Here is a 114,078-nt window from a genome sequence, read left to right as displayed (position 1 = left end):
TGGCGGTGTTCCGGGCGACGCTCACCTCGGGCTCGGCGCTGTTCGAGATCTTCGTCGTCATCGCGGCGGTCACCTCGATGCTGGCCGCGATGCGGAGCATCGGCGCCGACGAGATGATGGTGCGGCCGATGAGCCGGTGGATGATCAACGGCCGCGTCGCCTACGTGGTGCTGTTCGTGTTCACCTATCTCCTGTCGCTGTTCTTCTGGCCGACGCCCGCCCTCGCGTTGATCGGGGCCGTGCTGCTGCCCGCCGCGATCAAGGCCGGGCTGCCACCCCTGGGTGCGGCGCTCGCCCTGGCGATCTCGGGTCAGGGGATGTCCATTGCCTCGGACTACGTGATCGGGCTGGCCCCGTCGATCTCCGCGAGCGGCGCCGGGGTGCCCGCCGACGACATCGCCGGTCGCGCGCTGGTGATCTCGCTGATCGTCGGCGTCGTCGCCGCGGTGCTGGCCTGGTTCCTCACCGTGCGCCGCCGGATGACGGGCGGCGCCGGCACGCCGGGGACGGGCGGCGGGAGCGGGCACCCCGGATCCGCGGCCGGCGGCGGCGCACGCAACCCCGTGTCGGCGAGCGCCGCGCCGGCGGAGCCCACGCCCGAGCGTGCGGTCGACGTTCTCGAGGACGAACTTCCCGGATACGACGAGGGCACCCGCATCACCGGCCGCCCGCGCCTGGCCCGCCGGTGGGCAGTCGGTGTGCCGGCGGCGTTCGCCGCGGTGCTCGTCTACATGCTGCTCGGCCGGTTCACCGACCTCGTGCCGTGGTCGGACGGCGCCGGCGCGTCCCTGGTGGGCGGGACGGCGATGATACTGATGGCACTGGTGACGGTCACCGCCCGCAGGCAGGAGGCGCTCGAGTTCTGCGCGACGCACTTCGTCGACGGCCTGTCCTACGCCTTCAAGGCGATGGGCATCATCCTTCCCGTCGCGGGATTCGTGTACATGGGCATCCCCGACTACTCCGGTGCGATCCTGGGTCTCGAGGACGGTACCGGCCCGGCCTTCCTGTTCGACGCCGTCGAGGGCGTGCAGGGCTTCATCCCGGACAACGGACTCTTCGTCGCCCTGAGCATGCTCGTGATCGGAATGGCGATGGGCCTGGACGGGTCCGGCTGGGCGGGCCTGCCGCTCACCGGCGGCCTGGCCGCCGCCCTCGCCCCGCAGTCGGGCATCGACACCGCGACGCTCGCCGCCATCGCCCAGAACGGCGCCACCTGGACCGGCGGGGGCACCCTGGTCATCTGGTCGTCCCTCGTCGTGGTGGCCGGCTTCTGCAAGGTCTCCGTCACCGACATGGTCCGCCACCTCGCCGTTCCCGTCGTGACCGGCCTCGTCGTCGCGACCCTGGCCGCCGTGGTCATCTGGTGACCTCGGCCGACGTGAGCACACCCGTCCCCGACTTTCCTTCTATCCCCTACCCCGAGGACCCGACGATGGATTCGATTCCCTTCCGTTACGACCCACAGCGCTGCGCGCTTGTCGTGATCGACATGCAGAACGACTTCTGCTCCCCGGACGGCGCCTTGGCGCGCTGCGGTTTCGACGTGACGGCCGCGGTCGCCATGGCACCGCGCCTCGCCGGCCTCATCGCATCGGCGCGGGCCGCCGGCGTGCAGATCGTGTTCGTCCGCACCCTTCACGACGAGACCACGGACACGCCACAGTGGCTCGGACGGGTCGGCGACGGACCCGACGCGGCCCGCACCGGGCTCACCTGCCGGCCGGACACCGCGGGCGCCGAATTCTACGGCGTCGCACCGCAAGACGCGGATGCGGTGGTCGTCAAGCACCGGTTCAGCGCGTTCGTCGGCACCGACCTCGACGACGTCCTGCGCTCACGGAACATCGAATCGCTGCTGTTCACCGGGGTGGCCACCGAGGTGTGCGTCGAGTCGAGCCTGCGCAGCGCCCTGTTCCACGAGTACTGGGTGTCCCTGGTGGAGGACTGCGCCGCGACCTACAGCCCGGCCGCTCACGATGCGTCGGTGGCCGTAGTGGCCCAGAACTTCGGCACCGTGGTGACCGCCGAGAAACTCCGGGCACTGTGGAGCGCGGCCCCCGCCTAGCGGCGGCGGGCGCCGGGATCGCTCAGGTGGCGCTGCGCTCGTCGGCGCCCATCGCGCCGAGCACGGCCCGGCGGGTGGCCGGACCGCCGGTGATCCGGCTCTCGCTGACGCCGTTGATCAGCAGCCGGCCCCAGCGCTGCTCGTCGAACTCGGCGGGTGCGGTCGAGTCGAGGAACTCCTCGACCACCCGCACGAACCGGATGGGATCGTCCCGGAACGGGAAATGGCCGGCGCCGCGGAAGACGTCGAGCCGGGAATGAGGCATCGCCGAATGCGCCAGGTGCGCGTGATCCACCGGGATCACGCTGTCGTGCTCACCCCAGATCAGCTGCACGGGCAGGTCCTCGGTCAGGTAGCAGCGGTCGAGCATCGTCACCACCTGACCACGCCAGTCCACGACGGCCCGCAGCGTGCGCAGGAACGCCTCGCACGCGGTGGGATCGGGCAGTCCGCTCAGGACCCGGATCAGATCCGAGGTGTCGTGCAGCAGGACCCCGGGACGCAAGGGGGTGTCGTGCCACCGGCCCAGCAGGCCACCGGCAATGCGCATCGCGGGCATGGCGCCCGGTAGGCGCAGCAGCTTGAGCGCCTCGCTCAGCCCCGGCAGGGACAGCAGGCGCAACGCCGGGTGAACGTCCTTGGTGACGCCACCCGCGGCCACCAGGACGAGCCGGTCGACCAGCTGCGGGAACTGGTACGCGAACTGCATCGCGACGCCGCCGCCGAGGGAGTGCCCGACCACGGTGACGCGCTCGATGCCCAGGAGCGACAGCAGGTCACGCACACCGTTGGCGTACCCGGCGACCGAGTAGTCGCTGCGGGGCTTGTCGGAGCGGCCGTGGCCGAGCAGGTCCGGTGCGATGACCGTGTACCTGCGGGCCAGGTGCGGGATGACCTCCCGCCAGGTCGAGGAGTTGTCGCCGATCCCGTGGAGCAGCAGCAGCGCAGGTCCCTCGCCGGCAATCCGGAACGCGCGACGGTACCCGTGGATGGTGCGGAAGACCATCCGCGTCTCCGTGTCCGGTACGCGCCGGAGGTTGCGTGTGCGCGATGAACCCATGTGTATCTCCTGACAGCCGGTCCCTACGACACCCCGGGGAGGCTCCCGCGATATCCCCGGGGGCATACCCAACCGATCGTCGCGCCTCCCGCGAATGTGGCGAGCGCCACATTTCTGCGCATCCCGCCCTCGACGAGACGAACTGGAACGCGTTATTGTTCGTTCGAACGAACACCACGAAGGGGGACGCAGCCGTATGACCGCACCACGGGCAGACACCCGAGCGCCCGGCCTCGCCGCCGAGGCCGCCGCCCTCGCCGCCGGCGCCACCACGTCCGTCGCCGCGACGCGCGCGGCCCTGGAACGCATCGAGGCCGGCAATCGCGCGCTCAATGCCTTCCGTGGCATCCGCCGGGAGCGGGCGCTCGCCGAGGCCGAGGAGGCCGACCGGCGTCTCGCCGCCGGCGTCCGTCTCCCCCTGCTCGGTGTGCCGGTCGCGGTGAAGGACGACACCGACATCGCGCACGAGATCACCGCGTTCGGATGCGCCGGCGAGTTCGCCGTCCGCGAGGAGGACGCGGAGGTGGTGCGGCGGCTGCGGGCCGCCGGCGCCGTGATCGTCGGCAAGACGAACACCCCCGAACTGGGGCAGTGGCCGTTCACCGGCGGCAGCGCCTTCGGCCACACCCGCAACCCCTGGCACCGGGACCACACCCCCGGCGGTTCGTCGGGGGGCAGCGCCGCCGCGGTCTCGGCGGGCCTGGTGTCCGCGGCGCTCGGCTCCGACGGCGCCGGATCGGTCCGCATCCCGGCCGCCTGGACCAACCTCGTGGGAATCAAGCCGCAACGCGGCCGCATCTCGATGTGGCCCGACCCCGAGGCCTTCCACGGCCTCACCACCCACGGCACCCTGGCACGCACGGTCGCCGACGCCGCACTGCTGCTCGACGCCGTCGCGGGCAACCACGTCGGCGACCTGCACGAAGCCGAAGCCGTCACGGTGTCCGACGCCGTGGGTCGCGATCCGGGCCGGCTGCGGATCGCGCTCTCGCTCGCGCGCCCCTACACCGCCACCCGCACCCGACTGCACGCCGAGATCCGCGCGCGCGTCGAAGCCCTCGCCGGCACGCTGCGTGCCCTCGGCCACGACGTGACCGTCGCCGACCCGGCCTACGGAAAGCTGCTGGGCCTGAACTTCCTGCCCCGGTCGATGGCCGGCATCGACGACTGGGTGCGGCGGCTGCCCGACCCGGCCCTCGCCGACCCGCGCACCCGCGCGAACGCCCGCACCGGCCGGTTGCTGCGCGGCCGTCCGCTGCGCGCCGCTCGCGCCGCCGAACCACGCATCTGCCGGCGCATCGGCACGATCTTCGACCGCTTCGACGTCATCCTCGCCCCCACCACCGCCACCCCACCCCCGGTGGTGGAGGCGATGGACGGCCTCGGGGGCTGGGCCACCGACAAGGTGATCACGGCCGCCTGCCCCTACACCTGGCCGTGGAACGTCCTGGGCTGGCCGAGCGTGAACATCCCGGCGGGCTTCACCGGATCGGGCCTGCCGGTCGGCGCCCAGCTCATGGGACACGAGAACGCGGAGCCCCTGCTGATCTCCCTCGCCGCCCAGCTCGAGTCGGAACTGCGCTGGGATCGTCACACGCCGCAGCGGTGGTGGTGACCTCGATGGGCACGGACGTCCGCGGCGCGATCGTGGCCGCGACCCTGCATCTGATCGGCACGGACGGCATCGCCGCGATCACCAACCGCCGCATCGCCGCCCGGGCGGGAGTCTCCCTCGGCTCGATCACCTACCACTTCCCCACCCAGTCCGACCTGCTGCGGTCGGCGCTGACGACGTTCGTCGCAGACGAGACCACGCGGTTGCGCGATCTGGCGGAGGACTACCGTGGTCGCGGACTGAGCCTGGCCGACGCCGCGGCACTCACCGGACAGGTCGCCGAGGACCTGTCGTTCTCGGCGGAGCGGATCGCGCCGTTCGAGCTCTACGTCCAGGCCGGCCGGGATCCACAGTTGCGGGAGGCGGCGGCCCGATGCTGGGCCGCCTACGACGCGCTGACCGTGACCATCCTCACCGAACTCGGTGTCCCCCGACCGGAGTCGGTCGCCCCGACCCTGGTCGCGACCATCACCGGACTCCAGCTGCGCCGCCTGGCCACCGGCGCCGCGCCCGACCTCTCGGCGGCGGTGCTGCAGCTGGTGCGCAGCACGGTGCCCGCCGCGGCGGACTGACCGCGGGCCGCACACGGGTCAGGCCAGGGTCGCCACCACGAAGACCGCATACGCGACGAGCGCACTCCACGCGACGGCGTCGACGGCCCGGCGCGGGGCGCGCGTCGCGAACAGGGCCGACGCCGCGGCCAGCAGCATCCAGCACGCCGGATGGGCGTAGCGGATCGCGGCCGACTGCACGCCGGTCGTCTCGTCGGCTCGCGCGGGCACGACGAAGAGCCACAGCACGGCGAACGCCGACGAGGCGAGCGCAAGGAGGAGACCGAACGCGACGCGGTGACGCACGATCATGCCTCGCAGACCGCCTCCGGGGTCACCGGCCACGACCGCCTCCCGGGCGGACCCGACCGGTCGGCGCGAGCGATGCGGGAGAGGGCACTGCGCATCCCTTCCTGTCGGGGCCCTCCGACGACACCGCACGCGACGGTCAGAAGCCGAGGCGGCCGAGTTGCTTCGGATCGCGCTGCCAGTCCTTGGCGACCTTCACGTGCAGATCGAGGTAGATCTTCACCCCGAGCAGCTTCTCGATCTGGGAGCGGGCAGCGGTGCCCACCTCACGCAGGCGGGCGCCGCCCTTGCCGATCACGATGCCCTTCTGGCTCGGCCGCTCCACGTACAGCAGCGCATGCACGTCGAGCAGCTCGCCCTGCTTCTCGGTGCGACCCTCCCGCTCGGTGATCTCCTCGATCACCACCGCGAGCGAGTGGGGCAGCTCGTCGCCGAGTCCCTCGAGTGCGGCCTCCCGGATCAGCTCGGCCATGAGCGTCTCCTCGGGCTCGTCGGTCAGTTCGCCGTCGGGATAGAACGCCGGCCCGGGTTCCATGTGCGAGGCGAGGACGTCGATGAGGACCTCGAGCTGCTCGCCCGAGGTGGCGGACACGGGCACGACGTCCACGTCCGGTCCGAGCAGCTCGGAGACGGCGAGCAGCTGCGGCGCGATCCGCTCCTTGCTCACCTTGTCGATCTTCGTGACGATGCCGATCAGCTTCGTGCGCGGGGCGACCTGCCGCACCTGTTCGACGATCCAGCGGTCGCCGGGGCCGATCTTCTCGTCGGCCGGGATGCACACGCAGACCGCGTCGACCTCCGAATAGGTGTCGCGCACCAAGTCGTTGAGCCGCTGCCCGAGCAGCGTCCGCGGCCGATGCAGGCCGGGGGTGTCCACGAGGATGATCTGTGCGTGTTCACGGTGCACGATGCCCCGGATGGTGTGCCGGGTGGTCTGCGGACGCGACGAGGTGATCGCAATCTTGCTGCCCACGAGCGCATTCGTCAGCGTCGACTTCCCGGTGTTGGGCCGTCCGACGAAACACACGAAGCCGGAACGGAAGTCGGGGTCGGTCATACGAGCTCCTCGTCTGCGGTGCCGGCGGTGCGGATCGGCACGGTGGGTGTCGTGGCGTCGACGGCCGCGGTCACCCGTCGACCGATTCCTCGGCGGCGGTCTCGGCCGTCTCCGTCGCGGGGACCCGTTGCACGTACACGGTGTTGATGCGGACCCGGCCCCGGGCGTCGCGGCCGCCCTCGCCGCGCAGCCGCAGACCGTGGGTCTCCACTTCGGAACCCGGCAACGGTACCCGGCCGAGCACGAACCCGAGCAAACCGCCAACTGTGTCGACCTCGATGTCGTCGAGCGCAACGTCGAACAGGTCACCGAGGTCCTCGACGGGCAACCGCGCGGAGACCCGGAAGGTGTCATCGCCGAGATCCTCGACGGGCGCGATCTCTCCGGTGTCGTACTCGTCGGCGATCTCGCCGACGATCTCCTCGATGATGTCCTCGATGGTGACCAGCCCGGCGATGCCGCCGTACTCGTCGACGAGCAGCGCCATGTGGTTGCGGTCGCGCTGCATGTCGGCCAGCAGATCGTCGAGGCGCTTGGAATCCGGCACGAACACCGCCGGGCGCATCACCTCGGCGACGGTCACGCTCCGGCCGCCGTCGCGCGAATAGTAGGTCTGCTGCACCAGGTCCTTGAGATACACGACGCCGCGGATGTCGTCGACGTTCTCGCCGATCACCGGGATGCGGGAGTGCCCGCTGCGCACCGCGAGCGACGTCGCCTGGCCGGCGGTCTTGTCCACCTCGATCCACACCATCTCGGGGCGCGGCACCATCACCTCGCGTGCGGTGGTGTCACCGAAGTCGAACACCGACTGGATCATTCGCCGTTCCTCGGCGGCGACGACGCCGCGCTCCTGCGCCATGTCCACCAGCTCGCGCAGTTCGATCTCGTTGGCAAACGGCCCGTTCCGGAATCCCCGGCCGGGGGTGATCGCGTTGCCGATCAGGATCAGCAGCCGGCTCAGCGGGCCGAGCAGGACACCGATCACGCGCAACGGCACGGTCCCGGCCAGGGCGATGGGGTACGCGTGCTGGCGACCGAGGGTTCGGGGGCCCACGCCGATCACCATGTAGTCCACGAGCACCATGATCACGGCGCTGGCCACCAGCGCCCCGGTGTGGCCCATCCAGTCGAGCAGCGCCGCCACCAGCACCACCGTCGCGGTGATCTCGCACAGGATGCGCAGCAGCACCATGAGATTGACGTACCGCGGCCGGTCCTCGAGGATCACCAGCAGCTTCTGCGCGCTGGGCCGCTCGCCCTTGGCGAGTTCCTCCACGCGGGCCGGGGAGACGGTGTTCAGCGCCGAGTCGACCGCCGCGAACAGCCCGCCGAGCGCCACCAGCACGACGGCGACGACGACGAGCGCGGGGGCGCTCACGCCAGTGCTCCGATCACGAGGCCGCTACCGCTCGGTCGGGTCGAAGAAGCCGGCCTTGCCGAGGAGCTGCTGATCGCGGGCCGCGAGCCTGGCCTCGTGCTCGGCGCGCCGCAGTTCCTCGTACCACTCCTCGAGGAGCTGGTTCTGCAGACCGAACATCTCCTTCTCCTCGTCGGGCTCGGCGTGGTCGTACCCGAGCAGGTGCAGCATCCCGTGGACCGTGAGCACGGCGAGTTCGTGCGCGAGCGAATGGCCGGCCTTCTCGGCCTGTTCCGCGGCGAAGGACGGGCACAGCACGATGTCGCCGAGCATCGAGGGGCCGGGCTCGGGGGCGTCGGGGCGGCCGCCGGGCTCGAGTTCGTCCATGGGGAAGGACATCACGTCGGTGGGGCCGGGCAGGTCCATCCAGCGCATGTGCAGATCGGCCATGGTGTCGGAGTCGACGAGCACCATCGACAGTTCCGCGGCCGGATGCACGTCCATCCGGGCGATGACGAACCGCGCGATGTCGATCAGGTCCTCCTCGGCGACGTCCATCCCCGATTCGTTCGAGATCTCGATGCTCATCTGTGGCGTTCCTTCTGGGCGGATGCGGACACGGCGGGTACGAGACGGGCGGGGCCCTCGGTCACGGTCACCGGCGCGGCACCCGGCTCTGGGCTGCTGCCCGCCGCTGGGCCCGGTTGCCCATGGCGACGCCGGCCGGCCGATCGGCCTCGAAACGCTCGTAGGCGTCGACGATGTCGGAGACGAGCCGGTGCCGCACCACGTCGCTGCTGTCGAGGACGGCGAAATGGATGCCGTCGATGCCCTCGAGGATCTCGGCGGCGGCCGCCAGCCCGGAGCGGGCACCGCCGGGCAGGTCCACCTGCGTGGTGTCGCCGGTGACGACGATCTTGGAACCGAAGCCGAGACGCGTCAGGAACATCTTCATCTGCTCGGCGGTGGTGTTCTGCGCCTCGTCGAGGATGATGAACGCGTCGTTGAGGGTGCGTCCGCGCATGTACGCCAGCGGCGCGACCTCGATGACCCCGGCCTGCATCAGCTTCGGGATGGCTTCCGGGTCCATCATGTCGTGCAGCGCGTCGTGCAGCGGGCGCAGGTACGGGTCGATCTTCTCGTGCAGCGTGCCCGGCAGGAAGCCGAGCCGCTCCCCGGCCTCGACGGCGGGCCGGGTGAGGATGATGCGGGTGACCTGCTTCGACTGCAGCGCCTGCACGGCCTTGGCCATGGCGAGGTACGTCTTGCCGGTGCCCGCGGGCCCGATGCCGAACACGATCGTGTTGGTGTCGATGGCGTCGACGTAGCGCTTCTGGTTGAGGGTCTTGGGCCGGATGGTCTTGCCGCGCCGGGACAGGATGTCGAGGCTGAGGACGTCGGCCGGCGAGTCGGACAGACCCTGCGTGAGCATGCCCACGGTGCGGCGCACCGCGTCCGGGGTCACCGCCTGCCCGCGTCCGACGAGGGTGACGAGCTGCCCGAGCACCCGTTCCGCGAGCGCGACGTCCGCCGGCGCGCCGGTGAGGGTGACGGAGTTGCCGCGTACGTGGATGTCCGCACCGAGGGCCCGTTCGAGGGCGATGAGATTCTCGTCGGCCGAGCCGAGCAGCGGCGCCGCAGCTTCGGGCGGCAGGTCCAGGTGGGAACGGACGGTGGTCCGTTCGGCGTTCCCGGTGTCTCGGGTGTCGTCTGGTTCACTCACGTGGACGGTACGGCCTGCTTTCGGTTCGTCTCGCGCACGACGGGCGTCGTGACGATGCCAGTCTAGCGCCGGGCGTCCCCGCGCCCCACCGCATTGCCGCCCGGGCCGTGCGCCGCGCGCCGATCCCGCTGCGCTCGCTGGGCCCGCTGGACGACGTCGACGGCCCGCTCCGGCGGGACCCCCATGAGGACGAGGGCGGCCAGGGCGACGGTCTCCCCGGCGTCGTGCACCACCCCGAGATTGGCCTGCTCGAGGGTCGCCATGGTGAGCCCCTCGAGCATCCCGACGAGGACGACGGCCGGAAGGTAGGCGGAGAACACCCCCGACCGGCAGCCCCGCTCCACGATCGCGAGGGTGCGGGCGCGCAGCGGGGCGATGAGTTCGCCGATGCGCTCGTCGCCGACCTCCTTGCGCGCGAAGGACAGCAGCACGCGGAAGCGGTCACCGACGGGCCAGGTCATCAGGGCCGCGGCGGCGAGCGCCAGGTCGGGCTCCTCGGGGTCCGGCCGGTCGACCGCGGCGGCGAGCGCGGCAGCCGCCTCCTCGGCGATGCCGTCGACGAGCGCCTCGCGGTTCGGGAAGTGGGCATAGACGGTGCGGCGCACCACGCCGGCGGCCTGCGCGACGTCGTCCATGCTGGCGTCCGGGTCGGCGGCGAAACACCCCATCGCCGCCTCGAGGATCCGGGCTCGGTTCCCGCTCGTCCGCCGCCGCGGCCCCCGGACCGGTTCCGCCACGCTGACACCTTCTTCCGCCGCCGGGTGTGACGTCCGTCAACTTTACTTGCACAACACTGTGCAAATTTCTAACTTGCACAGTGTTGTGCAAATCGCTGCCGATGCCCGCATCCCGTGAGGAGCGCCGATGACCTCGATCCTGACCCGCTCGACCGCAGATCCCACCCGCCCGTATCCGCGACGGTGGGCCGGCCTCGCCGTGCTCTGCCTGAGCCTGCTGATCGTCGTGATGGCGAACACCGCGCTGATCGTCGCGGCGCCGAGCATGCTGCGCGAACTGCGGCTCACCAGCACCGACATGCAGTGGGTGATCGACGGCTACACCGTCCCCTACGCCGCGCTGATGCTGCTCGCCGGCGTCCTCGGCGACCGCTACGGCCGGCGGCGCGCCCTCCTCGCCGGCCTGGCCGTCTTCGCCGCGGGGGCCGTGTGCGGCAGCCTCGCCGGCACCGCGACCGAGGTGATCGTCGCCCGCATCACCATGGGGGTCGGCGCCGCGGTGATCATGCCCGCAACCCTGTCCCTGCTCGTCGCCATGTTCCCGGCCTCGGAACGGCCCCGCGCCATCGCCGCCTGGGCCGCGACCTCCGGACTGGCGATCGCGCTCGGCCCGTTGCTCGCGGGCTGGCTGCTCGAACAGCACGCGTGGGGTTCGACCTTCCTCATCAACGTGCCGATCGCGGCGTTCGCCGCGGTCGCGGCGCTCGCGCTGGTGCCGCCGTCCCGGGCCGAGCACCTCACCCGTATCGACTGGGCCGGCGGCGCCCTGTCCGTGGCGGCCGTCGGCGCCCTGGTCTTCGGCATCATCGAGGGCTTCCACTTCGGTTGGAACGCAACGTCGCTCGGATCCGTGGCGGTCGCGGCCCTCGCCGGTGCCGCGTTCGTCGCCTGGGAACTGCGCCACCCGCAGCCGCTGCTGGACCTCGGGCGGGTCACCGACCGTTCCGTCGGCGGCGCGTGCCTGTCCGTGCTGCTGCTCTTCCTCGCGTCGTTCGGGGCGATCTACTTCGTGGCGCAGCACTTCCAGTTCGTGTTCGGCTACAGCCCCCTCGACACCGGTCTGCGCCTGCTCCCCCTGGCCGGGGCCGTGTCGATCGGATCGGCCGTGAGCGGGCGGCTGGCCCCACGCCTCGGTGCCCGCGTCGCGATCGGTGCCGGAACGGCCGTCGCCGCGGCCGGCGTCCTCGCTCTCGCCCTCGTCGACGACGGTTCCGGATACGGGCTGTTCCTCGTCTCGCTCGTGCTCCTCGGCCTCGGCATCGGGCTGGCCGCACCCCCGGCCACGGACCTCGTGATGAGCGGATTCCCCGAGTCCGACCTCGGCGCCGCAGGGGGCCTGAACGACACCGCGGTCGAGCTCGGCGGATCCCTCGGCATCGCCGTGCTGGGCTCGGTGCTGGCCACCACCTACCAGCGCGAGATCTCCGGATTCCTCACGGGACTGCCGCTCGCGACTCTCGACGGGCCGATGGCCGCCCAAGCCGACGCGGCCGTCGCTGCGGCGGGCGATTCGGTCGGCGGTGCGGCGATCGTCGCCGAGGAGCTGGCGAAGAACCCGTTCGTCTCCTCCTACGCCCAGCCGCTTCTCGACGCATCGGCCTCCGCCTTCTCGCAGGCGATCACGTCGGCGAGTCTCGTCGGCGGCCTTGCCCTGGCCGTCGGCGCCGTCGTCGTCGTCGCGGTCCTGCCCCGCCGCGGCTGAGCGCTCAGCCCGCCGAGCGCGCCCCCGAGCCCAGCGGTTCGGGGGCGAGCAGCAGGTCGCGCGACAGCGCCCAGCTGCGGGTCCGCTTGTCGAGGAACGCGAAGTGGTCCTCCCCGTCGACGACGTGCAGTTCCACCGGATCGCCCGCGGCGACCGCCGCCGCGGCATAGCGCTCGGCGACCTTCACCGGCACCTGGGCGTCCTCGGTGCCGTGCACGAGAGCGACCGGCACACCGATCGGCACCCGGTGCCGGGGCGACGCCGACCGGTACAACTCCGGATCCGCGTCGTAGGGCTGACCGAACAGGTCCTCGATGTACCCGATCCGCCGGCCGCGTTCACCCGCGGACGCGAGGTCGAGCGCACCCGCCTGGGAGACGACGAGTTCGGGGCGCACCTGCGTGCGCTGACCCGCGAGCCACACGGCGAGCTGACCGCCGGCCGAGTGCCCGACGACCCGCACCCGGGCCGGATCGAGTTCGACACCCGCGGCCAGGGCCCGCTCGGCCACCGCGGTGGCGACGGCGTCGAGGGCCGCGACGACGTCGGCGGACATCTCCGGCCACCGCCCGCCCGCGCCGAGCCGCCGGTACTCGACGTTCCACGCCGCCACACCGTGCGCAGCGAGTTCGAGCGACAGCGGCGTGCCGAGGTTGAGGTGGTACTTCCCGCTCCAGAAGCCGCCGTGGACCACCATCACGACGGGCACGGGCCCGGCCGGATCCGCGGCGTCCGGCAGGTACAGGTGGCCGAACTGCTGCGGCTGCGGACCGTAGGCGATACGGGTTCGGGACATGCGTGACACGCTAGTGCAGCGGCAGCCGCGCACCGTGCGGGAGCCGCAGGGGCTCATGTGGACGACCAGCTTCCCGCGCTGGAGGCGATCGTCGGCTCCGGCAGCTACCCGACGTTCGCCCGGTCACTCGTCGCACTCTCCGCGGAGGGCTACGACTTCGACCTCGACCACCTGTTCGAGCTAGGCCTGGGTGCGCCGCTCGACGGCCTGGCCGTACGGCTCGACCGCCGGGCCCCGTGAAGCGCGGTCCGCGCGGCGAGATCCCCAGGAAAGCCCGGAACCGGAAGCCTCCGAACGCGTTCCGGAGCCGGTTCCCGGGTCATTCGACGGGCCGGGCGCTCCACCGTGCGGTGAGCACTCCCACCGCTCCGAGCGCGACGGCCGCGGCGGTGGACGTTCGCAGCACCGTCGGCCCGAGCAGCACCGGCCGGGCCCCCGCGGCCGTCAGCGCCGCGATCTCGGCGTCGTCGACGCCGCCCTCCGGCCCGACCACGAGCATCAGCTCGGGGACGTCGGCCAGCGGCAGCGCGGCGAACGGTTCGGTTGCCGACTCGTGCAGGACCGCCGCGACACCCCCGCGGGCGACGGTCGCGCGCACGGCCTCGGCGACGCCCGCGGTCCGCTGGACCGGCGCCACCTCGGGAACGTGGGCGCGCCGGGACTGTTTCGCGGCCGCCACCGCGACGGCCTGCCATCGCGCGACGCCCTTGGCCGCCTTCGGCCCGTCCCAGCGGGCGACGCACCGCGCGGCCTGCCACGGCACGAACGCGTCGGCACCCGCCTCCGTCGCCAGCTCCACGGCCAGTTCGGAACGATCGGACTTCGGCAACGCCTGCACCACGGTGACCCACGGGCGCGGTGCGGGGACCTCGCGCCGAGCCAGGACGCGGGCCTCGAGCCGGTCCTTTGCGGTGGCCGTCACCTCCACGTCGGCGACGTGGCCGTGGCCGTCCGACAGGACGAGGCGCTCACCCACCGCGATGCGCCGCACCGTCGCCGCATGGCGGCCCTCCTTGCCGTCGAGGACCGCGACAGCCCCGGCCTCGGGCAGCGGATCGAGATAGAACAGGGTTGCGGCCACCGCCCGGGCCTCAGCGCGCGCTGAACGCGTCGCGCAGCCGGGAGAAGAAGCCCCCGGCGTGCTGCGAGCCGGTGGTGACGACCTCGGGCACCTCGTGCTCGCGCTTGCGACGGAACTCCTCGAGGAGCTTGGACTGCTTGCCGTCGAGCTTCGACGGGACCACCACCTCGAGGTGGGCGTGCACGTCCCCGCGCACCCCGGAGCGCAGTTTGGGCATGCCGTGGCCCCGCAGCACCGCCACCGACCCGGGCTGCGTGCCGGGTTCGACGGTGATCTCGGCGGGTCCGTCGATGAGGGTGTCGAGCACGACGGTGGTGCCCAGCGCCGCGTCGACCATCGGGATCCGGATCGTGCAGTGCAGGTCGTCGCCGTCGCGCACGAACACGTCGTGCGCCTGCTCGATGATCTCGACGTACAGGTCGCCGGCGGGGCCGCCGCCGGGGCCGACCTCGCCCTGCGCGGCCAGCCGGATGCGCATGCCGTTGCTGACACCGGCCGGCACCTTGACCGTGATCTCGCGGCGGGCCCGCACCCGGCCGTCGCCGCCGCACTTGCGGCACGGGTCCGGGATCGTCTCGCCGGCGCCGCGGCAGGTCGGGCACGGCCGCGAGGTCATCACCTGGCCGAGGAACGAGCGCTGCACCGACTGCACCTCACCGGCGCCGCCGCACGTCTCGCAGCGCACGGGCTTGGAGTCGCCGTTGGTACCGGACCCGGCGCAGCCGTCGCACAGGATCGCGGTCTCCACGGCGATCTGCTTGCTGACACCGGTGGCGCACTCCTCGAGCGTCAGCCGGGTGCGCAGCAGCGAGTCCGCGCCGGGCTGAACGCGGCCCCTGGGCCCGCGGGACGTGGTGGCCCCGCCACCGAAGAACGCCTCGAACACGTCGCCGAGGCCGCCGAAGCCGGCACCGGAGAAGCCACCGCCCGCCCCCGGCCCGGACCCGAGCGGATCCCCGCCGAGGTCGACGATGCGCCGCTTCTCCGGGTCGGAGAGCACCTCGTACGCTGTGGAGATCTCCTGGAACCTCTTCTGCGCCGCCTCGTCCGGGTTCACATCCGGGTGGTGCTCGCGCGCGAGCTTGCGATACGCCCGCTTGATCTCCTGATCGGTCGCGTTCTTCGACACGCCGAGCGTCCCGTAGTAGTCCCGTGCCACGTGAGTTCTTCGTCCTTCTCTATTCGCACAGATGTTGTGTCGTCGGATGGTCCGTCCGCGCCGCCCGGCGCTCAGCGTTCGCCGAGCACCTCACCGATATAGCGGGCGACCGCAGCCACCGACGCAATGGTCCCCGGGTAGTCCATCCGGGTGGGGCCGAGCACACCGAGGCCGCCGAAGACGGTGCCCGCGGCACCGTACCCGGTGGACACCACGGACGTGCCGCGCATCTGCTCGACCTGGGTTTCCTCGCCGATCCGCACCGTCACGCGGCCGGCGTCCTGCGTCGCCGCCAGCAGCTTGAGGACCACCACCTGCTCCTCGAGCGCCTCGAGCACGGTACGCAGCGAGCCGGGGAAGCCGGCGTGCGGGTCGAAGTCGGCGGCGTTACGCGTCAGGTTCGCCGTGCCGCCGAGCACGAGCCGCTCCTCGGGATGCTCGACGAGGGTTTCCACCAGCACGGTGGCGCAGCGGATGACCGCATCGCACAGCTCGTCGGGCGCGTCCTCGGCCAGCTCGCTCACCGCGATCGACGCCGCGGCGAGCCGCTTACCGGTCAGCGCGGCACCGAGCAGGTCCCGCAGCCGCGACAGGTCCTCCTCGCCGAGGACGTCACCGAGCTCGACGATGCGCTGGTCCACCCGGCCGGAGTCGGTGATGAGCACCAGCAGCAACCGGGCGGGGGTCAACGCGACCACCTCGAGGTGGCGGACCGACGAAGCCGACAGCGTGGGGTACTGCACCACCGCCACCTGCCGGGTCAGCTGCGCCAGCAGCCGGACGCCGCGCCGCAGCACGTCGTCGAGGTCCACACCCGACTCGAGGAACTGCAGGATCGCCCGGCGCTCGGCCCCCGAGAGGGGCTTGACGTCGGCGATCCGGTCGACGAACTGGCGGTAGCCCTTGTCCGTGGGAACCCGGCCGGAGCTGGTGTGCGGCTGGGTGATGTACCCCTCGGCCTCGAGCACGGCCATGTCGTTGCGGACCGTCGCGCTGGATACGCCCAGGTTGTGGCGCTCGACGAGCGTCTTCGAACCGATGGGTTCCTTGGTGGACACGTAATCGGCCACGATCGCTCGCAACACCTGGAAGCGCCGTTCCTCGGTGCTCGACATCCCGCCCACCTCCGTCTCTGCTGTCGCACCCGGAACGGCACGCACCACCGCAGGACGGTGCACTGCGTGCCGTTTCGCTCCAGTTTAGTCGCCGGTCCCGGACGGCGAGCGGGACGGCGCCCGCCGGCGAGGCGTCGTAAGTTGGTGCCATGATTTTCAAGGGCGTCCGGGACGGCAAGCCGTATCCCGACCACGGGCTCTCGCTGCGCGACTGGGCGCAGATCCCGCCCCGGCAGGTGCGGCTCGACCAGATCGTCACCACCACGAAGGTGCTCGAGCTCGACCGGCTGCTGTCGGAGGACTCCACCTTCTACGGCGACCTCTTCCCGCACGCGGTCCAGTGGAAGGGTGTGCTGTACCTCGAGGACGGCCTGCACCGGGCCGTGCGCTCGGCGCTGCGCAACCGCACCGTCCTGCATGCGCGAGTGTTCGACTACGACGCCCTGTTCCCTCACGCCCCGGACGCCGACACCACCGAGGCGTAGATATCGCACCGCTGCGCGGCCGGGACATCGCACCGCTGCGCGGCCGGGACATCGCACCGCTGCGCGGTCGGGACATCGCACCGCTGCGCGGTCAGGACATCGCACCGCTGCGCGGTGAGGGCGCCGGGCGGCTGCGCGGTCAGGTCAGGATCGCGCGCACCACCGCGTCGGCGAGGAGCCGGCCGCGATCGGTGAGCACCAGCCGGCCGGCGCGCAGGTCGGCGAGGCCGTCCGCGACGACGGTCTCGGCGGCGCGTCGTTCCTCGGGGGCGAGCACGTCCAGCGGCAGGCCGGTGCGCAGCCGCACCTCGAGCATCACCCGTTCGGTGTGGACGTCACCGGCGGTGAGCAGTTCGCTGCCCCCGACCGGGAGCCCGCCGGCGGCGAGCGCGTCCGCGTAGCGCGCCGGGTGCTTGACGTTCCACCAGCGGACGCCGCCGACGTGGCTGTGCGCGCCCGGCCCGGCCCCCCACCAGTCGCCGCCGTCCCAGTAGCCGAGGTTGTGGGCGCACCGCGCCGACGGATCGTCGGCGCGCGCCCAGTTCGACACCTCGTACCAGGTCAGGCCGGCGGCCTCGAGCCGCGCGTCGATGCGCTCGTAGCGGGCCGCGAGCACGTCGTCGTCGGGGGCCGGCAGTTCGCCCCTGCGCACCCGGCGGGCGAGCGCGGTGCCGTCCTCGACGATCAGCGCGTACGCCGAGACATGATCGACGTCCGCAGCGAGCACGGCGTCGAGGGACGCGTCGAGGTCCTCGTCCCGCTCGCCGGGGGTGCCGTAGATCAGGTCCAGGTTGACGTGGTCGAATCCGGCGGCCCGCGCCTCGCCCGCGGCCGCGACGGCCCGGCCCGGGGTGTGCGTGCGGTCGAGCACCGCGAGCACGTGCGGGGCGGCGGACTGCATGCCCAGCGACACGCGGGTGTAACCGGCCCCGCGGATGCCGTCGAAGAACTCCGGCGACGTCGATTCCGGGTTGGACTCCGTCGTCACCTCCGCGCCCGGGGCGAGGCCGAAGCTCGACCGGACCGCCGCGAGCACCTGCGACAGGCCGTCGGCACCGAGCAGCGACGGGGTGCCACCGCCGACGAAGACGGTCTGCGCCGCCGGGGCGCCGAGCAGTCGCGCCGCGATGTCGAGCTCGCTGCGCAACCCCTCGAGCCACGACTGCGGAGACGCGGACGTGCCGAGCTCTCCGGCGGTGTAGGTGTTGAAGTCGCAATAGCCGCAGCGGCTCGCGCAGAACGGGACGTGCACGTACACGCCGAACGGGCGGGAACCGACACCGGCGAGGGCCGAGGCCGGCAATTCGAACCCTGCTCCGACTCCGACATTGGTTCCACTCACTCCCCCAGTGTTCCAGAAGGCCGACCGGAGCCCGCCGCCCGGACACGGCCCGGACACGCCACCCCGGCCCGGCGCTGTCACCTCGGCATTTCCCCGAAATTCGGCGTAAATGCCGCCACGTTTCGAGAACAGGCCCGTGACATGGCACAATGGTCCGCATGACCGGACCCGGAGTGCGACTCGTGGCGCGACGCCACGTCGACCTCAAGCGTGTCTGTGCATCGCGGTGTCTGTCCTGCACCGCCGGTTTCTGCGCCGACTGTCGATAGTCGGCCCCACCCCCGGCAGCCCCCGCTTCCCGCCGGGTCGAGGCATGTCCGCGCCGGGCTCAGCCCACCCTGCCGATCCCGATCCGGTCCCTCGCGAACTCCAGGAGTACCCGTATGTCGTCGACCACCGACGTCTCCCCCGCCGGCGATACGACCGAAACCGCCGCGGCCCGCCGCCGCCCGGCCCGGCCCGCCAAGCAGCGCGCGGAGGGCCAGTGGGCCCTCGGCTACCGTGAGCCGCTCAACCCCAACGAGCAGGTCAAGAAGGACGACAACCCGCTCAACGTGCGCCGGCGCATCGAAGACATCTACGCGCACACGGGATTCGACGGAATCGACCGGAGCGACCTGCGCAACCGCTTCCGCTGGTGGGGCCTGTACACGCAGCGCGAACAGGGCTACGACGGCACCTACACCGGCGACGAGAACATCGATCTGCTCGAGGCGAAGTACTTCATGATGCGGGTGCGCTGCGACGGCGGCGCCCTGAACCTCGCGCAGTTGCGCACGATCGCGGGGATCTCGACCGAGTTCGCTCGCGACACCGCCGACCTGTCGGACCGCGAGAACGTCCAGTACCACTGGATCGAGGTCGAGAACGTCCCGGAGATCTGGCGCCGTCTCGAATCCGTCGGCCTGAAGACCACCGAGGCGTGCGGCGACTGCCCCCGCGTGGTGCTCGGTTCCCCCCTCGCCGGCGAGTCCCTCGACGAGATCATCGACGGCACACCGGCGGTCGAGGAGATCGTCCGCCGCTACATCGGCGACCCGAAGTACTCGAACCTGCCGCGCAAGTTCAAGACCGCGATCTCCGGTCAGCAGGACGTGGTGCACGAGATCAACGACGTCGCGTTCGTCGGCGTGAACCACCCCGAGCACGGCCCCGGCTTCGACCTGTGGGTCGGCGGCGGCCTGTCGACGAATCCGATGCTGGCGCAACGGGTCGGCGCGTGGATCCCGCTCGCCGAGGTGCCCGACGTGTGGGAGGCCGTCGTGTCGGTCTTCCGCGACTACGGCTACCGCCGCCTGCGCTCGAAGGCGCGGCTGAAGTTCCTGATCAAGGACTGGGGCGTCGAGAAGTTCCGGGACGTTCTCGAAACGGAATACCTGAAGCGGCCGCTGCTGGACGGACCCGCGCCGGAGAAGCCGGCGCGCCCGATCGACCACGTGGGCGTGCAGAAGCTGCGCAACGGGCTCAACGCGGTCGGCGTCGCCCCCATCGCGGGTCGGGTCTCCGGCACGATCCTCGCCGCCGTCGCCGACGCGGCCGAGAAGGCCGGATCCGATCGCATCCGCTTCACGCCGTACCAGAAGCTCATCGTGCTCGACGTCGCCGACGAGAAGGTAGATCAGCTGATCGCCGACCTCGGCGAACTGGGCCTGCCCGCGAACCCGACGCCGTGGCGCAAGAACCTGATGGCCTGCACGGGCATCGAGTTCTGCAAGCTCTCGTTCGTCGAGACCCGCAAGCGCTCGCAGGCGCTGGTGCCCGAGCTCGAGCAGCGCCTCGCCGACATCAACGCCCAGCTGGACGTTCCGGTGACGATCAACATCAACGGCTGCCCCAACTCGTGCGCGCGTTCGCAGGTCGCCGACATCGGCTTCAAGGGCCAGCTCGTCGACGACGGGGACGGCAACCAGGTGGAGGGTTTCCAGGTGCACCTCGGCGGGACGCTCGGCATGGATGCCGCGTTCGGCCGCAAGCTGCGCCAGCACAAGGTGACCAGCGCCGAGATGGGCGACTACATCGAGCGCGTGGTGCGCAACTTCGTCAAGCACCGCACTGCGGGAGAACGCTTCTCGCAGTGGGTGCTGCGCGCGGACGAGGCCGATTTGCGATGACCGGGGAGCAGACGATCGAAGGACGGAACGTGACCACGACACGGACAACGGAGGAACTGAGGGAGCTGGCCGCGCAGGGGGCGGCCACTCTTGACGGCGCCTCGGCGCGGGAACTGCTGCAGTGGACCGAGGAGAACTTCGGCGACTCGTACATCGTGGCGTCGAACATGCAGGACGGGGTGCTCGTGCACCTCGCGGCGCAGGTGCATCCCGGCGTGGACGTGCTGTTCCTCGACACCGGTTACCACTTCGCGGAGACCCTCGGCACCCGTGACGCCGTGGCGCAGGTGTACGGCGTCAACCTGGTCGAGGCCAAGGCGCAGCAGACGGTGGCCGAGCAGGACGCACTGCTCGGCAAGGATCTGTTCGCGCGGGACCCCAACGAGTGCTGCCGCCTGCGGAAGGTGGTGCCGCTGAAGGAGACCCTGAAGGGCTATCAGGCGTGGGTCACCGGCATCCGCCGGGTGGAGGCCCCCACCCGGGCCAACGCCCCGCTGATCTCCTTCGACGATGCCTTCGGGCTGGTGAAGATCAACCCGATCGCCGCGTGGTCCGACGAGGACATGCAGAACTACATCGACGAGCACGGGATCCTCGTCAATCCCCTGGTCGACGAGGGCTATCCGTCCATCGGGTGCGCCCCCTGCACCGCCAAACCACTACCCGGAGCCGATCCGCGCAGCGGACGGTGGGCCGGCCGAGCCAAGATCGAATGCGGGTTGCACGCCTCATGACACTCATCGACACGAATTTCTCCGAATCCCGGCGCAAGTCGGACGGCGACAGGTTCGACACCCTCGACGCGCTCGAGTCCGAAGCGATCCACGTCTTCCGCGAGGTCGCCGGCGAATTCGAGCGCCCGGTGATCCTGTTCTCGGGCGGCAAGGACTCGACGGTCCTGCTGCATCTGGCGCTCAAGGCCTTCTGGCCCGCGCCGCTGCCGTTCGCGCTGCTGCACGTCGACACCGGGCACAACCTTCCCGAGGTCCTCGAGTTCCGCGACCACGTCGTCGAGAAGTACGGGCTGCGGCTGCACGTGGCGAAGGTCGAGGACTACCTCGCCGACGGCCGCCTCACCGAGCGGCCCGACGGGATCCGCAATCCGCTGCAGACGGTGCCGCTGCTCGACGCCATCGCCGAGAACCGCTTCGACGCGGTGTTCGGCGGCGGCCGCCGCGACGAGGAGCGCTCCCGCGCCAAGGAGCGGATCTTCTCGCTGCGCAACGCCTTCGGCCAGTGGGATCCCAAGCGGCAGCGGCCCGAGCTGTGGAACCTGTACAACGGCCGGCACGCCCCCGGCGAGCACGTGCGGGTCTTCCCGCTGAGCAACTTCACCGAGCTCGACATCTGGCGGTACATCGCCCGGGACAACGTCGAACTCGCCGGCATCTACTACGCCCACCAGCGCCCGGTGTACCGGCGCGACGGCATGTGGATGACGCCCGGCGTCTGGGGCGGCCCGGCCGAGGGTGAGGAACTCGAGGTCCGGTCGGTGCGCTACCGCACGGTCGGCGACGGCTCCACCACCGGCGCGATCCTGTCCGAGGCCGCCGACAACGAGGCGATCCTCGCCGAGGTCGCCGCGTCGCGGCTCACCGAGCGCGGGGCGACCCGCGGCGACGACCGCGTTTCCGAAGCGGCCATGGAGGACCGCAAGCGAGAGGGATATTTCTGATCATGAGCGACCTCCTTCGACTCGCCACCGCCGGCAGCGTCGACGACGGCAAGTCCACCCTCGTGGGCCGGCTGCTGTACGACACCAAGTCCGTGCTGGCCGACCAGATCGACGCGGTCACCCGCGTCTCGGTCGACAAGGGTCTCGACACCCCCGACCTGTCCCTGCTCGTCGACGGCCTGCGCGCCGAGCGCGAACAGGGCATCACCATCGACGTCGCGTACCGCTACTTCGCCACACCCCGGCGCAGCTTCGTGCTCGCGGACACCCCGGGACACGTGCAGTACACCCGCAACACCGTCTCGGGTGCGTCCACCGCCCAGCTCGTGGTGCTGCTCGTCGACGCCCGCAAGGGCGTGATCGCGCAGACCCGCAAGCACGCCGCCGTCCTCGCGCTGCTCGGCGTGCCCAAGCTCGTCCTGGCGGTCAACAAGATCGACCTGGTCGACGACCCGGCGCGCGTGTTCGCCGACATCTGCGACCAGTTCAACGCCCTGACCCGGTCGCTCGGCTGGTCCCCGGAGGACGTGCAGGAGATCCCGGTCTCCGCCCTGCACGGGGACAACGTCGCGGTCCGTTCGGAGAACACGCCGTACTACGACGGTCCGACGCTCATCGAGCACCTCGAGTCCGTCCCGGTCGACGCCGACGTCCACGGCCGTCACGAGATCGGGCTGCGGTTCCCGGTCCAGTACGTGATCCGGCCCCGCACCGCCGAGTTCCCGGACTACCGCGGCTACGCCGGACAGGTCGCGGCGGGCAGTGTCCGTCCCGGCGACGAGGTCGTGATCCTGCCCGCGGGCACCCGGACCACGATCGAGCGGATCGACACCGCCGACGGCGAGCTCGACGTCGCGCACGCCGGCCGCAGCGTCACGCTGATCCTCGCGGATGACGTGGACGTCTCCCGCGGCGACGTCATCGCCGCCCCGGCCGCCGCCCCGGAACCGATCGGCCAGTTCGAGGCGACGGTGTGCTGGCTGGCGGAGAAGCCGCTGCGGCCCGGTGCCCGGCTGCTCCTCAAGCACGGCACCCGCACGACGCAGGCGATCGTCGGGACGCTCGAGGAGCGCTTCGACGAGCAGACCCTGACCTCGGTTCCCACCCCCGAGTCGCTCGAGCTCAACGAGATCGCCCGCATCACCGTCCGGGTCGCCGAGCCCATCGCGGCCGACGACTACAAGGTCAACCGGCGCACGGGCAGCTTCCTGCTCATCGATCCCGCGGGCGGCAACACCCTCGCGGCGGGCCTGGTGGGCAACAGCCTCGCCGAGATCGAACTCGGGGACCGCGTCCCCGCATGATCCCGCTCGTCGCCGTCGCGCACGGCAGCCGTGACCCGCGCTCGGCGCGCGCCATGGCTGCCGTGCTCGCGGCGCTGCGGGAACGCCACCCGGGCCGGGACGTGCGGCTTGCGTTCCTGGACCTGAACACCCCGTCGGTGGGGCAGGTCGTCGACGCCGTCGCCGCCGAGGGACACCGCCGCGTGGTGGTGGTCCCGTTGCTGCTGGGCAGCGCCTTCCACGCCCGCGTGGATCTGCCCGCGCTGCTCGCCGAGGCCCGCGCCCGGCACCCGCTTCTCGACGTGATCCAGGCGGACGTCCTCGGCGCCGACGACCGTCTCGTCGCGGCGGCCCGCGAGGCGATCGCCGCCACCGGTGTCTCCCGGACCGACCCGACGGTGGGCGTCGCGCTGTGCGCGGTCGGATCCCGCCGCCACGACGCCAACGCCGCCACCGACGCGATCACCCCGCGCCTGCTGCGGGGCACATCGTGGGCGTGGGGCCGGACGTGCTTCGCCACCGCCGCGGCACCGACCGTCGTCGACGCCCTGGCGGCCCTGCGCGCCGCCGGCGCCACCACCCTCGTGCTCGCGCCGTGGATGCTCGCCCCCGGCCTGCTGTGGGACCGCGCCGTCGCCGCCGCCCGGGCGGCGTTCCCCGAGGTCAGCTGCGCCACCACCCTCGCGGCCTCCGATTCCGTCGGGCTCGTGATCGACGAGCGCTACCGGCAGTCGCTCGTGCACGCCGGGACCGCCGCGCGCCACATCGCCTGACAACCACCGATTGCCTCTGGCGCACGCCGGTCCTATCGGGACAGACTGGAGTCGAGGCAAGGAGGCATCGTCATGGCCACAGCACCGATTCGGCACGGGATCGTAGTCGGCATCGACGGTTCGGACGGCTCGTTCTCCGCGGCCCACTGGGCCGCATCTGCCGCCCGGATCTTCCGCGAGCCGCTGCACCTCGTCAACGTGCTGCCCGATGCGCCGAGCGCGACCGGCGGCAGATCCAAGGAGGAGTTCGCCAAGCTCCTGCAGGCCGACAGCGAACGGCTGCTCGAACGCGCCCGCCGGGCGGCGCTCGACGGCCGCACGGACGTGACGGTCGAATGCAGCAGCCGGCCGGGACCGCCGGCGAAGACCCTCGTCGAACTGTCGAAGACCGCCCGCCTGCTGGTGGTGGGCCGCACCACGACCGGTGAACTGCGCTCGATGTTCGCCGGCTCCGACGTCGTCCGCGTCGCCAACCACGCCCGTTGCCCGGTCGTGGCGTGGCGGGGCGAGGGCGACCACGAGGAGGTGGACACCCGGCCGGTCGTCGTCGGCGTCGACGGCAGCGCGTTGAGCAACGCCGCGATCGAGCATGCGTTCGAGTTCGCGTCGTTCCTCGGCGCACCGCTGATCGCCGTGCACGCATGGACCGAGCAGTCGACCCTGCGGGGCTACGACGAGTCCGCCCGCTTCGTCGACTGGACGACGTACGCGGAGCAGAAGGTCGCCGACCTCGCGGAGAGCCTGGCCGGCTGGCGCGAGCGGTATCCCGACGTCGAGCTGCGGACGGAGCTCGAGCGCCGCGGCGCGATGGTGGCCCTCATCGAGCGTTCCATCGACGCGCAACTCGTCGCGGTGGGCAGCCACGGTCGCAGCACGATCGCGTCGGCTCTGCTCGGCTCCACCGGCCAGGGCCTGCTCCATCACTCCCGCTGCCCGGTACTCATCTGCCGCGAGTGACGCATGCGGCCGTGACCTCCGGTCGCGCAAGGAATTTCGAGCGCAGCAGTCCGCAGGGCGCGCGGATCCCCGGCTCCGTCGCCCTAGTTCGCCGCGCCGGCGTAGATCACGGCGATGCTGCCGGTACCGGGCCGGAACAGCTCGGCGTCGACCGTGCTCCAGCCACCGAGATCCTCGACGGTCCACAGTCTTTCGGGAGCCGGGAAGTCGTCGGCGAACTCGCGTGCGGCACCCGGGTCGGCGGGCCGGAATCCGGCCGCCGCCCACAGCCGTTGCGCCTCCCCGGTGTAGAGGAAGTCGTTGAACTCCTGGGCCGCCCGCACGTCGGGTGCGTTGTCGATCACCGCGGCGGGGCTGTCGATCCGGAGAGTGGTGGTCAGGGGGACACGCCGGACGGCGGCGCCGTCGCGCTCGAGCCGCAACGCCTCCTGTTCCGAGAGGAGCAGCACGTCGCCGGCACCCTGCACGAACGCCTCCACGGCCTCTTCGCCGCTCGCGGGCGAGGTTTCGACGTGGTCACCGACGAGCGCGGCGAGGTAGTCCAGCCCCGCCTGCGGATCGGCACCGCCGTCGCTCGTCGCGGCGTACGCGGCGAGCAGGTTCAGCTTCGCCGCACCGGAGGCCGACGGGTCGGGGGTGATCACCTCGAGACCGGGCGCGAGCAGATCGTCCCAGCCCGCCACACCCCGCGGATTGCCCTCCCGCACGACCATCGTGACGACGGACCCGTACGGGACTCCCCGGTACGCTCCCGCGTTCCAGTCCGGGTCGACGAGTCCCGCGTCGACGAGGCCGGTCAGGTCCGGCACCGATGCGAAGGTGACGAAATCGGCCGAGGCGCCGTCCACGACGGCGACGGCCTGCTGCGCGGACGGACCGGACGCGACGTCGAACCGGACGTCCTCGCCGGCCTCGGTGGCGCCGAACGCGGCGATCACCGTGTCCAGCGCCGCCCGGGCACCCTCGTGGGCGTACAGGTCGACGGTGGGCCCGGAGGCGGCCTCGGCCGCGTCGCCGCGATCGCCGGAGCCGGCCGAACACGCGGTGAGCACGACGGCCGCGATCGAGGCGAGCGCCGCGACGCGCCGGCCCGGACGAGATTTCACGACGTACCTCCGGCGCAGGGTCAGCGGGTCAGCAGCCAGGCCACGACGACGAGAACGAGCAGGGCCAGCAGGGCCAGGGTCACGCGCGAGCGTGGCATGTCAGCGATCCTCCGTCTTCCGTTCGGACGCGGCCGGCTCTCTGCGTCCGACGGCCGCGAGCACGCCCGCGAGGGCGCGGTCGAGCAGCCAGGCCACGCCGGCGCACAACGGCACCATGACGACCAGCACCAGCGCGACCTGCGGGACGAAGGGAAGGCCGGCCAGCCACAACTCGAAGCCGTCCCACCACGATGCCACCCGATCCACGCCCCCACCCTAGTCGTCGCCGTTTCGGTGGACGCCGACGGCCGGGTGCCGGGATCATGAGGTGATGGCACAGACGTTTCCGGGGTCCGGGATCTCCTCCGCGCATTCCCACCCGCCACACCGCAGCCCGTACCCGCCGATCGACGACTACGCGTTCCTGTCGGACTGCGAAACGACATGCCTCATCGCGCGCAACGGGGCGGTGGAATGGATGTGCCTGCCCCGGCCCGACTCGCCCAGCGTGTTCGGGGCGATTCTCGACCGCAGCGCCGGGTACTTCCGTGTCGGACCGCACGACCGCACCGTGCCCGCTGCACGCCGGTATCTGCCCGGCGGACTGATCCTCGAGACCACGTGGCAGACCGAGACGGGATGGATGGTGGTGCGGGACGCGCTGGTGATGGGGCCCTGGCACGCCGTCCAGGAACGATCGCGCACTCACACCCGGACGCCGACGGACTGGGACGCCGAGCACATTCTGCTGCGCACCGTCCGCTGCGTGAGCGGGACGGTGGAACTCGACGTCAGTTGCGCGCCGGCGTTCGACTACCACCGCGCCCCGGTGCGCTGGGAGTACACGGGCAAGGTGTACGAGGAGGCCACCGCGTTCTGCACCGGCGGCGAACCCGGCGAGCATCCCGAACTACGGCTCACCACCGACCTCCGGCTCGGGCTCGAGGGCGGCGAGGCCCGGGCACGCACCCGGATGGTCAAGGGCGACAAGGCGTTCGTCGCGCTGTCGTGGTCGGATGTGCAGTGTCCCGCCACGTTCGAGGAAGCCGCCGCGAAAATGGCGGAGACGGCCGACTTCTGGCGCGAGTGGATCACCACGGGCCGTTTCCCCGATCACCCCTGGCGGAGTTACCTGCAGGCCAGCGCCCTGACCCTCAAGGGCCTGACCTACGCACCGACCGGCGCCCTGCTCGCGGCGGCCACCACGTCTCTTCCGGAAACGCCTGGTGGAGAACGGAACTGGGACTACCGCTACGCATGGGTGCGGGATTCCACGTTCGCACTGTGGGGCCTGTACACCCTCGGCCTCGACCGGGAGGCCGACGCGTTCTTCGCGTTCATCTCCGACGCCTCCCGCAGCGAGGACGGCCGGTTGCAGCCGCTGCAGGTGATGTACGGCGTGGGTGGGGAGCGCGTGCTCACCGAATCGCAGCTCGACCACCTGTGCGGCTACGACGGGGCCCGTCCGGTGCGGATCGGCAACGATGCGTATCACCAAACGCAGCACGACATCTGGGGCGCCATGCTCGACTCGGTGTACCTGCACGCGAGGACCCGCCGGCACATGCCCCAGACCTTCTGGCCGGCCGTGCAGCGGCTCGTCGGCCAGGCCGAGGACCACTGGCGCCTGCCCGATCGCGGCATCTGGGAGGTCCGGGGAGAGCCGCAGCATTTCACCTCGTCCAAGGTGATGTGCTGGGTCGCCCTCGACCGCGGCGCGCGACTGGCGCGCATGCAGGGCCGCCCGGACCACGCCGCGCGGTGGGACGCCGTCGCCGACGAGATCAAGGCGGACATTCTCGCCCACGGCATCGACGAGCGCGGGGTGTTCACCCAGCGCTACGGTCATCCCTCCCTGGACGCGTCCGCGCTGCTGGTCGTGCTGCTGCGGTTCCTGCCGGCCGACGACCCGCGGGTGCGGGCGACGGTCCTGGCGATCGAGGACGAACTGACCGAGGACGGCCTGGTCCTGCGGTACCGGGTGGACTCCACCGACGACGGATTGACCGGCGAGGAGGGCAGCTTCACGATCTGCTCGTTCTGGCTGGTCTCCGCCCTGGTGGAGATCGGCGAGGTGGAACGGGCCCGCACCCTGTGCGAACGACTCCTCGGCTACGCCAGCCCGCTCAAGCTCTACGCCGAGGAGATCGACCCGCGCTCGGGCCGGCACCTGGGCAACTTCCCCCAGGCCTTCACCCACCTGGCGCAGATCAACGCGGTCGTGCACGTGATCCGGGCGGAGGAACAGATCGCGGCCGGGGAGTTCCTGCCCGCGCGTCCGGCGCCCTGACCCGTTACCCGAAGCGGCGCAGCAGTTCCTCCGCGCGGGTCGCGATGTCGCGGACGATCTCGCCGGCGGGCCGCTGTTCCCGCACGAGTCCGGCCGCCTCGCCCGCGTAGACCACGCCGAGCCGGGGGTCGTTGCCGTCGTACGCGGCGGCGAGGGTCTCCTCGTCGGCGCCGCGCCCGTGCCACTCGGCGGTGTAGTCGTTCGTCAGGGCCCGGCCGCCCCACCGCGCCGGCCACGGCTGGTGCCGGGCCCGGTCGAAGACGTCGGTGTAGACGGTGTCGGTGCTGCTCGCCGCGACGAGCCTGTCCCGGGCATACTCCGGGCCGACCGTCTCGGGGCTCGCCAGCAACGCGGTGCCGACGAGCGCGCCCTCGGCGCCGGCCGCGAGCACCGCGGCCAGTCCCCGTCCGGACGCGATGCCGCCGGCGGCGAGCACCGGCAGCGACGTCGATTCGAGCACCTCCTGCAGGAGCGGCAGCGTCCCGATGCGGCCGGTGTGCCCGCCGGCCTCGTGTCCCTGCGCGACGACCGCGTCGACCCCGGCGGCCTCGACGATCCGCAGGTCCTCGATCGTGTTGATCTGGGAGATCGCCAGGGCGCCCGCCGCGTGCACGCGCGGCACATAGGGCGCCGGATCGCCGAAGGACAGCGACACCACCCGGGGCCGTTCGGCCAGCACCGCGTCGAGAAGACTGTCGTCGGCGGCCAGCGACCACGTCATTAGGCCGAAACCGAGCAGCCCGCCGCCGAGTTCGCGGGCCACCGCCGACTCGGCCGCCAGCCATTGCGGGGTGTTGTAACGCGCGGCTCCGATCAGACCGAGGCCCCCCGCGCGGGTCACCTCGCCGGCCAGCCGGCCGCCGGCGCGGCCTCCCATCGGGGCGCCGAGCAGCGGGACGGTGACGCCCAGGGTGCGCGTGAGCCAGGTCTCGAGCACGGTGGGCTACTTCCCCTTCGGCTTGTCGGCAGACGCCTCGGACGAGAGCGCGGCCACGAACGCCTCCTGCGGAACGTCCACCCGGCCGATCGTCTTCATCCGCTTCTTGCCCTCCTTCTGCTTCTCGAGCAGCTTGCGCTTGCGGCTGATGTCGCCGCCGTAGCACTTGGCGAGCACGTCCTTGCGGATCGCGCGGATGTTCTCCCGGGCGATGATCTTCGACCCGATCGCCGCCTGCACCGGGACCTCGAACTGTTGCCGCGGGATGAGCTCCTTGAGTTTGGTGGTCATCTTGTTGCCGTACGCGGCCGCCGCGTCCTTGTGGACGATCGCACTGAACGCGTCGACGGCCTCGCCCTGCAACAGGATGTCCACCTTCACCAGCGCGGCTTCCTGCTCGCCGGCCTCCTCGTAGTCGAGGCTGGCGTAGCCGCGGGTGCGGGACTTCAGCGAGTCGAAGAAGTCGAAGATGATCTCGGCCATCGGCAGGGTGTAGCGCAGCTCGACGCGGGTCTCGGACAGGTAGTCCATGCCGCCGAGCTCGCCGCGCCGCGACTGGCACAGTTCCATGATCGAACCGATGAACTCGCTGGGGGAGATGATCGTGCACTTGACGATCGGCTCGTAGATTTCGCGGGCCTTGCCCTCGGGCCAGTCCGACGGGTTGGTGACGATGTGCTCCTGCCCGCCCTCGAGCACCACGCGGTAGACCACGTTGGGGGCGGTGGAGATCAGGTCGAGGCCGAACTCGCGCTCGAGCCGCTCCCGGGTGATCTCCATGTGCAGCAGGCCGAGGAAGCCGCACCGGAATCCGAAGCCCAGAGCCACCGACGTCTCGGGTTCGTAGGTGAGCGCGGCGTCGTTGAGCTGCAACTTGTCGAGGGCGTCGCGCAGGACGGGGTAGTCCGACCCGTCCACCGGGTACAGGCCGGAGTAGACCATCGGGCGGGGCTCGCGGTAGCCGGTGAGCGGCTCGGCGGCGCCGCCGCGGGCAGAGGTGACGGTGTCGCCGACCTTCGACTGGCGCACGTCCTTCACGCCGGTGATGAGATAGCCGACCTCGCCGACGCCGAGACCGGCGGTGGCCTTCGGCTCGGGCGAGACGATGCCCACCTCGAGCAGCTCGTGGGTGGCGCCGGTGGACATCATCTTGATCTTCTCGCGGGGCACGATCTTGCCGTCGACCACACGCACGTACGTGACGACGCCGCGGTAGGTGTCGTACACCGAGTCGAAGATCATCGCGCGGGCCGGCGCGTCGGGGTCGCCGACCGGCGGCGGCACCTGCCGGATCACCTCGTCGAGCAGTTCCGGCACGCCCACGCCGGTCTTGCCCGACACGCGCAGCACGTCCTCGGGCTCGCAGCCGACGATGTGGGCGAGCTCGGCGGCATAGCGGTCCGGGTCGGCCGCGGGCAGATCGATCTTGTTCAGGACCGGGATGACCGTCAGATCCTTGTCGAGAGCGAGGTAGAGGTTCGCGAGGGTCTGCGCCTCGATGCCCTGGGCGGCGTCGACGAGGAGCACCGCGCCCTCGCATGCCTCGAGCGCACGGGAGACCTCGTACGTGAAGTCCACGTGCCCGGGCGTGTCGATGAGGTGCATCACGTAGTCCTCGCCGTCGACCTGCCACGGCAGCCGCACGTTCTGGGCCTTGATGGTGATCCCGCGCTCGCGCTCGATGTCCATCCGGTCGAGGTACTGGGCCCGCATCTGGCGCTCCTCGACCACACCGGTGAGCTGCAGCATGCGGTCCGCGAGCGTCGACTTGCCGTGGTCGATGTGCGCGATGATGCAGAAGTTCCGGATCTTCGCGGGGTCCGTGAACGTGGTGTCGGCGAAGGTGCTGATGTCGGGCTCCTGACTCGGACGGGCAGCGGCCCTGGCGGGACGCGGTCACCCTTGCAGAATATCCAAGTCGCGGCGGGTCCGGTCCCGCGGCCGCACCTGCGCGGCCCCGCACGCCGCTAAGCTCGCCGACGTGGCTGGCACATGGAAGAAACTGGGCAGGCAACTGGGACGGCTCGCGGTCGAGCAGGGACCGCGATTGCTCGAGCAGGTGCAGCGCTCCGGCGCCCTCGACCGGGCCCGGACCGCGCTCGGCTCCGGTGCCGCCGACACCGCCCGGCCGGTCCCGAAGCCCGGCCGCCCGGTGACCTCCCACACCGCTCCCACCGCGCAGCGCGCCCGGCGGATCGCCTACGCCCCCGACCTCGACGGCCGCGCGGACCCCGGCGAGATCGTGTGGACGTGGGTGGCCTACGAGGAGGACGCGACCCAGGGCAAGGACCGGCCCGTGCTCGTCGTCGGACGCAACGGTGGCACCCTGCTCGGCCTGATGCTGTCGTCGAACAACGACCGGGACGGTCACCGCGACTGGCTGGCCCTGGGCAACGGCAGCTGGGACGCGGGCAGCCGGCCCAGCTGGGTCCGTCTGGACCGCGTGCTGGACGTGCCCGAGGAAGGCATCCGGCGCGAAGGCGCGGTGCTCGACCGGGCCCGGTTCGAGCAGGTCGCCGCGCGCCTTCGCGCCGAGTACGGCTGGCAGTAGCCGGCCCTCGCCTTACCGCCGGCGGGCGCCCGCCACCCGCGCCGTGGACGGCCGCAATCCGGCGAACCGCCCGAACAGCGACCGGTAGACCAGCGCCCCGAGGGCGCCGCCGATCAGCGGGAACAGGATGAACAGCCAGAGCTGTCCGAGCGCGCCGTCCTGGTACGGCGCGACCGCGATGCTCCGCGCCGGATTGACCGAGGTGTTGTCGATCGGGATCGAGACCAGGTGGATCACCGCCAGGGTGAATCCGATCGACACCCCGGCCAGCAGGACGTCCGAGGCCTGGTCCGTCGCGGCGAGCACCACGAACACCAGCAGCGCGGTCAGCAGCACCTCGACGACCATGGTCGCCCCGATCCCGTAACCCTCGACGAGCACACCGCCGAGCGGGCCCTCCACCGCCGACGGGCTGTGCGGGCCCCAGCCGTTGGCGCCGAGCCCCTGCGCGGCCCGGTCGTAGGTGGGCAGCGACTGCGCCACCGAGTAGATCGTCACGCCCGCGACGAGGCCGCCGAGGACCTGGGCCACGACGTAGAACACCGCCCGCTTGAGGGTGACCTGGCCGATCGCGAGCTGGCCGACCGTCACCGCCGGGTTCACATGGCATCCGGAGATCGGCCCGATGGCGTAGACGAGGAACAGCAGGGTCAGCCCGAACGCCAGCGCGACGCCGAGATTGCCGACCTTGTCCCCGGCGAACACCGCCGTGCCGACCGCGGAGAAGACCAGCACGAACGTGCCGATCGCCTCCGCGGCGTACTTCTTGGCGTCCGAGAATTCGTCCTTCTCCACGGCCTCGAGCGCGGTCTCGTGCTCGGTCTCGTGCTCGGCGGCCCCGGGTGCCCGGTCCGCCGCCCGGCCCTCGTGGCCCGTCTCGCGTTCGTTCGTCATGCGCCCACCTCGCGTCGTGCGGTCCCGCGGGACCGGATCCGATGTGTCGAACTTCGGCACTGGCGAGCACCGCGGGTCGAAGACGGGCTCACAGGCCGCACAGCACTACCGCAACAAGACACAGCGGACACTACGCAAGCCGGGTGACCTCCACAACAACGTCGAGTGCCGTCGAACCGCCGCCGGAGTAGATGCCCTTCAGCGGCGGCACGTCCGCGTAGTCCCGGCCGGTACCGACGGACACGTGCTGTTCACCGACGACCGTGGCGTTGGTCGGGTCGTAACCCCACCACGAACCGGTCCAGGCCTCGACCCACGCGTGCGACTCCCCCGCGACGGTCGCCCCGACGGGGGCAGCGGCCGTCGGATGCAGGTATCCCGACACGTACCGGCTGGGAATTCCCATGCCGCGCAGCAGGAGCAGCGTCAGGTGCGCATAGTCCTGGCAGACCCCCTCGCGTTCCTCGAAGGCCTGCACGGCCGAGGTGTGCACCCCCGTCGTGCCGGGGACGTAGGACATCTCGTCGTGCACCCACTGCGCCGCGGCCAGCACCGCGGCCACCGGATCGGCACCCTTGGCGATCTGCCGGGCGACCCTGGCGAGACCGCGATCGGCCGGCACGTACCGCGACGGCAGCAGCACCTCGTCGTAGCGGTCCCGGTTCTCCTCGCTGCGCAGTTCGTCCCATCCGATCGCCTCGTCGGGCACCGCGGTCTCCTCGGTCTCCACCACCGACAGTCCGGTCACCTCCAGCGAGGTGTGCGGCGCGTGCAGGTCGAACGCGGTCACCGCCGTGCCCCAGTAGTCGACGTACCGGTACGACCGTGTCGCCGGGGTGGTCTCGACCCGGTTCAGCACGACGGTCTGCCGGCTGTCCGCGCGGGGCGTGAGCCGTACCTCGTTGTACGACGAGGTGACCGGCGCGTCGTACGCGTACCCCGTCTTGTGGACCACTCGCATCCGCCAGGTCACAACTCACCCTCCACGATCGTCTCCCCCTGTGCCGCGCCGGCATCGGTCCAGGCCACCCACGGCGCTGCGTGGAAGTACTGCAGCGCGATCGCCTCGCCGACCTGCCGGCACATCTCCTGCAGCGACTGCAGGCGCGTCTGCAGATCCTCGAGCAGCCGTCCGGGGGCGAGGAACTCGAGTTCGCTGCGGGCACGGCCGAGCAGACGTTGCGCCTCGTCCCGGGCACCGATCCGGCTGTGCGGATGCCGGTCGAGCGCACCGAGGCACCGCTCGGCCTCGCTGATGGCGAAGAACACCGACCGCGGGAACAGCCGGTCCAGCAGCATGAATTCGAGCACCAGGCTCGCGTCGAGGGCACCGCGGTAGGTGCGCAGGTAGGTGTCGTGACCACCGACCGACCGCAGGACCGTCGCCCACGTCGGCGAGCCCGGGCGGTCGCCCGCCCGGGAGAGCAGCAGCCGTACCACCATGTCGACGCGTTCGATGGACCGGCCCAGCAGCAGGAAGCGATAGCCGTCGTCGCGGCTGAGCGTCGAGTCCGCCAGGCCCGCGAACATCGCCGCACGCTCCTCGACGTACCGGAAGAACTCGTGCGGTCCGAGCCGCTGGGCGGCCCGCTTGCGCTCGGCGAGACCGTTGTAGGTGGCGTTCAGGCACTCCCACATCTCGCTGGAGGTGACCTCGCGGGCGCCGCGGGCGTTCTCGCGCGCGTGCGCGACGGAATCGACGATCGACCCCTGCCCCTGCCGGTCGAACGCGATCAGGTCGACCACGGTGGACACGTCCAGCACGCCCGGCGGCTCGGCGAATCCGAGTACCCGCAGCAGCTGCCGGCAGGTGCGGTCGGGGTCGACCGTGGAGTCCTCGAGCAGCTGGTGCACCGCGACGTCCATGATGCGGGCGGTGTCGTCGGCGCGTTCGACGTAGCGGCCGATCCAGAACAGGGACTCGGCATTGCGGGCCAGCATCAGCGCCCACCCCCGAGCCCGCTCTGCTGCTGCTGTTGTTGCTGTTGCTGTTGTGGGCCGCCGATGTCGGGTCCGTGCTCGACCTGCGCGCCGTGCGCCGGCCGGTCGACCACCTGGGCGCCGCCGAGTTCTCGTTCCTCCCCGGAACTGCGCGCGGCGAGCACCCACGTGTCCTTGCTGCCGCCGCCCTGGCTCGAGTTCACCACGAGCGACCCTTCGGGCAGCGCGACGCGCGTGAGACCGCCGGGCAGCACCCACACCTCCTCCCCGTCGTTGACGGCGAAGGGCCGCAGGTCCACGTGACGCGGCGCGAGCCGGTCCCCCACCCGGGTGGGAACGGTGGACAACTGCACGACGGGCTGGGCGATCCAGCTGCGCGGGTCGTTGCGGATCTTGCGGGTCATGGTCTTCAGCTCGGCGGGCGAGGCGTCGGGACCGAACACGATGCCGTACCCGCCGGAGCCTTCCACCGGCTTGATCACGAGTTCGTCGAGACGGTCGAGCACCTCCTCGCATTCCTCGTCCAGCCAGCAGCGCAGCGTGTCGACGTTGGGCAACAGCGGCTTCTCGCCGAGGTAGTAGTCGATGATCTCGGGGACGTAGGTGTAGACGAGCTTGTCGTCGCCGACACCGTTGCCGACGGCGCTCGAGATCACGACGTTGCCGGCGCGGGCGGCGTTGAGGATGCCGGCGACGCCGAGCACGGAGTCGGGACGGAACTGCATCGGATCGAGGAAGGCGTCGTCGATCCGGCGGTAGATCACGTCGACCTGCCGTTCGCCTTCGGTGGTGCGCATGTAGACCGCGTTGTCACGACAGAACAGGTCCCGGCCCTCGACGAGTTCGACACCCATCTGCCGGGCCAGCAGGGAGTGCTCGAAATACGCGGAGTTGGCCACGCCGGGGGTCAGCACCACCACGGTCGGGTCGGCGGCGTTGAGCGCGGCGGCCGCCCGCAGCGCCCGCAGCAGGTGCGAGGCGTAGTCGCCGACGGGACGCACCCGGTGCTCGCGGAACAGGTCCGGGGCGATCCGGGCCATCACCCGCCGGTTCTCCATGACGTACGACACCCCGGACGGCGAGCGCAGATTGTCCTCGAGGACCCGGAACGTGCCGTTCTCGTCGCGGATCAGGTCGATGCCCGCGACGTGGATCCGGACGCCGTTGGGCGGGACGATGCCGACGGCCTCGCGGTGGAAGTGCTCGCACGAGGTCACCAGCCGCTTGGGGATGACGCGGTCGCGGAGGATGTGCTGCTCGCGGTAGACGTCGTCGAGGAACATCTCGAGCGCCTTCACCCGCTGGGTGATGCCCCGTTCGAGGCGGGCCCACTCCGCCGCCGCGATGACCCGGGGCATCAGGTCGAGCGGGAAGGGCCGCTCCTGTCCGGACAGGGAGAAGGTGACGCCCTGGTCGGTGAAGGCGCGGCCGAGGGCCTCGGTGCGCGCCGCGAGCTCGTCGGCGCCGGTGGAGACGAACCGTTGGTGCAGCCGCCGGTAGGGGGCTCGCACCCCACCGGCCTCGTCGAACATCTCGTCGAACGCGAGCGTGTAGCCGGGCACGTCGCGATAGCCGTCGAACACCCCGTCGGAACGCCTGCGCGAGCGGGAGCGGTCGGGGGGTCGGGCGACGGTCGTTCGGCTGCTCATGCCCGAAATCCTGCTACAGGATGCCGGGCTGTGCAGTGCCGGAAACCCGCTTGTCACCTGCCCGTCACCACCGGCGGTTCCGGCGCCCGGTTTGGGGTTTGCGACAGGCCGCTGGTATCGTGGTCCGTCGGTGCCGTAGTGCGCCCAGAGCTTTCCGACCAACTACCAGCAAGACGACAGGATTTTACGCGTGGCCAACATCAAGTCCCAGGTGAAGCGGATCCGCACCAACGAGCGCAACCGACTCCGCAACCAGTCGGTCAAGTCCTCGCTGCGCACGGCGATCCGTTCCTTCCGCGAGGCCGCGGCCGCCGGTGACAAGGACAAGGCCACCGAGCTCCTCGTCTCCACCAGCCGCAAGCTCGACAAGGCTGCCAGCAAGGGCGTGATCCACGCCAACCAGGCCGCCAACAAGAAGTCCGCCCTGGCCAAGGTCGCCAACGGACTCTGAGGTAGAACGCAAGCTCTGCTCCGGAAGCCGCCCCGTCCCTCGGACCGGGCGGCTTCCGTCGTCTAGTGGGTCCGGCCGGCCAGCCCCGCGACGCGGCGCACGGCGCGCTCCACCGCGTAGTCGGCGTCCGCGGCCGCGCCCTTGACGTCGGCATTGAGGTCGGCCACGACCTGCAGCGCCGCCCCGATCGATCCCGGGTCCCACGCGCGTGCCTGGGCCTGAGCCTTCTTCACCTTCCACGGGGGCATCCCGAGCTCGGATGCCATCTTGAACGGGTCCCCGCGCCCGGCCGAGCCGACCCGCGCGATCGTGTGGACAGCATCCGCGAGGGCGTCGGCGAGCAGGACGTGCGCGACGCCCCGATGCGTCGCCCACCGCAACGATTCCAGCGCCCCCGGCTCGTCGCCCGCCACGGCCTTCTCGGCCACCTCGAACCCGGTGACCTCGGCCTTGCCGGAGTAGTAGCGCTGCACGGCTGCGGCGTCGATCTTGCCGCCCGTGTCGGCGACCAGCTGGCTGCACGCCGCTGCCAGCTCCCGCAGGTCGGAGCCCACGGCGTCGATGACCGCCTGTACGACCTCCGGCGCGACCCGCACACCCGCCGCGCGAAACTCCGCACGCACGAAGTCCACCCGCTCGGCCGCCTTGGTGATCCTGGCGCACTCGTGGGTCTCGGCGCCGCACTTCTGCAGGGCGCCCACCATGGCCTTCGCGCGGCCGCCGCCACTGTGCAGGACGACCAGGGAGACCCCCTCGGGCGGTTCGGTCGCCGCATCGAGGATCAGCGCGACGGCGTCCTTGCCGGCCTCCGCGGCGGATTCGAGGACGACCACCCGGTCCTCGGCGAACAGCGACGGGCTCAGCAGCTCGGCGAGTTCGGCCGCGCCGGCGTCCCCGGCGCGCAGCCGCGAGACGGGCAGCTCGGACCCCGCACCCGTCCGCGCCCGGACGTCACCGACGATCCGCGCGACGGCGCGTTCGACGAGGAGGTCTTCGTCACCGAGCACGAGATGCAGCTGCGGGTTGCTCACGGATCGATCGTGCCACGACGGCCGGACATCACCGCCGGTGCCCCGGGCCGGCGTCCACGCCACAGTCGCGGCAGGCACCGGGCGGCGACGAGCCCGCCCCCGACGGCGACTGCTCCGCCCACGCCTCCGGGCACGGGCACCTCGGCCAGGGGCAGGTCGGCCGCGCGGTCCGCCACCTCGAGGATCCACCACAGCATGGGTGCGGTGCCGCGGGCGAGCAGCTCCGCCGCCGTCGGCGACGCCGTGGAGACCACCGCGACGGTGGTACCGAGCACGGTCAACGGCGGAAGTACCGGCGCGACGAGGATGTTGGCCGCGACCGCCACGACGCTGACGGTGCCGGACAGTGCGGCGACGATCGGGGCGGTCACGACGAACGCGGCCGCCGAGACGGCGCACACCTCCGCCGCCGAGCGGGGCCAGCCGCGGGCCCGCAGCCGGGTCACCCAGGCGGGCGCCACCAGCACCAGCCCGGCGGTGGCCGCGACCGACAGGGCGAACCCGACGTCCGTCGCGAGTTCCGGTGCGGCGACGAGCAGGGCGCCGACCGCGCCCGCGAGGGCCGGCAGGCCGTGCCGGCGCCGGCCCGTCACCAGAGCGAGCAACCCGATCGCTCCCATCGCGGCGGCGCGCAGCACACTCGGCGACGGGCGCACGACGACGACGAACGCCACCAGCGCGACCGCCGCGAGCGCCGTGCCGGTGCGGGGGCCGAGGCCGAGGCCCCGCACGGCGAGGAGCACCGCGCCGAGGACGATGCTGACGTTGGCCCCGGACACCGCGGTCAGGTGGGTCAGTCCCGCCACCCGGAAGCTCTCCCGGACGTCGTCGGACAGCCGTGAGGTGTCGCCGACGACGAGGCCCGGCAGGAGCCCGGCCGCAGCAGGCGGGAGCACCGCTCCGGACGCCGAGGCGAGCCGCTCGCGGATCCGTCCCGCCCACTGCTGCACCCGCGAGGGGGCCTGCACCGATCGGGGCGGGCCGTCGACACGGACCACGGCCACCGTCAGATCCGCGCCGTCCGGTTCGGCGAGCCGTCCGCGCAGGGTGATCCGCTGGCCCGGCAGCAGCTCCGCCCACTCGTCGACAGGGGCGAACACCACGACGGCGCCGCCGCCCGAGTACCGGTCGGGTCCCAGCTCGGCGCGGTGCAACGTTGCCGGCACCAGCACCTGGTCCCCGCCGAACGCACTGTCTCCCAGTCTTTTCGGGTCCTCCGTCGGTTCGACCACCAGGGTGGCCCAGCCGGCGCGTGCGGCCGCGGCGGCGAGTGGATGCGTCTCGGCCGCCCACACCCGCAGTGCGACCGCCGCCGAGAATCCGGCAGCGACGACGAGAGCGGCGAGCAGCGGCCGGGCCGCGGCACGAAGCCGTCGTCGCCGTGCCACGACGACCGTGGCCACCGCGCACACGGCGGCCGTCGCCGCGATCCCGAACGAGACCCGCCAGCCGGCGTGCAACCCGAGCGCGGTTGCGGCCCACGCCGCGACCGCGCCCGGCACCAGTCGCGCGTCGTCGCGGTCGGGCGCGGTCACACCACGACCAGCGTCCGCAGGCGTGCCAGCCGAGCGGGACCGATCCCGTCGACCTCGGCGAGCTGTTCGATGTCGGTGAACGGCCCGTTGTCCCGGCGCCACGCGACGATCGCGGCCGCGGTGACGGGACCGACGCCGGGCAGCGCATCGAGCGTCGCCTCGTCGGCGGTGTTGAGGTTCACCGGCCCCGCCCCGGGGGCGGCGCCGGGCTCCCCGACCCCACCCTCGCCGCCGGAGCCGGACACCCCGCTCGCCGGCGGAACCGGCGGCGACGCACCCACCACGACCTGGTCTCCGTCCGCGAGCCGCTGCGCCAGATTCAGGGTGGCCAGGTCCGCACCGTCGAGGGTGCCGCCCGCGGCGGCGAGGGCGTCGGCGACCCGCGCGCCGGGCGCGACCCGCACCAGGCCGGGCTTGCCCACCAGGCCCACCACGCTGACCACCACCTCGTCCGGCGCCGTGTCCTGCCGGGACGCAACGGGGTCGGCCGCCGGTGCCGCAACCTCCACCGCCGGCAGCGGCGGTACCGGCTCCGCGACGGGACGATCGCCCCAGACCACGACGAGTGTGGCCAGCACCGCCACGACACCGACCGCGGCGAGGGCCCCGGCCCCACCCCGGCCGGTCTGCCAGCGCGCCGCGCGCAACCGCTCGAGCGGACCCGGCGGCTCGACGGTGCCGGCCGGGTCGTACCACGGGTGCGGGTCGTCGTCCGCCTGGTGCGGGATCGTCGGCGCCGCCGATGCCCGATCGCCGGCGGACCGGGCGATCGCGTCGAGCCGGCTGCGCACGAGATCGTGCTCGTCGCTGCTGCCCATGGCGCGACGCTAACCGGATCCGGCCGCCGTCCACGTGGCCGCCGAAGCGATCCGGCGAATCTGTGGATGAATCGTGTGCCTGTGGACAACCCCTACGCGCGGGAGACGACCACCCCGACGGCGCCGGGACCGACGTGTGCGCCGAGAACCGCGTCGAGTTCGGACACCGACAGCGCGGTGCCGGCGGGCAGCCGCTCGGCGAGCTGTGCGACGAGCTGTTCGGCGCGTTCGGGGGCCTCGCGGTGGTGGACGGCCACCGCGGTCACCGGGTCCGCGGTGTCGACGACGCCGTCGACCAGCTTCGCCATCGCCTTGGTCATGGTGCGGGTCTTCTCCCGCAGCACCAGCCGGCCGTCGACGAGGTGGAGCACCGGCTTCATCGCCAGAGCGGTGCCCAGCAGGGCCGTGGCGGTGCCGATGCGGCCGCCACGGCGCAGATGGTCGAGCCGGTCGACCACCAGCAGGGTCCGGCTGCGGGCGGCGACCTCCACAGCCCGTTCGTAGACGGCCCGCACGCTCGCACCGGACCGGGCCAGCTCCGCCCCCGCCAGGGCAGCGAATCCCAAACCCATTGCGGTGGTTCGACTGTCGACCAGCTGTACCCGGTCACCGAGGGCGTCGGCAGCGTAGCGGGCGGCCGACCAGGTACCCGACAGCTCACGGGACAGGTGCACGGCGACCACGCCGTCGCCACCGCTGTCCGACAGCGCCTCGGCGTACGCCTCCGTCAGTTCGGCCGGGGAGGGACCGGAGGTGGTGACGCCGGACAGGTCGGCGGGCAGATCGTCCACGCCCTCGCGCAATTCGACACCGTCGACGATCACGTGCAGCGGCACGACACGGATGTCGTACCGCTCCACCATTTCCGGGTCGAGACAGCACGACGAGTCGGTCACCACTACTACAGACACGCCGCCTACCGTATGTCCTCCGCGGCGGCGCGCGCATCCCGGCGCACCATCCGTACCGCCTCGAGAACCGCGGCGGCCACCTCGCTGTGCCCGCCCCAGCCCCAGTGGATGCCGTCCGGGTTCGCCGCGCCGGAGTGGATGTCCGCGTGCACGGCCTCACCGAGATCGACCAGGGGAACCGACTTTTCGGACGCCCAGCGGTTGATCGCCCGGGCCGCGGCGGGACGGCCGCGGTGCACGGCGCGGTACTGCTCGCTGCGATGCACCGACGGCAGCGTGCCGATCACGGGCAGGTCCGGCCGCATGTACCCCAGCGACGCGCGGATGGTTTCGAGGTAGTCCACGCTGACCCGGGGCGGCAGGGCCACCGGCCAGCCGAGGGGCGAGAGCCGGGGCTGCAGCCATCCGTAGGTCTCCCGCACGACGCGGCGCAGGCGCGGCGGCCGCACGTAGCGCAGGGTCTCCCGCAGCGCCGTCGGCAGAGGGGACGGCAGGGTGTCCATGCCGCCCACGGCCAGCACGACGGCACCGGCCCGCGGGATCGTCGCCCACACGCGTGGATCCTGCGTCATCGCCCACCACGCGTCGCGTGTCGTCCACCCGATCCGCGCGACGAGTTCGACGTCCCAGTCGAGTTCCCGCGCCACGATGTTCGGCCAGATCCGCGGATGGTCCGCCGGCAGTCCGCCCTTCGGGCCGTAGTAGCTGAGCGAGTCACCGATCACGAGCAGCGTCGGCCGCTGCGGCCCGGCCACCGGCCGTGGGTCAGAGGACGTCATCGGCCGCCACCGTAGCCGTCGCGTTCCACACGTCGAGCCGCCACGCGGGCTGGTCCCCGTATCCGCTGAGCTGGACCCAGCCGGTGTTGCCGAGTCCGCCGAGGACCGGCCACCGGTCGACCGGGAGATCGAGCAGTGCGGCGGTCAGTGCCGCGATCAGTCCGCCGTGCGCGACGACGATGATCGGCCGCTGCACCCACTGCTCGTGTTTGTCGAGCAGTTCCTGGATCACCGGGGCGCTGCGCCGGGCCACGTCGACCCGGCTCTCCCCCTCGGGAGGCGCCCAGGTGGCGTCGGCCCGCCACGCTGCCCGCGCCCCCGGGGACACCGAGTCCACGTCGTGGTGGGTCAGGCCCTGCCACCGGCCGAGGTGGGTCTCGCGCAGCCGCGGATCGATCGCCACCGGCAGGCCGGCCTGGTCACCGAGTTCGACGGCGGTGTCGTAGGCGCGCCGCAGATCGGAGGAGACGATCGCCACGGGCCGGTGCTCGACGAGGATCCGGGCGGCGGCCACGGCCTGACGCCGCCCCAGCTCGGACAGCTCGGTATCGAGCTGCCCCTGCATCCGGCTGGTGGCGTTGTACTCGGTCTGCCCGTGACGCACCAGGATCAGGCGCCGGACCGGTACCCGATGGGTCACCGGTCGCCCGGCGTGTCGTCCGCGGTGGGCGTGGCGTCGTCGGCCGCGGGCGACCCCGCGCCGGTGTCGTCGGCCGCGGGCAACCCCGCGCCGGTGTCGTCGGCCGGCGCGGGAGCGCCGATGCCGTCGACGGTGATCACCGGGCAGTCCTTCCACAGCCGGTCGAGGGCGTAGAAGTTGCGTTCGTCGTCGTGCTGGATGTGTACCACCACGTCGACGTAGTCCAGCAGCGTCCAGCGACCCTCGCGGGTGCCCTCGCGCCGCACGGGCTTGTGGCCTGCCAGCCGCAGCTTCTCCTCGACGTTGTCGACGATGGCGTTGACCTGACGCTCGTTGGCCGCGGAGGCGATCACGAAGCAGTCGGTGATGACCAGTTGCTCGGACACGTCCAGCACCACGACATCGGTGGCCAGTTTCTCGTCGGCCGCGCGGGCCGCGATGCGTGCCATCTCGATGGCTTCTGCAGTTGCCGTCACTGCGTGGTCTTCCTCTCGGGGTGGGGGTGGGACTCGGGGTGGGGGTGGGACTCGGCGTGGGGATATGACACGGTCGCCGCCCCGTCGAGGCGCCGCGAGTTCGCGGGCCGGTACAGGTTGCGCTTGGTGATGTACTGCACCACCCCGTCCGGCACCAGGTACCAGATGGGCCTGTGGTCACGCACCCGCGTCCGGCAGTCGGTCGAGGAGATCGCCAGTGCGGGGATCTCGACGAGACCGACGGTGTCGGCGGGCAGCTTCTCGAGGTGTTCGGCGAGATGCTCGACGTGCAGGTCGTAGCCCGGACGCGACACTCCCACGAACCGGGCCAGCTCGAACAATTCGGTCCAGTTCTGCCACGACAGGATCGAGGCGATCGCGTCGGCGCCGGTGATGAAGTACAGCTGGGCGTCGGGCATCAGCGAACGCAGGTCGCGCAGCGTGTCGACAGTGTAGGTGGCCTTGTCCCGCTCGATGTCGACCCGGCTGACGGAGAACCGCGGATTCGAGGCGGTCGCGATGACCGTCATCAGATAGCGGTCCTCGGCCGTGCTGACCTCGCTCCCCGACTTCTGCCACGGCTGTCCGGTGGGCACGAACACGACCTCGTCGAGGTCGTACCGGTCGGCCACCTCGCTGGCTGCGACGAGGTGCCCGTGGTGGATGGGGTCGAAGGTGCCGCCCATGACACCGACGCGACGTCGTGTGTCACCGACGCCGTGTCGTGTGTCACCGTCGCGACGTCGCGGCGCCGGATTCGGGGCGGATGGCTCATGCACGATTGTCCAGCTTACGGGTTCACACCGGCAGCAGGCCCGCCACCACCTGCGCGAGCTGCTGCGCGGACCGGCACTCGTGCATCGTGATCACCTCGCCGTACGCCTTCGCCGCCGAATCTCCGGTTCCCCATTGGCCGCGGGGTTCCGGGTTGAGCCAGTGGGCGTGCCGGGCGACGGCCACCAGGTGCTCGAGGGCGCCGAGGTTGGGATCGCGGTAGTTGGTCCGCGCGTCGCCGAGCACGAGCAGGGAGCTGCGGCTGGTGAGGCTGTGCGCGTACCGCTCGGTGAACACGCCCAGCGCGTGACCGTAGTCGGAGTGGCCGTCGTAGGCGATCAGCTCGGCCTCGCGCAGCATCCGCGACATGGCGGCCCCGAGGTCGGCGCCGGCGGAGAAGTGGTGGGTGACCTCGTCGGTGCTGTCGATGAACGCGAACACCCGGACGCGGGAGAACTGCTCGCGCAGGGCATGCACGAGCAGCAGGGTGAAGTGGGAGAAGCCGGCGACCGACCCGGAGACGTCGCAGAGCACCACCAGCTCCGGACGGGCCGGGCGCGGCTTGCGGTTGACCAGGTCGATGGGCACCCCGCCGGTGGACATCGACTTGCGCAGCGTCCGGCGCAGGTCGATCGCTCCCGCACGGGCCCGCCGCCGGCGCGCGGCGAGCCGGCTCGCCAGCAGCCGCGCCAGCGGGGTGACGCTGCGGCGCAGCGCGGTGAGCTCGGCGTCGGTGGCACGCAGGAAGTCGACCTCCTCGGCGAGCTTGGGCACCCCGTAGGTGGCGACGCGGTCGCGTCCGACCTGTTCGGCGGTGCGGCGACGCGTCTCGCGCTCGACCATGGCCCGGAAATCCGCCACTCGGCGCGCCGCCGTGCGGCGCGCCACCTCGGTGGCGTACTCGGTGTCCTGAGCCCGCTCCTCCGGGCCGGCGTTGCCGAGCAGGCCCTCGAGGATCTTCGAGACCAGCGTTTCGGGCGACACCTGGCGCAGCGCCTGGTACGCCGAGAACGACGGTCCGTTGCCCGAGGTGTACTGCCCCAGCTCCTCGACGATCTGCGCGGTCAGCAGCTCGACGAGCTCGACCGCGTCGGCGGAGTCGTCGGCGAGTATCTCGGCGATCAGATCCCGCAGCGCCTCGAAGTCGATCTCGCCGTCCGGGGTGCGCGGCAGCGCCGGATCGATCCCGCCGGCCTCGCGGCGGCCGACCGCTGCCGGGAACCACAGGTCGAACAGGGCATCGAAGGTCGGGCGGTGGGTGGGCCGGCGCAGCAGCGCGCACGCCAGCCCCTCGCGGAGGGCGTCCCGGTCGAGCAGGTCGAGCACCGACATGACCCGGCCGGCATCGACGGTCTCGGACGGTCCTACGGGAATGCCGCGGCGGCGCAGTGCCTCGACGAACCCGACCAGGTGGCCGGGCAGGCCGTGCGGCGCCGCCGGCCCCTGGTCCCGCACCGGCGGGCGTGCCCCGGCCATGTCAGTTCAACCGCAGCTCGGCCGCGGCCCGCAGCTGATCGGACTGGTGTTTGAGGATCACCCCGAGCGTGGCCCGCACGGCGGCGTCGTCGAGGGTGTCGAGGCCCAGGGCGAGCAGCGTGCGGCCCCAGTCGATCGTCTCCGCCACCGACGGCAGCTTCTTGAGCTGCATGCCGCGCAGCACCCGGACCGTGCGCACGAGCTGCTCGGCGACCGTCTCGGGCAGCTCCGGTACCCGGCTCGCCAGGATGCGGCGCTCGAGGTCGGCGTCGGGGAAGTCGAGGTGCAGGAACAGGCAGCGTCGCTTGAGTGCCTCGGACAGCTCCCGCGTCGCGTTCGAGGTGAGCACCGTGAAGGGCTTGCGGGTGGCGCTGATGGTGCCGAGCTCGGGCACGGTCACCGCGAAATCGCTGAGCACCTCGAGCAGCAGACCCTCGATCTCCACGTCCGCCTTGTCGACCTCGTCGACCAGGAGCACCGTCGGATCCTCCCGGCGGATGGCGGTCAGCAGCGGGCGCGGCAGGAGGAACTCCTCGGAGAACACGTCCTGCTTCGTCGCGTCCCAGGAATGGTCGGTGCCGGCCTGGATCCGCAGGATCTGCTTGGCGTGGTTCCACTCGTACAGCGCCCGCGACTCGTCGACACCCTCGTAGCACTGCAGCCGCACCAGCTCGGCGCCGGAGGTCTGCGCCACCGCCCGGGCGAGCTCGGTCTTGCCCACCCCGGCGGGGCCCTCGATGAGCAGCGGCTTGCCGAGGCGGTCGGCGAGGAACACCGCGGTGGCCGTGGCCTTGTCGGCGAGGTATCCGGTCTCGGCGAGGCGGTCGATCACCTCGTCGACGTCGGCGAAGATCGGCGGGGTGGTCGGCAGCGCACGGTCCACGCTGTGTCCTTTCGTCGGGGCCGGCCCTGTCGGGTCCGGGTCTCGTCCGGTCCGGTCTCGTCGAGCGCTGTCGCGAACCCTCAGGCCGGCCGGGTGTGGCCGTCGCCCCACACCACCCACTTGGTGGAGGTGAGTTCCGGCAGTCCCATCGGGCCGCGGGCATGCAGCTTCTGGGTGGAGATGCCGATCTCGGCACCGAACCCGAACTGCTCGCCGTCGGTGAACGCCGTCGAGGCGTTGACCATAACGGCTGCGGCGTCGACCCGCGCGGAGAACTCCCGGGCCGCCGCGAGGTCGGAGGTGACGATGGCCTCGGTGTGGCCGGTGCCGTACCGGTCGATGTGCGCGACGGCCGCGTCGAGGTCGTCGACGACGGCGAGCGCGATGTCGAGGCTCAGGTACTCCTCCGCCCAGTCGGCCTCGGTGGCCGGCTCGAGGCCGGGCAGGTCACCGTGCACGGTGACGCTGTGGTTCTGCAGCACCTGCAGCAGCCGGGGTACGGCGGTGTCGGCGACGGCCTTGTCCACCAGAATCGTCTCGGCGGTGTTGCACACGCTGGGCCGGCGGGTCTTGGCGTTGACGACGATCTTCTCGGCCATGTCCAGATCGGCCGACGCGTGCACGTACACGTGGCAGTTGCCCACGCCCGTCTCGATGGTGGGCACGGTGGCGTCGCGGACGACGGCGGAGATCAGGCCGGCACCGCCGCGCGGGATGACGACGTCGACGAGTCCGCGTGCCTGGATGAGGTGCGTGACCGAGGACCGGTCCGCGCTGGGCAGCAGTTGTACGGCGTCCTCCGGCAGCTCCTGCATCGCGAGGGCGCCGCGCAGGGCCTCGACGAGGGCGGCGTTGGAGTGGGCTGCCGACGACGACCCGCGCAGCAGGGCCGCGTTGCCGGACTTGAGGGCCAGGCCGAAGGCGTCGACGGTGACGTTGGGCCGGGCCTCGTACACCATCCCGACGACGCCGAGCGGCACCCGCATCTGCCGGATCTCGAGGCCGTTGGGCAGGGTCGAGCCACGGACCACCTCGCCGATCGGGTCGGGCAGCCCCGCGACCTGCCGCAGCCCCGCCGCGATGCCCTCGACGCGGGCCTGCGTCAGCCGGAGCCGGTCGAGCAGGGACTCCTCGGTGCCCGCCGCGCGGGCGGTCTCGATGTCCTCGGCGTTCGCGGCGAGCACCGCGTCGGACGCGGCGAGCACCGCGTCCGCGGCGGCGTGCAGGGCGGCGTCCTTCTGCGCGGTGGTGAGCAGGGCGAGCCGGCGGGAGGCGACGCGGGCGCGACGGGCCGCGGCGTGCACGGCCTCGCGGGTGTCCCCGGCGCCGGTCGCCCGGACGTCCCCGGAAACGGTTGCAGATGAGTCAGGGGTCACGGCAGTCATGGCCCCCAGACTAGTCCGCGCCCGGGCGGATCAGCGCAGCCCGGTCCTCCGCGCCAGGGCGGATCAGCGCAGCCCGGTCCCCCGCGCCAGGGCGGTGTCCACCAGCGTGGACAGCAGCGTGCGGTATTCGAGACCGCTGGCCTCCCACATGCGCGGGTACATCGAGATCGACGTGAACCCGGGCATGGTGTTGATCTCGTTGATCACGGGCCCGTCCTCCGTGACGAAGAAGTCGACGCGGGACAGGCCCTGGCAGTCGAGGGCGCGGAAGGCGCGGACCGCGAGCTCCCGGATCCGGTCGGAGACGTCGTCGTCGAGCTTGGCGGGCACGTCGAACTCGCACACGTCGTCGAGGTACTTGGTGTCGAAGTCGTAGAACGCCTCGTGATCGCCGGACGGGTCGGGCATCCGGATCTCGGCGACGACACTGGCGCGCACGTCGCCGTCGGGGAACTCGAGCACGCCGCACTCGACCTCGCGACCGACGATCGCGGATTCGACGATCACCTTCGGGTCGTGCCGGCGGGCCTTCTCGATCGCCGCGTCGAGCGCCGCCCAGTCGGCGACACGGCTGATCCCGATGGAGGAGCCGCCGCGGGCGGGCTTGACGAAGACCGGGAGGCCGAGACGCTGTTTCTGCTCCTCGGTGAGGGTCGCGGCGCCGGGGCGCAGCACGATCTGGAATCCGACGGGCAGGCCCTCGGCCGCGAGCAGCTTCTTGGTGAACTCCTTGTCCATCCCGGCGGCGCTGGCGAGCACGCCGGGTCCCACGTACGGAACGCCGGCGAGCTCGAGCAGCCCCTGGATCGTGCCGTCCTCGCCGTAGGCGCCGTGCAGCACCGGGAACACGACGTCGACGGAGGCGAGCACCTTGCCGAACTCGCCCTCGTCGAGGGCGACGATGTCACCGGCCCGAGTGGGGTCGGCGGTGAGCACCAGCGCCGTTCCCTCCGCGTCGACGGTCGGCAGCTCGCGGCCCGCCTTGGCGAGCCGTTCGGGATCCGTGTCGGCGAGCACCCAGGCGCCGTCGGTGGTGATGCCGATCGGGACGGCCTCGTAACGCTGCGGGTCGAGGTGGCGCAGGATGCTGCCCGCCGAAACGCAGGAGACGGAATGTTCGTTGCTGCGGCCGCCGAAGACGACGGCCACCCGGATACGGGGTGTGCTCACGGCACAAACCGTACCGGTGCCGCCGCCCCGGTAGATACCCGAGTCCTGCTCAGCACCGGGAGAGCGCGCGGTCGAGATCGTCGAGCAGGTCGGCGGTGTCCTCGATCCCGCAGGACAATCGCACGAAGCCGGCCGGTACGGGATCGCCCCAGCGGGCGCGCCGGTCGGCGGTGGTGTGGATGCCCCCGAAACTGGTCGCGGCGGTGACGAGCTCGCTCGCCGCGACGAACCGGTGGAACTGCTGTTCGCCGTCGAGCCGGAACGTCACCAGCGGCCCGAACCGGCGCATCTGTGCCGCGGCGACGGGGTGGGCGGGATCGTCGCCCAGACCGGGGTAGCGGACGCCGCGCACGGCGGGATGCTCGCGCAGCATCGACGCCGCGGCGAGCGCGTTGGCGCACTGCCGGTCGAAGCGCAGCCCGGCGGTGCCCAGGCTGCGGTGCGCCAGCCACGTCTCGAACGGGCCGAGGACGGTCCCGGAGAGCAGGCGCTCCCGGTCGAGGGCCGGCACGAGTGCATCGTCGGCGACAGCGAGGTACCCCATCAGCAGATCGCTGTGCCCGCTGAGCGATTTCGTGCCGCTGGCGACGACGATGTCCGCGCCCAGCGCGAGCGGCTGCTGCCCCAGCGGGGTGGCGGTGGTGTTGTCCACCAGCAGCAGGGCGCCGGCCGACCGGCACAGCGCCGCGGTGGCGCGCAGATCGACGACGTCCAGTCCCGGGTTCGACGGGGTCTCGGCCAGCACGAGCGCGCCCTCGTCGGCGCCGGCGAGGACAGCGCGGAGACTGCCGTCGCCGAACTGGGCGGCGGTGAGTTCGTGGACCGTGATCCCGAGGGGCTCGAGGCGTTCCCGCGCGTATTCGCGCACCTGGTAGTACCCGTCGGCGGGGACGACGACGGTGCCGCCGCCACGGGTCAGCGCCCGCAGCGCGACGGTGACCGCGGACATCCCGGACCCGACGACCCGGGCCGCGGCCGCGCCCTCGAGCGCGGCCAGCGCGGATTCGAGGGCACGCCAACCGGGATTCGAGGCGCGGGCGTAGGTGTCGGTCTCCGTGCCCTCCGCGCCGAGCTGGTAGGGGGCGGCGAGGACCGGCCCGGGCTGCAGCGGAGCCCCTGGAATATGTTCGGCAGCAACCGCTTTCACGCAGCGTGTGGAGTCACCCGGCACGGTCTCACTCCGGCTTGATCCGGCGGCCGAGCAGCAGCCCGATCGCCTCGGGCACCGACATGCCCTCGTAGCAGACGCGGTGCACGGCGTCGGTGAGCGGCATCTCCACGTCGTAACTGGCCGCCAGCGCCCGGACGGAGGTGCACGACTTGACCCCCTCGGCCACCTGGCCGTGCGTGGCCTCCTGGGCGCTTTCGAGCGTCCCTCCCCTGCCCAGTCGCTCCCCGAACGAACGGTTACGCGACAGCGGCGAGGTGCACGTGGCCACGAGGTCGCCGACACCCGCCAGCCCGGCCAGGGTGGTCGGCTTGGCACCGAGGGCAGTTCCCAGCCGGGTGATCTCGGCCAGCCCACGGGTGATGATGGAGGCGATCGTGTTGTCGCCGAGGCCGACACCGGCAGCCATGCCGCACGCGAGCGCGATGACGTTCTTGCACGCGCCGCCGATCTCGCAGCCGATCACGTCGGTGTTCGTGTAGGGCCTGAAATACCCTGTTGCACATGCTCTTTGAATCTCGAGCGCCCGAGTGGAGTCGGAACACGCGATCACCGTGGCGGCGGGCTGCCGATCGGCGATCTCGCGGGCGAGATTCGGCCCGGACAACACCGCGATGCGGTCGTGTTCGGCGCCGGTCACCTGGGCGATCACCTGACTCATCCGCATGAGGGTGCCGCCCTCGATGCCTTTCGCCAGGCTCAGCAGGGTCGCGTCGGAACCGATGTCGTCGCGCCACGCCCCGAGATTCGCGCGCAGCGTCTGCGACGGCACCGCGAGGACGAGGAAGTCCACTCCGTCGAGTGCGACGCGGTGATCCGCGGTGGCGCGCAACGTCGAGGGCAACTCGACGCCCGGCAGATAGTCCGGGTTCTCGTGCCGGGCGGCGATCGCCTCGGCCACCTCCGCGCGCCGCGCCCAGATCGTCACGTCCGTTCCGGCCTCCGCCAGTACCTTCGCGAAGGCCGTCCCCCACGACCCCGCACCCAACACCGCAGCCTTGCTCACGCAGTCCCCTTACTCGTGTCCGATCCCGTCCGCAGACCACCGCCGCGACCGCTCCAGTATCGCCCACCGCCGCGCCCGCGACCGTCCTCGTCGCCGACTGGCAGAATCGACGACCATGACCGCCGCGCACGCGCTGATTCCCGTCAAGGCCCTCGGCCTGGCGAAGTCGCGGCTGGCGCACGTCCTCGACCCCGGCACCCGAGCGGCCCTGGTGCTCGCGATGCTCGACGACACCCTCCACGCGGCGCTGGCGGTCGAGGGGCTCGCCGTCACCGTGATCACCACCGACGCCGATGTCGCCGCGCTGGCTCTCCGCGCGGGGGCGCACACGCTCGCCGATCCCCCCGCCGTCGACACGGCCGGCACCGCCGTCGATCCGCTGAATGCGGCGCTCGCCGCCGCGGCCCGGCGGGTGCGGTCCCGCGAGCCCGGCGTGGATCTGGTCGCGCTGCACGCGGACCTGCCGGCCCTGCGGCCCGCCGAACTGTCCGCGGCCCTGACCGCGGCGCGCGAGGTCGGCCGGGCGGTCGTCGTGGACCACACCGGCACCGGCACCTCGGCGCTGCTGCACTGCACGACCGAACCGCTGCACCCGCTGTTCGGCCCGGACTCGGCGCACCGTCACGTGCGGGCGGGAGCCCACCCCCTGGCCGGGGACTGGCCGGGACTGCGGCTCGACGTGGACACCGTCGCCGATCTCGAGGCCGCCACGGCGCAGGGCGTGGGGCCCGCGACGGCCTCGGCTCTGGGGCGGATCGGATGGCCGATGCCCGTTCGTCATCCCGACTTCGGGTGACGTACGTCGACGGATTGTCCGCCGTTCCGAAACTGAGGGATGATCGACGTGTGAAACACGGCGATTCCACGGACCAGCGCATCGACACCGAACCTCCCGGGTTCGCCGGGGCATCCGGCGACGGCGGAGCCGGACTCGACGGCACCACCGCCACCCGTTCGGCCTCGGCGCCGAGTGCCCCGCCCGCAGCCACGATGCTGCAGGCGGTCGCCGACGGCTTGCCGCTGGACCGCTACCTCAACCGGGAACTGAGCTGGCTCGACTTCAACGCGCGGGTGCTCGCGCTGGCCGAGGACACGTCTCTGCCGCTCCTCGAACGCGCCAAGTTCCTTGCGATCTTCGCCTCGAACCTCGACGAGTTCTACATGGTGCGCGTCGCCGGCCTCAAGCGCCGTGCCGAAACCGGCCTGTCGGTCCGCTCCGCCGACGGGCTGTCGCCACGAGCGCAACTCGCGCTCATCGCGCGCAGCACCCAGGAGATCGCGCGCCGGCACGCTCTCGTCTTCCTCGATTCGGTCCTGCCCGCCCTGACCGCCGAAGGCATTTCCATCATCGACTGGGAGGATCTGACCGACGACGAAAAACAGCGCCTGACCGCGTACTTCGTCGAGCAGGTGTTCCCGGTGCTGACGCCCCTCGCGGTCGATCCGGCACACCCGTTCCCGTACATCAGCGGGCTGAGCCTCAACCTCGCTGTCACCGTGAAGGATCTGGAGTCCGCCGGGGAGCACTTCGCGCGGGTGAAGGTGCCGGACAACGTCGATCGCTTCGTCCGGGTCCGCCGGGAAGGCTCCCCGGACGAGATCGACGCGTTCCTGCCTCTCGAGGAACTCATCGCGGCACATCTCGACGTGCTGTTCCCCGGCATGGAAATCGTCGAGCACCACGCCTTCCGGGTCACGCGCAACGCCGACTTCGAGGTCGAGGAGGACCGCGACGAGGATCTCCTCCAGGCGCTCGAGCGGGAACTCGCCCGTCGCCGCTTCGGTTCTCCCGTGCGTCTCGAGGTCGCCGACGACATGACCGAGCACATGCTCGAACTGCTGCTGCGCGAGCTCGACGTCGATCCCGCCGACGTGGTGCAGCTGCCGGGACTGCTGGACCTGTCGAGCCTGTGGCAGGTGCACGGCGTGGACCGCCCCGACCTGAAGGACCGGCCGTTCGTGCCGGCCACGCACCCCGCGTTCGGCGAACGCGAGACCCCCAAGAGCGTGTTCTCGACGCTGCGCGAGGGCGACGTGCTGGTGCACCACCCCTACGACTCCTTCTCCACCAGCGTGCAACGGTTCATCGAGCAGGCCGCAGCCGACAGCCAGGTGCTCGCGATCAAGCAGACCCTCTACCGCACCTCCGGCGACTCCCCCATCGTCAACGCACTGATCGCCGCGGCGGAGGCCGGCAAGCAGGTGGTGGCGCTGGTGGAGATCAAGGCCCGCTTCGACGAGCAGGCGAACATCAAGTGGGCCCGCAAGCTCGAACAGGCCGGCGTGCACGTGGTGTACGGCCTGGTGGGACTGAAGACCCACTGCAAGACGTGCCTCGTGGTCCGCCGGGAGGGCTCGCTCATCCGCCGCTACTGCCACATCGGTACCGGCAACTACAACCCGAAGACCGCCCGGCTCTACGAGGACGTCGGCCTGCTCACCGCCGCCCCGGAGATCGGCGCGGACCTGACCGATCTGTTCAACACGCTCACCGGTTACTCGCGGATGGCGAAGTACCGCAACCTGCTCGTGGCCCCGCACGGCGTGCGGGCGGGCATCATCGAACGGATCGACGCCGAGATCGAGCACCACGCGGCCGGTCGCGACGCCCGGATCCGCCTGAAGGCCAATGCGCTGGTCGACGAGCAGGTCATCGACGCGCTGTACCGCGCCTCCTGCGCGGGGGTGCCGGTGGAGATCGTCGTGCGCGGCATCTGCGCGCTCAAGCCCGGAGTACCCGGACTGAGCGAGAACATCACGGTGCGGTCCATCCTCGGGCGGTTCCTGGAGCACTCGCGCGTCCTGCATTTCCGGGCAGCCGACGAGATCTGGATCGGCAGCGCCGACATGATGCATCGCAACCTCGATCGCCGGGTGGAGGTGATGGCACAGGTGAAGGATCCCCGGCTGGCGGCGCAACTCGACTCGATCTTCGAGTCGGCGCTCGACCCGGCCACCCGGTGCTGGACGTTGCGGGCCGACGGAACCTGGCTCGCGTCGCCGGCTCCCGGAACCGCGGCCCGTGACCATCAAGAAGAGCTCATGCGTAGCCGTAGCTCCTGATCGGAAGGATGTCGGTGTCCCCCGTTTCCGACAACGCAATGCGAGCCAACATCTTCGCCGCCGGGGCTGTCCTCTGGCGACGGAATCCGACCGACCGGAACCGTTTCGATGTGGCGGTCGTGCACCGGCCGCGTTACGACGACTGGTCCTTCCCCAAGGGCAAGCTCGATCCCGGCGAGACCCCGATCGTCGCCGCCCTGCGCGAGATCGAGGAGGAGACCGGGATTTCGGCGCGTCTCGGCCGGTATCTCGGCAAGGTCACCTACCCGGTGCCGGGTCACCGCAAGCTCAAGCGGGTGGACTACTGGGCCGCCGAGAAGCGCAGCGGGGAGTTCACCCCCAACGACGAGGTCGACGAGCTGCGCTGGCTCGCACCCGACGACGCCTTCGCGGCCCTGTCGTACCCGATGGACCACACGGTGCTGCGCCGCTTCCAGGCCCTGCCGCCGGACACGGCGACGGTGCTGATCGTGCGGCATGCCAAGGCCGGCAGCCGCAGGAATCACCGGGGCGACGATCGGGACCGGCCGCTCGACGCGGCGGGCCGTGCCCAGGCCCAGGCCCTCGTTCCGCAACTGCTCGCGTTCGGCGCCGACAGCGTGGTCGCCGCGGACCGGGCACGCTGCGTGCAGACGGTGCAACCGCTCGCGGACCGGCTCGGGATCGACGTTGCCGTCGAACCCTCCCTCACGGAGGAGGAGTACAGCGCCGACCCGCAACTCGGGCGCAAGCGGGTGCTCGACCTCGCCCAGCGCGGCGGGGTGCCGGTGATCTGCAGCCAGGGCAAGGTGATCCCGGACCTTGTGCAATGGTGGGCCGAGCACGACGGGATCACCGCGCCGAACACGCGTAACCGCAAGGGCAGCACGTGGGTGCTGTCGCTCGCCGGCGACCGGCTCGTCGCGGTGGACCACATCGACAGCCCGCTGCCCGCCGGGCCCGCCTGAACGCGCTTCGGCGGCCATCGAGGTTCCCCCCGATGGCCGCCGAACGGACGGTATCCGGTTGGCAGCCCTAGTTCTCGGCAGCCCTACTCCCAGCAGCCCTACTTCTTGGCTGCAGCCTTCCGGGCCGGCGCCTTCTTGGCCGCGGTGGTCTTCTTGGCCGGAGCCTTGGCCGCGGTGGTCTTCTTCGCCGCGGTGGTCTTCTTGGCCGCGGTGGTCTTGGCCGGAGCCTTGGCCGCGGTGGTCTTCTTCGCCGCGGTGGTCTTCTTGGCCGCGGTGGTCTTGGCCGGAGCCTTGGCCGCCGTGGTCTTCTTCGCCGCCGTGGTCTTCTTGGCCGCGGTGGTCTTGGCCGGAGCCTTGGCCGCCGTGGTCTTCTTCGCCGCGGTGGTCTTGGCCGGAGCCTTGGCCGCCGTGGTCGCCTTCTTCGCCGGAGCTGCCTTGGCGGCAGTCTTCTTCGCCGCCGCGGTCTTCTTGGCCGCGGTCTTCTTCGCGGCCGCGGTCTTCTTCGCCGCGGCAGCCGCGCCCCGCTTGACGGCCGGACCGGTCGCGGGGAGCTTCTGGCTGCCGGCGATGACCGCCTTGAACTGCGCGCCGGGGCGGAACGCCGGCACCGACGTCGGCTTGACCTTCACGGTCTCACCCGTGCGCGGGTTGCGCGCGACCCGCGCCGCGCGGCGGCGCTGCTCGAAGACGCCGAAGCCGGTGATCGTGACGCTCTTACCCGAGTGCACTGCGCGCACGATCGCGTCGACCATGTGCTCCACGGCCGCCGTTGCAGTGCGCCTGTCCGAACCGAGTTTTTCGGTCAGAACATCGATCAGCTCTGCCTTGTTCATTGCATTCCTCCGCACATAACGGTCCACCGTCAGACCGACTCGAGTCCACGGTAGACCCGCAAACGGGCAAGAGTCTATGTGCCACGCCAATTCTCATGCAAATTACAGGCGGGCCGGATCCGAACGTGTCGTCGGATCCGGCCCGCCCAGGCCCGATTCGGGGCCGGATCAGGGCGCCGGGAGGGTCCGCGGTTTCCAAGACGGCCTTGCGTTTTCGAACTCGGAAATCGCCTCTACCTGCCGTAACGTGAGCCCGATGTCGTCGAGACCCTCCAGCAGACGCCACCGGGTGTAGTCGTCAATGCTGAACGGCACCACGGTGGTTCCGGCGGTCACGGTGCGATGCTCGAGGTCGACCTCCAGCTCCAGTCCCGGCTGTTGTTCGATGAGTTTCCAGAGCAATTCGACGTCCGGCTGCTCGACCTGAGCGGCCAGCAGTCCGGCCTTTCCGGAGTTGCCCCGGAAGATGTCGGCGAAGCGGGACGAGATCACGACGCGGAAGCCGTAATCGGACAGCGCCCACACGGCGTGCTCGCGGGAGGACCCGGTGCCGAAATCCGGCCCGGCCACGAGGACACTGCCCCGGTCGAACGGCGGAGTGTTCAGTACGAAGGCCGGATCCGTGCGCCAGGCGGCAAACAGCCCGTCCTCGAATCCGCTTCGAGTGACCCGCTTCAGATACACCGCGGGGATGATCTGGTCAGTGTCGACGTTCGACCGGCGCAGCGGAACGCCGATGCCCTTGTGAGTGGTGAAGGCTTCCATCGAAATTCTCCTTCGGTTCCGTGACCTAGTCCAGATCCGCCGGAGCGGAGAGAGTGCCGCGCACCGCGGTCGCCGCCGCGACCTCAGGCGAGACGAGGTGGGTGCGCCCGCCCTTGCCCTGGCGGCCTTCGAAGTTCCGGTTCGAGGTCGATGCACAGCGCTCGCCCGGCGCCAGCTGATCCGGATTCATGCCCAGGCACATCGAGCAGCCGGCCTGGCGCCATTCCGCGCCCGCGGCCGTGAAGACCTCACCGAGACCTTCGGCTTCGGCTTGGGCACGAACGCGCATCGATCCGGGTACGACGAGCATACGAACGCCGTCGGCGACCTTGCGGCCCTGGAGAACTTCCGCAACGGCGCGCAGATCCTCGATCCGGCCGTTGGTGCACGAGCCGACGAAGACGGTGTCGACCGGCACCTCACGCAGCGGGGTTCCGGGCTCGAGTCCCATGTACCGCAGCGCCTTCTCGGCCGCGAGGCGCTCACCCTCGTCCGCCATCGCCTCCGGGTCGGGCACCGACGCGCCGAGGGGCGCGCCCTGGCCGGGGTTGGTGCCCCACGTGACGAAGGGCGTCAGGGACGAGCCGTCGATGTGGACCTCGGCGTCGAAAACCGCGTCCTCGTCGGTCTTCAACTGCTCCCACGCGGCCACCGCGGCGTCCCAGTCCGCGCCCTGGGGGGCGTGCGGGCGGCCCTTCAGGAACTCGTAGGTGATCTCGTCGGGCGCGATCATCCCGGCCCGGGCGCCCGCCTCGATGGACATGTTGCAGATGGTCATCCGTGCTTCCATCGACAGCTTCCGGATCGCCTCGCCGCGGTACTCGAGCACGTAGCCCTGGCCGCCGCCGGTGCCGATCCGGGCGATGACGGCGAGGATCAGATCCTTGCTCGTGACGCCGGGCGGCAGTGCGCCGTCGACGGTGATCGCCATGGTCTTGAACGGGCGCAGCGACAGTGTCTGGGTTGCCAGCACGTGCTCGACCTCGCTCGTGCCGATGCCCATCGCCAGGGCACCGAAGGCGCCGTGGGTGGAGGTGTGGCTGTCGCCGCACACCACCGTCATGCCCGGCTGCGTCAGGCCGAGCTGCGGTCCGACGACGTGGACGATGCCCTGTTCGACGTCACCCATCGGATGCAGCCGGATGCCGAACTCCTCGCAGTTGCGGCGCAGCGTCTCGACCTGGGTGCGCGAGACGGGGTCGGCGATGGGCTTGTCGATGTCGACCGTGGGCACGTTGTGGTCCTCGGTCGCGATGGTGAGGTCCGGCCGCCGCACGGGCCGATCCGCCAACCGCAGACCGTCGAACGCCTGCGGGCTCGTGACCTCGTGCACGAGATGCAGATCGATGTAGATCAGGTCCGGCTGTCGCGCCGCGCCCTCTCCCGTACCGCGCACGACCACGTGCTGGTCCCACACCTTCTCCGCCAGAGTCTTTCCAGCCATCTTCTCCACCTGTCGTACGTGACGAACGCGGATCCCGTTCTCGGGGCTGTCCCGGGCCGCGAATGCTGTCGTCCCCGCCCGGTTCCGCGTGGGTTATGCTTCCCATTATGCGAGACGGAGGTATCGACCTATGAGACAGCATAGCGGGATCGGAGTGCTGGACAAAGCGATGGCCGTCCTCCATGCAGTGGCGGAGCAGCCCTGCACTCTCACCGAACTGTGCGCCCGCACCGGACTTCCCCGCGCCACCGCCCACCGGCTCGCGGTCGGGCTCGAGGTGCACCGGCTGCTCGCCCGCGACGGTGACGGCCAGTGGCGGCCGGGTCCCGGTCTGGCCGAACTGTCGGCAGGCGCGGGCGACGCACTCGTCGACGCCGCCTCGCTCGTGCTGCCGCGCCTGCGCGAGATCACCGGCGAGAGCGTGCAGTTGTATCGACGGGAGGGCACCCACCGGGTGTGCGTCGCGGCCCTCGAACCCCCGACGGGCCTGCGCGACACCGTCCTCGTGGGGGCCCGGCTGCCGATGACCGCCGGGTCCGGAGCCAGGGTCCTGCTCGCCTGGGCCGACGCCGCGACGCAGCGGGCGATCCTGCCGGAGGCCGCATTCGGCGAGCGGGTCCTCGCCGAAGTCCGGCGCCGGGGCTGGGCGCAGAGCGTCGCCGAACGCGAACCCGGGGTCGCCTCGGTGGCCGCCCCCGTGCGCGATGCATCCGGGGCCGTCGTGGCCGCGATCTCCGTCTCGGGACCCGTCGACCGCATGGGCCGCCGGCCCGGGGCGCGCTGGGCCGCGGACCTGCTGGCGGCCGCCGACGCGCTGCAGAAGCGACTGCAGTAGCCCGTCCACCCGCCGGCTCCTGTGCGACAGTGCACGGATGGGAACCAACCAGCGCACACAGATCACGATGACCGACGCCGAGATCGGCGACTTTCTCGAACGCAGCCGCGTCGCGACGATGGCGACGATCGGCCCCGGCGGCCTCCCGCACCTCGTCGCGATGTGGTACGCGGTGCTGGACGGCGAGATCTGGTTCGAGACGAAGCTGAAATCGCAGAAGGCGGTCAATCTGCGGCGCGACAACCGGATCAGCGCCCTGGTCGAGGACGGCCACACCTACGACACCCTGCGCGGCGTCTCGCTCGAGGGGCATGCCGAGGTGGTCGAGGATCGAGAGGTGCTGTTCGAGGTGTGCCGCAGCGTGTGGGAACGCTACACCGGCCCCTACACCGCGGAGTTGCGGCCCGCGGTCGAGCAGATGATGCACAAGCGCGTCGCGGTGCGGGTCGTCGCGGACCGGACCCGGTCCTGGGACCACCGCAAGCTCGGGATGCCGGCGATGCCGATCGGCGGCAGCACGGCACCGTACCTGTTCGAGGCCCTGGAAAACCGGGCGGCAGACGCCGGGTTGCCGAGTTAGATTCCGGGATGTCCCGGACCGAGCTCCGGGCGAGGGAAGGGAGACAGCGATGAACGACCCGAGCGGGGACCGGATCGCGGAGCAGTTCCGCGCAGCCCTCGAGCGCAAGAATCAGCACGCCCGTCGCGGCTCGGACCATCTCGACGGGAGGGCCAAGGCGCAGGCGCCGCACGGCAGCGCCGACCACCGCCGCAATTTCCGGCGCAAGAGCGGATGACGAGCACAAACAGCGAAGGTCCCTCCGATCCGTGGATCGGAGGGACCTTCGCGTGGTAGCCCCGACGGGATTTGAACCCGCGCTACCGCCTTGAGAGGGCGGCGTCCTAGGCCGCTAGACGACGGGGCCAGGAACTTTCACTGCTCAGAGAAGAACGCCCTTCGAACTCGCGATCGAAGGGCCGTCCGTGGTAGCCCCGACGGGATTTGAACCCGCGCTACCGCCTTGAGAGGGCGGCGTCCTAGGCCGCTAGACGACGGGGCCAGGAACTTTCTTCTCTGTTGCTCCTCCCACCCTGCGGCGGGAAGCTCAGCCAGCTTAACCGGCCGAGGCTCGGTGACAAAATCACCGGGCAGACGCTGGGGTACCAGGACTCGAACCTAGAATGGCTGAACCAGAATCAGCTGTGTTGCCAATTACACCATACCCCAATGGCTTGTTCCGAAGACCTGCCTCGCGGCGCTGCGGCCTCCGTTCCGAACCGAGAAGAAGGTTAGCACCATGGGTGCCCCCAATAACAAATCGCCAGGTCAGAGCGGGTAAATCCACAACCTGCGCGACGCCGGGCCGACCGCGGGGGCGCCGCGGCCGGCCCGGCACCGCTCAGGCGATGCGGGCCCGGGCGGCACGCAGGCGCGTGAGCGAGACGTCCCGGCCGAGCAGTTCCATCGACTCGTACAGGGGCGGGCTGATGTGCGAGCCCGTGAGCGCCACGCGCACCGGCGCGAAGGCCTTGCGGGGCTTGAGGCCGAGCTCGTCGATCAGCGCGGCCTTGAGGGCCTCTTCGAGGGCCGCCGCGCTCCACTCGGCCACACCGTCGGCCGCGGCGATCGTCGCGTCCAGCACGGGCGCGGCGTCGGGGCCGAGGTTCTTGGCCGCGGCCGCCTCGTCGAGCGTGAAGTCGGCCTCGGCCACGTAGAGGAACTTCAGCAGGTCCCACGCGTCCGAGAGCACCACGATGCGGGTCTGGACCAGCTCGGCCGCCACCGCGAACCGGGCGTCGTCGACGTCACCGGTGATGTGCCCGTGCTCCACGAGGAACGCCTTCAGCCGGGCCGCGAAGTCGGCCGGTTCGAGCATGCGGATGTGCTCGGCGTTGATGGCGTCGGCCTTCTTCTGGTCGAACCGGGCCGGATTCGAGTTGACCTTGGCGATGTCGAAGGCGGCGACCATCTCGTCGAGCGAGAAGACGTCACGGTCGTCGGCCAGGCCCCAGCCGAGGAGCGCGAGGTAGTTGAGCAGTCCCTCGGCGATGAAGCCACGGTCGCGGTGGATGAACAGGTTGGACTCGGGGTCGCGCTTGGAGAGCTTCTTGTTGCCCTGCCCCATCACGAACGGCAGGTGGCCGAACTCGGGCGTGAAATCGGTCACGCCGATGCGCTGCAGCGCCTCGTAGAGCGCGAGCTGGCGCGGGGTCGACGAGAGCAGATCCTCGCCGCGCAGCACGTGGGTGATCCGCATCAGGGCATCGTCGACGGGATTGACGAGCGTGTACAGCGGGATGCCGTTGCCGCGGGTGAGGGCGAAGTCGGGCACGGTGCCGGCCTTGAACGTGGTCTCGCCGCGCACCAGGTCGTTCCACGTCAGGTCGTGATCGGGCATGCGCAGCCGCACCACGGGCTTGCGCCCCTCGTCGCGGTACGCCTGCCGCTGCTCCGCGGTCAGATCGCGGTCGTGGTTGTCGTAGCCGAGCTTCGGGTCGCGGCCGGCCGCGCGGTGGCGCGCCTCGACCTCCTCGGGCGTGGAGAACGACTCGTACGCCTCGCCCGCCTCGAGCAGCCTGGCGACGACGTCGAGATGCAGGTCGCGGCGCTGCGACTGCCGGTACGGCTCGTACGGGCCGCCCACCTCGGGACCCTCGTCCCAGTCGAGGCCGAGCCACCGGAGCGCGTCGAGGATCGCCTGGTACGACTCCTCGGTGTCGCGGGCGGCGTCGGTGTCCTCGATGCGGAACACGAAGGTGCCGCCGTGGTGACGGGCGAAAGCCCAGTTGAACAGGGCGGTGCGCACGAGGCCCACGTGCGGGGTTCCGGTCGGGGACGGACAGAAACGAACGCGTACTTCGCTGTTGGTCATGGCTCACTCGGGTCGAGGGATCGAAAAGTCCCCTCCAGGCTAGTCCCGGGCGTGCCGGCCGCGAAGCCGCGGTCCGCCTGCTACCTGCGCTTGGCGGTCACCGGATTCGTCAGCGTGCCGATGCCCTCGACGGTGATCGAGACGGTGTTGCCGTCGACGATCGGCCCGACCCCCTCCGGGGTCCCGGTGAGGATCACGTCGCCCGGCAGCAGCGTCATCACCGCCGAGATCCACTCGATCAGCTTCGGAATGTCGTGCACCATCAACGACGTTCGGCTGCGCTGGCGCGTCTGCCCGTCGACCTCCGCGGAGATCTCGAGATCCGAGGGATCGATGTTCGTCTCGATCCACGGGCCGAGGGGACAGAACGTGTCGTGCCCCTTGGCCCGCGTCCACTGCCCGTCCTGCTGCTGATGGTCGCGCGCGGAGACGTCGTTGGCGACGGTGTAGCCGAGGACGACGTCGAGGGCCTTCGCGGCCGGAACGTCCTTGCAGGGACGGCCGATGACGACGGCGAGCTCCGCCTCGTGGTGAACGAGGCCGCTGCTCGGCGGGAGCACGATCGGCGCCCCCGGGCCGACGATGGAGGTGTTCGGCTTGAGGAAGATCACCGGCTCGTCGGGAACCTCGTTCCCGGATTCGGCCGCATGGGCGGCGTAGTTGCGGCCGACGCAGACCACCTTGCTCGCCAGGATCGGCGCGAGCAGCCGGACGTCGGCGAGCGGCCAGCTGCGGCCGGTGAAGGTCGGGGTGCCGAAGGGGTGTTCGGCGATCTCCTTCGCCGTCGCGGCGTCCCCCTCTCCCTCGATGCTGACGAAGGCGACACCGTCCGGGCTGGCAATTCGACCAAGGCGCATGCCGGGGAGTCTATCCGTGTCGCCGCTGGCGGCCCTGCGGACCACGGGACGCAGGTATAGGCTGCCACCGGGAAGTTCACAATACGGGAATTTTGTTTCAGATAGTGAGATGACATGACGGTTCGGGACATCGGCGCGCGGCGCTGGGTCATCCTGGCGCTCGGCGTGTTCGCGCAGGCGGCCCAGGCGGTCCTCGTCAACGGCGCCGCCTTCCTCATCCCCGCGCTCCACGAGGATCGCGGACTCACGCTCGCCCAGGCCGGAACACTTTCGGCCGCGCCGATATTCGGGGTCGTGGTCAGCCTCGTCGCGTGGGGTGCCCTGGCCGACCGGTACGGCGAGCGGCGGGTCCTGGCCGCAGGGCTCGCACTGGCTGCGGCGGCCACGGCCGCAGCCGCCGCCAGCGGGACCCTGCCGATGCTCGCGCTCATGCTCGCTCTCGGTGGTGCCGCCGCGGCGAGCGCCAACGCCGCGAGCGGTCGCGTCGTCGTCGGCTGGTTCCCGCCGCACCAGCGTGGTCTCGCCATGGGGATCCGGCAGATGTCGCTGCCGCTCGGCGTCGCCGTCGCCGCGTTGACCATTCCGCCGCTCGCGCGCGACCACGGAATCGGCTCGGCCCTGGCCTTCTCCGCCTCGGTGTGTGCCGTCGCCGCGGTGGCGTGCGCGGTCGGCATCGTCGACCCACCGCGGCCGGAACGCGGCCGGGCCGCAGAGCTCGGCCTGCTCGACAACCCTTACCGTGCCGGGCGGTCGCTGCAACGGATCCACGCCGCGTCGGTGCTGCTGGTGGTGCCCCAGTACGTGGTGTGGACCTACGCGCTGGTGTGGCTGATCTCCGAGCGCGGCTGGACCGAGTCCGCCGCGGGCCTGGTCATCACCGCCGCGCAGTTCCTCGGTGCGCTCGGTCGCGTCGCCGCCGGCGGGTGGTCCGACCGGGTCGGCAGCCGCCTGCGGCCGCTGCGGCTCGTTGCGCTCTCCGTCGTGCTGTCCATGGCAGCGCTCGCGGCCGCCGCGCTCACCGACTCGGCCGTCGCCGTCGCGCTGCTGATCGTGGCATCGGTGACGACGGTGGCCCCGAACGGGCTGGCCTTCACCGCCGTCGCCGAGATCGCGGGACCGTTCTGGGGTGGCCGCGCGCTCGGCATCCAGAACACCGGCCAGTTCGTCGCGGCGGCGTGCGTGGGTCCCGCGTTCGGCGGGCTCATCGCACTGGCCGGCTTTCCCGCGGCGTTCGCGCTCGCCGCGCTGATCCCGGCCGCCGCGGTGCCCCTGGTCCCCCGCAAATGAGCCGGTGCGGCCTCCCGGACACCGGGAGGCCGCACCGAGACCGGATCAGAGGGCGGCCGCGATGCGGTCGCCGACCTCCGTGGTCACGATCGGGCCCGTGCCGCGGGCGGCGAGGTCCGCCTCGACCGCACGCTCGACCCGGGCCGCCTCGTCCGCCCGGCCGAGGTGGCGCAGCAGCAGGGCGACCGACAGGATCGCCGCGGTCGGGTCGGCGATGCCCTTGCCCGCGATGTCCGGGGCGCTGCCGTGGACCGGCTCGAACATCGACGGATTGGTGCCGGAGGCATCGATGTTGCCGCTGGCCGCCAGGCCGATGCCCCCGGTGACCGCACCGGCGAGATCGGTGATGATGTCGCCGAACAGGTTGTCGGTCACGATCACGTCGAACCGGCCCGGGTCGTCGACCATGTAGATGGTGGCGGCGTCGATGTGGCAGTAGGCCGTCTCGACCTCCGGGTACTCCGCGCCCACCGTCTCGACCGCACGCGTCCAGATGGCACCGGCGTTGGAGAGCACGTTGGTCTTGTGGATCAGGGTGAGGTGCTTGCGCCGGCTCTGCGCGAGCTCGAAGGCGTAACGCACGACGCGCTCGGCACCGAACCAGGTGTTGATCGAGACCTCGGTGGCGATCTCGTGGGGGGTGCCGACGCGGATGGCGCCGCCGTTGCCGGTGTAGGGGCCCTCGGTGCCCTCCCGCACCACGACGAAGTCGATCTCCGGCTGCGCCGCGAGCGGGGACTTCGCCCCCGGGTACAGCCGCGACGGCCGCAGGTTGACGTGGTGATCGAGCGCGAACCGCATGTTCAGCAGCAGGCCCCGCTCGAGCACGCCCGGGGTGACGGACGGGTCGCCGATGGCGCCGAGCAGGATCGCGTCGTGCGCGCGGATCGCCGCCAGGTCGGCGTCCGGGAGCAGTTCCCCGGTGGCGTTGTACCGCCGGGCACCGAGGTCGTACTCGGTGGTCTCGAGATCGGGGACCAGCGTCCTGAGCACCTTGAGGGCCTCGGCCGTGACCTCGACACCGATGCCGTCACCGGGGATGACCGCAAGCTTCATGGGCACACTCTCTTCCTCTTCGCGACGACGGCCGCGACCGTGCTCGACGATCGCGGCCATCGGATACAGCGGGGGGTGGTTCAGGACAGGTCGACCTGCGCGACGCGGGCGTCGAGCCGCTCCACGATCTGCGCGACCTCGGTGTCGCCGACGACCCGGTCGACCCGCAGGATCACCGTGGCGCCGGGGCCCTCGACGTCCTGGCTCAGTGCCGCCGCCTGGATGTCGATCCCGGCGTTGCCGAGGACCGTGCCGAGGACACCGAGCACGCCCGGGCGATCCTCGTAGTGGACGACGAGGTTGTGGCCCTCGGCGCGCAGGTCGAAGCTGCGGCCGTTGATGTTGACGATCTTCTCGATCTGCTGCAGGCCGGTCAGCGCACCGGTGACGGTGGTGACGAGACCGTCGGCGGCCACGGCGCGGACCTCCACCGCGCTGCGGTGGGTGGAGGCCTCGCTGTGCTTGTCGACCTCGACACTCACGCCGCGCTGCTCGGCGAGGGCCGGGGCGTTGACGAAGGTGACCGGCTCGTCGCTGCTGGCGGAGAACAGGCCGCGCAGCGCGGCGAGGCCGAGGATCTCGACGTTCTCCGCGGAGAGTTCGCCGCTGGCGACGACCTGCACGTTCTGCACCGCCTCCGGCGAGAGGGTGCCGGCGATCAGGCCGAGCTTGCGCACGAGCTCGAGCCACGGTGCGACCTCCTCGCCGACCGGGCCGCCGGAGACGTTCACGGCGTCCGGGACGAACTCACCGGCCAGGGCCAGCAGCACGCTCTTGGCGACGTCGGTTCCGGCGCGGTCCTGGGCCTCGGTCGTGGAGGCGCCGAGGTGCGGGGTGACGACGGTGTTGTCGAGGTCGAACAGCTTCGAGTCCGTGCAGGGTTCGGAGTGGAAGACGTCGAGGCCGGCGGCGCGAACCTTGCCGGAGACGAGGGCGTCGTGGAGGGCGTCCTCGTCGATGAGACCACCGCGGGCGGCGTTGACGATGATGACGCCGTCCTTGGCCCGCGCGAGCCGCTCGGCGTTGATCAGGCCGGCCGTCTCCTTGGTCTTGGGCAGGTGCACGGAGATGAAGTCGGCACGCTCGATCAGCTCGTCGATGTCGACCAGTTCGATCCCGAGCTGGGCGGCACGGGCCGGCGGCAGGTAGGGGTCGTAGGCGATGACGTGGGTCTCGAAGGCGGCGAGGCGCTGCGCGAACAGCTGCCCGATCCGGCCCAGACCGACGACGCCGACCGTCTTGCCCAGGATCTCGGTGCCGTTGAAGCTCGAACGCTTCCAGGTGCGCTCACGCAGGGTGCGGTCGGCGGCGGGGATCTGCCGGGCCGTGGCCATCAGCAGCGCCACGGCGTGCTCGGCGGCCGAATGGATGTTGGACGTCGGAGCGTTGACGACCATCACACCGCGCTCGGTGGCGGCCGGGATGTCGACGTTGTCGAGGCCGACGCCGGCGCGACCGACGATCTTCAGCCTCGTGGCGGCGGCGAGGACCTCGGCGTCGACCGTGGTCGCCGAACGGACCAGCAGGGCGTCCGCCTCGGGCACCGCCGCGAGCAGCGCGGGACGGTCCGGACCGTCGACCCAGCGCACCTCGACACCGTCACCGAGCGCATCGACGGTCGACTGCGCCAGCTTGTCGGCGATCAGGACAACGGGACGGCCATTCTGGCTCACGTGCGAACTCCCCTGTGGTTGGTTTGTCTGACGGGTCGTCGACGGCGCCGCACCCCGAGGTGCGCGAATGCAGCCGTGACCGGGCTCAGTTTAGTGCCCGGGCCGTGGCCCCGGGGCCACGGCCCCGGAATGGGTTGCCTACTGGTACGAAACGACCCACGCCCGCGGCGCCACGGCCGCGGTCCGTTCGGACCCGAACGCCGGCGAATCCGAGCCGGGAAGGCCCTCCGGCCGATCCGGTACCTGGTGCCGCCGTCCCGGCGCGAGCCGCATTCCGGTTCCGGAGCGGGACCGTCCGGGTGGCACCTGTGGTCCGGCGAACCTGCGCCCGGGGGAACGTCGCTCGCAGACCACCGACGAGTTCCGTTCGCACGGGCACCGTTTCGCCGGGACCCTGCACCAGGCCGCGGCCCGGCGCGAGTGGACCGCGAGGGCGGAACGCCGTGCCCCGGCTATGCGGGGCCGGGACCCGCGGTGGATCGCCGGTGCCGGAACGCGACGACGGCGGTGCGGACCGTCGGATAGAAGCGGTCCCGGGTGAACCGATCTCCCAGCCCGAACCGCACCAGCCGGTCCTTGATCGGACCCTTCATCGCGGCGAAGGCCAGGTGGATGCCCTTGCCCGCCAGGTACCGGTCCAGGTCGACGAGTTCGTCGACGGCGGTGGTGTCGAGGCCGGTGATCGGTTCCGCGGCGATCACGACCCACTCGACCGGCTCGGGCGATTTCGCGACCAGCGAGCGGACGTAGTCGTCGAAGATCGAGCCGTTGGCGAAGAACAGCGGGGCGTCGAACCGCACGAGCAGCAGGCCCGGGATCCGATGCCCCTCGGGGTGGCGGTTGATGTCGTGGAAACCCGCGACGCGGGTGAGCTCGACGAGTTCGGTGCGGTACGGCGACCATGCGTGTCCCACGACGGCGACGAAGGAGAGCCCGATGGCGACGAGAATCCCCTCGAGCACCCCGACGAGCGCCACTCCGAGGAAGGCCGCCGCCGCGAGACCGGCCTCGATCCGGCTCATCCGCCACATGCGGATCACGCCGCGCACGTCGATGAGTGCCGAGGCGGCGACGAGGACGACCGCGGCGAGGGTCGCCTCGGGCAGATAGGCGGTCGCGCCGGGCGCGAGCAGCACGAACAGCAGCACGGCGGCGGCGCCGACCACCCCGACGAGCTGGGTGCGGGCACCGTTCTGCTCGGCGACGGGCGTGCGCGACGAGCTCGCCGAGATGGGGAAACCGCTGAACAGCCCGGTCGCGACGTTGGCGGCGCCGATGGCCTTCATCTCGGTGCTGCCGTCCACGTCGTCGCCGCGGCGGGCGGCGAACGTGCGCGAGAGCACGCCGGTGTCGGCGAACGCGATGAGCGCGACGCCGGCCGCCGGGCCGAGCAGTGCGAGCACGTCGCCCCAGCTCACCGCTGCCACATCGGGCGTCGGCAGCCCCGACGGCAGCGCCCCGACCATGACGATCTCGTCGGTGAGGCCGAGCAGCGCGGACACCACGGACGCCCCGACCACGGCGACCAGGACACCCGGGATGCGCGCCCGCAGGAGGCGGAACGCCACGATGACCGCCAGGGACGCCACACCGACGGTCGCCGCGACGAGGTCGACGTCGCCGGCGGCCACCGCCCGGACGATCGCGGCGGTGTCCTGGAGCAGGCCCGGCTCGTCGATCGAGAAGCCGAGCAGTTTCGGGAGCTGACCGACCACGACGACCAGCGCGATGCCGTTGAGATAGCCGAGCCTGATGGGCTTGGACAGCAGTTCGGTGACGAAACCGAGGCGCAGGAAGCCGGCGACGACGAGGATCACGCCCACGAGCAGGGCCAGAACCCCCGCGAGCGCGAGCGCCTCCTGCGGGTCGCCCGTCGCGGCGAGCGGGAGCACCGCCGCGGCGATGAGCGGGGCGAGGGACGAATCAGGCCCGAGCACAAGCACTTTCGACGGACCCACCAGCGCGTACACCAGCAGCGGGACGATCGTGGCGTACAGGCCGGCGTAGGCGGGCAACCCGGCGGCCGTCGCGTAGCCCATGCCCGCGGGGATGAGCAGCGCGGTGAGTGCCAGGCCGGCGGTGATGTCGGGGCGCAGCCACTCCCGGCGGTAGGTGCGGGCCGTGACGACCCCCGGCAGCTTTCCCAGGCCCCAGGACATCAGCGCATTATCCACCCTGGAACGCCGACGGCCCGGCACCACAGCGGTGCCGGGCCGTCGAAGCGGCGGGATCCGATCAGGCGGTCTCGGTGATCGGGCGGTCCACCCAGCTCATCAGGTCGCGCAGCTGCTTGCCGACGACCTCGATGCCGTGCTCGGCGTTCTTCTTGCGCAGCGACTCGAGCTCCTTGTTGCCGCCCTCGACGTTGGCGACGAGACGCTTGACGAAGGTGCCGTCCTGGATGTCCTTCAGGATCTCCTTCATGCGCTCCTTCGTGCCGGCGTCGATGACGCGCGGCCCGGAGAGGTAGCCACCGAACTCGGCGGTGTCGGACACCGAGTAGTTCATGCGGGCGATGCCGCCCTCGTACATGAGGTCGACGATGAGCTTGAGCTCGTGCAGCACCTCGAAGTACGCCATCTCCGGGGCGTAGCCGGCCTCGACCATCACGTCGAAACCGGTCTTGACCAGTTCCTCGGTGCCACCGCAGAGGACGGCCTGCTCACCGAACAGGTCGGTCTCGGTCTCTTCCTTGAAGGTGGTCTTGATGACGCCGGCCCGGGTGCCGCCGATGCCCTTGGCGTAGGACAGCGCCAGCGCCTGGCCCTCGCCCTTGGGATCCTGGTGGACGGCGATGAGCGCGGGGACGCCCTTGCCGTCGACGAACTGGCGGCGCACGAGATGGCCGGGGCCCTTCGGGGCGACCATCGCGACGGTGACGAACTCCGGCGCCTCGATGAGACCGAAGTGGATGTTCAGGCCGTGGCCGAAGAACAGCGCGTCGCCGTCCTTCAGGTTCGGCGCGATGTCCTCCTTGAAGATCGACGCCTGCGCGGTGTCGGGCGCCAGCAGCATGATGACGTCCGCCCACTCGGAGACCTCGGCCGGGGTGCCGACCGCCAGGCCCGCCTCCTCCGCCTTGGCCCGCGACTTCGAGCCTTCCTTCAGACCGATGCGCACCTCGACACCGGAGTCGCGCAGGCTCAGCGAGTGCGCGTGTCCCTGGCTGCCGTAGCCGATCACCGCGACCTTGCGGCCCTGGATGATCGACAGATCGGCGTCGTCGTCGTAGAACATCTCGACTGCCACAGTTGTTACCTCTCTCAGCAAATAAGGGTGTGTTCAGGCTAACGGGTGGCCGTGATCGACTTCGGACCGCGTCCGACCGCGACGACCCCGGACTGCACGATCTCGCGGATGCCGTAGGGCTCGAGCATCCGCAGCAGGGCGTCGAGCTTGGACCGGGTACCGGTGGCCTCGATCGTGAGCGACTCGGGCGAGACGTCGATCACCTTGGCGCGGAACAGATTCACCGTCTCGATGACCTGCGTCCGCACGCTCGCGTCCGCCCGCACCTTGATCAGCAGCAGCTCGCGGGCGACCGAGGCCTCCTCTTCCTGCTCGACGATCTTGATGACGTTGACGAGCTTGTTGAGCTGCTTGGTCACCTGCTCGAGGGGGAACTCGTCGACGGTGACGACGATCGTCATCCGGGAGATCTCGGGGATCTCGGTGCCGCCCACCGCGAGGGATTCGATGTTGAACCCGCGGCGGGAGAACAGGCTCGCCACGCGGGCCAGCACGCCCGGCTTGTCCTCGACGAGAACGCTGAGGGTGTGACTGGTGCTCACTGACGATCCTCTCCTGCTGCTGCGGCGCCGCGCTGGTCCGGGTGCTTCTCGTGCTCGAGTGCCTCGTGGATGACGGCCGGCTCGGCGGCCGCCTCGTCCTCGTCGAACAGCGGGCGGATGCCCCGCGCCGCCATGATCTCGTCGTTGCCGGTGCCCGCGGCGACCATCGGCCACACCTGGGCGTCCTTGCCGACGATGAAGTCGATGACCACCGGACGGTCGTTGATCGACTGCGCCTGGCGGATCGCGTCCTCGACCTCCTCCTCGCGCTCGACGCGGATGCCGACGCAGCCCAGAGCCTCGGCCAGCTTGACGAAGTCGGGGATGCGCAGGGTGTGGGTGGCCAGGTCCGTGTTCGAGTACCGCTCCTCGTAGAACAGCGTCTGCCACTGCCGCACCATGCCGAGGTTGCCGTTGTTGATGAGCGCGACCTTGATCGGCACACCCTCCACCGCGCAGGTCGCCAGTTCCTGGTTGGTCATCTGGAAGCAGCCGTCGCCGTCGATGGCCCACACCTCGGCGTCGGGCACGCCCATCTTGGCGCCCATGGCCGCCGGAACGGCGTAGCCCATGGTGCCCAGGCCGCCGGAGTTGAGCCAGGTCCGTGGCTTCTCGTAGTCGATGAACTGCGCGGCCCACATCTGGTGCTGGCCGACGCCGGCGCAGTAGATCGCGTCCGGTCCGGCGAGCTTGCCGACCTTCTGGATCACGAACTCCGGCGAGAGCATGCCGTCGGCGGGCCGGTCGTAGCTGAGCGGGTAGGTGCGGCGGATCCCGTCCAGGTACTCCCACCACTGGGCGTACTCGAGCGTGGTGCCCGTCGCGAGATCCGCACGGATCGCCTCGATCAGCTCGACGATCACCTCCTTGCAGTCACCCACGATCGGCACGTCGGCGTGCCGGTTCTTGCCGATCTCGGCCGGGTCGATGTCCGCGTGGATGACCTTCGCGCCGGGCGCGAACGAGTCGAGCTGACCGGTGACGCGGTCGTCGAACCGCGCGCCGAGCGTGATCAGCAGATCGGACTTCTGCAGGGCGGCGACCGCCGCGACGGTGCCGTGCATGCCGGGCATGCCGCAGTTGAGCCGGTGGGTGTCGGGGAACGCACCGCGCGCCATGAGCGTCGTGACCACCGGGATGCCGGTGAGCTCGGCCAGCTCGAGCAGCTCCGGAGAGGCCTCGGCCTTGATGACACCGCCGCCGATGTACAGCACGGGCGACTTCGCCTCGGCGATCAGGCGGGCGGCTTCACGGACCTGCTTGCCGTGCGGCTTGGTCACGGGACGGTAGCCGGGCAGGTGCATCTCCGGGGGCCAGCTGAAGGTGGTCTGGGCCTGCAGGATGTCCTTCGGGATGTCCACGAGCACCGCGCCGGGACGGCCGGACGCGGCCAGGTAGAACGCCTCGGCGAGGACGCGGGGGATCTCGGCGCCGTCGGTCACGAGGAAGTTGTGCTTGGTGATCGGCATGGTGATGCCCGAGATGTCCGCCTCCTGGAAGGCGTCGGTGCCGATCAGACCGCGGCCGACCTGGCCCGTGATCGCCACGACGGGGACGGAGTCCATCTGCGCGTCGGCGAGCGGGGTGACGAGGTTGGTGGCGCCGGGGCCGGAGGTGGCCATGCACACGCCGACCTTGCCGGAGGCCTGGGCGTATCCGGTCGCGGCGTGGCCGGCGCCCTGCTCGTGGCGGACCAGCACGTGCCGGACCTTCTGCGAGTCGAACAGCGGGTCGTAGACGGGGAGGATCGCACCGCCCGGAATGCCGAATACCGTGTCGACTTCGAGCTCCTCGAGGGCCCGGACCACCGACTGTGCGCCGGTGACCCGCTCGGGGGCGACCTGGCGACGGTTACCGGACTGGGTGGCCGCGGCCGCGGGCGACGGGGCTGCGGCCCCGGGCTTGCGCGGCGAAGGTTGAGGCCTTGCGGTTGGTGCGCTCACTGCGATTCCTCTGGTTCTGGCTCCGGGCAACAAAAAACCCCCGTCAGCAGCATCTGCTGTACGAGGGTGGCGCGTCGTGGGCGAGTTGCGAGAAGCGGCTCAGGCGACGACGCGCCGGCCGATTACGAGCAACCCATTCTGATTCACGCGCTCGACGGTAGGCGCGCGAAGGTCCGACAGTCAACTTGGTTCGGTCACCTGTCCCAGAATGTGAGATGCCTCGGCTGCAATGGGAAGATGGTGAGGTGTCATCTCCACAGCAGCCCGTGCCACCACGCCCATCATCCCATACGGCCGAACAGCAGCCGCAGGTCATCCAGATTTCCCGGCTCGCGCTGCTCGCATGTGGGTTCGTGCTGCTCGGAGTGGCCTCCCCGGCCCTGGCCTGGCCCGCCGCGTTCGGCTGGATGGTGGTGATTCCGTTCCTCGTCGGCGCGTGGGTGCTGCGGGTGCGCACCGTCGTCGGGCCCGAGGGCATCACCGCCCGGTCCGCGTTCTCGACCCGGACCCTGGCCTGGGACGAACTCGACGGCCTGCGATTCCCCAAGCGGGGCTGGGCGCGCGCCCGCCGCACCGACGGCACCGAGGTACCCCTGCCGGTCGTCACGTTCGGCCGTCTCCCCCAGCTCGCCGCCGGTAGCGGCGGTCGCATCACCGACCCGTATGCGGCCGCGCGCGAGGCGGAGGCACGGGAGCAGGCCGCGGACACCGTGCCGGACGCGGACGTCGAGTCGAAATAGCACACGAGTAAATTCGAAGCCGCCCAGGCCCGCTCCGGCCCCGTCCGGCGGAGCCCGGTCCCCGGCGTCGCCGCGCCCGCGCAGCACACAGCCCCGAAGCAGCCCCAGCCCCGAAGCAGCCCTAGCCCCCGAGGAACCCGATGCCCCCGTTGAGGTCACGCACCACCACCGCCGGACGCAACGCCGCCGGGGCCCGCGCCCTGTGGCGCGCCACCGGCATGACCGACTCCGACTTCGGCAAGCCGATCGTCGCGATCGCGAACTCCTACACGCAGTTCGTGCCCGGCCACGTCCACCTCAAGGACGTCGGCGAGATCGTCGCCGAGGCGGTGCGGGCCGCCGGCGGTGTGCCGCGCGAGTTCCACACCATCGCCGTCGACGACGGGATCGCCATGGGCCACGGCGGCATGCTGTACTCGCTGCCCAGCCGCGAGATCATCGCCGACTCGGTGGAGTACATGGTCAATGCGCACACCGCCGACGCGCTGGTGTGCATCTCCAACTGCGACAAGATCACCCCCGGCATGCTCAATGCCGCGATGCGCCTGAACATCCCGACGGTGTTCGTCTCGGGCGGCCCGATGGAGGCCGGCAAGGCGGTGGTCGTCGGCGGTGTCGCGCAGGCCCCCACCGACCTGATCACCGCGATCTCGGCGTCGGCCAACGACGCCGTCAGCGACGACGGCCTCGACGAGGTCGAGCGCAGCGCCTGCCCCACGTGCGGGTCGTGCTCGGGCATGTTCACCGCGAACTCCATGAACTGCCTGACCGAGGCGCTCGGACTGGCACTGCCCGGCAACGGGTCGACGCTGGCCACCCACGCGGCACGCCGGGCGCTGTTCGAGCGGGCCGGCACCACGGTCGTCGAGGCGGCGCTGCGCTGGTACCGGGACGAGGACGAGTCGGTCCTGCCGCGCAACATCGCCTCCCCCGCCGCGTTCCGCAACGCCATGGCGCTCGACGTCGCGATGGGCGGCTCGACCAACACCGTGCTGCACACGCTCGCCGCGGCGCAGGAGGGCGAGGTCGACTTCGACCTCGGCACGATCGACGCCATCAGCCGCAAGGTGCCGTGCCTGGCGAAGGTCTCCCCCAACTCGGACTACCACATGGAAGACGTCCACCGGGCCGGCGGCATCCCCGCGATCCTCGGCGAGCTGCGCCGCGCCGGGCTGCTCGAGACGGACGTGACCACGGTCCACACGACGAGCTTCGACGAGTGGCTCGATACGTGGGACGTGCGCTCCGGCAAGGCCTCCGACGAGGCGATCGAGCTGTTCCACGCGGCCCCCGGCGGCGTCCGCACCACCGAGCCGTTCTCCACCGCCAACCGCTGGTCGTCGCTGGACACGGACGCCGCGGCCGGCTGCATCCGGGACGTCGAGCACGCCTACACCGTCGAGGGCGGACTGGTCGTCCTGCGCGGCAACCTCGCTCCGGACGGCGCGATCCTCAAGACCGCCGGCATCGACGAGGACCTGTTCACCTTCGAGGGCCCGGCGTTGGTCGTCGAGTCGCAGGAGGAGGCCGTGTCGGTGATCCTCGGCAAGAAGGTGCAGCCCGGGGACGTCGTCGTGGTCCGCTACGAGGGACCGTCGGGCGGGCCGGGCATGCAGGAGATGCTGCATCCCACCGCGTTCCTGAAGGGCGCGGGACTGGGCAAGCAGTGCGCCCTGATCACCGACGGCCGGTTCTCCGGCGGCACGTCGGGACTGTCGATCGGCCACATCTCGCCCGAGGCGGCGTCCGGCGGCGTCATCGGTCTGCTCGAGAACGGTGACCGGATCCGCATCGACGTCCCCACGCGCACCCTCGAGGTCCTCGTCGACGACGCCGTCCTCGCCGAGCGGCGCGCCAAGATGGAGGCTTCGGAGCGCCCGTGGCTGCCGGTCGACCGGCAGCGCACGGTCACCACCGCCCTGCGCGCCTACGCCGCGTTGGCCACCTCGGCCGACAAGGGTGCAGTCCGCCGGGTGCCGTAGGCACCGGTGCGTCCTTCGGGCTGTTCCTGCCGCCCGAAGGACGCACCGTCCGCGTCAGCGGCCGAATATCCAGAGGCAGACCCCACCCGCGACGCCGAGCAGCAGCGCGACGAGCGAGCCGGCGAACGGCCGGGTCGCCCAGCCGCGGGTGCCGTCGACCGCGACCCGACCGGGACCGGTCAGCACGATCACTGCGGCGGCGGCCGCGAGCAGGGTCTCGTACTCCACCCCGTCCGGCGCGAAGTACTGCAGTCCCGGCTCGGCGGACTGCCGGAACAACCACGCGTTGATCATGATCGCCAGCACGGCGGCGGCGGCGAGCGGGGTGAGCAACCCGAGGATCAGCAGCGCTCCGGCCGCCACCTCCCCCACCGCACCGAGCACCGCGAGCAGGGCCGGACGCTGGTAGCCCGCGTCGGCGAGCATCGCCTCGAACCCGTCCATGCCGGGGCCGCCCCACAGCCCTGTCAGCTTCTGCACCCCGTGCACCACCATCGTGCCGCCGACGACGAGCCGCAGCACGAGCAACCCCAGGTCCAGTGTGCCGCGGCGCGCCTTCGCCGGCCCGGGCGCGGCACCGGTCTCCGCTCCGATCGGCGCCGCGACGGCGCCCGCGGGCTCGTACCGGTGCATCCGCTCGGTGGGGGCGACGTCAGAGTCCGCGTACCCGTACTGCGCCGGGCCGCGCCGCTCGAAGGCGGAGTTGTCGAGATCGAGGTCGTCATCGGACTCGAGCATCGACGAGCGGGGGCGCTGCAGCTCCAGGGTGGGATTGTCGTAGGGACTCGACACCGGCTCCGCGGCATCCTGCGGCGTCGGCTCCGGGACGTGGTCTTTCGCCTTGTCGGTCACCGAACCAGGGTAGGTCGCCCGGGTCGGCCGACCCGGGAACCGAGTCGGGGCGCGCCGCCCCGGTAACGTCATGGTCATGACGAGGCGCGCGAGAGTCGGTGGGTCGCGACGGATGCGAGCGACGGTCGCGTCGATCGTGGGTCTGCTCGCCCTCACCACGTCGTGTGCCCGTTTCGACGACGCGACCACCACCCCGTTCACGCCGGAGCCGAGCTTCGACGCGGGCGCCGAACTCGAACCGCTCGAGCCCCCGACGACGACCACGACGCCGGGCGCACCGCCGACACCGCCGGGCCCGTGTCAGGACCCCGACCCCGCGGTGGTCGCCACGTGCCTCGACACCACGGGAGGGCTGGTCACCATGCCGGACGGCGGCTCCGCTCTCGTCGCGGAGCGGCGCACGGGCCGGATCCTGCGGGTGGCACCGCGGACGGAACCGGTGGAGGTGGCCACCGTGCCGGTCGACGGTTCCGGCGACGGCGGGCTGCTCGATCTCGCGCTGTCGCCGACCTTCGACGAGGATCGGCTGCTCTACGCCTACATCACCACCCCGACCGACAACCGCGTCGTGCGGCTCGCCGCGGGCGACGTCCCGAAGCCCGTGTTCACCGGCATCCCGCGGGGGGCGAGCGGGAACGCGGGCGCGCTCGAGTTCACCTCACCCACCGACCTGGTGGTGCTCACCGGTGACGCCGGGAATCCGGCCGCGGCCGCCGATCCGGCGTCGCTCGCCGGGAAGCTGCTGCGGATGCCTCTGCCGGCGCCGGGCGCGGCCGCGGCGCCGTCGGTCGTGCTCTCGGGGATCGGAACGGCCGGCGACGTGTGCCGGGATCCCGCCGGGAACCTGTGGGTCACCGACCGCACCGCGCTCGAGGACCGGCTGCAGCGTGTCGGCGTGGACGGCGCGGTGGGCGCGTCCCCCGCCTGGACGTGGCCCGAGCGTCCGGGCGTGGCCGGATGCGCGGCCGGTGCGGACGCGGTCGCGGTGTCGCTGACGGACGGCAAGGCGGTTGCGGTGGTCGCCATCGATCCGGGAACAGGGGCGGTGACGGCGGCGCCCGTGCCGGCGGTGCAGGACCGCTACGGCCGTCTCGGCGGCGCGTCGGCGGGCGGCGACGGGCAGCTGTGGGTGTCCACCGTCAACAAGGCCGGCGGCGAACCGGGCCCGAACGACGATCGGGTCGTGCTGATCCAGTTCCCCGCCGGCGGGGGCGGCTTCGACTAGCCGGAACCGTTCGTCTCGGGGTACGTCACGACAGCGTGAAGGGCGGCTCGGCCGCGTCGGTGAACGCGCCGCTCACGTTGCCCAGCAGGCCCGGTTTCGCAAGGTCGAGCTTGCGGCAGGTCGAGAAGTCCAGGTCGGCCGACCGGGTCCACACGATGTTCGGGCTGAACGACGATTCGAACATGTACAGCCCCTCGGTCAGGTCCGTCAGCGTGCGCCAGATCGTCATCGAGATGTTCGGCCGTTGCGGATCGGGTTCGCCGAACGGTTGCGCGACATTGCGCATGACGCTGAGCAGCGCCGCATACGCACGGGCCGGGGTCTCCACGGCGGGCAGCCGGTCGAGATAGTAACTTGCCCGGACGAAGCGGTCGGACGCCTCCGTGGTGCCGGGCAGCGGCTCGGATCCCCCGAAACCGGTAAAGCTCTTCCGGAGCTCGATCTGCTCGTCGTACGGCGGTGAGTTCGTCATGACGGTGTTCGCGCGGCCGTGATGTACCCGCAGCGTTCCACCGATGTGCTCGAGGATCAGGGAGTCACCGCTCGCGTCCTCGAGGGCCAGATGCACGGTCGCGGGACGCTGGGAGCGCGGCTCGATCAACGGTCGGACCTGGAAGGGCCGCTCGGCCATCAGGGCGAGGCACTCGTCGACGGTGCCGCACAGGTCCAGGAAGATCTGCGGCCACAGGGACACCGCGAGCGCGGGCAGTTCCGGGTCCCGTTCCCCGAAGTCCGCCTCCGCGAGCCACAGCACGTGGGCGGCCAGGCCGCGCTCGTTGATCCCGTCGCTCGTGGCGTTGTCCCAGACGGCGGCCACGAGACTGCCGTACCGGGCCGTCCAGGTCACCGGGTCGGGATCGCGGTCGTGCCCGATCCTGTCGACCCCCCGCGGAAGCGACCACAGGTTCGTGTCCATCTCCTCGCGCCAGTCCATGTTCCGGCCGACGAGAACGCCGTGCCCGCTACCGGTCCACATTGCCCGAGTGCACATTGATCCTCCACGATGTCCGACGAGAAATCCGGCCGCCCGTGCGCCGTGAGCGTCGACCCGCCCCACGACGACAGTGACAATACGGACGTTTCGGTCGAATCTCAGCGTTTTCGCGGCGGATCCACCCGCACCCGCTCCCGCGACGGTTCGGATTACTCGAATTCGGCTGTGTTGCAATTGCTTCCGGCACACTTCCCCGTTCGACCCGGGACGATGCAACAATGTCGCCGATCGGTCCGAAGCAGTGGCACGCCCGAGGGAGGGGCCCGCATGACCACACGCCTGAATCCGTACATCAGCTTTCGCGACAATGCCCGACAGGCCATGGAGTTCTACCGAGCCGTGTTCGGCGGAGAATTGAATGTGAGCACGTTCGCGGAGATGCACGCGAGCGACGACCCGTCCGAGCAGGACAAGATCATGCATTCGATGCTGGCGAGCCCGAACGGTCTCGTCCTGATGGCGGCGGACACCCCCAACCAGATGAGCTACAACCCGGGGGACAACATCTCGATCTCGCTCAGCGGCGACGACGAGGCCGAGCTGCGGGGCTACTGGGACCAGCTGAGCGACGGCGGAACCATCGCCATGCCGCTCGAGCGAGCACCGTGGGGCGACCACTTCGGCATGTGCACCGACAAGTTCGGCATCCAGTGGATGGTGAACATCGCCGGCGATTCGCAGTAGACACACGGGCGGCCTGCCATCCCGGCAGGCCGCCCGCTCGCGGAAGAACCTCTCGTGGAAGAACTCAGCTGCAGGCTGCGAGCACGAGCTCCTTGACCAGGGCCGGGTCGGCCTGGCCGCGGGTGGCCTTCATCACGTCGCCGACGATCTTGCCGGCCGCCTGGACCTTGCCGCTGCGGATCTTGTCGGCGATGTCGGGGTTGGCGGCCAGCGCCTTCTCCACCTCCGACTTGATGAGCGAGTCGTCGCGCACGACCACGAGTTCGGGGTGCGCAGCGAGGATCTGCTTCGGGTCGCCCTCACCGGCGAGCACGTAGTCGACGACCTTGCGGGCGAGCTTGTTGGTGAGCGTGCCGTCGGCGACGAGGGCGATCACCTGCGCGACCTGCTCCGGGGTGATCGGCAGCTCGACGAGCTCGACGCCGCGGGTGTTGGCCTGCTGGGCCAGGTAGGCGACCCACCAGGACCGGGACTCGGAGGCGGGGGCGCCGGCCTCGGTGGTGGCGATGATCAGGTCCAGGGCGCCGGCGTTGACGAGGTCGCGCATCTCCTCGTCGGAGATGCCCCACTCGGCCTGGATCCGGGCGCGCCGCAGCCACGGCAGCTCGGGGAGGGTGGCGCGCAGGTCCTCGATCCACTCCGCGCTCGGGGCGATCGGTTCGAGGTCCGGTTCCGGGAAGTAGCGGTAGTCCTCCGCGGTCTCCTTGCGCCGGCCCGGCGAGGTGGTGCTGTCGGCCTCCTGGAAGTGCCGGGTCTCCTGGATCACCGTGCCGCCCGCGGTCAGGACCGCGGCCTGGCGGCGCATCTCGTACCGCACGGCGACCTCGACCGACTTGAGCGAGTTGACGTTCTTCGTCTCGGTGCGGGTGCCGAACTCCGCCGCTCCGATCGGGTTGAGGGAGAGGTTGGCGTCGCAGCGCATCGAGCCCTGGTCCATGCGCACGTCGGACACGTCGAGGGCCTTCAGCAGGTCCCGCAGCGCGGTGACGTAGGCGCGGGCGACCTCGGGGGCGCGCTCGCCGGCGCCGACGATGGGCTTGGTGACGATCTCGATGAGCGGCACCCCGGCGCGGTTGTAGTCGAGCAGCGAGTGGCTCGCCCCGTGGATGCGGCCCGTGGCGCCACCGACGTGCAGCGACTTGCCGGTGTCCTCCTCCATGTGCGCGCGCTCGATCTCCACGCGCCACGTGCTGCCGTCGTCGAGGACCACGTCGAGGTAGCCGTCGGTGGCGATCGGCTCGTCGTACTGCGAGATCTGGTAGTTCTTCGGCTGGTCCGGGTAGAAGTAGTTCTTCCGCGCGAACCGGCCCCACGGCGTGATCGAGCAGTTCAGCGCAAGGCCGATGCGGATCGCCGACTCCACCGCCGCCTGGTTGACGACGGGCAGCGAGCCGGGCAGGCCGAGGCACACCGGGCACACCTGCGTGTTGGGTTCGGCGCCGAACGTGGTCGGGCACGGGCAGAACATCTTGGTCGCGGTGTGCAGCTCGACGTGCACCTCCATGCCCATCACGGGCTCGAACTTCGCGAGCACCTCGTCGTAGGCGAGCAGATCATCGGACATGGCGGCAGTCATGCGCTCGATTTTAGACGGTGCCGCCATGCGGCGAACCGGCCCTCACGCGCGGCGCGACCTCACCCGAAGATGATCCGCATCTCCTCGTAGCGGTCCTTCGGCACCCGCTTGTGGTTGGCGAGCGCCTCGTCGAAACCGACCCGGGCGATGTCGGTTCCGTGCAGCGCCACCATGTGCCCCCACTCCTCGTCGGCGACGAGATCGGTGACCGCCATGCCCAGGCGGGTGGCGAGCACCCGGTCGAAGGCCGTGGGCACGCCGCCGCGCTGGATGTAGCCCAGGATCGTGGCGCGGGTCTGGATGCCGGTGCGCTCCTCGATCATCGGGGCGAGGACGTCGGCGATGCCGCCGAGCCGCGGCCGGTCGAACTCGTCGCGCCCCTTGTCGGAGTACGCCTCGGTCATCTCCGGCAGGGTGAATCCCTCCGCGACCACCACCATGGGGGCCCGGCCACGGTCGCGGACGCTGGTGACCCATTCGCAGATCTGCTCGATGCTCTCGGGCTGTTCGGGGATGAGGATGGCGTGGGCACCCCCGGCGGTGCCGGAGTGCAGCGCGATCCACCCCGCCTCCCGGCCCATCACCTCGAGGACCATGCAGCGCTTGTGCGAGTTGCCGGTGGTGCGCAGCCGGTCGATCGCCTCGGTCGCGATCTCGACGGCGGTGTCGAAGCCGAAGGTGTAGTCCGTCTGGCCGAGGTCGTTGTCGATGGTCTTCGGCACTCCGACGATCCGGATGCCCTCCTCGAACAGCCGCTTGGACGCGGCGGCCGTGCCCTCGCCGCCGATGGCGATCACGGCGTCGACACCCATGCGCTCGAGCGTGCGGGCGATGTTCTCCGCGCCGCCGTTCGGTCCTTGATAGGGGCCGAACCGGCTGGTGCCGAGAATGGTGCCGCCCTGATGCGACAATCCCCGAACCTTGCTGCGATCCAAGGGGATTGCGTCGCCTTCCACCAAACCACGCCAGCCGTCGAGGAATCCGACGAACTCCTGACCGTAGACGGTCCTGCCCTTGAGGACCGCTCCGCGGATCACCGCGTTCAGGCCGGGGCAGTCCCCGCCGCTGGTGAGAATGCCGATGCGCGTCATCCGTACCTCCGTGCCGGTCGTGCAGGTTGTCGGTGGTCCTCCCGGCAATACTGCCCCGGCGCGGCGCCCGCGGCATCCCGATCGCGGGTGCAGCTCACCCCGGCACGACCAGTCCGGACTCGTACGCCAGTACCACCGCCTGCGCCCGGTCCCGCAGGTTCAGCTTCCCGAGCACCTTCCCCACGTGCGTCTTGACCGTCTGCTCCGCGACGAACAGGTGAGCGGCGATCTCCTGGTTCGACAGCCCGCGGGCGATCAGCTCGAGCACCTCGCGTTCGCGCGGGGTGAGGACGTCGAGCGCCCGATCGCGGCCGCGGCGCGGCGACCGCCGGCGGGTGACGTCCGCGATGAGGCGGCGCGTGACGGTCGGCGCGAGCAGCGCCTGGCCGTCGGCGACGACGCGGACCGCCCGGATCAGTTCGTCGGCGGGCGCGTCCTTGAGCAGGAATCCGCTGGCGCCCAGGCCCAGTGCCTCGTAGACGTAGTCGTCGATGTCGAAGGTGGTGAGCATCAGCACACGTGTCGGCGGATCGGTGCGCCCGGCGAGGATGTGCCGGGCAGCGTCGAGTCCGTTCATCTCGGGCATCCGCACGTCCATCAGGACCACGTCGGGTCGCAGGCGGGCCGCCTCCGCGACGGCCCGCCGACCGTCCGGGGCGTCGCCGACCACGCTGATGTCGGGTTGGGCGGCGAGCAGGGCGCCGAAGCCCTGCCGCACCATGGCCTGGTCGTCGGCGATCAACACGGTGATGGGGGTCGCGGCTGCGCTCGGGTCCGTCACGGCCTCAGCCTAGGCCGCCGGGACGCGCGGCAGCTGCGCTCGCACCTCGAATCCACCGCCCGGGACGGGATGGGCCACGAGCCGCCCTCCGACCGCCAGCGCCCGGTCGACCATGCCGCGGATGCCGTTCCCGCCGCCGCGGTCCCCGGGTCCGGGCTCCGCGCGCCCGGGGCCGTTGCGCACGGTCACGCTCACCTCGTCCGGTCCGTACGCCACGCCGACCTGGACCGGTGCCCCGGAGGCGTGCCGGGCGGCGTTGGCGAGCGACTCCTGCAGGATGCGGTACACCGTGAGCGCGGTGGCATCGGAGACACCCGCCGGGTCACCGTCCGTCGCGGTGGACAGGACCATCCCGGCGCGCCGCGCGCCCTCGAACAGGTCGCCGAGCCGGTCGAGGCCGGGCTGGGGAGCCTGCGCCCGTTCGCCGTCGCCGTCGCTGACGTCGGCGAGGTTGTCGCTCCGGAGCACGCCGAGCATGCCGCGCACCTCGTTGAGCGCCTCGCGCGCGGTCGCCCCGATGGATTCGAACTCCGCGCGCACCGGTTCGGGGACCTCGGGCAGGCGGTACGGGGCGCTCTGCGCCTGCACCACGACGAGGGACATGTGGTGCGCGACGATGTCGTGCAGGTCGCGGGCGATGCGGGCCTTCTCCTCGAGGATCGCGCGGCGGGCCCGCTCGAGTTCGCTGACCTCCTCCTGCCGGGCCAGCTGCCGCCGGGAGAGCACGAGCCACCGCACGAGCAGGCCGAACACCGCCATCGCGGTCAGGCCGAGCGCCCAGCCCCAGCCGTTCTGCCCCGGCACGTGGGTGAAGAACAGCACCACGGTGGCCGCCCACACGAGCCCGGCGATCTGCAGGGACGCGCGCATGCTCACCGCGACGAGCAGCGCGCACAGCACGAGGATGTGCACCACCTGCCAGGGGTAGTCGTAGCCGGGGACGAGGTCGAAGGCGCGCGGGATCGCCAGCGCGGCCCCGGCCGAGACCGCCCACCCGAGGGCGGGATCGGTCCGGATCGCCACGAACGGCCCGGCCGCGAGCGCCGCGACGACGGGCATCAGCGGTGCGGGCACCTCGTGGGTGAGGTGCAACGTGGGCCACGCGACCGCGTACAGGATCAGCGTCGCCGCCACGATCGCGATCGTCCACCAGCGGCCTCGGCCGCGTTCTCTCGTCCAGCGCACGGCACCACGGTAGGCACGGGACGCCCGCACTGTCGTCATACCAGGGGGTGAGATGCGCCTGGCTCCGTGGGGGCAGACGGCCGCGGCCGGACCGCTCCGGTGTGGGATCCGCGCCGGTCCCCGTCGTTCCTAACGTCCGTGCCATGCGCAGACGAGCGACGACAGTGATGGTGGGTACGGCCGCGGCGCTGTTCCTGGGAACCGTTGGGGCGCAGGCTGGTCCGGAGGGGCAGCCGAGGCCGCACGGGGGCGCCACGGCGGCGGCGGTGGCGGCGCTGTCCGACGGCGACACCGCGGCGGCGCTCGAGGTCTTCCCGGCCGGCTTCGAGCCGGCGATGCACTACCGCCCGGTCACCGAGGACGGGATCCTGGTGGATCCCCTCGGGGGCTGCTCCTCCCCCGTTCCCCTGCCGAAGTTCTTCGAAACACCCTGCCGTGAACACGATCTCGGCTACGACCTGCTGCGATACGCCCGGTCGGTGGGACACGAACCGGGTCCGCAGGCGCGGCGCGGCCTGGACGCCCGGCTGAGCCGGCACCTGCACGAGGCGTGCCGCACGGCGGCTCCCGGCGACGGCTGGTGCGTCCTCACCGCGGATGTGGCGTCGATTGCCGTGCGGTTCAATTCGTGGCGGCAACGCGACGCGGCACCGGTTCCCGAGTCACCGCTGCCGTACGCGGCCGTGGTGTGGACGTTGGCCGCGGCGGCGCGGTGGGCGGTGCGATGAGGGCGCTCGCGGCGTCCGCGGCCGCGGACGCGGGGGTCGATTCGCTCGCGCGGCGCTGCCCGCGGGTGGCGACGACCGTGGCGGTGACGATCGCGGTGTGGGTCTCGCTCGCGCCGTCGCTGCTGCCCCGTGCGGCCCTGGCACAGGCCGCTGCCTCCGGATGCGCCGCCGCAGCCGCGGCCGTGGCCGCCGGGGTGCGCCGCCGGCGGCACGGGGGATCCGCGCGGCCCGGGGCCGCGCGGCCGGCGGCGCTGGTCGTCGCGGCCGGCGCGCTCGGGTGGGCGGTGCTCGCCGCGGCGCAGTGGCAGGACGCGTTGCGGGCGTCGATGGGGCGACCACCCGCCGGTCCGGCGCACTGGATCGTTGTATGTAGTTGTGCCCCCTTGATATTCGCGGCAGTACGGGCGATCGGCCGGGTTCCGGGGGCGTGGCGCCGGCGGGCCGGCACCCGCGCGGTCGCGGCCACGGCTGTCACGGTGGCCATGGGCGTCGGCGTCGCGATTGTGCCCGTGGGGCTCGGGCAGGCAGACCCGGTCGCGAGGCCCGTCGCCGCCGCGGTGGCCGGCAGTCCGTCGTCCCTGGTGTCCTGGGAGTCCCTGGGCGACGAGGGCCGCCGTTTCGTGACCCTCGACGCGCATCCCGGCGCGATCCGCACGTACGTGGGGCTCGGATCCGCTGCGGACGCCCGCTCGCGCGCCGCGCTGGCCGTGCGCGAACTCGACCGCGCCGGTGGGTTCGCCCGCGCCCACGTCGTGGTGGCGGTGCCCACCGGCTCGGGCTGGATCGACCCCGGCGCGGTGCGGGGGTTCGACACGGTGTTCGGCGGCGACGTCGCGCTCGTGGCGCAGCAGTACTCGGCCGCGCCGAGCTGGGTGACGTTCCTGTTCGACCGGAACGCGGCCGCGGCGTCGGCCCGCGCCCTCCTGACGGCCGTGCGCGCCCACCTCGACACCCTGGACCCGGTCCGGCGCCCGCAGCTGCACGTGTACGGGCAGAGCCTCGGGTCGATCGGGGGCAGCGCCGCGCTCGCCGACCACGCATCGGCCGCGGCGGGTCCCTGCGCGGCGATCTGGGCGGGTCCGCCGGCCGGCGCGGTGCGCACGGCCGGAGCGATCGTCACCGCGAACACGTCGGATCCGGTGGTGTGGTGGCAGCCGTCGCTGCTGTGGTCCCCGCCCGACCTGTCCCGAGCGCGACGCGACGCGCCCGTGCCGCGGTGGCTGCCGGTGGTCAGTTTCGTGCAGGCGACGCTGGACCTGCCGGTGGCGCTCGACGCGGCCCCCGGTCACGGGCACCGCTACGGCCCGGACCAGGCCCGGTGCGACCACCCCTGACCGGGACGGAGCACCGGGCCTCGGCCGGACTCAGGCGACGATCGGGCCGCGTGCGGCCTCGAACGCGGCGCCGACGCGGTAGAGGCGCTCGTCGGCGAGCGCCGGGGCCATGATCTGCAGGCCGACAGGCAGCCCGTCGTCGGCGGACAGCCCGGACGGCACGGACATCGCGCAGTGCCCGGCGAGGTTGGTCGGCAGCGTGCACAGGTCCGACAGGTACATCGCCAGCGGATCGTCGACCTTCTCGCCGATCTTCCACGGGGTGAACGGGCTGGTCGGCGAGACGAGGACGTCGACCTGCTCGTACGCCTTCTCGAAGTCCCGCGCGATGAGGGTGCGGACCTTGAGCGCCTGCCCGTAGTAGGCCTCGTAGTAGCCGGAGGACAGCGCGTAGGTGCCGATCATGATGCGGCGCTTGACCTCCTTACCGAACCCGGCGGCCCGGGTGGCGGCCATGACCTGCTCGGCGCTCATCGTGCCGTCGTCGACGCGCAGGCCGTAGCGCATGGCGTCGAAGCGGGCGAGGTTGGAGGAGACCTCGGACGGCAGGATCAGGTAGTACGAGGCGAGCGCGTACTCGAAGTGCGGGCAGGAGACCTCGACGACCTCGGCGCCGAGTTCGGTGAGCGTGGCCACGGCCGCGTCGAAGGACGCCAGCACGCCCGGCTGGTAGCTGTCCGAGTGCAACTCCTTGACGACGCCGACGCGCAGGCCCTTCAGGTCGCCCTGCGCGCCCTCCCGGGCCGCCCGGACGACCGGCCGGACGGGCGCGTCCACCGACGTGGAGTCGCGCGGGTCGTGGCCGGCGATCACCTCGTGCAGCAGCGCCGTGTCGAGCACGGTGCGGCCGCACGGGCCGCCCTGGTCGAGCGACGACGCGCACGCGACGAGGCCGAACCGGGAGACCGTGCCGTAGGTGGGCTTGGTGCCGACCGTGGCGGTGACGGCGGCGGGCTGGCGGATCGAGCCGCCGGTATCGGTGCCGATGGCCAGGGGCGCCTGGTAGGACGCCAGCGCGGCCGCGGAGCCGCCGCCGGAACCACCGGGGATCCGGGTGGTGTCCCACGGGTTGCGGGTGGGACCGAAGGCGGAGTTCTCGGTGGACGATCCCATCGCGAACTCGTCCATGTTGGTCTTGCCCAGGATGGGGATGCCGGCCCGCCGCAGCTTCGACGTCAGGGTCGCGTCGTACGGCGACATCCAGCCCTCGAGGATCTTCGAGGCGCACGTGGTGGGCATGTCGGTCGTGGTGAACACGTCCTTGAGGGCGATCGGCACGCCGGCCAGCGGCGACGCCGGGCTCTCGCCCGCGGCGACCGCGCGGTCGACCTCCGCGGCGGCGGCCAGCGCCTGCTCCCCCGCGACGTGCAGGAAGGCGTGGTAGTCGCCGTCGACCTCGGCGATGCGGTCGAGGTGAGCCTGGGTGACCTCGACCGACGAGACGTCGCCGGAGTGGATGCGGTCGGCGAGGTCGGCCGCGCCCAGCCGGGTCAGGTCGGCGCTCATTCGCCCTCCCCCAGGATCTGCGGGACGGAGAAGCGGCCGTCCTCGACGAGCGGCGCGGCGGCGAGCGCCTGCTCCGGCGTCAGGCCCGGGCGCACCTCGTCGGGGCGGGTCACGTTGGTCACCGCGTTCGGGTTGGCCATCGGCGCCACATCGTCCGCAGCCACCTCCGACACGGCCTTGACGTGGCTGAGGATCGTATCCAGCTGGCCGGCGAACTCGTCGAGTTCGGCGTCGGTCAGCGCGAGCCGGGACAACCGGGCGAGGTGCGCGACCTCGTCACGGGAGATGGCAGGCACCTTCGGTGACCCCTTTCCGATGAAGAAACGAACGTCTCGTCCAGGGTAGTGCGTGCCGACCGGGACGGTTTCGCCGGTTCCCCGGACCCGCGCCGACCGCCCGCCGTGTTGCAGTTCGGAGAAACACCTGTGTCGTTCGTGTGACAACGACCGCGTGACCGGCGGTTTCCTGTCCCGTCTCGGCGCAGCACCGCCGGACCGGCATCCGGCGGTGCTGCGGGGGTGAAAAGATGGTGTCCGTCGCCGGCCGAGCGCCTCGGCCGCGACTTCGGAATCGGGGAAAGGACGCACGTGTCGTACCTGTTACGCGTCCAGCTTCCCGACCGGCCGGGCAGCCTCGGTTCACTCGCCGTCGCGCTCGGTTCGGTCGGTGCGGACATCCTCTCGCTGGACGTCGTCGAACGCGGCGCCGGCTTCGCGATCGACGATCTCGTCGTCGACGTCGACGCCGGGTCGCTGCCGGACACGCTCATCACGGCCGCCGAACGCCTCGAGGGCGTGACGGTGGACTCGATCCGTCCCTATGCGGGAATCCTCGACACCCACCGCGAACTCGAGCTGATCGATCAGGTCGCCACCGCGCGCCACGATCGGCTGCAGGTGCTCGTCGACGGGGCGCCCCGGGTGCTGCGCGTCGGCTGGGCGACCGTCGTCGACACCGGCCCGTACGGGGTGTACCGGGTGGTCGGCAGTTCCGGCGCCCCCGAGACCCGGCCGGCGGAGGTGCCGTGGATGCCGCTCGAGAAGCCGATGCTGCTCGACCACGAGGGCGAGTGGGTGCCCGACCTGTGGCGAGCGATGAACACGACCCTGGCGGCGGCGCCCCTGGGGACCCAGGGCCGGGTGCTGATGCTCGGCCGGCCCGGCGGCCCCGAGTTCCGCCCGTCCGAGGTGGCCCGGCTCGGCTACCTGGCCGGCATCATCGGAACCGTCCTCGGCTGAGCGGAACGGCTCAGACCAGCTCCCGGACCAGGGTGCTCAGCTCGACGCCGGGCACCGGCGCCCAGTCCCGCTCGGGGACGGGGACGAATCCGTTGCGGTCGTAGATGCGGCGCGCGTCGACCATGTCCGGCTGCGTGGAGAGCACCACGGCGCGATCGCCGCGGTCGTAGGCGGTGTCGAGGACGTGCCGCACCAGCGCCGACCCGACACCCCGGCCCCGCGCCGACGGCGCGACGGCCAGCATCCGGAACTCGAGCTCGCCCTTCTCGGCGATGTGGGCGAAGCGCGACGCCGGCTCCGCCAGCGTCACGGACCCGACGATCTCGCCGTCGGCGAGCGCGACCACCACCTCGGCGTGCTTGTCGCGGGCGGCGGTGTCGCGCAGACGCTCGGCGTACGGGTCGTCGGGCTCGACGAATCCGCCGCCGACGTACACGTCGACGGTGAGGGCGCCGACGGCGTCGTACTCGTCCGGGCTCACGCGTCTGATCTCGATCACTGGAGGACTATCCCAGTGACCGCCCCTTCCGCCCAAACGGTTTCCGGGCGATCTCCGTCACACCGGCTCCGGCCGCCGGTCAGCTCTCGAGCTCGCCGAACTCCTCCTCGATCGCGTCCTGGCCACCCGAGACGCCGTCCGGGCCGAGTTCGAGCAGCCGGCGGAACCCGTCCTCGTCGAGGACGGGGATGCCCAGCTCGGCCGCCTTGTCGGCCTTCGTTCCCGGGGCATCGCCGACGACGACGAACGCGGTCTTCTTCGACACCGAACCGGCCGCCTTGCCGCCGCGGAGCAGGATCGCCTCCTTGGCCTGATCCCGCGAGAAACCCTCGAGCGATCCGGTGACCACGATCGACAGGCCCTCGAGGGTGCGTTCGATGGATTCGTCGCGCTCGTCGAGCATGCGCACCCCCGCCGCGCGCCACTTCTCGACGATCGCGACGTGCCAGTCGACGGCGAACCATTCACCCAGGGCCGCAGCGATGGTCGGTCCCACCCCCTCGACGGCGGCGAGCTCGTCCACGGACGCCTCGCGGATCCGGTCGAGGCTGCCGAATTCGGTGGCCAGCGCCCGTGCGGCGGTGGGGCCGACGTGCCGGATCGACAGTGCCACCAGCACCCGCCACAGCGGCTTGTCCTTGGCTGCTTGGAGATTCGCCAGCAGGCGCTTGCCGTTGGCGGACAGCGCCCCCGCCTTGGTGCGGAAGAGCGACGTCCGCAGCAGGTCCTCGGCGGTCAGGTCGAACAGGTCACCCTCGTCGGCGATCACCCCGGCCTCGAGCAGCGCGGTGGCGGCCTCGTAGCCGAGCGCCTCGATGTCGAATGCGCCGCGGCCCGCGACGTGGAAGACCCGCTCACGCAACTGTGCGGGGCAGTGCCGCTGGTTGGGGCAGCGCAGGTCCACGTCACCCTCCTTGGCGGGGGCGAGCGGTGTCCCGCACTCGGGGCATTCGGTGGGCATGACGAACTCGCGTTCGGTGCCGTCGCGCAGGTCCACCACCGGGCCGAGCACCTCGGGGATGACGTCACCGGCCTTGCGCAGCACCACCGTGTCGCCGATGAGCACGCCCTTGCGGGCCACCTCCGCCGCGTTGTGCAGGGTGGCGAGGGAGACCGTCGACCCGGCCACCGTGACCGGTTCCATGTAGGCGAACGGGGTGACCCGGCCCGTGCGGCCGACGCTGACGCGGATGTCGAGCAACGTGGTGGTCACCTCCTCCGGCGGGTACTTGTAGGCGATCGCCCACCGGGGTGCGCGCGAGGTGGTGCCGAGCCGGCGCTGCAGGGACACCTCGTCGACCTTGACGACGAGCCCGTCGATCTCGTGTTCGACGTCGTGGCGGTGCTCGCCCCAGTACCGCATCCGGGCGACGACCTCCTCGACGCCGACGACGCGGGCGGTGTGCCCGGAGACGGGCAACCCCCAGGCGGCGAGGGCGGCGTAGGACTGCGACAGCGACACCGGCTCGAATCCTTCGACGCGGCCGAGCCCGTGGCAGATCATCCCGAGGCGGCGCCGCGCGGTCACCGCGGGGTTCTTCTGCCGCAGCGATCCGGCCGCGGTGTTGCGCGGATTGGCGAACGGGGCCTTGCCCTCGGCGACGAGGGCGGCGTTGAGCGCGTGGAAGTCCTCGAGCCGGAAGTACACCTCGCCCCGCACCTCGAGAACCCGGGGGACGGGAAATTCCTCGGTGGCGGTGAGCCTTTCGGGGATGTCGTCGATCGTGAGGGCATTGAGCGTGACCTCCTCGCCGGTGCGGCCGTCGCCGCGGGTGGCGGCACGGCGCAAGCGGCCGTCCTCGTACACCAGACTCAGCGCGACGCCGTCGATCTTCACCTCGCACAGGTAGTGCAGGTCCGGACCCGTCTCGGCCTCGACGCGGGAAACCCAGGCGCGCAGTTCGTCCTCGGTGAAGACGTTGTCGAGGCTGAGCATCCGCTCGAGGTGGTCGACGGCGGTGAAGTCGGTGGCGAAGCCCCCACCGACGAGCTGCGTCGGGGAGTCCGGGACGCGCAGGTCCGGGTAGTCGTCCTCGAGCTGCTTCAGCGCGCCGAGCAACTGGTCGAAGGCGCCGTCGGAGATGATCGGCGCGTCGCGCACGTAGTAGCGGAACTGGTGCTCGCGCACCTCCTCCGCGAGCTGCTGCCAGCGCTCGCGCACGTCGGGCGGAGCTTGGGTGGGCGCGTCCGTCGATTCACTCACGCCGGAAAGACTAGTCGAGCGATACGACGTTCCCGGCCGCTGCGGAGCCGAGCGATTCCGGGTCGTCCGCGAACGCGGCGGCGACGTCGCGGGCGAGGCGCAGCGCCCGGCGCGCCCACGTGGGATCGGCGCCGGCCAGGCCGCAGCGCGGGGTGACCCCCACCGAGCGCAGCGTGGCGCGGGGGAAGCCCAGCCGGTCGATCAGCGTGATCGCGGGGGCCGCGACGTCACGCCAGGTGGGGACGGCCGTGTCGGGTGCGGTGGACGGCACCAGCCCGAGCAGGAGGGTGGTTCCGGCGTCGATCAGCTCACCGATACCGTCGAGGTCGGCGGCGGTGAGCTGCGCGACGTCGAGGGCGACGGCGTCGACGCCGCTGCGGCGCAGCAACCCGGTGGGCACGTCGGCGGCGCAGCAGTGCACCGCGACGGGGCGGCCGATCGCCGCGATCGCGGCCTCGAGCAGGTGCTGCGCCTCCGGCTCGGGGAGCGCCGGCACCGATTCGAGCTTCGTGCGTCCGGTCAGGGTCCCGGCGAGGACGGCGGGCAGCGCAGGCTCGTCGAGCTGGACCACCACGTGGGCGCCGAGGCGGCGGGTCAGTTCCGCGGCGTGCCGCGCCAGGCCCTCGCCGAGGGACTCGGCGACGTCGCGCACGGCGCCGCGATCGGTGAGCACCCGCCGGCCCCCGGCCAGCTCGGCGTGCGCGGCGAGGGTGAACGGGCCGGCGGACTGCACCTTCAGGAATCGACCGGGACCGAGACCCGCTGTCTCCCATGCCTCTTCGAGTGCATCGAGATCTCGGCGCAGCAGATCCCCGGCGCGGGCGGCGACCGCGCCGCGGCGACCGCCGAGCCGGTACCCGGTGGTGGACGTGTCGAGGTGCAGGTCGACCAGCAACGCGCCGGTGCGGCCGATGAGATCGGCCCCGAGCCCGCGGGCCGGCAGCTCGACCAGGTGCGGCAACGCCTCGAGCTCGCCGAGCACGGTCGCGGCCGATTCCCGGGCGTCGGTGCCGGGCCACGACCCGATGCCGGTCGCGACGCCGGACCAGGGGTTCGGGGTGTTCGCGGTCACCGGGACGTGGCCGCCGTGCCGGTACCGACGATGGTGCCGCTGCCGAGGACGACGTCGCCGCCCGCGTCCGGCCGGTACAGCACCACGGCCTGTCCGGTGGCGACGCCGGTGAGCGGTTCGCGCAGGGTCACCGCGAGACCGGTGCCGGCGGGCTCGGCGACGGCCGCCGCGACACCGCCGTGCGCGCGGACCTGCACGACGCATTCGACCGGTCCGGCCGGCGCGGCCCCGCTCGTCCACACTGCGCGCTCGGCACTGATCGCCCACACCTTCAGGTCTTCCGCGGAGCCCACCTTCACCGTGCCGGTGTCCGGCTCGATCGCGGTGACGTAGCGGGGGCGGCCGTCCGCGCCGGGGCCGGCGATGCCCAGGCCCTTGCGCTGTCCGACCGTGAAGCCGTGCACCCCTTCGTGTTCGGCGAGCACGGCGCCGGACCGGGCGTCGACGACGCGGCCGGGACGCACCCCGATGCGGGCACCGAGGAAGGCGCGGGTGTCACCGGAGGGGATGAAGCAGATGTCGTGACTGTCGGGCTTGTCCGCGACCGCGAGACCCCGCTCGGCCGCTTCGGCGCGGATCCGCTCCTTCGGGGTGTCCCCGACCGGGAACATCGCACGCGCGAGCTGGTCGGCCGTCAGCACACCGAGCACGTACGACTGGTCCTTGCCGGCGTCGACCGCGCGACGCAGGACACCGTCGTCGAGCCGGGCGTAGTGGCCGGTGGCGACCGCGTCGAAGCCGAGGGCGACGGCCCGGTCGGCGAGGGCCGCGAACTTGATCTTCTCGTTGCAGCGCAGGCACGGATTGGGGGTCTGGCCGGCGGCATAGGACTCGACGAAGTCGTCGATGACGTCCTCCTTGAACCGGTCGGCGAAATCCCAGACATAGAACGGGATTCCGAGCACGTCGGCGGCGCGGCGCGCATCCCCGGCGTCCTCCTTGGAGCAGCAGCCCCGCGACCCGGTCCGCAGCGTGCCCGGCGCCGTGGACAGCGCCAGGTGCACGCCGACCACGTCGTGGCCGGCGTCGACCGCGCGGGCCGCGGCCACCGCCGAGTCCACGCCACCGCTCATTGCCGCGAGCACCCTCATCGACGTCACCTCTCTCGACTACCGGCGCCGGCCAGTCCGGCGGCCCGCGCCCGTCCCACCACCTGCGGCAGCGCCGCCACAACGGCCTCCACGTCGGCGCGAGTCGACGTGTGGCCCAACGAGAATCGCAACGACCCGCGGGCCGTGCGGGGGTCCGCCCCCATCGCGACGAGCACATGGCTCGGCCGCGCCACCCCGGCGGTGCAGGCCGAACCGGTCGAGCACTCGATCCCGGCCGCGTCCAGCAGCATGAGCAGCGAATCGCCCTCGCAGCCGGGGAAGGTGAAGTGTGCATTGCCGGGCAGGCGGTCCGCGCCGCGCGGGCCGTTGAGGACCGCGTCCGGGACCACGGCCGTCACACCGGCGATCAGTTCGTCGCGCAGCGTCGTGAGCGCGACGGTGCGTTCGCCGAGTTCGGCCGTCGCCTCGCGCAGCGCCGCGGCCATGCCGGCGATCCCGGCGGTGTCGTGGGTTCCCGACCGTACGTCGCGCTCGTGTCCGCCGCCGTGGGTGAGGGGCACGCACGGCACCTGCCGGCCCAGCAGCAGGGCACCGACACCCTGGGGACCGCCGAACTTGTGCGCGGCGATCGTCATGGCGGCCAGCCCGCTCGCGGCGAAGTCGACGGGCAGATGGCCGACCGCTTGCACGGCGTCGCTGTGCACGGGCACCCCGTACTCGGCGGCGACCGCGGTGAGCTCGGCGACGGGCATCACGGTGCCCACCTCGTTGTTGGCCCACATCACCGACACCAGGGCCGTCTCGTCGGCGTGCTCGGCGAGGGCCATCCGCAGCGCATCCGGCTCGACGCGTCCGTCGGCGTCGACGGCCAGCCAGGTCACCTCGGCGCCCTCGTGCGCGACGAGCCACTCGACGGCATCGAGCACGGCGTGGTGCTCGACGGCGCTCGCGATCACCCGGCGACGGCGCGGATCGGCGTCGCGGCGCGCCCAGTAGATGCCCTTGACCGCGAGGTTGTCGCCCTCGGTGCCGCCCGAGGTGAAGACGACCTCGGAGGGACGCGCACCGAGGTCCGCGGCGATGGACTCCCGGGCCTCCTCGATGCGGCGCCGCGCCGCGCGGCCCGACCCGTGGAGGGACGACGCGTTGCCGACCGTCGCGAAGATCTCCGTCATCGCCGACACGGCCGCGGGCAGCATCGGGGTGGTCGCGGCGTGATCGAGGTAGACGGTCGTCGAGGTGCCGGAGGCTCCGGCGGCGTTCGAGGTCATGACCGAACCAGGATAGCGGGTCGGGGCTCGCGCCCGTCGCGCTCACCGTCCGGCCCGGAGCTCCTCGCGACCACGGGTGTCGTGCGCGGCGGCGGCCCGGCCGAGCCTGGCGAACTCGGCGCCGTCGTCGTGCCGCCGGCGCGCGGACCGTTCACACCGCGCGGCGAGGTCGCGGCGATCGGAGCCGGGCCGCTCGAGCGGGGCGAGCACCACCTCCGCCACCACGCCCCGGTGCCGCAGGAGCCGTCGCAGCGACGCTCCCATCGTCTCGTCGCCGACGAACGCCTGGCCGGTGGCGATCGTCCCGGCGGCGTCGGCGTACCGGAGCCCGACCGGCTGCACCGGGCGCTGCGCGTCGATCGCCGCCTGGAACAGTGCCGGACGGAACCCGCCGTACGCCCTGCCGCACCACGTCGTGCCCTCCGGGAACGCCGCGATCCGCTCCCCCGCCAGGAGGCGGTCGCGGATCCGCGACACCACGACGGGCAGGTCGCGCAGACGCTCGCGCTCGATGGGTATGACCCGCATGCGGCGGGCCAGCGCGCCGAGCAGTCCCCACTCGAGCAGGTCGCTGCGCGCGACGAACCCTGCCGGGGCAACCGCGGTGAGCACCAGCACGTCGGTCCAGGACACGTGCGGGGCGACGACGAGCACGCCCCCGCCTCCCCCGCCTCCCCCGTCGCCGCGGTCCCGCAGGTCGGTCACCGTCAGCCGCAGCCCGGCACAACGCAGCAGGACGCGGGCGAACGCACGCTGGGCGGCGAGGCGCCCCGGGCGGGGCAGGAGCCGGCCGGCGGTCAGCAACGGGGCGGTTGCCAGGACCGCCACCACGAGCACCCAGCGCGCCGCCGCCGTGACGAAACTCACTCGCCCCGGATCGGCCGGAAGGCAGCCGGTGCCGCAGGGACTGGCCGGCATCCAGGCGTGGGCGCGGGTGTTCACGCCCGCGCTCCTGCGGCCGCCTCGGCGCTCTCGGCGGCGGTCCGCAGCCGCTCGAGGTAGCGCGCGTTGGCTCCGGCGAGGCTCTGCAGCGCGACGAAGTCGGCCACCCCGAAGTCGGGGTCGTGGGCGGGCTCGCCGCAGATGCGAGCACCGAGCCGCAGATACCCGCGCAGCAGCGGCGGCAGCACCGGCCGCCCGGGTGACGGGATGTCGTCGAGGGGGCGGCCGTCGACGACGACCGGGGTCCGGGGAAGCACCCGCCGGGCCGGCTCGACGGAGTGCCGGGCCAGCAGCACGTCGCGCACTCCCCGGACGTTGGCGCCGGGCACGTCGGACGGGTGGGTGCGCATCGGCACCGACACGCACCCCATGACCCAGTTGTGCCCGGTGAGTTGCAGGTAGTGCAGGATCCCGGCCCACATCAGCGACAGGACCGAGCCGGAGCGGTGGGCGGGGTCGACGCAGGCGCGGCCCATCTCCACCGCCCGCAGACCGTCGGGATCGAGGGCGGTGAGATCGAATTCGGTGGCGGTGTAGTAGCCCCCGGCGGCGCGTGCGGCCTCCGGCGGCAGCATCCGGTAGCAGCCCACCACCGCGCCGGTGTGGTTCTCGCGCACCAACAGGTGGTCGCAGTACTCGTCGAAGCGGTCGGCGTCGAGGCCCGCGGGCATGCCTGCCGGGAGGTGGAATCCGGGTTCGGCGGCGAAGACGCGGTAACGCAGCCGCTGTGCGGCCTCGCGATGTTCGCGGTCGGCGGACACGAGCAGGGAGTACCGCGGCCCCGACAGCACCGCCTCCGACAGCCCCGGGTTTTGGGCCGGCACCAGCAAAGTGGTCATGGCGCAATGTGTATCGAGCCGGTACGTCGCGGCAGGGGCGGCACGGTGTCGCCTCCGTGCACGTCCGGTGAACATGCCCGGGTACGCGTGCGGCCCCGCACCCTGGACGGGTGCGGGGCCGCGGCGGGACCTCGGGATCAGCCCTTGTGCTTCTTGATCTCCTCGGTCAGCTGCGGAGCGACGTTGAACAGGTCGCCCACGACGCCGTAGTCCGCGATCTCGAAGATCGGGGCCTCTTCGTCCTTGTTGACCGCGACGATCGTCTTGGACGTCTGCATGCCGGCCCGGTGCTGGATGGCGCCGGAGATGCCCAGCGCCACATACAGCTGCGGCGAGACGGTCTTGCCGGTCTGACCGACCTGGAACTGGCCCGGGTAGTAGCCGGAGTCGACGGCGGCGCGGGAGGCACCGACGGCGGCACCGAGCGAGTCGGCGAGGTCCTCGACGACGCTGAACTTGTCGGCGCTGCCGACGCCGCGGCCGCCGGAGACGACGATCGACGCCTCGGTCAGCTCGGGACGGTCGCCGCCCACGATCGGGTTGCGCGCGGTGATCTTGACCGCGTTCTCCTCCTGCGCCGGCACCTCGACGTCCACGCGCTCGGCGGCGCCGGCCTGCGGCTGCGCCTCGACGGCACCCGGACGCACGGAGACGACCGGCACCTCGCCGTTGGCCTTGGCGTCGACGGTGTACGCGCCACCGAAGATCGAGTGCACGGCCGAACCGTCGGACTTGACGTCGATGACGTCGCAGAGCAGACCGGAGCCGATGCGCGCGGCGAGGCGGCCCGACACCTCCTTGCCCTCGACGCTGGCGGCGGTGATCACCGCGGCGGGGCTGGCGGACTCCACGAGCGAGGCCAGCACGTCGACCTTCGGGGTCACCAGGTAGCCCTCGATGTCGTCGGACTCGGCGGCGTAGACCTTGGCGGCGCCGGCGGCGGCGAGCGCGTCCTGCAGCTTGTCGGCGGTGCCGGCCGGACCGGTCACGACCGCGGCGGGCTCACCCAGCGCACGGGCGGCGGTGATCAGCTCGGTGCTGACCTTCTTCAGCGCGCCCTCGGCGTGCTCGACGAGCACGAGTACTTCTGCCATTGCTCTTTCTCTCCCTTGGGTATGTCTGCTGTGTCGCGTGGGCGCGATCAGATGATCTTCTGGCCGACGAGGTACGCGGCGATCTTGCTGCCGCCGTCACCCTCGTCCGCGACGCGCTCACCAGCGGTACGCGGGGGCTTCGGGCTGACACCGGTGACGGTGCTGCCGGCGTTGGCCACGCCGAAGATCTCGGGGTCGAGCCCGATGTCGGCGAGAGTGAGGGCCTGAACTTCCTTCTTCTTGGCGGCCATGATGCCCTTGAAGGACGGGAAGCGGGGCTCGTTGATCTTCTCGGTGACCGAGACGATGGCCGGCAGCGTGGCCTCGAGGGTGAAGACACCCTCGTCGGTCTCGCGCTCGCCGCTGACCTTGCCGTCGGCGACGGTGAGCTTGCGCATGTGGGTCAGCTGCGGCAGGCCGAGGTACTCGGCGATGATCGCCGGCACGGCGCCCATCCGGCCGTCGGTGGCCTCGTTGCCGGCGATGACCAGGTCGACGCCCTCGATCTGGCCGAGAGCCGCCGCGAGCGCGTACGCGGTCTGGATCGCGTCGGAGCCGTGGATGGCCGGGTCGTTGAGGTGGATGGCCTTGTCGGCACCCATGGACAGCGCCTTGCGGATCGCGTCGGTGGCGCGGTCCGGACCGGCGGTGAGCACGGTGACCTCCCCGCCGTCGCGCTCCTTGATGAGCAGGGCTTCCTCGACGGCGCGCTCGTTGATCTCGTCGAGCACCGCGTCGGCGGCCTCGCGATCGAGCGTGAAGTCGCCGTCGCTGAGCTTGCGCTCGGACCACGTGTCGGGGACCTGCTTGATCAAAACGACGATGTTCGTCATGGGTCTACGTCGACCTCCTGTGTATGACTGCCTGGGATCGGCGAGGCGCAACGCCTTGACCGAGCTCTCGTGCTTCGCACGGGGGTGTGCGATAGATTACCTCACGCTAAGTTACCCGCTGGTAACTTGGATGGGAACCTCGTTCACCATAACCACACGAAGGGAGCCGCACGGCTGTGATCTGGACCACCGATGACGAGGTCGACAAAGGTGGGGCTAATGTCTGGGCGGTGAGCGAATCCCCCGTCCCCGCCGGCGACGCCCCTCAACTGCCACTCACCGGCGAGCGCACCGTTCCCGGCATCGCGGAGGAGAACTACTGGTTCCGCCGCCACGAGGTGGTCTACCGCGACCTGCTGCCCCGGTGCGCCGGCCGCACCGTGCTCGAGGCGGGCGCCGGCGAGGGCTACGGCGCCGACATGATCGCGGGCGTCGCCACCGCCGTCGTCGGCCTCGACTACGACGAGAGCGCCGTCGCGCACGTGCGCGCCCGCTACCCGCGCGTGGACATGCGGCACGCCAACCTCGCCGACCTGCCCCTCGCCGACGCCTCCGTGGACGTTGTCGTCAACTTCCAGGTCATCGAGCACCTGTGGGACCAGTCCGGGTTCCTGCGCGAATGCCACCGCGTGCTCCGGGACGGCGGCGAACTGCTGATCAGCACCCCCAACCGCATCACGTTCTCCCCCGGCCGCGACACCCCGCTCAACCCGTTCCACACCCGCGAGCTGAACGCCGCCGAACTCACCGAACTGCTCGAGGGAGCCGGCTTCCGCGTCGCCCTGACGACCGGGGTGCACCACGGCCCCGCCCTGCGCGCCCTCGATGCCAAGCACGGCGGCTCCTTCATCGACGCCCAGATCGAGCGCGCTCTCGCCGGCGATCCCTGGCCCGCCGGCCTGACCGCAGACGTCGCGGCCGTGACGGTCGACGACTTCCTCCTCGCGCCCGAGAACATCGACGCCAGTCTGGATCTCGTCGCGATCGCGGTGAAGGATCCGGCGCGGTGACCACTCCCGCCACCCGGCGGGAACCGGGACTGTTCGCGCTCGTGCTGCACTCGCACCTGCCGTGGCTCGCCCACCACGGTCGCTGGCCGGTCGGCGAGGAATGGCTCTACCAGTCCTGGGCCGCGACGTATCTCCCGGTGACCGACGTCCTGCGCCGGCTTGCCGCCGAGGGCCGCACGCGCCTGGTCACCCTCGGGGTGACGCCCGTGCTGGCCGCTCAGCTCGACGACCCCCACTGCCTGACCGGGATGCACCACTGGCTCGGCAACTGGCAGCTGCGCGCCCACGAGGCCGCGGGCATGCGGGAGCCGGCCTACCGTGCGCTCGGAGCCCGCGAGCACCGGCAGGCCGCCGCAGCCCTCGAACAGTTCGAAACCCGTTGGCGCCACGGCGGATCCCCGGTGTTCCGCGAACTCGTCGACGCCGAGGCGGTCGAACTGCTGGGCGGGCCGCTGGCCCATCCCTTCCAGCCTCTGCTCGATCCCCGCCTGCGGGCGTTCTCCCTCGCCGAGGGGCTGGCCGACGCGCACGCCCGCTGGGCGCACACACCGCAGGGCATCTGGGCGCCCGAGTGCGCGTTCACCCCCGGTATGGAGGCCGGATACGCCGCCGCCGGCGTCGGGCACTTCATGGTCGACGGTCCCGCCCTGCGCGGCGACACCGCGCTCGGCCGGACCGCGTGGGACTCCGACGTCGTCGCCTTCGGCCGGGATCTGCAGGTGTCCTACCGGGTCTGGTCGCCGAAGTCCGGCTACCCGGGCCACCCCGCCTACCGGGACTTCCACACCTACTGCCACGACACCGGGCTCAAGCCCGCCCGCGTGACCGGCCGCACCGTCGCCCCACAGGACAAGGCGCCCTACGACCCCGATCTGGCGTCCGCGGCCGTCGACCGCCACGTGGCCGACTTCGTCGACACGATCCGCCGCCGGCTGCGCCGCGAGTCCGACCGCATCGGGCGCGACGCCCTGGTGGTCGCCGCCTTCGACACCGAGCTGTTCGGCCACTGGTGGCACGAGGGCCCGCTGTTCCTCGAACGGCTGCTCCGGGCGCTGCCGGAGGCGGGCATCGAGGTGGGCACTCTCGCCGACGCACGCGACCGCGGGTACGTGGGAGCACCCGTCGACCTGCACGACACCTCGTGGGGGTCCGGGAAGGACTGGCGGGTGTGGGCCGGCGAGCAGGTTCGCGACCTCGTACAGCTCGACGAGGAGGTCGTGCGCACCACGCTCGACACCCTGGACAAGGCCCGCGGCGCCGCCGGGGCCGGCCGCCCCGCGCTGCGCAACCGGGTGCACGACCAGATGCTGCGCGAGGCGCTGCTGACGGTGTCGAGCGACTGGGCATTCATGGTCAGCAAGGACACCGCGGCCGGATACGCGCGGGACCGGGCCCACAAGCACGCCCACGCGTTGCGCGAGATCGCCGCGGCGGTCGCCGCAGGCCGCGACGAGACGGCGGCGCGCCTGGCCGCCGGCTGGAACCGGGCCGACAATCTGTTCCCCGGGCTCGACGCCCGCCGCCTGCCCGACCGGATGGGAGCCCCCTCGTGAAGGTGCTGATCGTCTCCTGGGAGTACCCGCCCGTCGTCGTCGGCGGCCTCGGCCGGCACGTGCACCACCTCGCCACCGAGCTCGCCGCCGCCGGCCACGAGGTGGTCGTGCTCTCCCGGCGGCCCACCGGCACGGACGCCACCACCCACCCCACGATCAGCCACATCGCCGAGGGCGTGCTCGTGGTGGCCGTCGCCGAGGACCCACCGCACTTCGACTTCGGCGAGGACATGCTCGCCTGGACGCTCGCGATGGGTCATGCCATGGTGCGGGCGGGGCTGAGCCTGACCAAGGGCGGCATCGGCGACGGCTGGTACCCGGACGTGGTGCACGCGCACGACTGGCTCGTCGCACACCCCGCCGTCGCGCTCGCCGAGTTCTTCGACGTACCGCTGGTGTCCACCCTGCACGCAAGCGAGGCCGGCCGGCACAGCGGCTGGCTGTCGGGCCGCGTGAACCGGCAGGTGCACTCGGTGGAGTGGTGGCTCGCCAACGAATCCGATCGGCTCATCACGTGTTCGGCATCGATGAACGAGGAGGTCGCCGCGCTCTACGGGCCGGACCTGCCGCCGGCGACGGTGATCCGCAACGGAATCGACGTCACCGCGTGGTCCTACCGGGAGCGGGCGCCGCGTTCCGGGCCGCCGCAGCTGCTGTTCGTCGGCCGCCTCGAGTACGAGAAGGGCGTGCAGGACGCGATCGCCGCCCTCCCCCGGATCCGGCGCACGCACCCCGGCACCACCCTCGTCGTCGCCGGGGAGGGCACCCAGTTCGACTGGCTGCGCGAGCAGGCGCGCGTGCACCGCGTCGCGCGGTCGGTGACGTTCGTCGGCAACCTCGACCGCATCGAGCTGCTCGGGTGGCTGCACCGCGCCGATGCGATCGTCCTGCCGAGCCGCTACGAACCGTTCGGGATCATCGCACTCGAGGCCGCGGCCGCCGGGACGCCACTCGTCGCGTCGACGGCCGGCGGCCTCGGGGAGGCCGTCGTCGACGGCTCGACCGGCCTCTCGTTCGCACCCGGCGACGTCGCGGGGCTGGCGTCGGCGGTCCGGCGGACCCTCGACGACCCCGCGGCCGCCCAGCGACGGGCGCGGGCGGCGCGCGAGCGGCTCACGGAGGACTTCGACTGGCGGCTGGTGGCCACCGAGACCGCCCGTGTGTACTCGGAGGCGAAACGTCGTGTGCGCCATCCGCTTCCGCGACCGACGATTCCCCAGCGGCCGTTGCCCGGCCGGTGACCGGCGCTGCCGGCCCGCGTCACCGGGACGGCAGCAGCGGAGGCTCGCGGTGCGCCCAGGGCCGGGCCCGCTCGAGCTGTGCCGCGAGCGACAGCAGCAGTCCCTCCGAGCCCAGCGGCCCGAGAAACTGCACGCCCAACGGCAATCCCGCCGCGGTCCAGTGCAGTGGCACCGAGATCGCCGGGCGCCCGGTGATGTTCGCGAGCTGGGTGTACGGCGTCCGGGCGAGGTTCTCGTCGACGATGCGGTCCATCAGCCCGGCCCACCGCGCCGCGCGGCCCAGCCGCGCCGTCACGATCAGGCGCGCGGCCCCCTGGAGCGCGGGCGGCGTGGCCAGTTCCCCCACGCGCGCCGGCGGATACGCCAGGGTCGGCGTGAGCAGCAGGTCGTACCGCTCGTGGAACGCGCCGAGCTGCTGCGTATACCCGTTCCACCGGCGCAGCGAGGCGAGATAGTCCGAGGGCCGCACGGAGTCGCCGAGCGCGGCGAGGAACCGCGTGTCGGGCTCGAACGCGTCGGGGGCGCACCCGGTGCGCAGGCGCGCCTGCCGGACGTCGGCGGCGAGCCAGGCGAACCACATCGTCAGCCAGTCGGTGGACAGCCGCCGCTCGTCGATCCCCGTCGCCGCGGGTTCGACGGCGTGGCCCAGCTCGGCGAGCAGCGCCGCGGCGTTCTCGACGGCCGTGACGGCCTCCGGGTCGACGCCGGTGCCGATCGGGGAGTCCGTCGCGAACCCGATGCGCAGCGTCCGCGGTGGGGTACTCGCCGCGGACGCATACGACTCCTGCGGTGCCGCCGTGAGATAGGGCCCGTTCGGGTCCGGACCGGCCAGCACGTCGAGCATGGCTGCCGCGTCGCGCACCGTGCGCGTGACGACCCCGTTGCTGACCGCCCCGTGCCGGTCCTCGTCCACCTCGGGTCCGCTCGGCACCAGGCCCCGGCCCGGTTTGAGCCCGACCAGCCCGCAGCAGGCGGCCGGAATGCGGATCGAGCCGCCGCCGTCGTTCGCGCCGGCCGCCGGGACCACGCCGGCGGCGACCGCCGCCGCGGATCCGCCGGAGGACCCGCCCGGCGTGTGCGCGGGATTCCACGGGTTGCGGGTGGGACCGTTCGCCACCGGCTCGGTCACCCCCTTGACCCCGAACTCCGGAGTGTTCGTCTTGCCGAAGAGGACGAGGCCCGCGTCCAGCCAGCGATCGACGACCACCGCGTTGCGCACGGCGGGCAGCTCCGCCAGGGACCTGCTCCCGCTGCCGGTCGGAATCCCCGCGACGTCCTGGAGAAGATCCTTGACCAGGAACGGCACCCCCGCGAACGGACCCTCGAGGCGCTCCGCGGCCCGGCTGCGCGCCTGCTCGTCGAGCCGGCGCACGACGGTGTTCAGTGTGGGCTCCACCGCGTCGAGCCGGGCGAGGGCCGCGTCGAGCAGTTCGCGCGGCGTGACCTCGCGGCGGGTGACGAGTTCGGCGAGCCCCACGGCGTCGTAGCGGCGGTAGTCGGCGTAGTCCATCGCAGGCGCCCCGGATCAGGAACCGGGTTCCGCCGCCGGTTCGCGGCCCGCCTTCTTGCGCGCGATGTCCTCGAGCGCGGCGACGTACGCGGCCCGGTCGGCGGCACCGGACTCCCAGTCCGTGCGGCGGTTCCTGACCACCTTGGCCGGCGATCCGACCGCGATGCTGTAGTCCGGGATGTCGCCCTTGACCACCGCGTGCGCGCCGAGGACGCAGCCGCGGCCGGTGCGGGTGCCGCGCAGCACCGTGACCTTCGTCGCGATCCAGGTGTCGGGTCCGATCCGCACGGGGCTCTTGACGATCCCCTGATCCTTGATCGGGTACGTGATGTCCTCGGTGCGGTGGTCGAAGTCGCAGATGTAGCACCAGTCGGCGACGAGTGTGGAGGCGCCGATCTCGATGTCGAGGTAGGTGTTGACGACGTTGTCCTTGCCGAAGACCACCTTGTCGCCGATGCGCAGCGACCCCTCGTGACAGCGGATGGCATTGCCGTCGCCGATGTGCACCCACCGGCCGATCTCGAGCCGGGACAGCTCGGGGACGGAATGGATCTCGACGTTCTTGCCGAGGAACACCATGCCGCGCAGGATCACGTGCGGGTTGGCGAGCTTGAACTTGGCGAGCCGGTAGTACCGGACCAGGTACCACGGCGTGTACGCCTTGTGCGCCAGCACCCATCGCAGCGAATCGACGGTCAGGAATCGGGCCTGATCGGGATCCCGCCGACGAGAACCCCGCCACCTCGTGCGCAACGGTGCGCCCCACATGCTCGTCATGGTTGCCAGCGTACGGTCCGCCTCGCGCATCGAGTGCGCCACCCGGCCCGATAGTGTGGCCCATCGGGTCATTCGAGCCATGGCGAGGAGATGAGTGATGCGGGCTGCCCTGCGGACGGTGATGCTGACGGCCTCGGCGGCACTGGTGTTGACCGGATGCGGCAGCGACGGCGGCCCGGTCGACGTCCTCGCCGCCGGGGCGTGGCCGGGTCGGTACGCCGACGCCCGCAACAGCAACACCGCGCCCGCCGACGGGCTGCGCGACCTCGCGCCCGCCTGGTCACGTCCGCTCGGCGGCGCCGTCACCGCGCCCGCGAGCGTCGCGGCGAACGGACAGATCTTCGTCACCGCCGCGACCGCCGCCGGCTGCAACCTCGTCTCGTTCCAGATCGACACCGGCCGCAAGCGCTGGTGCACCCGCCTCGCGCCGGGTGTCACCGGGGTGACTCCCACCGCCGACGGCGTGGCCAACATCTACGTCGGCGAGGAGGGGGCGATGGTGTCGTTCAACGAGCACGGCCAGCGGCGCTGGCGGATCCCGGTGAGCGGGACGCCGGGCACCGCACAGTTCACCGGCGACGGAAACCTCGTGTTCGTCACGCATTTCGGTCAGGTCAACGTGCTCGACCCGCAAACGGGCAGGCACGCCGCCCCGATCTTCGACCTCGTGCCCACCCCCGGGGTGGCGGACGGGACGAACGTGCCACGGCTGCCCAACGACCACGGTCTGGCCGCATGTTTCGGCGGATCGGAGGACTGCCCGGTGGCCACCACCCCGGCGGTCGATCTCGGGACCGGCCGGATTCTGGTGACGCTGTGGCGGCCGGGCGCCGATCGCGCCGCCGTCGTGTCGATGCGCTACACCGGCGGCGACGATGCGCGGGTGGTCGAGGAGTGGTCGCAGCCGGAGCTTCCGGGCGGCGCGACGACCAGTCCCGTGCTGTCCGCGGACGGCGCCACGGTGTACGTGCACGACGGCGAGGGAGCCCTGTGGGCCCTCGATGCCGGGACCGGGACGCCGCGGTGGAGCCACGACCTCGGGTACACGGCCTCCACCGGACCGGCGGTGTCCGCCGACGGACTGCTGGTCCTCGCGCCGGGGGGCCGGACCGGCGACCTGGTGGCGCTGCGCGACACCGGTGAGGCGGCCGAACTCGTGTGGCGCCGCGGCGACGTGCGCCAGCTGGGGGTGCCGGCGCTGACCGCCGACGGCATCGGATACACGGTGGCCCGAGCCGACGACGGGTTGGCCGCGCTGGTGTTCGACGCCGCCAGCGGGGAGACGCTCGACGAGGAGACCCTGCCCGACGCGGCCGGATTCTCGGTCGGCACCGCGGTCGGGCCGGCCGGCGAGTTCGTCACGGCGACGCTGCCGGGCGACGTCTACGTGCTCCGCTGACCTTTCGCCGCGGGCGGCGACGGCTCAGCCGGCGATCTGGATGAGATTGCCGCAGGTGTCGTCGAAGACGGCGGTGGTGATGCCGCCCATTTCGAGGGGCTCCTGGGTGAATCGCACCCCGAGGCTGCGCAACCGCTCGTACTCGGCGCGCACGTCGTCGACCGCGAACGAGGTGAACGGGATACCGTCGGCGACGAGGGCCTCCTTGAACGGCCGGACGGCGGGATGGCCGTCGGGCTCGAGGACCAGTTCCGGCCCGTCCGGCTGCTGCGGCGAGACGACGGTGAGCCACCGCGCCTCGCCCAGGGGGACCTCGGTCTTCTTCACGAAACCCAGGACGTCGGTGTAGAAGGCGAGCGCCTTGTCCTGGTCGTCGACCAACACGCTGGTGAGGGTGACCTTCACTGCGACTCCTTTCGATGCGCGACCGTCCATCGGTCGGCGAGGCCCTGCAGTGGCGCAACGTCCACATGATGGAACTTCGATCGCCCCTCGCGGCGGGTCCGGACCAGCCCGGCCTCCTCGAGGATCGCCAGGTGCTGCGAGATCGCCTGCCGGGACGAGCCCAGGCCGTGCCGCGAGATCAGTCGTGTGCACAGCTCGAACAGCGTCTGGCCGTCCCGGTCGACGAGCTCGTCCAGGATGGCCCGCCGGGTCGGATCCGCCAGCGCTTTGAAGACGTCGACCACACCGTCGAGAATACGCAAGTATTTGCTTGCATATCAAGACCCGCACCGGAACGACCCACCCGGCCGGGACAGGGCTCAGCGACTGGGTTCGCAGACGAACGCCGTCGGGGTGCGGCCGATCCGCGTGAGCACGACGCTCAGCGACCGCGATCCGCGCAGCTTCAGCCGCGGCCGGAGCACCGCCGGATCGACGTCGACCCCTCGCACGAGAATCTCCGCCACCCCACAGTCCATCGACGAGAGCGATTGCCGGAGAGTCTTTTCCGTGTACTTCAGTCGATCGAGAACGCGGAATCCCCGCACCCCCGCGGGGAGGGTGTCGCCGGTGAGATACGCGATCCGCGGATCGAGCTGCCACAGGCCGTGGGCGGCCGCGTAGTGCCGCACCAGCCCCGCACGCACGATCGCCCCGTCGGGATCGACGATCCACTCCCCCGGTTCCCGCTCGGGGATCTCGTCCGGCTCCGCGTCGGTGATCTCGAATACGGCGCCGTCCGAACGCAACACACTCGCCCGTCGCCGCACGCCCGGCGTGGCCAGACCCGGGGAGTACAGGCATGCCTCGCGGACGCCGCCGTCGAGCGAGACCACCTCGACCTCCCCCGCCCAGTCCAGCGCATCGAAATCCAGTCCGGGGGCACACTTGACGGCCAGGTCCCGTCCGGCGTAGGCGTCGAGCAGGTCGGGCAACGGCGGCATCAGGGCCGCCGGGTCGTGCGTGCGCCGGCCCTCGGATCGGCGGGCCGGATCGGCGATCACGGTGGTACCGCGGGTGATCGGGCGCAGCGCGTCGGCGCGGGCCAGCGCCGCCCCGGGGACGTTGTGGGCGGCCATCGCGAGGCGAACGGGGTCGAGATCGCTGCCGACCACCGCCTCCGCGACCCCCACCAGGGCCGCCAGCTCGGCGCCGATCGAGCACGTCACGTCGTGGACGCGCCGGCCGGCGAGCCGGCGGGCCCGATGCGCGGCGACGGACGCCGGCGTCGCCTGCTGCAGCGCGTCGTCGGTGAACAGCCAGCCGCCGGCAGCGGGCAGCTTCGCGACCGCCCTGCGGCGCAACAGCACCGTCTCGGTCAGCGGCGCGGTCAGGTCGGCGAAACGCGTACGCGCCCAGCCGATGTCGGCTAGGCGCGTCCGCGCGGACAGCTCCCGGGCGGCCACCTCCGCGAGATCGGCCGCGCCCTGCGACGAACGCAGGTACGCGACGTCGGCGAGGGTGAACGCGTAGCCCACACTACTTGCCGGGCTTCACGCCGGTGATCATGACGTTGTAGAAGAAGCTGCGCGGGACCACGTGCCTGAGGACCTTCTCGTCCACCCAGCTGAGCGTGCGCCACCCGCCGAACGCGAAGCGCGCCCAGCCCCAGCCCAGCTTCTCCGCGGGCACCGCGGCCTCGAATGTGCGGACCGGCCAGCCCAGCAGCGCGGCCGCGAACTCCTCGCTGCTCGCCTTCACCTCGACCGCGCCGGCCGAAGCCGCCGTCCGCTCCAGGTCCGACGGGTCGAAGGTGTGCAGGTCGACGACCGCCTCGAGCGCCGCGGCACGGGAGGACTCGTCGAGTTCGGCCTGCGGCCGCCGCCAGTCCCGCAGGAACGGCAGCTTCGTGACGTTGGTGGTGGCCTCCCACGTGAGGCGGCCGAGCCAGCGCGCGTAGAAGTTCCCGACCGTGCTGGGCTCGCCGGCGAAGACGAACCGGCCGCCCGGCTTCAGCACCCGCAGCACCTCCCGCAGCGACTGCTCGACGTCGGGGATGTGGTGCAGCACCGCGTGACCGACGACGAGGTCGAAGGTGTCGTCGTCGTACGGGATCGTCTCGGCGTCGGCCACCCGGCCGTCCACGTCGAGGCCGAGGTGCCCGGCGTTGCGCAGCGCCACCTTGACCATCCCGGGCGACAGGTCGGTGACCGAGCCGGTCCTCGCCACTCCGGCCTGCATGAGGTTCAGCAGGAAGAAGCCGGTGCCGCAACCGAGTTCGAGGGCCCGCTCGTACGGCAGGGGCTGGTCACCGGCGGCGGCGTCGAAACGACCCTTCGCGTAGTCGATGCAGCGCTCGTCGTAGGAGATCGACCACTTCTCGTCGTAGGTCTCGGCCTCCCAGTCGTGGTAGAGCACCTGCGCGAGCTTGGTGTCCCGAAGGGCGGCCGCCACCTCCTCGGCAGTGGCGTGCGGGTTCGGCGCGGGGTCGACCCCGTCGGTCCTGCTTGCAGTCATGAAGGGCATCCTACCCATCGGTAAGGAATGAACAAGTTCCAGTTCCGGGGTGCCTACTCCCCGACGAACTCGGCCTTACCCGGGCCGTTGGCGACGAAGGACTCCATGCCGATCGTGCGGTCCTTCGTCGCGAACAGGCCGGCGAAGACGTGCTGCTCGATCTTCAGCCCCGTGTCCAGGTCGGTGTCGAGGCCCTGGTCGATCGCGGCTTTGGCCGCCGCCAGTGCGCGGGTGGCGCCCCGGCTGAACTGCGACGCCCACGCGCGCGCCGCGTTGTACACCTCGTCCGGGGCGACGACCTCGTCGACCAGCCCCATCTGCAGGGCCTCGGCCGCACCGACGAAGCGGCCGGTGAACACCAGATCCTTCGCCCTCGACGGGCCGACGAGGCGGGCGAGGCGCTGCGTTCCGCCGCCGCCCGGGATGATGCCGAGCAGGATCTCCGGCACACCGACCTTCGCGTTGTCGCCGGCGATCCGCCGGTCCGCACCCAGCGCGAGCTCCAGGCCGCCCCCCAGCGCGTAGCCGGTGATCGCGGCCACCGTCGGCTTCGGGATCTCCGCCACCGACCCCAGCGCCGACTGCAGATCCGCGATGATCTCGCTCATCTGCACGTAGCTCAGCTCGGCCATCTCCTTGATGTCCGCGCCGGCCGCGAACACCTTCTCACCGCCGTAGACGATCACCGCCTTGACGTCGGAGTTCACGGTCGCCTCGCGCGCAGCGGCCCGGATCTCCTCCTGCACCTGCCGGTTGAGTGCGTTCATCGGCGGCCGGTCGAGCCGGATGGTGCCGATACCGTCGGAGACCTCGAGTGTCACGAATTCAGCCATGAGGCACAGGCTAGTTGGCATCCCGGGCGGCCCACGGATGCGGCCCCGCCTCGTAGTAGCCGTCCTGCTCGGGGAACTCCACCCGGAGCTGTCCCTCCCAGGTGATCCGGGTCGGCAGGATCGGCGTGATCTGCGGCTCCGCAGCGAGGATCTCCGCGACCGAGCCGAACCGTGACAGGGCCGTCAACTGGCTCCAGGTCGGGGGCAGCAGCACACTGCCGCCCTCCTGCCAGTGCGCGATCGCCTCCTGCGGAGTCTGCCACCGCACCTCGTCGGCCTCGCTCGTCTCGCCGTCGGCGATCTGTCCCTCGGGGGCCGCCGCGACGAAGAACCTCGTGTCGTAGCGACGACCCTCTCCGACCGGCGTGATCCAGTTCGACCACGGCCGCAACAGGTCCGCACGCAGCACCAGCCCCTCACGTTCGAGGAACTCGCCGAAGGTGAGCTCCCGAGCCTCGAGCTGCCTGCGGGCCTCCCCGAACGGTGTCGTGTCCGCCACCACGGTGTCCGGTGTCGCACCGGCGAGCAGCACCCCGCACTCCTCGAACGTCTCGCGCACGGCCGCGAGGACGAGCGCCTGCGCGAGCGTCTCGGAGGTGCCGAACCGCTCCGACCACCACGGCACGGGCGGTCCCGTCCACGCCACCGTCGCAGCGCTGTCCGACGGGTCGACGCCGCCGCCGGGAAACACCGTCATGCCGCCGGCGAACGCCATGCCGCGCACGCGCTGCAGCAGGAACACCTCGACGCCACGGTCGCCGTCCCGGACGAGGATCACCGTCGAGGCATCCTTGAGCGGCATCGCCGCTGCACCCGCGGGTTCTCCCGAACGTTCGATAGCCATACTCACAAGTTACGGCATGACGTGACACACAACTCACCCACCCGGCTGCTCCGCGCGGCAGTGACCTCGGCCGCGGCTCCGCTACGCGCGGCGGTGACCTCGGCCGCGGCTCCGCTACGCGCGGCGGTGCCTCCCGGGCTGGTACGTGCGGCGCGCGAAGAACCGGCCGTCCGCCTTGTCGAGCGTGATCGCCTGGCTGAACGCATCGCTGAGGTTCTCACCCGTGATCACGTCGTCGAGCAGACCCTGCGCCACCACCTGCCCCTCCTTGAGCAGCATCGCGTGGGTGAAGCCCGGCGGGATCTCCTCCACGTGATGGGTGATCAGCACGATCGCCGGAGCGTCCGGGTCGGCCGCCAGCACGCCGAGCCGCGCCACGAGCTCCTCACGACCACCGAGGTCCAGGCCGGCGGCGGGCTCGTCGAGCAGCAGCAACTCCGGATCCGTCATCAGCGCCCGGGCGATGAGCACGCGCTTGCGCTCACCCTCGGAGAGCGTGCCGTAGGTGCGGTCGGCGAGATGCTCGGCGCCGAGGCTTTCGAGCATCTCCACGGCGCGTGCGCTGTCCACCTCGTCGTACCGCTCGCGCCAGCGCCCCAGCACGCCGTACCCCGCGGAGATCACCAGGTCCACGACCTTCTCGTCGCCCGGCACACGGTTCGCCAGCGCCGACGACGACATCCCGATCCGGGGCCGCAGCTCGGACAGGTCGGTCTTCCCGAACGTCTCCGCCAGCACGTGCGCCGTCCCCGATGTGGGGAATGTCTCCGCTGCGGCCACCCGCAGCAGCGACGTCTTACCCGCCCCGTTCGGACCGAGGATCACCCAACGTTCGTCGAGTTCCACCTTCCAGGACACGGGACCGACGAGGACGTTGCCGCCCCGCCGCACGAGCACGTCGTCGAATTCGATGAGCAGATCGGGATCAGGTTTTGCCACGCCGACCATCTTTGCGTACGCGCACGAGCGGTTCACGGCAGGATCGCTTCCGTGTCGTACCCCTCGCCTCCACCGCACCCCTCCCCCGCACCCGGCGAGCCGCCGGTGGGACCTGCCGTCGCCCGGTCCGACGCCGGTCCCTTCCCGCTGGGCGCCTTCCCCGGCGACGACGGGACGCGGTTCGCCGTGCACGCGCCCCACGGCAGCCGTGTTCAGCTCTGCCTGATCGACGACGCCGGCCGCGAGGAACGCATCGACCTGCCGGACAAGACGTACGGCGTCTGGCACGGCGCGGTGCCGGGGGTCCGCCCGGGCCAGCGCTACGGATACCGCGTGCACGGCGCGTGGCAGCCCCGGACCGGGCTACGTGCCAATCCGCACAAGCTGCTGCTCGACCCGTGGGGCCGGCAGCTGACCGGCGACATCGGCGACACGGCCCGCTTGCTCGGCTACGAGCGCACCCCGTTCGGCGATGCGTCGACCGTGGACTCCCTCGGCCACACACCGCTGTCGGTGGTGGCCGACAACCCCGGCCGGGCCCGGCACAACCGTCCCGGCACGCCGTGGGAGCAGACGGTGATCTACGAACTGCACGTCGGCTCCTACACCGCCCGCCATCCCGCCGTCCCCGAGCAGTGGCGCGGCACCTATCTGGGTCTGACGGCGCCGGCCGTGCTCGAACACCTGGTCGGCCTGGGGGTCACCGCCGTCGAACTGCTGCCCGTGCACGCCTTCCTCACCGAACCACCCGTACGGGATCGCGGCATGCGCAACCACTGGGGTTACTCCACCGCTTCGTACTTCGCGCCCCACCCGGGCTACGCGGCCACCCCCGGCAACGAGATCGCGGAGTTCCGGACGATGGTCGACACGCTCCACGAGGCGGGCCTCGAGGTGATCCTCGACGTGGTCTACAACCACACCTGCGAATGGTCGGTGGACGGCCCGCACGTGTCCTGGCGCGGCCTCGACGCGCCCGGCTACTACCTCCTCGACGCCACCGGCCACGACATCGACCTGACGGGCTGTGGCAACACCGTCGACGGCAGTTCCCCGGTGGCGGTGCGGATGATCTGCGACAGCCTGCGGTACTGGGCGACGGAGATGGGTGTGGACGGCTTCCGGTTCGACCTGGCCAGCGCGCTCGCCCGGCCGCGAGGCGGCGACTTCGATCCCCGGGCGGCGGTGTTCACCGCCATCACCACCGACCCCGTCCTGACCCGGCTCAAGCTGATCGCCGAGCCCTGGGATGCGACCCTGCCCGGCTACCAGCTCGGCAACATCGGTCCCCAGTGGTCGGAGTGGAACGATCGTTACCGCGACTCGGTGCGGCGCTTCTGGGCGCGCGGTGCGGGAATCCGGGAGGTCGCCTCCCGGCTCGCGGGCTCGGAGGACCTCTACGGCCGGCACACCCACCGGCCGTGGATGTCGATCAACTTCGTCACCGCGCACGACGGTTTCACGATGGCCGACCTCGTCAGCTACCGGCGCAAGCACAACGAGGCCAACGGCGAACAGGGCCGTGACGGTAGCGACAACAACGAATCCGTCGACCACGGCGTCGAAGGACCCACGGACGATCCGCGGATCGTGGCCGCCCGGGCCCGGCACGTGCGTGCGCTGCTCGCCACCCTGCTGCTGTCGACCGGCACCCCGATGCTGCTCGCCGGCGACGAGTTCGGGCACTCCCAGGGCGGCAACAACAATGCCTATTGCGTGCCCGCCGACGTCCCAGTCCGCGACGCCTGGCCACTCGACTGGGAGCACGCGGACCAGGAACTCGTCGAGTTCGTGCGGCAGACGTTGCGTCTGCGCAAAGTGGTGCCGGTGCTGCGTCAGGGCCGCTTCTTCGACGGCAGGGCCCGCCAGGTCGGCTACCCCGACCTGGTGTGGTTCGGCGCGGACGGAAGGGAACTGCAGGAGGCGGACTGGCTCGACGAGAACCGGCGGACGCTGCAGGCGTGGGTGGACGGCTCGCAGCTGGGCACGGTCACCCGCGCGGGCGTTCCGCTGACGGACAGCAGCGGCCTGCTCGTGCTGCACGCAGGCGGCCCCACCACCCTGACCCTCGGCCGGGCCGAGTGGTACCACGGTGCGATGGTGTGCGCCTTCGACTCGAGCTCCCTCGACGGAGAGCCCGCGGATCTCACGCCGCTGCCCGCCGGCTCGACGTTCCCGCTGACCGGGCCGACGCTGCTGGTGTTCCGGATCGCGACGTGATCAGCCCGGGACGGCGACGACCGTCACCGACCCCGGCGTCACCTCGGTGAATCCCGCGTCCCGTACCGCCACGGCGGTGCCGGCGTCGACCCGCTCCGTCAGGTACCGCCACCGGGCGGGGTCGGCGTCGCGCACGGCACACACGAATCCGGAGTCGGCCCATGCGCCGGCGCGCTCGACGTCCAGGGCCCCGGCCAACAGCATCGCGGCGTGGCCGACCTGTGCCGCGGCCTTCCCGACGGTCATGCCGAGCGCGGCGTCGATCCACAGCACCGGAACTCCGGCGGGCGGATCGCCCGGGGTGTCGTGGGGCAGATCGGTGCCGCCGATCTGCAGCCGCGAGATGCGCGGATCGAGAGCGCCGACGGGCCCCGGGACCAGTGCCCGGGCGTGTGCCCCCCGGTGTTCGACGGTGATTCCGTCGACCTCCTGCGCGGCGCGCCACTGGGCACCGCGGGCGCGACGGCTGACCTTGCGGATGCGCGCGTCGGTCCACGCGAGGTAGGGCTCGCGCCACGGGCCGGGTTCACCGGCCGGCCCGGTCCCGACGCGTGGGTCCAGGCACAGCGCGATTGTCGCCATCGCAGCAGCCTCGAGCAGCGCGCTACGGGAGGGCGGATCCTGCTTGGGGATGTGCAGCACGATCGGCATCGCGAGCACCGCCCCGGGGTCCTCCGGGTCCGGTCGATGCCCGTAGCCGCGGGCGAGGACACCGTGGCGAGCCACGAAATCCGCACCGTGGCGAGCCACGAAATCCGCACCGTGGCGCGTCACGACATCCGCACCGTGGCGAGCCACGACGTCGGGACCGAGCGGGGCCGTGGCCTCAGGCACCGGTGTCGAGGGGCACGCGGCGCAGGGTGCCGTCGACCCGGTCGGCGGCCTCCACCTCGT

108 protein-coding genes and 3 tRNA genes (2 of these 111 only partly in view) are annotated in these 114,078 nt (G+C 71.7%); 35 read left to right on the top strand and 76 right to left on the bottom strand.

Going from position 1 to position 114,078, the window contains the following annotated elements:
• Positions 1-1,370 carry the 3' portion of a permease gene (locus tag A4U64_RS08705; protein ID WP_157127575.1) on the top strand. Its footprint begins 145 nt before the window's first position, so only the last 1,370 of its 1,515 coding nucleotides appear in the window; the start codon falls outside the window, past its left edge; it ends in the stop codon at positions 1,368-1,370.
• Positions 1,371-1,435: 65 nt separating this feature from the next.
• Positions 1,436-2,068, top strand: coding sequence for a cysteine hydrolase family protein (locus tag A4U64_RS08700; protein ID WP_006943899.1), 633 nt, complete (start codon positions 1,436-1,438; stop codon positions 2,066-2,068).
• A gap of 22 nt (positions 2,069-2,090) precedes the next feature.
• Here the strand turns inward: A4U64_RS08700 and A4U64_RS08695 are convergent, their stop codons facing one another.
• Positions 2,091-3,128 carry an alpha/beta fold hydrolase gene (locus tag A4U64_RS08695; RefSeq protein WP_065922457.1) on the bottom strand — a complete coding sequence of 346 codons (1,038 nt, stop codon included), beginning with the start codon at positions 3,126-3,128 and terminating at the stop codon, positions 2,091-2,093.
• Between the two features lie 196 nt (positions 3,129-3,324).
• Here A4U64_RS08695 and A4U64_RS08690 point away from each other — a divergent pair, with 196 nt between their 5' ends.
• Both A4U64_RS08690 and A4U64_RS08685 read left to right on the top strand, forming a co-directional pair.
• Positions 3,325-4,743: an amidase gene (locus tag A4U64_RS08690; protein ID WP_065922456.1), complete on the top strand. Its 1,419-nt coding sequence runs from the start codon at positions 3,325-3,327 to the stop codon at positions 4,741-4,743.
• Between the two features lie 5 nt (positions 4,744-4,748).
• Entirely contained in the window at positions 4,749-5,315 is a 567-nt protein-coding gene (locus A4U64_RS08685) for a TetR/AcrR family transcriptional regulator (RefSeq protein ID WP_037201765.1), read from the top strand.
• A gap of 18 nt (positions 5,316-5,333) precedes the next feature.
• Here A4U64_RS08685 and A4U64_RS08680 read toward each other — a convergent pair whose 3' ends face one another.
• From A4U64_RS08680 to A4U64_RS08655, 6 genes are all read right to left on the bottom strand, one after another.
• The gene (locus tag A4U64_RS08680; RefSeq protein ID WP_139311030.1) at positions 5,334-5,606 is read right to left on the bottom strand and encodes a hypothetical protein; all 273 of its coding nucleotides are present in this window, start codon (positions 5,604-5,606) and stop codon (positions 5,334-5,336) included.
• Between the two features lie 136 nt (positions 5,607-5,742).
• Positions 5,743-6,660 (bottom strand): GTPase Era, encoded by a 918-nt coding sequence (era, locus tag A4U64_RS08675; protein ID WP_006943889.1) that lies wholly within the window; start codon positions 6,658-6,660, stop codon positions 5,743-5,745.
• Positions 6,661-6,730: 70 nt separating this feature from the next.
• Positions 6,731-8,041, bottom strand: a complete 1,311-nt coding sequence (locus tag A4U64_RS08670; RefSeq protein ID WP_029544339.1) for a hemolysin family protein — start codon at positions 8,039-8,041, stop codon at positions 6,731-6,733.
• A 24-nt stretch (positions 8,042-8,065) separates the two neighbouring features.
• A complete protein-coding gene (gene ybeY / locus A4U64_RS08665; protein WP_006943887.1) occupies positions 8,066-8,608 on the bottom strand; it encodes an rRNA maturation RNase YbeY in 543 nt (180 codons plus the stop codon).
• Positions 8,609-8,675: 67 nt separating this feature from the next.
• Positions 8,676-9,743, bottom strand: coding sequence for a PhoH family protein (locus A4U64_RS08660; RefSeq protein WP_006943882.1), 1,068 nt, complete (start codon positions 9,741-9,743; stop codon positions 8,676-8,678).
• Positions 9,744-9,805: 62 nt separating this feature from the next.
• Entirely contained in the window at positions 9,806-10,480 is a 675-nt protein-coding gene (locus A4U64_RS08655) for a TetR/AcrR family transcriptional regulator (RefSeq protein WP_006943880.1), read from the bottom strand.
• A 127-nt stretch (positions 10,481-10,607) separates the two neighbouring features.
• On the opposite strand from A4U64_RS08655, the gene A4U64_RS08650 reads away from it, so the two are divergent.
• Positions 10,608-12,182: an MFS transporter gene (locus tag A4U64_RS08650; protein ID WP_065922455.1), complete on the top strand. Its 1,575-nt coding sequence runs from the start codon at positions 10,608-10,610 to the stop codon at positions 12,180-12,182.
• A 4-nt stretch (positions 12,183-12,186) separates the two neighbouring features.
• Here A4U64_RS08650 and A4U64_RS08645 read toward each other — a convergent pair whose 3' ends face one another.
• Entirely contained in the window at positions 12,187-12,978 is a 792-nt protein-coding gene (locus A4U64_RS08645) for an alpha/beta hydrolase family protein (protein ID WP_029544344.1), read from the bottom strand.
• Between the two features lie 57 nt (positions 12,979-13,035).
• On the opposite strand from A4U64_RS08645, the gene A4U64_RS08640 reads away from it, so the two are divergent.
• Entirely contained in the window at positions 13,036-13,218 is a 183-nt protein-coding gene (locus A4U64_RS08640; RefSeq protein WP_029544346.1) for a hypothetical protein, read from the top strand.
• 79 nt (positions 13,219-13,297) lie between these two features.
• On the opposite strand, the gene A4U64_RS08635 is transcribed toward A4U64_RS08640, so the two are convergent.
• The 3 genes from A4U64_RS08635 to hrcA form a co-directional block, all read right to left on the bottom strand.
• Entirely contained in the window at positions 13,298-14,059 is a 762-nt protein-coding gene (locus tag A4U64_RS08635) for a 16S rRNA (uracil(1498)-N(3))-methyltransferase (RefSeq protein ID WP_006933834.1), read from the bottom strand.
• Between the two features lie 10 nt (positions 14,060-14,069).
• Positions 14,070-15,218, bottom strand: coding sequence for a molecular chaperone DnaJ (gene dnaJ, locus A4U64_RS08630; protein ID WP_006933832.1), 1,149 nt, complete (start codon positions 15,216-15,218; stop codon positions 14,070-14,072).
• A 71-nt stretch (positions 15,219-15,289) separates the two neighbouring features.
• On the bottom strand, positions 15,290-16,333 hold the full coding sequence (hrcA, locus tag A4U64_RS08625; protein WP_065922454.1) for a heat-inducible transcriptional repressor HrcA: 1,044 nt from the start codon (positions 16,331-16,333) through the stop codon (positions 15,290-15,292).
• 149 nt (positions 16,334-16,482) lie between these two features.
• On the opposite strand from hrcA, the gene A4U64_RS08620 reads away from it, so the two are divergent.
• Positions 16,483-16,818, top strand: coding sequence for a type II toxin-antitoxin system VapB family antitoxin (locus tag A4U64_RS08620; protein WP_006933828.1), 336 nt, complete (start codon positions 16,483-16,485; stop codon positions 16,816-16,818).
• A gap of 139 nt (positions 16,819-16,957) precedes the next feature.
• On the opposite strand, the gene hemW is transcribed toward A4U64_RS08620, so the two are convergent.
• A complete protein-coding gene (hemW, locus tag A4U64_RS08615) occupies positions 16,958-18,160 on the bottom strand; it encodes a radical SAM family heme chaperone HemW (RefSeq protein ID WP_065922453.1) in 1,203 nt (400 codons plus the stop codon).
• Between the two features lie 383 nt (positions 18,161-18,543).
• On the opposite strand from hemW, the gene A4U64_RS08610 reads away from it, so the two are divergent.
• The 6 genes from A4U64_RS08610 (at position 18,544) to A4U64_RS08585 (ending at position 24,959) form a co-directional block, all read left to right on the top strand.
• On the top strand, positions 18,544-20,271 hold the full coding sequence (locus tag A4U64_RS08610; RefSeq protein ID WP_006933822.1) for a nitrite/sulfite reductase: 1,728 nt from the start codon (positions 18,544-18,546) through the stop codon (positions 20,269-20,271).
• A complete protein-coding gene (locus A4U64_RS08605; RefSeq protein ID WP_006933811.1) occupies positions 20,268-21,005 on the top strand; it encodes a phosphoadenylyl-sulfate reductase in 738 nt (245 codons plus the stop codon). Before A4U64_RS08610 ends, A4U64_RS08605 begins: the two co-directional genes overlap by 4 nt.
• Positions 21,002-21,946: a sulfate adenylyltransferase subunit CysD gene (gene cysD / locus A4U64_RS08600; protein ID WP_006933809.1), complete on the top strand. Its 945-nt coding sequence runs from the start codon at positions 21,002-21,004 to the stop codon at positions 21,944-21,946. Before A4U64_RS08605 ends, cysD begins: the two co-directional genes overlap by 4 nt.
• 2 nt (positions 21,947-21,948) lie before the next feature.
• Positions 21,949-23,250: a sulfate adenylyltransferase subunit 1 gene (locus tag A4U64_RS08595; RefSeq protein WP_065922452.1), complete on the top strand. Its 1,302-nt coding sequence runs from the start codon at positions 21,949-21,951 to the stop codon at positions 23,248-23,250.
• Positions 23,247-24,002, top strand: a complete 756-nt coding sequence (locus A4U64_RS08590; RefSeq protein ID WP_029544357.1) for a sirohydrochlorin chelatase — start codon at positions 23,247-23,249, stop codon at positions 24,000-24,002. Before A4U64_RS08595 ends, A4U64_RS08590 begins: the two co-directional genes overlap by 4 nt.
• A 72-nt stretch (positions 24,003-24,074) precedes the next feature.
• Complete coding sequence (locus A4U64_RS08585; RefSeq protein ID WP_065922451.1) at positions 24,075-24,959, top strand: universal stress protein; 885 nt, start codon at positions 24,075-24,077, stop codon at positions 24,957-24,959.
• Positions 24,960-25,042: 83 nt separating this feature from the next.
• Here the strand turns inward: A4U64_RS08585 and A4U64_RS08580 are convergent, their stop codons facing one another.
• Positions 25,043-26,065: an extracellular solute-binding protein gene (locus A4U64_RS08580; protein ID WP_043801740.1), complete on the bottom strand. Its 1,023-nt coding sequence runs from the start codon at positions 26,063-26,065 to the stop codon at positions 25,043-25,045.
• 99 nt (positions 26,066-26,164) lie between these two features.
• A complete protein-coding gene (locus A4U64_RS08575) occupies positions 26,165-26,371 on the bottom strand; it encodes a hypothetical protein (protein ID WP_006933801.1) in 207 nt (68 codons plus the stop codon).
• Positions 26,372-26,435: 64 nt separating this feature from the next.
• Between A4U64_RS08575 and A4U64_RS08570 the strand changes: the two genes are divergently transcribed.
• On the top strand, positions 26,436-28,394 hold the full coding sequence (locus A4U64_RS08570) for a glycoside hydrolase family 15 protein (RefSeq protein ID WP_065922450.1): 1,959 nt from the start codon (positions 26,436-26,438) through the stop codon (positions 28,392-28,394).
• A gap of 4 nt (positions 28,395-28,398) precedes the next feature.
• Here the strand turns inward: A4U64_RS08570 and A4U64_RS08565 are convergent, their stop codons facing one another.
• Positions 28,399-29,331, bottom strand: a complete 933-nt coding sequence (locus A4U64_RS08565) for an NAD(P)H-dependent flavin oxidoreductase (RefSeq protein ID WP_006933799.1) — start codon at positions 29,329-29,331, stop codon at positions 28,399-28,401.
• A gap of 6 nt (positions 29,332-29,337) precedes the next feature.
• Complete coding sequence (lepA, locus tag A4U64_RS08560) at positions 29,338-31,125, bottom strand: translation elongation factor 4 (protein ID WP_230304568.1); 1,788 nt, start codon at positions 31,123-31,125, stop codon at positions 29,338-29,340.
• A gap of 187 nt (positions 31,126-31,312) precedes the next feature.
• Between lepA and A4U64_RS08555 the strand changes: the two genes are divergently transcribed.
• Entirely contained in the window at positions 31,313-31,882 is a 570-nt protein-coding gene (locus A4U64_RS08555; RefSeq protein WP_065922449.1) for a type II toxin-antitoxin system PemK/MazF family toxin, read from the top strand.
• A 12-nt stretch (positions 31,883-31,894) separates the two neighbouring features.
• Here A4U64_RS08555 and A4U64_RS08550 read toward each other — a convergent pair whose 3' ends face one another.
• The 4 genes from A4U64_RS08550 to A4U64_RS08535 all read right to left on the bottom strand — a co-directional run bounded on the left by A4U64_RS08550 (position 31,895) and on the right by A4U64_RS08535 (position 36,366).
• The gene (locus tag A4U64_RS08550) at positions 31,895-32,776 is read right to left on the bottom strand and encodes an aquaporin (protein WP_029544368.1); all 882 of its coding nucleotides are present in this window, start codon (positions 32,774-32,776) and stop codon (positions 31,895-31,897) included.
• Between the two features lie 130 nt (positions 32,777-32,906).
• Positions 32,907-33,737 carry a transglutaminase family protein gene (locus A4U64_RS08545; RefSeq protein ID WP_029544370.1) on the bottom strand — a complete coding sequence of 277 codons (831 nt, stop codon included), beginning with the start codon at positions 33,735-33,737 and terminating at the stop codon, positions 32,907-32,909.
• A gap of 8 nt (positions 33,738-33,745) precedes the next feature.
• The gene (locus A4U64_RS08540) at positions 33,746-34,717 is read right to left on the bottom strand and encodes an alpha-E domain-containing protein (RefSeq protein ID WP_006933787.1); all 972 of its coding nucleotides are present in this window, start codon (positions 34,715-34,717) and stop codon (positions 33,746-33,748) included.
• Positions 34,717-36,366 carry a circularly permuted type 2 ATP-grasp protein gene (locus A4U64_RS08535; protein WP_006933779.1) on the bottom strand — a complete coding sequence of 550 codons (1,650 nt, stop codon included), beginning with the start codon at positions 36,364-36,366 and terminating at the stop codon, positions 34,717-34,719. The genes A4U64_RS08540 and A4U64_RS08535 overlap by 1 nt, the downstream gene beginning before the upstream one ends.
• Positions 36,367-36,556: 190 nt before the next feature.
• Between A4U64_RS08535 and rpsT the strand changes: the two genes are divergently transcribed.
• Complete coding sequence (rpsT, locus tag A4U64_RS08530; RefSeq protein ID WP_003937021.1) at positions 36,557-36,817, top strand: 30S ribosomal protein S20; 261 nt, start codon at positions 36,557-36,559, stop codon at positions 36,815-36,817.
• Positions 36,818-36,879: 62 nt separating this feature from the next.
• Here rpsT and holA read toward each other — a convergent pair whose 3' ends face one another.
• The 14 genes from holA to A4U64_RS08460 form a co-directional block, all read right to left on the bottom strand.
• Positions 36,880-37,848, bottom strand: a complete 969-nt coding sequence (gene holA, locus A4U64_RS08525) for a DNA polymerase III subunit delta (protein WP_006933777.1) — start codon at positions 37,846-37,848, stop codon at positions 36,880-36,882.
• Positions 37,845-39,383 (bottom strand): ComEC/Rec2 family competence protein, encoded by a 1,539-nt coding sequence (locus A4U64_RS08520; protein WP_065922448.1) that lies wholly within the window; start codon positions 39,381-39,383, stop codon positions 37,845-37,847. Before A4U64_RS08520 ends, holA begins: the two co-directional genes overlap by 4 nt.
• A complete protein-coding gene (locus A4U64_RS08515; protein ID WP_029544380.1) occupies positions 39,380-40,201 on the bottom strand; it encodes a ComEA family DNA-binding protein in 822 nt (273 codons plus the stop codon). Before A4U64_RS08515 ends, A4U64_RS08520 begins: the two co-directional genes overlap by 4 nt.
• A 92-nt stretch (positions 40,202-40,293) precedes the next feature.
• Complete coding sequence (locus tag A4U64_RS08510; RefSeq protein ID WP_029544382.1) at positions 40,294-41,112, bottom strand: DegV family protein; 819 nt, start codon at positions 41,110-41,112, stop codon at positions 40,294-40,296.
• A gap of 5 nt (positions 41,113-41,117) precedes the next feature.
• Positions 41,118-41,891 carry a diglucosylglycerate octanoyltransferase gene (octT, locus tag A4U64_RS08505; RefSeq protein ID WP_065922447.1) on the bottom strand — a complete coding sequence of 258 codons (774 nt, stop codon included), beginning with the start codon at positions 41,889-41,891 and terminating at the stop codon, positions 41,118-41,120.
• Positions 41,878-42,531, bottom strand: coding sequence for a histidine phosphatase family protein (locus A4U64_RS08500; protein WP_006933762.1), 654 nt, complete (start codon positions 42,529-42,531; stop codon positions 41,878-41,880). Before A4U64_RS08500 ends, octT begins: the two co-directional genes overlap by 14 nt.
• A complete protein-coding gene (gene rsfS, locus A4U64_RS08495) occupies positions 42,528-43,007 on the bottom strand; it encodes a ribosome silencing factor (protein ID WP_065922446.1) in 480 nt (159 codons plus the stop codon). Before rsfS ends, A4U64_RS08500 begins: the two co-directional genes overlap by 4 nt.
• Complete coding sequence (nadD, locus tag A4U64_RS08490) at positions 43,004-43,693, bottom strand: nicotinate-nucleotide adenylyltransferase (RefSeq protein ID WP_029544386.1); 690 nt, start codon at positions 43,691-43,693, stop codon at positions 43,004-43,006. Before nadD ends, rsfS begins: the two co-directional genes overlap by 4 nt.
• Positions 43,694-43,805: 112 nt before the next feature.
• Complete coding sequence (locus A4U64_RS08485; RefSeq protein ID WP_043796479.1) at positions 43,806-45,257, bottom strand: vWA domain-containing protein; 1,452 nt, start codon at positions 45,255-45,257, stop codon at positions 43,806-43,808.
• Between the two features lies 1 nt (position 45,258).
• Complete coding sequence (locus A4U64_RS08480) at positions 45,259-46,140, bottom strand: AAA family ATPase (protein WP_006933754.1); 882 nt, start codon at positions 46,138-46,140, stop codon at positions 45,259-45,261.
• 80 nt (positions 46,141-46,220) lie between these two features.
• The gene (locus A4U64_RS08475; RefSeq protein ID WP_029544392.1) at positions 46,221-47,525 is read right to left on the bottom strand and encodes a glutamate-5-semialdehyde dehydrogenase; all 1,305 of its coding nucleotides are present in this window, start codon (positions 47,523-47,525) and stop codon (positions 46,221-46,223) included.
• A gap of 63 nt (positions 47,526-47,588) precedes the next feature.
• Entirely contained in the window at positions 47,589-48,695 is a 1,107-nt protein-coding gene (locus A4U64_RS08470; RefSeq protein WP_006933750.1) for a D-alanine--D-alanine ligase family protein, read from the bottom strand.
• Between the two features lie 49 nt (positions 48,696-48,744).
• Positions 48,745-49,866: a cystathionine gamma-lyase gene (locus A4U64_RS08465; RefSeq protein ID WP_065922445.1), complete on the bottom strand. Its 1,122-nt coding sequence runs from the start codon at positions 49,864-49,866 to the stop codon at positions 48,745-48,747.
• A 4-nt stretch (positions 49,867-49,870) separates the two neighbouring features.
• Positions 49,871-50,869 (bottom strand): NAD(P)H-dependent glycerol-3-phosphate dehydrogenase, encoded by a 999-nt coding sequence (locus tag A4U64_RS08460; protein ID WP_006933747.1) that lies wholly within the window; start codon positions 50,867-50,869, stop codon positions 49,871-49,873.
• A 115-nt stretch (positions 50,870-50,984) separates the two neighbouring features.
• Here A4U64_RS08460 and cofC point away from each other — a divergent pair, with 115 nt between their 5' ends.
• The 3 genes from cofC to A4U64_RS08445 are packed head-to-tail and all read left to right on the top strand — an operon-like array spanning position 50,985 to position 54,879.
• Positions 50,985-51,665, top strand: a complete 681-nt coding sequence (cofC, locus tag A4U64_RS08455) for a 2-phospho-L-lactate guanylyltransferase (RefSeq protein ID WP_006933746.1) — start codon at positions 50,985-50,987, stop codon at positions 51,663-51,665.
• Between the two features lie 50 nt (positions 51,666-51,715).
• Positions 51,716-53,932 carry an RNA degradosome polyphosphate kinase gene (locus A4U64_RS08450; RefSeq protein ID WP_029544397.1) on the top strand — a complete coding sequence of 739 codons (2,217 nt, stop codon included), beginning with the start codon at positions 51,716-51,718 and terminating at the stop codon, positions 53,930-53,932.
• Between the two features lie 8 nt (positions 53,933-53,940).
• Positions 53,941-54,879: an NUDIX hydrolase gene (locus A4U64_RS08445; RefSeq protein ID WP_065922444.1), complete on the top strand. Its 939-nt coding sequence runs from the start codon at positions 53,941-53,943 to the stop codon at positions 54,877-54,879.
• A gap of 98 nt (positions 54,880-54,977) precedes the next feature.
• Here the strand turns inward: A4U64_RS08445 and A4U64_RS08440 are convergent, their stop codons facing one another.
• The 3 genes from A4U64_RS08440 to leuC all read right to left on the bottom strand — a co-directional run bounded on the left by A4U64_RS08440 (position 54,978) and on the right by leuC (position 57,921).
• Complete coding sequence (locus A4U64_RS08440) at positions 54,978-55,712, bottom strand: HU family DNA-binding protein (RefSeq protein ID WP_043796505.1); 735 nt, start codon at positions 55,710-55,712, stop codon at positions 54,978-54,980.
• Between the two features lie 168 nt (positions 55,713-55,880).
• Entirely contained in the window at positions 55,881-56,477 is a 597-nt protein-coding gene (gene leuD / locus A4U64_RS08435) for a 3-isopropylmalate dehydratase small subunit (protein WP_006934268.1), read from the bottom strand.
• A 25-nt stretch (positions 56,478-56,502) separates the two neighbouring features.
• Positions 56,503-57,921, bottom strand: a complete 1,419-nt coding sequence (leuC, locus tag A4U64_RS08430) for a 3-isopropylmalate dehydratase large subunit (RefSeq protein ID WP_029544403.1) — start codon at positions 57,919-57,921, stop codon at positions 56,503-56,505.
• Positions 57,922-58,051: 130 nt separating this feature from the next.
• Between leuC and A4U64_RS08425 the strand changes: the two genes are divergently transcribed.
• The 3 genes from A4U64_RS08425 to A4U64_RS28470 are packed head-to-tail and all read left to right on the top strand — an operon-like array spanning position 58,052 to position 59,553.
• Positions 58,052-58,756, top strand: coding sequence for an IclR family transcriptional regulator (locus tag A4U64_RS08425; RefSeq protein ID WP_029544405.1), 705 nt, complete (start codon positions 58,052-58,054; stop codon positions 58,754-58,756).
• A gap of 37 nt (positions 58,757-58,793) precedes the next feature.
• On the top strand, positions 58,794-59,336 hold the full coding sequence (locus tag A4U64_RS08420) for a pyridoxamine 5'-phosphate oxidase family protein (RefSeq protein ID WP_065922443.1): 543 nt from the start codon (positions 58,794-58,796) through the stop codon (positions 59,334-59,336).
• 49 nt (positions 59,337-59,385) lie between these two features.
• The gene (locus tag A4U64_RS28470) at positions 59,386-59,553 is read left to right on the top strand and encodes a DUF5302 domain-containing protein (protein ID WP_006934262.1); all 168 of its coding nucleotides are present in this window, start codon (positions 59,386-59,388) and stop codon (positions 59,551-59,553) included.
• A gap of 53 nt (positions 59,554-59,606) precedes the next feature.
• On the opposite strand, the gene A4U64_RS08415 is transcribed toward A4U64_RS28470, so the two are convergent.
• The 5 genes from A4U64_RS08415 to A4U64_RS08395 all read right to left on the bottom strand — a co-directional run bounded on the left by A4U64_RS08415 (position 59,607) and on the right by A4U64_RS08395 (position 62,486).
• Positions 59,607-59,682 (bottom strand) — tRNA-Glu (locus tag A4U64_RS08415).
• 59 nt (positions 59,683-59,741) lie between these two features.
• Positions 59,742-59,817, bottom strand: a tRNA-Glu gene (locus tag A4U64_RS08410).
• 95 nt (positions 59,818-59,912) lie between these two features.
• Positions 59,913-59,984 (bottom strand) — tRNA-Gln (locus A4U64_RS08405).
• 172 nt (positions 59,985-60,156) lie between these two features.
• Positions 60,157-61,629, bottom strand: coding sequence for a glutamate--tRNA ligase (gene gltX, locus A4U64_RS08400; RefSeq protein ID WP_006934261.1), 1,473 nt, complete (start codon positions 61,627-61,629; stop codon positions 60,157-60,159).
• A gap of 80 nt (positions 61,630-61,709) precedes the next feature.
• Positions 61,710-62,486, bottom strand: coding sequence for a fumarylacetoacetate hydrolase family protein (locus tag A4U64_RS08395; RefSeq protein ID WP_006934260.1), 777 nt, complete (start codon positions 62,484-62,486; stop codon positions 61,710-61,712).
• A 114-nt stretch (positions 62,487-62,600) separates the two neighbouring features.
• Between A4U64_RS08395 and A4U64_RS08390 the strand changes: the two genes are divergently transcribed.
• Entirely contained in the window at positions 62,601-63,773 is a 1,173-nt protein-coding gene (locus A4U64_RS08390) for an MFS transporter (RefSeq protein ID WP_065922442.1), read from the top strand.
• Positions 63,774-63,818: 45 nt separating this feature from the next.
• On the opposite strand, the gene A4U64_RS08385 is transcribed toward A4U64_RS08390, so the two are convergent.
• The 6 genes from A4U64_RS08385 to A4U64_RS08360 form a co-directional block, all read right to left on the bottom strand.
• On the bottom strand, positions 63,819-64,829 hold the full coding sequence (locus A4U64_RS08385; protein ID WP_065923440.1) for a 3-isopropylmalate dehydrogenase: 1,011 nt from the start codon (positions 64,827-64,829) through the stop codon (positions 63,819-63,821).
• A gap of 80 nt (positions 64,830-64,909) precedes the next feature.
• Entirely contained in the window at positions 64,910-66,502 is a 1,593-nt protein-coding gene (gene serA / locus A4U64_RS08380; RefSeq protein ID WP_006934257.1) for a phosphoglycerate dehydrogenase, read from the bottom strand.
• 452 nt (positions 66,503-66,954) lie between these two features.
• A complete protein-coding gene (locus tag A4U64_RS08375) occupies positions 66,955-68,661 on the bottom strand; it encodes a SulP family inorganic anion transporter (protein ID WP_043796513.1) in 1,707 nt (568 codons plus the stop codon).
• Positions 68,662-68,737: 76 nt separating this feature from the next.
• Positions 68,738-69,739, bottom strand: coding sequence for a ketol-acid reductoisomerase (ilvC, locus tag A4U64_RS08370; protein WP_029544417.1), 1,002 nt, complete (start codon positions 69,737-69,739; stop codon positions 68,738-68,740).
• Positions 69,740-69,789: 50 nt separating this feature from the next.
• Positions 69,790-70,293 carry an acetolactate synthase small subunit gene (gene ilvN, locus A4U64_RS08365; RefSeq protein WP_006934252.1) on the bottom strand — a complete coding sequence of 168 codons (504 nt, stop codon included), beginning with the start codon at positions 70,291-70,293 and terminating at the stop codon, positions 69,790-69,792.
• The gene (locus tag A4U64_RS08360; RefSeq protein ID WP_006934250.1) at positions 70,290-72,236 is read right to left on the bottom strand and encodes an acetolactate synthase large subunit; all 1,947 of its coding nucleotides are present in this window, start codon (positions 72,234-72,236) and stop codon (positions 70,290-70,292) included. The genes ilvN and A4U64_RS08360 overlap by 4 nt, the downstream gene beginning before the upstream one ends.
• 266 nt (positions 72,237-72,502) lie before the next feature.
• Between A4U64_RS08360 and A4U64_RS08355 the strand changes: the two genes are divergently transcribed.
• Positions 72,503-72,976, top strand: a complete 474-nt coding sequence (locus A4U64_RS08355) for a PH domain-containing protein (protein WP_065922441.1) — start codon at positions 72,503-72,505, stop codon at positions 72,974-72,976.
• Between the two features lie 140 nt (positions 72,977-73,116).
• On the top strand, positions 73,117-74,958 hold the full coding sequence (gene ilvD / locus A4U64_RS08350) for a dihydroxy-acid dehydratase (RefSeq protein ID WP_029544422.1): 1,842 nt from the start codon (positions 73,117-73,119) through the stop codon (positions 74,956-74,958).
• 54 nt (positions 74,959-75,012) lie between these two features.
• Here ilvD and A4U64_RS08345 read toward each other — a convergent pair whose 3' ends face one another.
• Positions 75,013-75,810, bottom strand: coding sequence for a DoxX family protein (locus A4U64_RS08345; protein WP_006947421.1), 798 nt, complete (start codon positions 75,808-75,810; stop codon positions 75,013-75,015).
• A gap of 112 nt (positions 75,811-75,922) precedes the next feature.
• Between A4U64_RS08345 and A4U64_RS08340 the strand changes: the two genes are divergently transcribed.
• Positions 75,923-77,035, top strand: a complete 1,113-nt coding sequence (locus A4U64_RS08340) for a PQQ-dependent sugar dehydrogenase (protein WP_006947419.1) — start codon at positions 75,923-75,925, stop codon at positions 77,033-77,035.
• Positions 77,036-77,060: 25 nt separating this feature from the next.
• Here the strand turns inward: A4U64_RS08340 and A4U64_RS08335 are convergent, their stop codons facing one another.
• Positions 77,061-78,011 (bottom strand): linear amide C-N hydrolase, encoded by a 951-nt coding sequence (locus A4U64_RS08335; RefSeq protein WP_065922440.1) that lies wholly within the window; start codon positions 78,009-78,011, stop codon positions 77,061-77,063.
• 285 nt (positions 78,012-78,296) lie between these two features.
• Between A4U64_RS08335 and A4U64_RS08330 the strand changes: the two genes are divergently transcribed.
• Complete coding sequence (locus A4U64_RS08330; protein WP_065922439.1) at positions 78,297-78,713, top strand: VOC family protein; 417 nt, start codon at positions 78,297-78,299, stop codon at positions 78,711-78,713.
• A 64-nt stretch (positions 78,714-78,777) separates the two neighbouring features.
• On the opposite strand, the gene gatB is transcribed toward A4U64_RS08330, so the two are convergent.
• The 4 genes from gatB to A4U64_RS08310 form a co-directional block, all read right to left on the bottom strand.
• Complete coding sequence (gatB, locus tag A4U64_RS08325) at positions 78,778-80,289, bottom strand: Asp-tRNA(Asn)/Glu-tRNA(Gln) amidotransferase subunit GatB (protein ID WP_065922438.1); 1,512 nt, start codon at positions 80,287-80,289, stop codon at positions 78,778-78,780.
• A 59-nt stretch (positions 80,290-80,348) separates the two neighbouring features.
• The gene (locus A4U64_RS08320; RefSeq protein ID WP_006942344.1) at positions 80,349-81,380 is read right to left on the bottom strand and encodes a 6-phosphofructokinase; all 1,032 of its coding nucleotides are present in this window, start codon (positions 81,378-81,380) and stop codon (positions 80,349-80,351) included.
• A gap of 94 nt (positions 81,381-81,474) precedes the next feature.
• Positions 81,475-82,101 carry a LuxR C-terminal-related transcriptional regulator gene (locus A4U64_RS08315; protein ID WP_230304569.1) on the bottom strand — a complete coding sequence of 209 codons (627 nt, stop codon included), beginning with the start codon at positions 82,099-82,101 and terminating at the stop codon, positions 81,475-81,477.
• A gap of 69 nt (positions 82,102-82,170) precedes the next feature.
• Positions 82,171-83,385: a sensor histidine kinase gene (locus tag A4U64_RS08310; protein ID WP_202917350.1), complete on the bottom strand. Its 1,215-nt coding sequence runs from the start codon at positions 83,383-83,385 to the stop codon at positions 82,171-82,173.
• Positions 83,386-83,489: 104 nt separating this feature from the next.
• Between A4U64_RS08310 and A4U64_RS08305 the strand changes: the two genes are divergently transcribed.
• Together A4U64_RS08305 and A4U64_RS08300 are read left to right on the top strand one after the other, a co-directional pair.
• Positions 83,490-84,074 (top strand): hypothetical protein, encoded by a 585-nt coding sequence (locus A4U64_RS08305; RefSeq protein WP_231385913.1) that lies wholly within the window; start codon positions 83,490-83,492, stop codon positions 84,072-84,074.
• Positions 84,071-85,408 carry an alpha/beta-hydrolase family protein gene (locus A4U64_RS08300; RefSeq protein ID WP_065923439.1) on the top strand — a complete coding sequence of 446 codons (1,338 nt, stop codon included), beginning with the start codon at positions 84,071-84,073 and terminating at the stop codon, positions 85,406-85,408. The genes A4U64_RS08305 and A4U64_RS08300 overlap by 4 nt, the downstream gene beginning before the upstream one ends.
• 30 nt (positions 85,409-85,438) lie before the next feature.
• Here the strand turns inward: A4U64_RS08300 and gatA are convergent, their stop codons facing one another.
• Positions 85,439-86,914 carry an Asp-tRNA(Asn)/Glu-tRNA(Gln) amidotransferase subunit GatA gene (gene gatA, locus A4U64_RS08295; RefSeq protein WP_006942339.1) on the bottom strand — a complete coding sequence of 492 codons (1,476 nt, stop codon included), beginning with the start codon at positions 86,912-86,914 and terminating at the stop codon, positions 85,439-85,441.
• Entirely contained in the window at positions 86,911-87,210 is a 300-nt protein-coding gene (gene gatC, locus A4U64_RS08290; protein WP_029544440.1) for an Asp-tRNA(Asn)/Glu-tRNA(Gln) amidotransferase subunit GatC, read from the bottom strand. Before gatC ends, gatA begins: the two co-directional genes overlap by 4 nt.
• Positions 87,211-87,501: 291 nt before the next feature.
• On the opposite strand from gatC, the gene A4U64_RS08285 reads away from it, so the two are divergent.
• Positions 87,502-88,152: a hypothetical protein gene (locus tag A4U64_RS08285; RefSeq protein WP_006942337.1), complete on the top strand. Its 651-nt coding sequence runs from the start codon at positions 87,502-87,504 to the stop codon at positions 88,150-88,152.
• A gap of 10 nt (positions 88,153-88,162) precedes the next feature.
• Here A4U64_RS08285 and A4U64_RS08280 read toward each other — a convergent pair whose 3' ends face one another.
• From A4U64_RS08280 to A4U64_RS08240, 9 genes are all read right to left on the bottom strand, one after another.
• The gene (locus tag A4U64_RS08280; RefSeq protein WP_029544443.1) at positions 88,163-88,651 is read right to left on the bottom strand and encodes a GNAT family N-acetyltransferase; all 489 of its coding nucleotides are present in this window, start codon (positions 88,649-88,651) and stop codon (positions 88,163-88,165) included.
• A 79-nt stretch (positions 88,652-88,730) separates the two neighbouring features.
• Positions 88,731-90,854 (bottom strand): NAD-dependent DNA ligase LigA, encoded by a 2,124-nt coding sequence (gene ligA / locus A4U64_RS08275; RefSeq protein WP_029544445.1) that lies wholly within the window; start codon positions 90,852-90,854, stop codon positions 88,731-88,733.
• Positions 90,855-90,864: 10 nt separating this feature from the next.
• A complete protein-coding gene (locus A4U64_RS08270) occupies positions 90,865-91,926 on the bottom strand; it encodes a methionine synthase (RefSeq protein ID WP_065922436.1) in 1,062 nt (353 codons plus the stop codon).
• Positions 91,923-93,017: a tRNA 2-thiouridine(34) synthase MnmA gene (gene mnmA / locus A4U64_RS08265; RefSeq protein WP_029544449.1), complete on the bottom strand. Its 1,095-nt coding sequence runs from the start codon at positions 93,015-93,017 to the stop codon at positions 91,923-91,925. The genes A4U64_RS08270 and mnmA overlap by 4 nt, the downstream gene beginning before the upstream one ends.
• Before the next feature lie 5 nt (positions 93,018-93,022).
• Positions 93,023-94,249: a cysteine desulfurase family protein gene (locus A4U64_RS08260; RefSeq protein WP_050035419.1), complete on the bottom strand. Its 1,227-nt coding sequence runs from the start codon at positions 94,247-94,249 to the stop codon at positions 93,023-93,025.
• Positions 94,250-94,291: 42 nt separating this feature from the next.
• The gene (locus A4U64_RS08255; protein ID WP_065922435.1) at positions 94,292-95,191 is read right to left on the bottom strand and encodes a lysophospholipid acyltransferase family protein; all 900 of its coding nucleotides are present in this window, start codon (positions 95,189-95,191) and stop codon (positions 94,292-94,294) included.
• On the bottom strand, positions 95,188-96,030 hold the full coding sequence (locus A4U64_RS08250) for a GNAT family N-acetyltransferase (protein ID WP_029544454.1): 843 nt from the start codon (positions 96,028-96,030) through the stop codon (positions 95,188-95,190). Before A4U64_RS08250 ends, A4U64_RS08255 begins: the two co-directional genes overlap by 4 nt.
• 137 nt (positions 96,031-96,167) lie before the next feature.
• Positions 96,168-97,124 (bottom strand): electron transfer flavoprotein subunit alpha/FixB family protein, encoded by a 957-nt coding sequence (locus tag A4U64_RS08245; protein WP_006933196.1) that lies wholly within the window; start codon positions 97,122-97,124, stop codon positions 96,168-96,170.
• A gap of 47 nt (positions 97,125-97,171) precedes the next feature.
• Positions 97,172-97,957, bottom strand: a complete 786-nt coding sequence (locus tag A4U64_RS08240; RefSeq protein ID WP_006933194.1) for an electron transfer flavoprotein subunit beta/FixA family protein — start codon at positions 97,955-97,957, stop codon at positions 97,172-97,174.
• Between the two features lie 230 nt (positions 97,958-98,187).
• Here A4U64_RS08240 and A4U64_RS08235 point away from each other — a divergent pair, with 230 nt between their 5' ends.
• From A4U64_RS08235 to A4U64_RS08225, 3 genes are read left to right on the top strand one after another with little or no spacing between them, the layout of a single operon-like run.
• Positions 98,188-98,967, top strand: coding sequence for a class I SAM-dependent methyltransferase (locus A4U64_RS08235; RefSeq protein ID WP_232334179.1), 780 nt, complete (start codon positions 98,188-98,190; stop codon positions 98,965-98,967).
• On the top strand, positions 98,964-100,520 hold the full coding sequence (locus A4U64_RS08230; RefSeq protein ID WP_065922433.1) for a 1,4-alpha-glucan branching protein domain-containing protein: 1,557 nt from the start codon (positions 98,964-98,966) through the stop codon (positions 100,518-100,520). The genes A4U64_RS08235 and A4U64_RS08230 overlap by 4 nt, the downstream gene beginning before the upstream one ends.
• Complete coding sequence (locus A4U64_RS08225; protein ID WP_006933189.1) at positions 100,517-101,761, top strand: glycosyltransferase family 4 protein; 1,245 nt, start codon at positions 100,517-100,519, stop codon at positions 101,759-101,761. The genes A4U64_RS08230 and A4U64_RS08225 overlap by 4 nt, the downstream gene beginning before the upstream one ends.
• A 19-nt stretch (positions 101,762-101,780) precedes the next feature.
• Here A4U64_RS08225 and A4U64_RS08220 read toward each other — a convergent pair whose 3' ends face one another.
• Together A4U64_RS08220 and A4U64_RS08215 are read right to left on the bottom strand one after the other, a co-directional pair.
• A complete protein-coding gene (locus tag A4U64_RS08220) occupies positions 101,781-103,271 on the bottom strand; it encodes an amidase (RefSeq protein WP_050035420.1) in 1,491 nt (496 codons plus the stop codon).
• Positions 103,272-103,286: 15 nt separating this feature from the next.
• Positions 103,287-104,048, bottom strand: a complete 762-nt coding sequence (locus tag A4U64_RS08215; protein WP_029544462.1) for an acyltransferase — start codon at positions 104,046-104,048, stop codon at positions 103,287-103,289.
• Between the two features lie 97 nt (positions 104,049-104,145).
• Between A4U64_RS08215 and A4U64_RS08210 the strand changes: the two genes are divergently transcribed.
• Positions 104,146-105,447: an outer membrane protein assembly factor BamB family protein gene (locus A4U64_RS08210; RefSeq protein ID WP_050035421.1), complete on the top strand. Its 1,302-nt coding sequence runs from the start codon at positions 104,146-104,148 to the stop codon at positions 105,445-105,447.
• Positions 105,448-105,471: 24 nt separating this feature from the next.
• On the opposite strand, the gene A4U64_RS08205 is transcribed toward A4U64_RS08210, so the two are convergent.
• The 7 genes from A4U64_RS08205 to A4U64_RS08175 all read right to left on the bottom strand — a co-directional run bounded on the left by A4U64_RS08205 (position 105,472) and on the right by A4U64_RS08175 (position 110,973).
• A complete protein-coding gene (locus A4U64_RS08205; RefSeq protein WP_006933183.1) occupies positions 105,472-105,852 on the bottom strand; it encodes a VOC family protein in 381 nt (126 codons plus the stop codon).
• The gene (locus A4U64_RS08200) at positions 105,849-106,136 is read right to left on the bottom strand and encodes an ArsR/SmtB family transcription factor (RefSeq protein WP_006933181.1); all 288 of its coding nucleotides are present in this window, start codon (positions 106,134-106,136) and stop codon (positions 105,849-105,851) included. Before A4U64_RS08200 ends, A4U64_RS08205 begins: the two co-directional genes overlap by 4 nt.
• Before the next feature lie 75 nt (positions 106,137-106,211).
• Positions 106,212-107,369, bottom strand: coding sequence for a THUMP-like domain-containing protein (locus A4U64_RS08195; protein ID WP_006933179.1), 1,158 nt, complete (start codon positions 107,367-107,369; stop codon positions 106,212-106,214).
• 1 nt (position 107,370) lies between these two features.
• On the bottom strand, positions 107,371-108,348 hold the full coding sequence (locus A4U64_RS08190; RefSeq protein WP_006933177.1) for a class I SAM-dependent methyltransferase: 978 nt from the start codon (positions 108,346-108,348) through the stop codon (positions 107,371-107,373).
• Between the two features lie 53 nt (positions 108,349-108,401).
• Entirely contained in the window at positions 108,402-109,181 is a 780-nt protein-coding gene (locus A4U64_RS08185) for an enoyl-CoA hydratase-related protein (protein ID WP_006933175.1), read from the bottom strand.
• A gap of 10 nt (positions 109,182-109,191) precedes the next feature.
• Entirely contained in the window at positions 109,192-110,025 is an 834-nt protein-coding gene (locus tag A4U64_RS08180) for an NUDIX hydrolase (protein WP_029544471.1), read from the bottom strand.
• A gap of 114 nt (positions 110,026-110,139) precedes the next feature.
• A complete protein-coding gene (locus A4U64_RS08175) occupies positions 110,140-110,973 on the bottom strand; it encodes an ABC transporter ATP-binding protein (RefSeq protein WP_037201771.1) in 834 nt (277 codons plus the stop codon).
• 96 nt (positions 110,974-111,069) lie between these two features.
• On the opposite strand from A4U64_RS08175, the gene glgX reads away from it, so the two are divergent.
• A complete protein-coding gene (glgX, locus tag A4U64_RS08170) occupies positions 111,070-113,184 on the top strand; it encodes a glycogen debranching protein GlgX (protein ID WP_231772701.1) in 2,115 nt (704 codons plus the stop codon).
• Here the strand turns inward: glgX and A4U64_RS08165 are convergent, their stop codons facing one another.
• Complete coding sequence (locus tag A4U64_RS08165) at positions 113,185-113,958, bottom strand: peptidyl-tRNA hydrolase (RefSeq protein WP_065923437.1); 774 nt, start codon at positions 113,956-113,958, stop codon at positions 113,185-113,187.
• 52 nt (positions 113,959-114,010) lie between these two features.
• Positions 114,011-114,078: the final stretch of a phosphoserine phosphatase SerB gene (gene serB / locus A4U64_RS08160; protein ID WP_170914110.1), read on the bottom strand. Its footprint extends 1,147 nt past the window's final position; 68 of the gene's 1,215 nt are visible here — the last part of the coding sequence; its start codon lies off the right edge, out of view — the gene reads right to left on this strand; the stop codon is at positions 114,011-114,013.

It is taken from the genome of Rhodococcus sp. WB1 (assembly GCF_001700945.1).
In the GTDB taxonomy this organism is placed as follows: domain Bacteria; phylum Actinomycetota; class Actinomycetes; order Mycobacteriales; family Mycobacteriaceae; genus Rhodococcus; species Rhodococcus aetherivorans.
This window is presented reverse-complemented; position numbering and strand designations above follow the sequence as displayed.

Bases quoted from the DNA above. Each gene is read 5' to 3' on its own strand.
- A4U64_RS08700 (WP_006943899.1), top strand. From the start codon at position 1,436: ATGGATTCGATTCCCTTCCGTTACGACCCACAGCGCTGCGCGCTTGTC.
- A4U64_RS08695 (WP_065922457.1), bottom strand. From the start codon at position 3,128: ATGGGTTCATCGCGCACACGCAACCTCCGGCGCGTACCGGACACGGAG.
- A4U64_RS08690 (WP_065922456.1), top strand. From the start codon at position 3,325: ATGACCGCACCACGGGCAGACACCCGAGCGCCCGGCCTCGCCGCCGAG.
- A4U64_RS08685 (WP_037201765.1), top strand. From the start codon at position 4,749: ATGGGCACGGACGTCCGCGGCGCGATCGTGGCCGCGACCCTGCATCTG.
- A4U64_RS08680 (WP_139311030.1), bottom strand. From the start codon at position 5,606: ATGATCGTGCGTCACCGCGTCGCGTTCGGTCTCCTCCTTGCGCTCGCC.
- era (WP_006943889.1), bottom strand. From the start codon at position 6,660: ATGACCGACCCCGACTTCCGTTCCGGCTTCGTGTGTTTCGTCGGACGG.
- ybeY (WP_006943887.1), bottom strand. From the start codon at position 8,608: ATGAGCATCGAGATCTCGAACGAATCGGGGATGGACGTCGCCGAGGAG.
- A4U64_RS08650 (WP_065922455.1), top strand. From the start codon at position 10,608: ATGACCTCGATCCTGACCCGCTCGACCGCAGATCCCACCCGCCCGTAT.
- A4U64_RS08645 (WP_029544344.1), bottom strand. From the start codon at position 12,978: ATGTCCCGAACCCGTATCGCCTACGGTCCGCAGCCGCAGCAGTTCGGC.
- hrcA (WP_065922454.1), bottom strand. From the start codon at position 16,333: ATGTCGAGCACCGAGGAACGGCGCTTCCAGGTGTTGCGAGCGATCGTG.
- A4U64_RS08620 (WP_006933828.1), top strand. From the start codon at position 16,483: ATGATTTTCAAGGGCGTCCGGGACGGCAAGCCGTATCCCGACCACGGG.
- A4U64_RS08610 (WP_006933822.1), top strand. From the start codon at position 18,544: ATGTCGTCGACCACCGACGTCTCCCCCGCCGGCGATACGACCGAAACC.
- A4U64_RS08605 (WP_006933811.1), top strand. From the start codon at position 20,268: ATGACCGGGGAGCAGACGATCGAAGGACGGAACGTGACCACGACACGG.
- cysD (WP_006933809.1), top strand. From the start codon at position 21,002: ATGACACTCATCGACACGAATTTCTCCGAATCCCGGCGCAAGTCGGAC.
- A4U64_RS08595 (WP_065922452.1), top strand. From the start codon at position 21,949: ATGAGCGACCTCCTTCGACTCGCCACCGCCGGCAGCGTCGACGACGGC.
- A4U64_RS08590 (WP_029544357.1), top strand. From the start codon at position 23,247: ATGATCCCGCTCGTCGCCGTCGCGCACGGCAGCCGTGACCCGCGCTCG.
- A4U64_RS08585 (WP_065922451.1), top strand. From the start codon at position 24,075: ATGGCCACAGCACCGATTCGGCACGGGATCGTAGTCGGCATCGACGGT.
- A4U64_RS08570 (WP_065922450.1), top strand. From the start codon at position 26,436: ATGGCACAGACGTTTCCGGGGTCCGGGATCTCCTCCGCGCATTCCCAC.
- A4U64_RS08550 (WP_029544368.1), bottom strand. From the start codon at position 32,776: ATGACGAACGAACGCGAGACGGGCCACGAGGGCCGGGCGGCGGACCGG.
- A4U64_RS08545 (WP_029544370.1), bottom strand. From the start codon at position 33,737: ATGCGAGTGGTCCACAAGACGGGGTACGCGTACGACGCGCCGGTCACC.
- A4U64_RS08540 (WP_006933787.1), bottom strand. From the start codon at position 34,717: ATGCTGGCCCGCAATGCCGAGTCCCTGTTCTGGATCGGCCGCTACGTC.
- A4U64_RS08535 (WP_006933779.1), bottom strand. From the start codon at position 36,366: ATGAGCAGCCGAACGACCGTCGCCCGACCCCCCGACCGCTCCCGCTCG.
- A4U64_RS08515 (WP_029544380.1), bottom strand. From the start codon at position 40,201: ATGGGCAGCAGCGACGAGCACGATCTCGTGCGCAGCCGGCTCGACGCG.
- octT (WP_065922447.1), bottom strand. From the start codon at position 41,891: ATGACGTCCTCTGACCCACGGCCGGTGGCCGGGCCGCAGCGGCCGACG.
- nadD (WP_029544386.1), bottom strand. From the start codon at position 43,693: ATGGGCGGCACCTTCGACCCCATCCACCACGGGCACCTCGTCGCAGCC.
- A4U64_RS08485 (WP_043796479.1), bottom strand. From the start codon at position 45,257: ATGGCCGGGGCACGCCCGCCGGTGCGGGACCAGGGGCCGGCGGCGCCG.
- A4U64_RS08475 (WP_029544392.1), bottom strand. From the start codon at position 47,525: ATGACTGCCGTGACCCCTGACTCATCTGCAACCGTTTCCGGGGACGTC.
- cofC (WP_006933746.1), top strand. From the start codon at position 50,985: ATGACCGCCGCGCACGCGCTGATTCCCGTCAAGGCCCTCGGCCTGGCG.
- A4U64_RS08445 (WP_065922444.1), top strand. From the start codon at position 53,941: ATGTCGGTGTCCCCCGTTTCCGACAACGCAATGCGAGCCAACATCTTC.
- A4U64_RS08440 (WP_043796505.1), bottom strand. From the start codon at position 55,712: ATGAACAAGGCAGAGCTGATCGATGTTCTGACCGAAAAACTCGGTTCG.
- leuD (WP_006934268.1), bottom strand. From the start codon at position 56,477: ATGGAAGCCTTCACCACTCACAAGGGCATCGGCGTTCCGCTGCGCCGG.
- leuC (WP_029544403.1), bottom strand. From the start codon at position 57,921: ATGGCTGGAAAGACTCTGGCGGAGAAGGTGTGGGACCAGCACGTGGTC.
- A4U64_RS08425 (WP_029544405.1), top strand. From the start codon at position 58,052: ATGAGACAGCATAGCGGGATCGGAGTGCTGGACAAAGCGATGGCCGTC.
- A4U64_RS08420 (WP_065922443.1), top strand. From the start codon at position 58,794: ATGGGAACCAACCAGCGCACACAGATCACGATGACCGACGCCGAGATC.
- A4U64_RS28470 (WP_006934262.1), top strand. From the start codon at position 59,386: ATGAACGACCCGAGCGGGGACCGGATCGCGGAGCAGTTCCGCGCAGCC.
- gltX (WP_006934261.1), bottom strand. From the start codon at position 61,629: ATGACCAACAGCGAAGTACGCGTTCGTTTCTGTCCGTCCCCGACCGGA.
- A4U64_RS08395 (WP_006934260.1), bottom strand. From the start codon at position 62,486: ATGCGCCTTGGTCGAATTGCCAGCCCGGACGGTGTCGCCTTCGTCAGC.
- A4U64_RS08390 (WP_065922442.1), top strand. From the start codon at position 62,601: ATGACGGTTCGGGACATCGGCGCGCGGCGCTGGGTCATCCTGGCGCTC.
- A4U64_RS08385 (WP_065923440.1), bottom strand. From the start codon at position 64,829: ATGAAGCTTGCGGTCATCCCCGGTGACGGCATCGGTGTCGAGGTCACG.
- A4U64_RS08375 (WP_043796513.1), bottom strand. From the start codon at position 68,661: ATGTCCTGGGGCCTGGGAAAGCTGCCGGGGGTCGTCACGGCCCGCACC.
- ilvC (WP_029544417.1), bottom strand. From the start codon at position 69,739: ATGTTCTACGACGACGACGCCGATCTGTCGATCATCCAGGGCCGCAAG.
- ilvD (WP_029544422.1), top strand. From the start codon at position 73,117: ATGCCCCCGTTGAGGTCACGCACCACCACCGCCGGACGCAACGCCGCC.
- A4U64_RS08340 (WP_006947419.1), top strand. From the start codon at position 75,923: ATGCGAGCGACGGTCGCGTCGATCGTGGGTCTGCTCGCCCTCACCACG.
- A4U64_RS08335 (WP_065922440.1), bottom strand. From the start codon at position 78,011: ATGTGGACCGGTAGCGGGCACGGCGTTCTCGTCGGCCGGAACATGGAC.
- A4U64_RS08330 (WP_065922439.1), top strand. From the start codon at position 78,297: ATGACCACACGCCTGAATCCGTACATCAGCTTTCGCGACAATGCCCGA.
- gatB (WP_065922438.1), bottom strand. From the start codon at position 80,289: ATGACTGCCGCCATGTCCGATGATCTGCTCGCCTACGACGAGGTGCTC.
- A4U64_RS08320 (WP_006942344.1), bottom strand. From the start codon at position 81,380: ATGACGCGCATCGGCATTCTCACCAGCGGCGGGGACTGCCCCGGCCTG.
- A4U64_RS08315 (WP_230304569.1), bottom strand. From the start codon at position 82,101: ATGGTGCGGCAGGGCTTCGGCGCCCTGCTCGCCGCCCAACCCGACATC.
- A4U64_RS08310 (WP_202917350.1), bottom strand. From the start codon at position 83,385: ATGACGACAGTGCGGGCGTCCCGTGCCTACCGTGGTGCCGTGCGCTGG.
- A4U64_RS08305 (WP_231385913.1), top strand. From the start codon at position 83,490: ATGCGCAGACGAGCGACGACAGTGATGGTGGGTACGGCCGCGGCGCTG.
- A4U64_RS08300 (WP_065923439.1), top strand. From the start codon at position 84,071: ATGAGGGCGCTCGCGGCGTCCGCGGCCGCGGACGCGGGGGTCGATTCG.
- gatA (WP_006942339.1), bottom strand. From the start codon at position 86,914: ATGAGCGCCGACCTGACCCGGCTGGGCGCGGCCGACCTCGCCGACCGC.
- mnmA (WP_029544449.1), bottom strand. From the start codon at position 93,017: ATGAGGGTGCTCGCGGCAATGAGCGGTGGCGTGGACTCGGCGGTGGCC.
- A4U64_RS08260 (WP_050035419.1), bottom strand. From the start codon at position 94,249: ATGACCTCGAACGCCGCCGGAGCCTCCGGCACCTCGACGACCGTCTAC.
- A4U64_RS08250 (WP_029544454.1), bottom strand. From the start codon at position 96,030: ATGACCACTTTGCTGGTGCCGGCCCAAAACCCGGGGCTGTCGGAGGCG.
- A4U64_RS08245 (WP_006933196.1), bottom strand. From the start codon at position 97,124: ATGGCAGAAGTACTCGTGCTCGTCGAGCACGCCGAGGGCGCGCTGAAG.
- A4U64_RS08240 (WP_006933194.1), bottom strand. From the start codon at position 97,957: ATGACGAACATCGTCGTTTTGATCAAGCAGGTCCCCGACACGTGGTCC.
- A4U64_RS08220 (WP_050035420.1), bottom strand. From the start codon at position 103,271: ATGGACTACGCCGACTACCGCCGCTACGACGCCGTGGGGCTCGCCGAA.
- A4U64_RS08215 (WP_029544462.1), bottom strand. From the start codon at position 104,048: ATGACGAGCATGTGGGGCGCACCGTTGCGCACGAGGTGGCGGGGTTCT.
- A4U64_RS08210 (WP_050035421.1), top strand. From the start codon at position 104,146: ATGCGGGCTGCCCTGCGGACGGTGATGCTGACGGCCTCGGCGGCACTG.
- A4U64_RS08190 (WP_006933177.1), bottom strand. From the start codon at position 108,348: ATGACTGCAAGCAGGACCGACGGGGTCGACCCCGCGCCGAACCCGCAC.
- A4U64_RS08185 (WP_006933175.1), bottom strand. From the start codon at position 109,181: ATGGCTGAATTCGTGACACTCGAGGTCTCCGACGGTATCGGCACCATC.
- A4U64_RS08180 (WP_029544471.1), bottom strand. From the start codon at position 110,025: ATGGCTATCGAACGTTCGGGAGAACCCGCGGGTGCAGCGGCGATGCCG.
- A4U64_RS08175 (WP_037201771.1), bottom strand. From the start codon at position 110,973: ATGGTCGGCGTGGCAAAACCTGATCCCGATCTGCTCATCGAATTCGAC.